Annotated in this window: 113 protein-coding genes and 1 tRNA gene (1 of these 114 cut by a window edge); 62 read left to right on the top strand and 52 right to left on the bottom strand. The window is 61.5% G+C overall.

Annotated elements, in window-relative coordinates:
- From ntrC to hflX, 6 genes are all read left to right on the top strand, one after another.
- Window positions 1-944: the 3' portion of a nitrogen regulation protein NR(I) gene (ntrC, locus tag AC0L2D_RS19040; RefSeq protein ID WP_013531494.1), read on the top strand. 517 nt of this gene lie to the left of the window's left edge; 944 of the gene's 1,461 nt are visible here — the last part of the coding sequence; the start codon falls outside the window, past its left edge; its stop codon occupies window positions 942-944.
- A gap of 128 nt (window positions 945-1,072) precedes the next feature.
- On the top strand, window positions 1,073-3,358 hold the full coding sequence (locus AC0L2D_RS19035) for a sensor histidine kinase NtrY-like (RefSeq protein WP_224620970.1): 2,286 nt from the start codon (window positions 1,073-1,075) through the stop codon (window positions 3,356-3,358).
- Window positions 3,348-4,709 carry a nitrogen assimilation response regulator NtrX gene (gene ntrX, locus AC0L2D_RS19030; RefSeq protein ID WP_013531496.1) on the top strand — a complete coding sequence of 454 codons (1,362 nt, stop codon included), beginning with the start codon at window positions 3,348-3,350 and terminating at the stop codon, window positions 4,707-4,709. Before AC0L2D_RS19035 ends, ntrX begins: the two co-directional genes overlap by 11 nt.
- Before the next feature lie 98 nt (window positions 4,710-4,807).
- Window positions 4,808-5,671 (top strand): D-amino-acid transaminase, encoded by an 864-nt coding sequence (locus AC0L2D_RS19025; protein ID WP_027163475.1) that lies wholly within the window; start codon window positions 4,808-4,810, stop codon window positions 5,669-5,671.
- A gap of 145 nt (window positions 5,672-5,816) precedes the next feature.
- Entirely contained in the window at window positions 5,817-6,062 is a 246-nt protein-coding gene (gene hfq / locus AC0L2D_RS19020) for an RNA chaperone Hfq (RefSeq protein ID WP_006202172.1), read from the top strand.
- Window positions 6,063-7,454 (top strand): GTPase HflX, encoded by a 1,392-nt coding sequence (gene hflX, locus AC0L2D_RS19015; RefSeq protein ID WP_473541912.1) that lies wholly within the window; start codon window positions 6,063-6,065, stop codon window positions 7,452-7,454.
- A 63-nt stretch (window positions 7,455-7,517) separates the two neighbouring features.
- Here the strand turns inward: hflX and mazG are convergent, their stop codons facing one another.
- The 7 genes from mazG to cyoA all read right to left on the bottom strand — a co-directional run bounded on the left by mazG (window position 7,518) and on the right by cyoA (window position 14,862).
- Window positions 7,518-8,342 (bottom strand): nucleoside triphosphate pyrophosphohydrolase, encoded by an 825-nt coding sequence (gene mazG / locus AC0L2D_RS19010; protein WP_027163477.1) that lies wholly within the window; start codon window positions 8,340-8,342, stop codon window positions 7,518-7,520.
- 80 nt (window positions 8,343-8,422) lie between these two features.
- A complete protein-coding gene (locus AC0L2D_RS19005) occupies window positions 8,423-9,607 on the bottom strand; it encodes an amino acid aminotransferase (protein ID WP_024505198.1) in 1,185 nt (394 codons plus the stop codon).
- A 244-nt stretch (window positions 9,608-9,851) separates the two neighbouring features.
- Entirely contained in the window at window positions 9,852-10,559 is a 708-nt protein-coding gene (locus AC0L2D_RS19000) for an SURF1 family protein (RefSeq protein ID WP_032809458.1), read from the bottom strand.
- Window positions 10,560-10,655: 96 nt separating this feature from the next.
- The gene (gene cyoD / locus AC0L2D_RS18995; protein ID WP_013531503.1) at window positions 10,656-11,036 is read right to left on the bottom strand and encodes a cytochrome o ubiquinol oxidase subunit IV; all 381 of its coding nucleotides are present in this window, start codon (window positions 11,034-11,036) and stop codon (window positions 10,656-10,658) included.
- A complete protein-coding gene (cyoC, locus tag AC0L2D_RS18990; protein ID WP_013531504.1) occupies window positions 11,033-11,659 on the bottom strand; it encodes a cytochrome o ubiquinol oxidase subunit III in 627 nt (208 codons plus the stop codon). The genes cyoD and cyoC overlap by 4 nt, the downstream gene beginning before the upstream one ends.
- Before the next feature lie 5 nt (window positions 11,660-11,664).
- Entirely contained in the window at window positions 11,665-13,677 is a 2,013-nt protein-coding gene (gene cyoB / locus AC0L2D_RS18985; protein WP_024505201.1) for a cytochrome o ubiquinol oxidase subunit I, read from the bottom strand.
- A 15-nt stretch (window positions 13,678-13,692) separates the two neighbouring features.
- Window positions 13,693-14,862 (bottom strand): ubiquinol oxidase subunit II, encoded by a 1,170-nt coding sequence (cyoA, locus tag AC0L2D_RS18980; RefSeq protein WP_027163479.1) that lies wholly within the window; start codon window positions 14,860-14,862, stop codon window positions 13,693-13,695.
- 166 nt (window positions 14,863-15,028) lie between these two features.
- Between cyoA and AC0L2D_RS18975 the strand changes: the two genes are divergently transcribed.
- The 10 genes from AC0L2D_RS18975 (at window position 15,029) to AC0L2D_RS18930 (ending at window position 23,334) form a co-directional block, all read left to right on the top strand.
- Window positions 15,029-16,342 (top strand): MFS transporter, encoded by a 1,314-nt coding sequence (locus AC0L2D_RS18975; RefSeq protein WP_024505203.1) that lies wholly within the window; start codon window positions 15,029-15,031, stop codon window positions 16,340-16,342.
- Between the two features lie 38 nt (window positions 16,343-16,380).
- Window positions 16,381-17,661, top strand: a complete 1,281-nt coding sequence (locus tag AC0L2D_RS18970) for an ATP-binding protein (RefSeq protein ID WP_063168039.1) — start codon at window positions 16,381-16,383, stop codon at window positions 17,659-17,661.
- Window positions 17,651-18,184 (top strand): response regulator transcription factor, encoded by a 534-nt coding sequence (locus AC0L2D_RS18965; RefSeq protein ID WP_024505205.1) that lies wholly within the window; start codon window positions 17,651-17,653, stop codon window positions 18,182-18,184. The genes AC0L2D_RS18970 and AC0L2D_RS18965 overlap by 11 nt, the downstream gene beginning before the upstream one ends.
- A gap of 157 nt (window positions 18,185-18,341) precedes the next feature.
- The gene (locus tag AC0L2D_RS18960) at window positions 18,342-18,857 is read left to right on the top strand and encodes a sigma-70 family RNA polymerase sigma factor (protein ID WP_174299063.1); all 516 of its coding nucleotides are present in this window, start codon (window positions 18,342-18,344) and stop codon (window positions 18,855-18,857) included.
- Window positions 18,854-19,627 (top strand): anti-sigma factor family protein, encoded by a 774-nt coding sequence (locus tag AC0L2D_RS18955; RefSeq protein WP_473541907.1) that lies wholly within the window; start codon window positions 18,854-18,856, stop codon window positions 19,625-19,627. The genes AC0L2D_RS18960 and AC0L2D_RS18955 overlap by 4 nt, the downstream gene beginning before the upstream one ends.
- Before the next feature lie 23 nt (window positions 19,628-19,650).
- The gene (locus AC0L2D_RS18950; RefSeq protein WP_473541905.1) at window positions 19,651-20,367 is read left to right on the top strand and encodes a Bax inhibitor-1/YccA family protein; all 717 of its coding nucleotides are present in this window, start codon (window positions 19,651-19,653) and stop codon (window positions 20,365-20,367) included.
- Between the two features lie 167 nt (window positions 20,368-20,534).
- Complete coding sequence (locus AC0L2D_RS18945; RefSeq protein WP_473541903.1) at window positions 20,535-21,440, top strand: aldose 1-epimerase family protein; 906 nt, start codon at window positions 20,535-20,537, stop codon at window positions 21,438-21,440.
- Window positions 21,430-21,900: a hypothetical protein gene (locus AC0L2D_RS18940; protein WP_027163485.1), complete on the top strand. Its 471-nt coding sequence runs from the start codon at window positions 21,430-21,432 to the stop codon at window positions 21,898-21,900. The genes AC0L2D_RS18945 and AC0L2D_RS18940 overlap by 11 nt, the downstream gene beginning before the upstream one ends.
- Before the next feature lie 50 nt (window positions 21,901-21,950).
- A complete protein-coding gene (locus tag AC0L2D_RS18935) occupies window positions 21,951-22,613 on the top strand; it encodes a glutathione S-transferase family protein (protein WP_024505208.1) in 663 nt (220 codons plus the stop codon).
- 64 nt (window positions 22,614-22,677) lie between these two features.
- Window positions 22,678-23,334 carry an imm11 family protein gene (locus tag AC0L2D_RS18930; protein WP_473541901.1) on the top strand — a complete coding sequence of 219 codons (657 nt, stop codon included), beginning with the start codon at window positions 22,678-22,680 and terminating at the stop codon, window positions 23,332-23,334.
- 2 nt (window positions 23,335-23,336) lie between these two features.
- On the opposite strand, the gene AC0L2D_RS18925 is transcribed toward AC0L2D_RS18930, so the two are convergent.
- A complete protein-coding gene (locus tag AC0L2D_RS18925) occupies window positions 23,337-24,248 on the bottom strand; it encodes an agmatinase (protein ID WP_224674201.1) in 912 nt (303 codons plus the stop codon).
- 375 nt (window positions 24,249-24,623) lie between these two features.
- Between AC0L2D_RS18925 and AC0L2D_RS18920 the strand changes: the two genes are divergently transcribed.
- Both AC0L2D_RS18920 and AC0L2D_RS18915 read left to right on the top strand, forming a co-directional pair.
- Window positions 24,624-25,433 (top strand): nucleotidyltransferase family protein, encoded by an 810-nt coding sequence (locus AC0L2D_RS18920; protein ID WP_063168036.1) that lies wholly within the window; start codon window positions 24,624-24,626, stop codon window positions 25,431-25,433.
- The gene (locus tag AC0L2D_RS18915; protein WP_013531519.1) at window positions 25,426-26,175 is read left to right on the top strand and encodes a metallophosphoesterase family protein; all 750 of its coding nucleotides are present in this window, start codon (window positions 25,426-25,428) and stop codon (window positions 26,173-26,175) included. Before AC0L2D_RS18920 ends, AC0L2D_RS18915 begins: the two co-directional genes overlap by 8 nt.
- Before the next feature lie 590 nt (window positions 26,176-26,765).
- Here AC0L2D_RS18915 and AC0L2D_RS18910 read toward each other — a convergent pair.
- Together AC0L2D_RS18910 and AC0L2D_RS18905 are read right to left on the bottom strand one after the other, a co-directional pair.
- Entirely contained in the window at window positions 26,766-27,956 is a 1,191-nt protein-coding gene (locus AC0L2D_RS18910; protein WP_013531522.1) for an NADH-quinone oxidoreductase subunit D, read from the bottom strand.
- Between the two features lie 55 nt (window positions 27,957-28,011).
- Window positions 28,012-28,407 (bottom strand): hypothetical protein, encoded by a 396-nt coding sequence (locus AC0L2D_RS18905; protein WP_473541898.1) that lies wholly within the window; start codon window positions 28,405-28,407, stop codon window positions 28,012-28,014.
- Between the two features lie 251 nt (window positions 28,408-28,658).
- On the opposite strand from AC0L2D_RS18905, the gene AC0L2D_RS18900 reads away from it, so the two are divergent.
- Window positions 28,659-28,886 (top strand): hypothetical protein, encoded by a 228-nt coding sequence (locus AC0L2D_RS18900; RefSeq protein WP_013531524.1) that lies wholly within the window; start codon window positions 28,659-28,661, stop codon window positions 28,884-28,886.
- Window positions 28,887-29,017: 131 nt separating this feature from the next.
- Window positions 29,018-29,176, top strand: a complete 159-nt coding sequence (locus tag AC0L2D_RS18895) for a hypothetical protein (protein WP_013531525.1) — start codon at window positions 29,018-29,020, stop codon at window positions 29,174-29,176.
- Between the two features lie 55 nt (window positions 29,177-29,231).
- On the opposite strand, the gene AC0L2D_RS18890 is transcribed toward AC0L2D_RS18895, so the two are convergent.
- On the bottom strand, window positions 29,232-31,139 hold the full coding sequence (locus AC0L2D_RS18890; protein ID WP_473541896.1) for a multicopper oxidase domain-containing protein: 1,908 nt from the start codon (window positions 31,137-31,139) through the stop codon (window positions 29,232-29,234).
- A 192-nt stretch (window positions 31,140-31,331) separates the two neighbouring features.
- Between AC0L2D_RS18890 and AC0L2D_RS18885 the strand changes: the two genes are divergently transcribed.
- Entirely contained in the window at window positions 31,332-31,760 is a 429-nt protein-coding gene (locus AC0L2D_RS18885) for a hypothetical protein (protein ID WP_013531527.1), read from the top strand.
- 106 nt (window positions 31,761-31,866) lie between these two features.
- Here AC0L2D_RS18885 and AC0L2D_RS18880 read toward each other — a convergent pair whose 3' ends face one another.
- From AC0L2D_RS18880 to AC0L2D_RS18865, 4 genes are all read right to left on the bottom strand, one after another.
- A complete protein-coding gene (locus tag AC0L2D_RS18880; protein ID WP_473541894.1) occupies window positions 31,867-32,025 on the bottom strand; it encodes a hypothetical protein in 159 nt (52 codons plus the stop codon).
- An 83-nt stretch (window positions 32,026-32,108) separates the two neighbouring features.
- A complete protein-coding gene (locus AC0L2D_RS18875) occupies window positions 32,109-32,579 on the bottom strand; it encodes a YbhB/YbcL family Raf kinase inhibitor-like protein (protein WP_473541892.1) in 471 nt (156 codons plus the stop codon).
- Between the two features lie 47 nt (window positions 32,580-32,626).
- Window positions 32,627-32,833 carry a hypothetical protein gene (locus tag AC0L2D_RS18870; RefSeq protein ID WP_013531530.1) on the bottom strand — a complete coding sequence of 69 codons (207 nt, stop codon included), beginning with the start codon at window positions 32,831-32,833 and terminating at the stop codon, window positions 32,627-32,629.
- A gap of 97 nt (window positions 32,834-32,930) precedes the next feature.
- Window positions 32,931-34,922 carry a protein-L-isoaspartate(D-aspartate) O-methyltransferase gene (locus AC0L2D_RS18865; RefSeq protein WP_473541889.1) on the bottom strand — a complete coding sequence of 664 codons (1,992 nt, stop codon included), beginning with the start codon at window positions 34,920-34,922 and terminating at the stop codon, window positions 32,931-32,933.
- Between the two features lie 264 nt (window positions 34,923-35,186).
- Between AC0L2D_RS18865 and AC0L2D_RS18860 the strand changes: the two genes are divergently transcribed.
- From AC0L2D_RS18860 to AC0L2D_RS18845, 4 genes are all read left to right on the top strand, one after another.
- On the top strand, window positions 35,187-37,598 hold the full coding sequence (locus AC0L2D_RS18860) for a phosphoketolase family protein (protein ID WP_473541887.1): 2,412 nt from the start codon (window positions 35,187-35,189) through the stop codon (window positions 37,596-37,598).
- Entirely contained in the window at window positions 37,595-38,773 is a 1,179-nt protein-coding gene (locus AC0L2D_RS18855) for an acetate/propionate family kinase (RefSeq protein WP_473541885.1), read from the top strand. The genes AC0L2D_RS18860 and AC0L2D_RS18855 overlap by 4 nt, the downstream gene beginning before the upstream one ends.
- A gap of 207 nt (window positions 38,774-38,980) precedes the next feature.
- Window positions 38,981-39,220: a hypothetical protein gene (locus tag AC0L2D_RS18850; protein WP_027163493.1), complete on the top strand. Its 240-nt coding sequence runs from the start codon at window positions 38,981-38,983 to the stop codon at window positions 39,218-39,220.
- Window positions 39,168-39,524, top strand: coding sequence for a DUF6894 family protein (locus AC0L2D_RS18845; protein ID WP_395387698.1), 357 nt, complete (start codon window positions 39,168-39,170; stop codon window positions 39,522-39,524). The genes AC0L2D_RS18850 and AC0L2D_RS18845 overlap by 53 nt, the downstream gene beginning before the upstream one ends.
- 57 nt (window positions 39,525-39,581) lie before the next feature.
- On the opposite strand, the gene AC0L2D_RS18840 is transcribed toward AC0L2D_RS18845, so the two are convergent.
- From AC0L2D_RS18840 to AC0L2D_RS18825, 4 genes are all read right to left on the bottom strand, one after another.
- Window positions 39,582-39,746, bottom strand: a complete 165-nt coding sequence (locus tag AC0L2D_RS18840) for a hypothetical protein (RefSeq protein WP_013531536.1) — start codon at window positions 39,744-39,746, stop codon at window positions 39,582-39,584.
- A gap of 164 nt (window positions 39,747-39,910) precedes the next feature.
- Window positions 39,911-40,111, bottom strand: a complete 201-nt coding sequence (locus AC0L2D_RS18835) for a KTSC domain-containing protein (RefSeq protein WP_013531537.1) — start codon at window positions 40,109-40,111, stop codon at window positions 39,911-39,913.
- A 78-nt stretch (window positions 40,112-40,189) separates the two neighbouring features.
- Window positions 40,190-40,624 (bottom strand): GFA family protein, encoded by a 435-nt coding sequence (locus tag AC0L2D_RS18830; protein ID WP_473541882.1) that lies wholly within the window; start codon window positions 40,622-40,624, stop codon window positions 40,190-40,192.
- Window positions 40,625-40,697: 73 nt separating this feature from the next.
- Window positions 40,698-40,997: a PRC-barrel domain-containing protein gene (locus AC0L2D_RS18825; RefSeq protein ID WP_013531539.1), complete on the bottom strand. Its 300-nt coding sequence runs from the start codon at window positions 40,995-40,997 to the stop codon at window positions 40,698-40,700.
- 571 nt (window positions 40,998-41,568) lie between these two features.
- On the opposite strand from AC0L2D_RS18825, the gene AC0L2D_RS18820 reads away from it, so the two are divergent.
- The 4 genes from AC0L2D_RS18820 (at window position 41,569) to AC0L2D_RS18805 (ending at window position 45,236) form a co-directional block, all read left to right on the top strand.
- A complete protein-coding gene (locus AC0L2D_RS18820) occupies window positions 41,569-42,318 on the top strand; it encodes a Crp/Fnr family transcriptional regulator (protein WP_473541880.1) in 750 nt (249 codons plus the stop codon).
- 390 nt (window positions 42,319-42,708) lie between these two features.
- Window positions 42,709-43,326 (top strand): alpha-ketoglutarate-dependent dioxygenase AlkB, encoded by a 618-nt coding sequence (locus AC0L2D_RS18815; protein WP_032809461.1) that lies wholly within the window; start codon window positions 42,709-42,711, stop codon window positions 43,324-43,326.
- Window positions 43,327-43,458: 132 nt separating this feature from the next.
- A complete protein-coding gene (locus AC0L2D_RS18810; protein WP_473541878.1) occupies window positions 43,459-43,899 on the top strand; it encodes a DUF2231 domain-containing protein in 441 nt (146 codons plus the stop codon).
- A complete protein-coding gene (locus tag AC0L2D_RS18805; protein WP_013531543.1) occupies window positions 43,896-45,236 on the top strand; it encodes a PQQ-dependent sugar dehydrogenase in 1,341 nt (446 codons plus the stop codon). The genes AC0L2D_RS18810 and AC0L2D_RS18805 overlap by 4 nt, the downstream gene beginning before the upstream one ends.
- Window positions 45,237-45,263: 27 nt before the next feature.
- On the opposite strand, the gene AC0L2D_RS18800 is transcribed toward AC0L2D_RS18805, so the two are convergent.
- The gene (locus tag AC0L2D_RS18800; RefSeq protein ID WP_127366453.1) at window positions 45,264-46,100 is read right to left on the bottom strand and encodes an alpha/beta fold hydrolase; all 837 of its coding nucleotides are present in this window, start codon (window positions 46,098-46,100) and stop codon (window positions 45,264-45,266) included.
- A gap of 308 nt (window positions 46,101-46,408) precedes the next feature.
- Here AC0L2D_RS18800 and AC0L2D_RS18795 point away from each other — a divergent pair, with 308 nt between their 5' ends.
- Together AC0L2D_RS18795 and AC0L2D_RS18790 are read left to right on the top strand one after the other, a co-directional pair.
- Window positions 46,409-47,026 (top strand): flavodoxin family protein, encoded by a 618-nt coding sequence (locus tag AC0L2D_RS18795; RefSeq protein ID WP_013531545.1) that lies wholly within the window; start codon window positions 46,409-46,411, stop codon window positions 47,024-47,026.
- 156 nt (window positions 47,027-47,182) lie between these two features.
- Window positions 47,183-47,347 (top strand): DUF3309 family protein, encoded by a 165-nt coding sequence (locus tag AC0L2D_RS18790; protein WP_292562826.1) that lies wholly within the window; start codon window positions 47,183-47,185, stop codon window positions 47,345-47,347.
- A 128-nt stretch (window positions 47,348-47,475) separates the two neighbouring features.
- On the opposite strand, the gene AC0L2D_RS18785 is transcribed toward AC0L2D_RS18790, so the two are convergent.
- On the bottom strand, window positions 47,476-48,366 hold the full coding sequence (locus AC0L2D_RS18785) for a DUF1236 domain-containing protein (RefSeq protein WP_473541875.1): 891 nt from the start codon (window positions 48,364-48,366) through the stop codon (window positions 47,476-47,478).
- A 154-nt stretch (window positions 48,367-48,520) separates the two neighbouring features.
- Between AC0L2D_RS18785 and AC0L2D_RS18780 the strand changes: the two genes are divergently transcribed.
- Window positions 48,521-49,012: a hypothetical protein gene (locus tag AC0L2D_RS18780; protein ID WP_224674205.1), complete on the top strand. Its 492-nt coding sequence runs from the start codon at window positions 48,521-48,523 to the stop codon at window positions 49,010-49,012.
- 91 nt (window positions 49,013-49,103) lie between these two features.
- Complete coding sequence (locus tag AC0L2D_RS18775) at window positions 49,104-49,340, top strand: DUF6894 family protein (RefSeq protein WP_027161660.1); 237 nt, start codon at window positions 49,104-49,106, stop codon at window positions 49,338-49,340.
- 10 nt (window positions 49,341-49,350) lie between these two features.
- Here AC0L2D_RS18775 and AC0L2D_RS18770 read toward each other — a convergent pair whose 3' ends face one another.
- Window positions 49,351-49,608, bottom strand: coding sequence for a hypothetical protein (locus tag AC0L2D_RS18770; RefSeq protein ID WP_013531550.1), 258 nt, complete (start codon window positions 49,606-49,608; stop codon window positions 49,351-49,353).
- A 293-nt stretch (window positions 49,609-49,901) separates the two neighbouring features.
- Here AC0L2D_RS18770 and AC0L2D_RS18765 point away from each other — a divergent pair, with 293 nt between their 5' ends.
- From AC0L2D_RS18765 to AC0L2D_RS18750, 4 genes are all read left to right on the top strand, one after another.
- Window positions 49,902-50,096 carry a DUF2934 domain-containing protein gene (locus AC0L2D_RS18765; protein WP_032808298.1) on the top strand — a complete coding sequence of 65 codons (195 nt, stop codon included), beginning with the start codon at window positions 49,902-49,904 and terminating at the stop codon, window positions 50,094-50,096.
- 88 nt (window positions 50,097-50,184) lie between these two features.
- Window positions 50,185-50,361, top strand: coding sequence for a hypothetical protein (locus AC0L2D_RS18760; protein ID WP_082827400.1), 177 nt, complete (start codon window positions 50,185-50,187; stop codon window positions 50,359-50,361).
- Entirely contained in the window at window positions 50,358-51,254 is an 897-nt protein-coding gene (locus AC0L2D_RS18755; RefSeq protein WP_473541872.1) for an alpha/beta fold hydrolase, read from the top strand. Before AC0L2D_RS18760 ends, AC0L2D_RS18755 begins: the two co-directional genes overlap by 4 nt.
- Before the next feature lie 123 nt (window positions 51,255-51,377).
- Entirely contained in the window at window positions 51,378-51,788 is a 411-nt protein-coding gene (locus tag AC0L2D_RS18750; protein ID WP_013531554.1) for a DUF427 domain-containing protein, read from the top strand.
- Window positions 51,789-51,831: 43 nt separating this feature from the next.
- Here AC0L2D_RS18750 and AC0L2D_RS18745 read toward each other — a convergent pair whose 3' ends face one another.
- The gene (locus AC0L2D_RS18745) at window positions 51,832-52,251 is read right to left on the bottom strand and encodes an HD domain-containing protein (RefSeq protein WP_013531555.1); all 420 of its coding nucleotides are present in this window, start codon (window positions 52,249-52,251) and stop codon (window positions 51,832-51,834) included.
- A 24-nt stretch (window positions 52,252-52,275) separates the two neighbouring features.
- The gene (locus AC0L2D_RS18740; RefSeq protein WP_027161657.1) at window positions 52,276-52,671 is read right to left on the bottom strand and encodes a GFA family protein; all 396 of its coding nucleotides are present in this window, start codon (window positions 52,669-52,671) and stop codon (window positions 52,276-52,278) included.
- Window positions 52,672-52,916: 245 nt separating this feature from the next.
- On the opposite strand from AC0L2D_RS18740, the gene AC0L2D_RS18735 reads away from it, so the two are divergent.
- Both AC0L2D_RS18735 and AC0L2D_RS18730 read left to right on the top strand, forming a co-directional pair.
- A complete protein-coding gene (locus AC0L2D_RS18735; RefSeq protein WP_473541870.1) occupies window positions 52,917-53,480 on the top strand; it encodes a cysteine hydrolase family protein in 564 nt (187 codons plus the stop codon).
- Between the two features lie 100 nt (window positions 53,481-53,580).
- A complete protein-coding gene (locus tag AC0L2D_RS18730; RefSeq protein ID WP_013531557.1) occupies window positions 53,581-54,855 on the top strand; it encodes a DUF763 domain-containing protein in 1,275 nt (424 codons plus the stop codon).
- Window positions 54,856-54,878: 23 nt separating this feature from the next.
- Here the strand turns inward: AC0L2D_RS18730 and AC0L2D_RS18725 are convergent, their stop codons facing one another.
- From AC0L2D_RS18725 to AC0L2D_RS18705, 5 genes are all read right to left on the bottom strand, one after another.
- Complete coding sequence (locus AC0L2D_RS18725) at window positions 54,879-55,322, bottom strand: PPC domain-containing DNA-binding protein (RefSeq protein ID WP_027161655.1); 444 nt, start codon at window positions 55,320-55,322, stop codon at window positions 54,879-54,881.
- A 44-nt stretch (window positions 55,323-55,366) separates the two neighbouring features.
- Complete coding sequence (locus tag AC0L2D_RS18720; protein WP_013531559.1) at window positions 55,367-55,684, bottom strand: hypothetical protein; 318 nt, start codon at window positions 55,682-55,684, stop codon at window positions 55,367-55,369.
- 117 nt (window positions 55,685-55,801) lie between these two features.
- The gene (locus tag AC0L2D_RS18715; protein ID WP_473541867.1) at window positions 55,802-57,397 is read right to left on the bottom strand and encodes a DHA2 family efflux MFS transporter permease subunit; all 1,596 of its coding nucleotides are present in this window, start codon (window positions 57,395-57,397) and stop codon (window positions 55,802-55,804) included.
- Window positions 57,394-58,581: an HlyD family secretion protein gene (locus tag AC0L2D_RS18710; RefSeq protein ID WP_473541865.1), complete on the bottom strand. Its 1,188-nt coding sequence runs from the start codon at window positions 58,579-58,581 to the stop codon at window positions 57,394-57,396. Before AC0L2D_RS18710 ends, AC0L2D_RS18715 begins: the two co-directional genes overlap by 4 nt.
- Before the next feature lie 98 nt (window positions 58,582-58,679).
- Window positions 58,680-58,850, bottom strand: coding sequence for a hypothetical protein (locus tag AC0L2D_RS18705; RefSeq protein ID WP_127366153.1), 171 nt, complete (start codon window positions 58,848-58,850; stop codon window positions 58,680-58,682).
- A gap of 183 nt (window positions 58,851-59,033) precedes the next feature.
- Here AC0L2D_RS18705 and AC0L2D_RS18700 point away from each other — a divergent pair, with 183 nt between their 5' ends.
- From AC0L2D_RS18700 to AC0L2D_RS18685, 4 genes are read left to right on the top strand one after another with little or no spacing between them, the layout of a single operon-like run.
- The gene (locus tag AC0L2D_RS18700) at window positions 59,034-59,651 is read left to right on the top strand and encodes a (2Fe-2S)-binding protein (protein ID WP_024505525.1); all 618 of its coding nucleotides are present in this window, start codon (window positions 59,034-59,036) and stop codon (window positions 59,649-59,651) included.
- Between the two features lies 1 nt (window position 59,652).
- A complete protein-coding gene (locus AC0L2D_RS18695; protein ID WP_473541862.1) occupies window positions 59,653-60,675 on the top strand; it encodes an FAD binding domain-containing protein in 1,023 nt (340 codons plus the stop codon).
- Between the two features lie 3 nt (window positions 60,676-60,678).
- On the top strand, window positions 60,679-62,958 hold the full coding sequence (locus tag AC0L2D_RS18690) for a xanthine dehydrogenase family protein molybdopterin-binding subunit (RefSeq protein ID WP_473541860.1): 2,280 nt from the start codon (window positions 60,679-60,681) through the stop codon (window positions 62,956-62,958).
- 23 nt (window positions 62,959-62,981) lie between these two features.
- Window positions 62,982-63,443: a RidA family protein gene (locus AC0L2D_RS18685; RefSeq protein ID WP_013531565.1), complete on the top strand. Its 462-nt coding sequence runs from the start codon at window positions 62,982-62,984 to the stop codon at window positions 63,441-63,443.
- A gap of 46 nt (window positions 63,444-63,489) precedes the next feature.
- On the opposite strand, the gene AC0L2D_RS18680 is transcribed toward AC0L2D_RS18685, so the two are convergent.
- The gene (locus AC0L2D_RS18680; RefSeq protein WP_063168016.1) at window positions 63,490-65,199 is read right to left on the bottom strand and encodes an HAD family hydrolase; all 1,710 of its coding nucleotides are present in this window, start codon (window positions 65,197-65,199) and stop codon (window positions 63,490-63,492) included.
- 234 nt (window positions 65,200-65,433) lie between these two features.
- Between AC0L2D_RS18680 and AC0L2D_RS18675 the strand changes: the two genes are divergently transcribed.
- On the top strand, window positions 65,434-65,940 hold the full coding sequence (locus AC0L2D_RS18675) for a YciE/YciF ferroxidase family protein (protein WP_013531567.1): 507 nt from the start codon (window positions 65,434-65,436) through the stop codon (window positions 65,938-65,940).
- Window positions 65,941-65,999: 59 nt separating this feature from the next.
- Here the strand turns inward: AC0L2D_RS18675 and AC0L2D_RS18670 are convergent, their stop codons facing one another.
- The 3 genes from AC0L2D_RS18670 to AC0L2D_RS18660 all read right to left on the bottom strand — a co-directional run bounded on the left by AC0L2D_RS18670 (window position 66,000) and on the right by AC0L2D_RS18660 (window position 68,160).
- On the bottom strand, window positions 66,000-66,149 hold the full coding sequence (locus AC0L2D_RS18670; RefSeq protein ID WP_013531568.1) for a hypothetical protein: 150 nt from the start codon (window positions 66,147-66,149) through the stop codon (window positions 66,000-66,002).
- 40 nt (window positions 66,150-66,189) lie between these two features.
- Complete coding sequence (locus AC0L2D_RS18665) at window positions 66,190-67,161, bottom strand: SDR family oxidoreductase (protein ID WP_013531569.1); 972 nt, start codon at window positions 67,159-67,161, stop codon at window positions 66,190-66,192.
- 306 nt (window positions 67,162-67,467) lie between these two features.
- Window positions 67,468-68,160 carry a TetR/AcrR family transcriptional regulator gene (locus tag AC0L2D_RS18660; protein ID WP_473541857.1) on the bottom strand — a complete coding sequence of 231 codons (693 nt, stop codon included), beginning with the start codon at window positions 68,158-68,160 and terminating at the stop codon, window positions 67,468-67,470.
- 192 nt (window positions 68,161-68,352) lie between these two features.
- On the opposite strand from AC0L2D_RS18660, the gene AC0L2D_RS18655 reads away from it, so the two are divergent.
- Complete coding sequence (locus AC0L2D_RS18655; RefSeq protein WP_473541855.1) at window positions 68,353-68,835, top strand: RidA family protein; 483 nt, start codon at window positions 68,353-68,355, stop codon at window positions 68,833-68,835.
- A gap of 418 nt (window positions 68,836-69,253) precedes the next feature.
- Complete coding sequence (locus AC0L2D_RS18650; RefSeq protein ID WP_224620913.1) at window positions 69,254-69,898, top strand: GNAT family N-acetyltransferase; 645 nt, start codon at window positions 69,254-69,256, stop codon at window positions 69,896-69,898.
- 4 nt (window positions 69,899-69,902) lie between these two features.
- Here AC0L2D_RS18650 and AC0L2D_RS18645 read toward each other — a convergent pair whose 3' ends face one another.
- The 7 genes from AC0L2D_RS18645 to AC0L2D_RS18615 all read right to left on the bottom strand — a co-directional run bounded on the left by AC0L2D_RS18645 (window position 69,903) and on the right by AC0L2D_RS18615 (window position 77,541).
- Window positions 69,903-70,730 carry an MBL fold metallo-hydrolase gene (locus tag AC0L2D_RS18645; RefSeq protein ID WP_473541852.1) on the bottom strand — a complete coding sequence of 276 codons (828 nt, stop codon included), beginning with the start codon at window positions 70,728-70,730 and terminating at the stop codon, window positions 69,903-69,905.
- A 3-nt stretch (window positions 70,731-70,733) separates the two neighbouring features.
- A complete protein-coding gene (locus tag AC0L2D_RS18640) occupies window positions 70,734-71,528 on the bottom strand; it encodes a TatD family hydrolase (RefSeq protein WP_473541850.1) in 795 nt (264 codons plus the stop codon).
- The gene (metG, locus tag AC0L2D_RS18635) at window positions 71,528-73,078 is read right to left on the bottom strand and encodes a methionine--tRNA ligase (RefSeq protein WP_473541848.1); all 1,551 of its coding nucleotides are present in this window, start codon (window positions 73,076-73,078) and stop codon (window positions 71,528-71,530) included. Before metG ends, AC0L2D_RS18640 begins: the two co-directional genes overlap by 1 nt.
- 90 nt (window positions 73,079-73,168) lie before the next feature.
- On the bottom strand, window positions 73,169-74,224 hold the full coding sequence (locus AC0L2D_RS18630) for a DNA polymerase III subunit delta' (RefSeq protein ID WP_473541846.1): 1,056 nt from the start codon (window positions 74,222-74,224) through the stop codon (window positions 73,169-73,171).
- Entirely contained in the window at window positions 74,221-74,895 is a 675-nt protein-coding gene (tmk, locus tag AC0L2D_RS18625; RefSeq protein WP_064993235.1) for a dTMP kinase, read from the bottom strand. Before tmk ends, AC0L2D_RS18630 begins: the two co-directional genes overlap by 4 nt.
- Window positions 74,896-75,035: 140 nt before the next feature.
- A complete protein-coding gene (locus AC0L2D_RS18620; RefSeq protein WP_473541844.1) occupies window positions 75,036-76,202 on the bottom strand; it encodes a D-alanyl-D-alanine carboxypeptidase family protein in 1,167 nt (388 codons plus the stop codon).
- Between the two features lie 103 nt (window positions 76,203-76,305).
- On the bottom strand, window positions 76,306-77,541 hold the full coding sequence (locus tag AC0L2D_RS18615; protein WP_027161639.1) for a septal ring lytic transglycosylase RlpA family protein: 1,236 nt from the start codon (window positions 77,539-77,541) through the stop codon (window positions 76,306-76,308).
- 377 nt (window positions 77,542-77,918) lie between these two features.
- Between AC0L2D_RS18615 and AC0L2D_RS18610 the strand changes: the two genes are divergently transcribed.
- From AC0L2D_RS18610 to AC0L2D_RS18565, 10 genes are all read left to right on the top strand, one after another.
- Complete coding sequence (locus AC0L2D_RS18610) at window positions 77,919-78,254, top strand: hypothetical protein (protein WP_013531580.1); 336 nt, start codon at window positions 77,919-77,921, stop codon at window positions 78,252-78,254.
- 474 nt (window positions 78,255-78,728) lie between these two features.
- Window positions 78,729-78,818: transfer RNA gene (locus tag AC0L2D_RS18605), tRNA-Ser, on the top strand.
- A gap of 217 nt (window positions 78,819-79,035) precedes the next feature.
- Entirely contained in the window at window positions 79,036-80,160 is a 1,125-nt protein-coding gene (locus AC0L2D_RS18600) for a helix-turn-helix transcriptional regulator (protein ID WP_063172154.1), read from the top strand.
- A 332-nt stretch (window positions 80,161-80,492) separates the two neighbouring features.
- The gene (locus tag AC0L2D_RS18595) at window positions 80,493-84,998 is read left to right on the top strand and encodes an autotransporter domain-containing protein (protein ID WP_473541841.1); all 4,506 of its coding nucleotides are present in this window, start codon (window positions 80,493-80,495) and stop codon (window positions 84,996-84,998) included.
- Between the two features lie 177 nt (window positions 84,999-85,175).
- On the top strand, window positions 85,176-85,973 hold the full coding sequence (locus tag AC0L2D_RS18590; protein ID WP_024503269.1) for a sterol desaturase family protein: 798 nt from the start codon (window positions 85,176-85,178) through the stop codon (window positions 85,971-85,973).
- Window positions 85,974-86,075: 102 nt separating this feature from the next.
- Window positions 86,076-86,774 carry a DUF2161 domain-containing phosphodiesterase gene (locus AC0L2D_RS18585; RefSeq protein WP_024503270.1) on the top strand — a complete coding sequence of 233 codons (699 nt, stop codon included), beginning with the start codon at window positions 86,076-86,078 and terminating at the stop codon, window positions 86,772-86,774.
- A gap of 56 nt (window positions 86,775-86,830) precedes the next feature.
- Entirely contained in the window at window positions 86,831-87,238 is a 408-nt protein-coding gene (locus AC0L2D_RS18580) for a DUF930 domain-containing protein (RefSeq protein ID WP_032808257.1), read from the top strand.
- A gap of 181 nt (window positions 87,239-87,419) precedes the next feature.
- Window positions 87,420-88,082: a TerC family protein gene (locus AC0L2D_RS18575; protein ID WP_473541839.1), complete on the top strand. Its 663-nt coding sequence runs from the start codon at window positions 87,420-87,422 to the stop codon at window positions 88,080-88,082.
- Window positions 88,083-88,218: 136 nt separating this feature from the next.
- Window positions 88,219-89,532 (top strand): 30S ribosomal protein S12 methylthiotransferase RimO, encoded by a 1,314-nt coding sequence (rimO, locus tag AC0L2D_RS18570; RefSeq protein ID WP_013531645.1) that lies wholly within the window; start codon window positions 88,219-88,221, stop codon window positions 89,530-89,532.
- A 108-nt stretch (window positions 89,533-89,640) separates the two neighbouring features.
- On the top strand, window positions 89,641-90,747 hold the full coding sequence (locus AC0L2D_RS18565) for an acyltransferase family protein (protein ID WP_473541837.1): 1,107 nt from the start codon (window positions 89,641-89,643) through the stop codon (window positions 90,745-90,747).
- 47 nt (window positions 90,748-90,794) lie between these two features.
- Here AC0L2D_RS18565 and AC0L2D_RS18560 read toward each other — a convergent pair whose 3' ends face one another.
- The 8 genes from AC0L2D_RS18560 to AC0L2D_RS18525 all read right to left on the bottom strand — a co-directional run bounded on the left by AC0L2D_RS18560 (window position 90,795) and on the right by AC0L2D_RS18525 (window position 99,102).
- Window positions 90,795-91,862, bottom strand: a complete 1,068-nt coding sequence (locus tag AC0L2D_RS18560; RefSeq protein ID WP_013531647.1) for a BMP family ABC transporter substrate-binding protein — start codon at window positions 91,860-91,862, stop codon at window positions 90,795-90,797.
- Window positions 91,863-91,911: 49 nt separating this feature from the next.
- Entirely contained in the window at window positions 91,912-92,832 is a 921-nt protein-coding gene (locus AC0L2D_RS18555) for an ABC transporter permease (protein WP_024503273.1), read from the bottom strand.
- Window positions 92,832-93,962: an ABC transporter permease gene (locus tag AC0L2D_RS18550; RefSeq protein WP_013531649.1), complete on the bottom strand. Its 1,131-nt coding sequence runs from the start codon at window positions 93,960-93,962 to the stop codon at window positions 92,832-92,834. Before AC0L2D_RS18550 ends, AC0L2D_RS18555 begins: the two co-directional genes overlap by 1 nt.
- Window positions 93,959-95,536, bottom strand: a complete 1,578-nt coding sequence (locus tag AC0L2D_RS18545; protein ID WP_473541834.1) for an ABC transporter ATP-binding protein — start codon at window positions 95,534-95,536, stop codon at window positions 93,959-93,961. The genes AC0L2D_RS18550 and AC0L2D_RS18545 overlap by 4 nt, the downstream gene beginning before the upstream one ends.
- Window positions 95,537-95,669: 133 nt before the next feature.
- Window positions 95,670-96,647 (bottom strand): quinone oxidoreductase family protein, encoded by a 978-nt coding sequence (locus tag AC0L2D_RS18540; RefSeq protein ID WP_224674262.1) that lies wholly within the window; start codon window positions 96,645-96,647, stop codon window positions 95,670-95,672.
- 57 nt (window positions 96,648-96,704) lie between these two features.
- Window positions 96,705-97,511: a phosphatidylcholine synthase gene (pcsA, locus tag AC0L2D_RS18535; protein WP_024503276.1), complete on the bottom strand. Its 807-nt coding sequence runs from the start codon at window positions 97,509-97,511 to the stop codon at window positions 96,705-96,707.
- A gap of 23 nt (window positions 97,512-97,534) precedes the next feature.
- Complete coding sequence (locus AC0L2D_RS18530) at window positions 97,535-98,149, bottom strand: DUF1326 domain-containing protein (RefSeq protein WP_013531653.1); 615 nt, start codon at window positions 98,147-98,149, stop codon at window positions 97,535-97,537.
- A gap of 14 nt (window positions 98,150-98,163) precedes the next feature.
- Entirely contained in the window at window positions 98,164-99,102 is a 939-nt protein-coding gene (locus AC0L2D_RS18525) for a DUF2182 domain-containing protein (RefSeq protein ID WP_473541831.1), read from the bottom strand.
- A gap of 70 nt (window positions 99,103-99,172) precedes the next feature.
- On the opposite strand from AC0L2D_RS18525, the gene AC0L2D_RS18520 reads away from it, so the two are divergent.
- Window positions 99,173-100,384, top strand: coding sequence for a UbiH/UbiF family hydroxylase (locus AC0L2D_RS18520; protein ID WP_473541829.1), 1,212 nt, complete (start codon window positions 99,173-99,175; stop codon window positions 100,382-100,384).
- Here the strand turns inward: AC0L2D_RS18520 and AC0L2D_RS18515 are convergent.
- Window positions 100,361-101,323 (bottom strand): AEC family transporter, encoded by a 963-nt coding sequence (locus AC0L2D_RS18515; RefSeq protein ID WP_024503280.1) that lies wholly within the window; start codon window positions 101,321-101,323, stop codon window positions 100,361-100,363. The genes AC0L2D_RS18520 and AC0L2D_RS18515 overlap by 24 nt on opposite strands.
- Window positions 101,324-101,448: 125 nt before the next feature.
- Between AC0L2D_RS18515 and hspQ the strand changes: the two genes are divergently transcribed.
- Window positions 101,449-101,772: a heat shock protein HspQ gene (hspQ, locus tag AC0L2D_RS18510; protein ID WP_027161605.1), complete on the top strand. Its 324-nt coding sequence runs from the start codon at window positions 101,449-101,451 to the stop codon at window positions 101,770-101,772.
- Window positions 101,773-101,845: 73 nt separating this feature from the next.
- On the opposite strand, the gene AC0L2D_RS18505 is transcribed toward hspQ, so the two are convergent.
- A complete protein-coding gene (locus AC0L2D_RS18505; RefSeq protein WP_473541827.1) occupies window positions 101,846-102,472 on the bottom strand; it encodes an invasion associated locus B family protein in 627 nt (208 codons plus the stop codon).
- Window positions 102,473-102,732: 260 nt separating this feature from the next.
- Between AC0L2D_RS18505 and AC0L2D_RS18500 the strand changes: the two genes are divergently transcribed.
- Together AC0L2D_RS18500 and AC0L2D_RS18495 are read left to right on the top strand one after the other, a co-directional pair.
- Window positions 102,733-104,553 carry an extracellular solute-binding protein gene (locus AC0L2D_RS18500; protein WP_473541826.1) on the top strand — a complete coding sequence of 607 codons (1,821 nt, stop codon included), beginning with the start codon at window positions 102,733-102,735 and terminating at the stop codon, window positions 104,551-104,553.
- 17 nt (window positions 104,554-104,570) lie between these two features.
- Entirely contained in the window at window positions 104,571-105,251 is a 681-nt protein-coding gene (locus AC0L2D_RS18495; protein WP_473541824.1) for a DsbA family oxidoreductase, read from the top strand.
- A 38-nt stretch (window positions 105,252-105,289) separates the two neighbouring features.
- Here the strand turns inward: AC0L2D_RS18495 and AC0L2D_RS18490 are convergent, their stop codons facing one another.
- Window positions 105,290-105,718, bottom strand: a complete 429-nt coding sequence (locus AC0L2D_RS18490; RefSeq protein ID WP_024503284.1) for a hypothetical protein — start codon at window positions 105,716-105,718, stop codon at window positions 105,290-105,292.
- Window positions 105,719-106,320: 602 nt separating this feature from the next.
- Between AC0L2D_RS18490 and AC0L2D_RS18485 the strand changes: the two genes are divergently transcribed.
- Together AC0L2D_RS18485 and mgtE are read left to right on the top strand one after the other, a co-directional pair.
- Window positions 106,321-108,225, top strand: a complete 1,905-nt coding sequence (locus tag AC0L2D_RS18485; RefSeq protein WP_473541822.1) for an ABC transporter ATP-binding protein/permease — start codon at window positions 106,321-106,323, stop codon at window positions 108,223-108,225.
- 272 nt (window positions 108,226-108,497) lie between these two features.
- The gene (gene mgtE, locus AC0L2D_RS18480) at window positions 108,498-109,862 is read left to right on the top strand and encodes a magnesium transporter (protein WP_473541820.1); all 1,365 of its coding nucleotides are present in this window, start codon (window positions 108,498-108,500) and stop codon (window positions 109,860-109,862) included.
- A gap of 60 nt (window positions 109,863-109,922) precedes the next feature.
- Here the strand turns inward: mgtE and gor are convergent, their stop codons facing one another.
- Entirely contained in the window at window positions 109,923-111,314 is a 1,392-nt protein-coding gene (gor, locus tag AC0L2D_RS18475) for a glutathione-disulfide reductase (protein WP_473541818.1), read from the bottom strand.
- Between the last annotated feature and the right edge of the window lie 68 nt (window positions 111,315-111,382).

Below are 111,382 nucleotides of genomic sequence, written 5' to 3'. Positions count from 1 at the left end.
CCGGCAAGGAACTGGTGGCGCGCGCGCTGCATGAATATGGCCGCCGCCGCGGCGGCCCCTTCGTCGCCATCAACATGGCGGCGATCCCGCGCGACCTGATCGAATCGGAACTGTTCGGTCACGAGAAGGGCGCCTTCACCGGCGCGCAGAACCGCTCGACCGGGCGCTTCGAGCAGGCTGAAGGCGGCACGCTGTTCCTCGATGAAATCGGCGACATGCCGATGGAAGCGCAGACGCGGCTGCTGCGCGTGCTCCAACAGGGCGAATACACGACGGTTGGCGGACGCACGCCGATCAAGACCGACGTGCGCATCGTCGCCGCCACCAACAAAGATCTGCGCACCCTGATCAACCAGGGGCTTTTTCGCGAGGATCTGTTCTATCGCCTCAACGTGGTGCCGCTCCGGCTGCCCGCGCTGCGTGAGCGCTCCGAGGATGTGCCCGACCTTGTCCGTCACTTCTTCAAGCTCGGCGAAATGGAAGGCCTGCAGACCAAGCGCATTTCTTCCGGCGGCATCGAGTTGATGAAGCGCTATCCGTGGCCGGGCAATGTGCGCGAACTGGAAAACCTGGTTCGCAGGCTCGCCGCGCTCTATTCGCAGGACGAGATTTCCGCCGAGGTCATTGAGGCCGAGCTCAAGACCGGCGAACGTCCCGTGGTGCCGGGTGGCGGCAACCTCATTCCCGACGATTTGTCGATCGGCCAGGCGGTCGAGCACTTCCTGCAACGCTATTTCGCCTCGTTTGCCGGCGATTTGCCACCTGCCGGGCTTTATCAACGCATCCTGTCCGAGGTCGAGTTTCCACTCGTCCTGGCCTCGATGACGGCAACCCGCGGCAACCAGATCAAGGCCGCGGAACTGCTTGGCTTGAACCGCAACACGCTGCGCAAGAAGATTCGCGAACTCGGCGTCAACGTCTACAAATCGTCGCGCCAGGGCTGAGCCTTGATCTGAGCCGCGCTCTTTTCAGGGGATCGGCTCGCGAAAGATTTCCGTCTCGGTCACACTTGTTGCATAATCGCCACAATGCGTTGCATACATCCGACGCAATCATGGCACTAGACGGCGACATGGCCCCGCAGGCACCGACAACAAACCAACCGCTTTTCAGCGAACCCGGCGCTCGTGACGGGCGCCGGCTGCTTGCGCTGCCAGGCGTGATCGCGGTCGTCGGCGCGCTGATGACGGCGGCGATCTCGTTCACCATTCTCGTTGGCGCCACGCCGATCACACCGAACGAGTCGACGACGCTGGCGTTGATTGCCCTCAACGCGGCTTTCGTCCTGATTCTTATCGCGCTGGTCGGGCGTGAGGTGCACCGCATCCTGATGGCGCGCCGGCATGGCAAGGCCGCTTCGCGGCTGCATGTGCGCATTGTCGCCATGTTCGCCCTGGTTGCCGCCATTCCGGCCATCATGGTGGCCATCATCGCGTCGATCACGCTCGACATCGGCCTCGACCGCTGGTTCGAGATCCGCACCAAGACGATCGTCAATTCGTCGCTGTCGATCGCCGACGCCTATGTTCAGGAAAATGCCCGCAACCTGCAGGGTACGACACTGTCCATGGCCTATGATCTCGATGCGTCGCGCACACTCTACGGCCTTGATCGTACCGGCTTTCTCGACCTGATGAACAAGGAAGCCGTGGGCCGTTCGCTGGCCCATGCGGCGCTGATCAAACCTGACGGCTCTTTCGTCATGAGCGCCAAGACCGACACGGATTTTGCCATGCCTGAGCCGCCGGAAGGCGCCGTGGCCAGCGCTGCCGACGGCAAACCGGTGCTGATCGAACCGAAAACGCGCAACATCATGGGCGCCATCGTCAAGCTGCGCGAGATCGAAGGGCTCTATCTCTATACCATTCGCCTCGTCGATCCCGAGGTCATCAAGGCGCGGCAGATCGTCAGGTCCAACACCGACGAATATCGGGGGCTGGAAGACAACCGCCGCACCTCGCAGGTGGCGTTCGCGCTGCCCTATCTTTCGCTGACGCTGATCATCATCCTGTCCGCGATCTGGACCGGCATTGCGGTCGCCGACCGTCTGGTGCGGCCCATTCGCCAGCTCATCGGCGCCGCCGACGAAGTGGCGACCGGCAATCTCGACGTAGCGGTTCCGGTCAGGCCTTCGGATGGCGATGTCGCCTCGCTCGGCGATACGTTCAACAAGATGCTTCTCGAACTGAAATCGCAGCGCAACGAGATCCTGTCGGCCAAGGACCTGATCGACGAACGGCGCCGCTTCTCGGAAGCTGTGCTTGCCGGCGTTACCGCCGGCGTCATCGGCGTCGATCCCTACGGCATCGTCACCATCGTCAACCGCTCGGCCGAGGCGATGCTGGCCATATCCGCCAGCGCAGCCCTTGGGCAGAACCTTTCCGCCGTGCTGCCGCATGTCGGCCGCGTCTTCGAAATCGGCCGCAAGTCCGGCAAACCCGTCTATCGCGAGCAGGTGACCTTCTACCGCGCCGGCGCCGAGCGGACCTTCAACGTTCAGATCACCATCGAGGCCGGCGATGACGGCTCGGAGGAAAAGTCCTATGTCGTGACGGTTGACGACATCACCGACCTGGTCCAGGCGCAGCGCTCGTCGGCTTGGGCGGATGTGGCGCGGCGTATCGCCCACGAGATCAAGAACCCGCTGACGCCGATCCAGCTCTCGGCCGAACGCATCAAGCGCCGCTATGGCAAGGTGATTACCGAGGACCGCGAGGTTTTCGACCAGTGCACCGACACCATCATTCGTCAGGTTGAGGATATCGGCCGTATGGTCGACGAATTCTCGGCGTTCGCGCGCATGCCGAAGCCCGAGATGAAGGCCATAGATCTGCGCGAATCGCTGCGCGAGGCCTCGTTCCTGGTCGAGGTCAGCCGCGCCGACATCACTTTCGAGCGGATCTTCGGCAGCGAGCCGCTGAAGGGCACGTTCGACAGCCGGCTGATGGCGCAGGCTTTCGGCAATGTGATCAAGAACGCCGCCGAGGCAATCGACGGATTGGAACAGAAGGACGGTTCGCACGGCATAATCCGGATTCAGGCCGGGCGCCAGAATGGTGCGATTCGAATCGACGTCATCGACAATGGCAAAGGCCTGCCGCGCGAGAATCGCCAACGGCTGCTCGAGCCCTACATGACCACACGCGAGAAGGGCACCGGGCTTGGCCTCGCTATCGTCAAGAAGATCGTGGAGGACCATGGTGGCAGGCTGGAACTACACGATGCTCCAGCGGACTTCCACGATGGGCGCGGCGCGATGATCAGCATCATCCTGCCGCCTGCGGCCGCAACGGCTCCGCGCGGCGAAAGCAGGGCGGAAAACGAAAGAGAAACTGAAAAGGTCGGTAATGGCGTCTGATATTCTCATCGTCGATGACGAGGAAGACATCCGTGAACTCGTCGCGGGCATACTGAGCGACGAAGGTCACGAAACCCGCACCGCATTCGATGCCGACAGTGCGCTCGCTGCTATAGCTGATCGCGCGCCGCGGCTGATTTTCCTCGACATCTGGCTGCAGGGCTCGCGTCTCGACGGGCTGGCGCTGCTCGACGAGATCAAGACGATGCATCCGACCTTGCCGGTGGTGATGATTTCCGGCCACGGCAACATCGAAACGGCGGTCTCCGCCATCCGTCGCGGCGCCTATGACTTCATCGAAAAACCGTTCAAGGCCGACAGGCTGATCCTTATTGCCGAACGTGCGCTCGAGACCTCGAAATTGCGGCGCGAGGTTTCCGACCTCAAGCTGCGCAGCGGTGAAACCTTCGATCTGATCGGCATGTCGTCGGCGATGAGCCAGTTGCGTCAGACCATCGAACGCGTCGCGCCGACCAACAGCCGCGTGATGATCATCGGCCCGTCTGGCTCGGGCAAGGAACTGGCCGCGCGCGCCATCCACACGCTGTCGGCGCGCAAGGGCGCGCCTTTCGTGACGCTGAGCGCCGCCAACATCACGCCCGAGCGTATGGAGATCGAACTGTTCGGCACCGAATCGAATGGCGTCGAGCGCAAGGTCGGCGCGCTCGAGGAGGCCCATCGCGGCATCCTCTACATCGACGAGGTGGCCGACATGCCGCGCGAGACGCAGAACAAGATCCTGCGCGTGCTGGTCGAACAACAGTTCGAGCGGGTAGGGGGAACCAAGCGGGTCAAGGTCGATGTCCGCATCATCTCCTCGACCTCGCAGAACCTCGAAGCGATGATTGCCGACGGTCGTTTCCGCGAGGATCTTTACCATCGCCTGGCGGTGGTTCCGGTCATCGTCCCGGGACTGGCCGAGCGGCGAGAGGATATTCCCTACCTCGTCGACAACTTCATGAAGCAGATCGCCCGCCAGGCCGGCATCAAGCCGCGCCGCATCGGCGACGACGCGCTGGCCGTTCTGCAGGCTCACAACTGGCCGGGCAACGTTCGCCAGCTGCGCAATAATGTCGAGCGCCTGATGATCCTGGCGCGCGGCGACGACGTCGATGCGCCGATCACCGCTGATCTGTTGCCGGCCGAGATCGGCGATGTCATGCCGCGCACCCCGAATCAATCCGACCAACACATCATGGCGCTGCCGCTCCGCGAAGCGCGTGAGCAGTTCGAGAAGGATTACCTGATCGCCCAGATCAACCGGTTCGGCGGCAACATCTCGAAGACCGCCGAGTTCATCGGCATGGAGCGCTCCGCTCTGCATCGCAAGCTGAAGTCCCTGGGCGTCTAAGCGCGACGTCCGACCAGCCGCGCGTGGTCCAACCATTTGCCGGTTACGCCCGCGGTGGAATCGCATAAGAAAGCCCGAGAATTTCTGAGGGGTCGCCAATGCCGCGCATTGCCTATGTCAACGGGCGCTATGTCACGCACGCCGACGCTGCCGTGCATATCGAGGATCGCGGCTATCAGTTCGCCGACGGTGTCTATGAGGTCTGCGAAGTGGCGCGTGGCTTCATCGTCGACATGCCGCGCCACCTGGCCCGGCTGAACCGTTCGCTGACCGAATTGTCGATCGCCTGGCCGGTCACCTCTCACGTGCTGCCGCTCATTCTGCGTGAGGTGGTCAATCGCAACCACGTCGCCAATGGCCTGGTCTACGTGCAGGTGACGCGCGGCGTGGCCAGCCGCGACTTCGTCTTCCCTTCCGCCGACACCAAGCCTTCGCTGGTGGTAACCGCCAGGAAGGCCGATCCTGCCGCTGGTGCAAAGCGAGCCGAGACAGGCATCGCGGTCATTACCGTGCCGGAGAACCGCTGGGACAGGGTCGACATCAAGACTGTCGGGCTGCTGCCCAATGTCTTGGCCAAGCAGAAGGCAAAGGAAGCCGGTGCGCAGGAAGCCTGGTTCGTCGACACCGAAGGTAACGTCAAGGAAGGCGGCTCGTCCAACGCCTGGATCGTCACCAGGGACGGCGTTCTGGTCACCAGGCCGGCCGAGCATGGCATCCTGCGCGGCATCACCCGCACGACCATGTTCGAAGTGGCCGCCAAGCTTGGCCTGAAGATCGAGGAGCGCGGCTTTTCCGTCGCCGAGGCCAAGACGGCACGCGAGGCGTTCATCAGTTCCGCAACGACGATCGCCATGCCGGTGGTGACCATCGATGGCGACACGGTCGCCAATGGGCACCCCGGCTCAATAACACTTTCGTTGCGGCAAGCCTTTTTTGACATTGCGGAAAAAAGTCCAGCCTGATAACCGCACAGGTGGAATGAACATCAATATATCTCGTTCTGCTTGTCGTTACTGACGACAAGACGGTGTTTGCGAGCTTGACATGCGCCCGTTAATTTGGCGCATTGGCTTGCAAACCGAAGGGGATCGGCGAAAGACAAGAACAATGGCGGAACGATCGCAAAACCTTCAGGACCTGTTCCTGAATTCAGTTCGCAAGAGCAAGAACCCGCTCACCATCTTCCTCATCAACGGCGTGAAGCTGACCGGCGTGGTCACTTCGTTCGACAATTTCTGTGTCCTGCTGCGCCGCGATGGTCACTCCCAGCTCGTCTACAAGCACGCCATTTCCACGATCATGCCGAGCCAGCCGGTTCAGATGTTCGATGGCGAGGAAAGCCAGGGCGCCTGATTGGCACGTGAGAAAGACGCGGACGCCACCGTTCGCGGGAAACCAGCGCATCACCCCGGGACTGAGGCCAAGGGCCCGACCCGGGCCGTGGTCATTGTGCCCGTCCTTACCCGCCACCAGCGCAACGACGACGAGACCAACCGCCCGCGGCTGATGCGTTCGGCTGATGCGCGTCACGACGAGGCCGTTGGCCTTGCCCGCGCCATCAACCTTGATCTGATTCACACCGCGGTGGTGACCGTCAACGATCCGCGCCCGGCGACGCTGGTCGGCAGCGGCAAGGTCGCCGAGTTCGCGGAAATCGTCAAAGAGGGACATGCGGAAGTGGTCGTCGTCGACCATCCGCTGACCCCGGTGCAGCAGCGCAATCTCGAGAAAGAGCTGAACGCCAAGGTGCTGGACCGCACCGGGCTGATCCTCGAAATCTTTGGCGAGCGCGCGCGCACCAAGGAAGGCACGCTGCAGGTCGAGCTCGCCCATCTCAACTACCAGAAGGGCCGCCTCGTGCGTAGCTGGACCCATTTGGAGCGTCAGCGCGGCGGCGCCGGATTCCTTGGGGGCCCCGGCGAAACACAGATCGAATCCGACCGGCGGCAGTTGCAGGAAAAGATCATCAAGCTGAAGCAAGAGCTGGAAACGGTGCGGCGCACGCGCGACCTGCACCGCGCCAAGCGCAGGAAGGTGCCGTTCCCGGTGGTGGCGATCGTCGGCTACACCAATGCCGGGAAGTCGACGCTGTTCAACCGGCTGACCGGGGCGGATGTGCTGGCACAGGACATGCTGTTCGCCACGCTCGACCCGACGCTGCGCCGCGTGCGCCTGCCACATGGCACGCCGATCATCCTCTCCGACACGGTCGGCTTCATTTCGGACCTGCCGACACATCTGATCGCGGCTTTCCGCGCCACCCTGGAAGAGGTGGTCGAAGCCGATCTCGTGCTTCATCTGCGCGACATTTCCGATCCGGACACGGCCGCCCAGGCCGAGGATGTCGAGCGTATCCTTGCAGATCTTGGCGTTGACGCTGGTGATGCCAAGCGGGTGATCGAAGTGTGGAACAAGATCGACCGGCTCGACGAAGGCAACCGGACCCGACTGCTTGCAGACGGCGCCGATGCCAACAAGGCGCCGCCGATTGCGGTGTCGGCGGTGACCGGCGAGGGCATCGATGCGCTGAAGGCGATCATCGAAACGCGCATGGCGGGCGAACTCGAAGACCTCACCGTGACGATCGAGCCGGCACAGTTCGGCCTTGTCGACTGGCTTTACCGCAATGGCGATGTGGTTTCGCGAAGCGACAATGACGACGGCAGCGCCACCATCTCGCTGAAGGCCACGCAAAGCGCGCGCGAAGAGATCGAAAGCAGATTGCGTCGTAAAAACAACGGATAATCCGGAGCAGTTCCAGGAAAAGTGTATAGCGGCTTTCCGTCGGGAGTTGCCCGAAAAGAGAGACTACTTCGCAGTCTTTGCTTCCTGCCAGAGCGCTTCCATCTCGGCCAGATCAGCCTTGTCCAGCGTGTTGCCGCCTTTCTCCAAAGCCTGCTCGACATAATGGAAACGTGAGCGGAATTTCTCGTTGGTGCCGCTCAGCGCTGCTTCCGAATCGAGCTTGAGGTGGCGACCGAGATTGACGACGGCAAACAGCATGTCGCCGAACTCGTCCTTGATCGAGGCGGTGTCGCCCTTGGCCAGCGCCTCGCGCAATTCGCCGATCTCTTCCTCGATCTTGTCGAGGATGGGCGCTGCCTCGCTCCAGTCGAAGCCGACGCGGGCGGCCTTCTCCTGAAGTTTCAGCGCCCGGGTCAGCGCGGGCAGGGCGACCGGCACGCTGTCCAGAAACCCCTTGCCATTGTCTTCGGGATCGAGACCGCGCGCGAGGCGGGCGCTTCGTTTCTCTGCCTTCTCTTCTGCCTTGATCTTTTCCCACATGCCCTTGGCCATGCCGGCGCTGCGGGCCTTTTCGTCGCCGAAGACATGCGGATGGCGTCGGATCATTTTCGTCGTGATGGCTTGCACCACATCGGGGAAGGCAAACTCGCCGGCCTCCTCGGCCATTTGCGCGTGGTAGACGACCTGCAGCAGCAGATCGCCGAGTTCGTCGCGCAGATCGTCGAGGTCGCCGCGCGCGATGGCATCCGCGACCTCATAGGCCTCTTCGATCGTGTAGGGCGCGATGGTCGAGAAATCCTGTTCGATATCCCAGGGACAGCCGGTCTTCGGCGCCCGCAGCGCCGCCATGATCTCGATCAGGCGCGAAATGTCTTTCGATGGCGTCATAGGGCTGATGCTATCGCGCGGCCGGCCGCGCGGCCAACGCTGTCAGCCGGCGAGAGTGCCTTGTCCACAGGCGAGCCACGTCAGTCGAGCACAGAAACGATCGCCTTGGCGAGCTCGTCCATGCCGTCTTCGGGCAGGCCGGCGACATTGATGCGGCTGTCGCCGACCATGTAGACGCCGTGCTCGGCGCGCAGCCGTTCGACTTGCGCTTCGGTGAGGCCAAGGCGGGAGAACATGCCGCGATGGCTGGCGACGAAATCGAAGCGGTCGGAATTGGATTGCCGGCGCAGGGCTTCGGCGAACTGGACACGGAGTCTCAGCATGCGCAGCCGCATCTCTTCAAGCTCGGCTTCCCAGTCTGCACGCAAGGCGGCGTCCTCCAGCACGATGCGTACGGCTGCTGCCCCGTGGTCCGGCGGCATCGAATACATGGCGCGCGCCGCCGACAGCATCTGGCTCATCGCCACATCTGCCTGTGCGCCGTCCTTGGCCAGGATCATTGCTGCGCCGACGCGGTCGCGGTAGACGGCGAAATTCTTCGAGCAGCTCGACGCGACGACCATTTCCGGAACTTTCGCCGCCAGCAGGCGCAAGCCGAGGGCGTCGGCCTCAAGGCCATCGCCAAAGCCCTGATAAGCGATGTCGACGAACGGCAGCAGCGCGCGCTCGACGACCAGATCGGTAACGGCTGCCCACTGTGCCGCATCCAGATTGGCGCCGGTTGGGTTGTGGCAGCAGCCATGCAGCAGCACGACGTCGCCGCTCTTTGCGGTCCGCAGGGCCGCCAGCATGTCGTCGAAGCGAACAGCACCCGACGCGGCGTCGAAATACGGGTATTCACGGATCTGCAGGCCGGCGGCGCGCATCACCGGCATGTGGTTCGGCCAGGTCGGGTCCGACAGCCAGATGGTTGCGTCCGAACGCGTCCGCTTCAGCAATTCCGCCACCAGCCGCAGCGCGCCGGAGCCGCCAGGCGCCTGTGCGGCGCGGATGCGCGTCATGTCGGCGCCCGGACCGAAGGCGAGCTTGGCCATCACCGTGTTGAAGCCGGTATCGCCGGCAAGGCCGAGATAGGTCTTGGTGTCCTGGGCCTGCAGCAGGCGCTTTTCCGCCTCGCGCACGGCGCGCATAACCGGCGTCTTGCCGTCGCGATCCTTGTAGACGCCGACGCCGAGGTCGACTTTGTCGGGACGCGGGTCGGCGCGATAAAGGCCGATCAGGGCGAGGATCTTGTCGGCGGGGGCGGGCTGCAGGGTCTCAAACATCGATAGGGCTCCAATGGCGGCGGAGTGATACGCAAATCGGTCGCGTTTCGCCAGCGGTTTTAGCTAGGTGCTCCAGCCCGAGACGGCTGGGAAGCCTGCCCTGCGCGCTCATGGATAAGGGTTGAGGGGAAACCCATTGATGCGCGTCGGAAATGACCAGCCGGCACGAGCAGAGCGATCACGCCATCCTCTGCGCCGGCATGAGCGCTTCCGTGTGTAATTTCGGCTTTGCCTCGGCCAGCGGTCAGCCCCCGCCGGGCCTGTCTTTCACAGCCTGCCGCAACAGACAGGCGACCGCGCCCAGCACCATCAAGGCCAGTCCGAACCATGTCAGGGCATAGACCAGATGGTTGTTGTGGAACGAAACGACCGTCAGGCCGCCGACCGGCCACCCTCCCGGATTGGGCGTGGCATCGGCATCGATGAAATAAGGAGCGACCTGCCCGACGCCTTGCTTGGCGGCGATCGCCTGTACATCGCGCGAATACCAGCGGTTGGCAGCCGGATCGTTGGTGCGCAGGAAGCCGCCTTTCGGTTCGCTGATGCGCAACAGGCCGTGAATTCCGGTGTGATCGCCCGAGGGCTTGCCTGCGAGGCGGGTTGCCGGATCGCGCTTGTCCGTCGGCACGAAGCCCCTGTTCACCAGAATCGTGAAGCCATCATCCGCTCGGAACGGCGCCATTACCCAGAAGCCACCGCCGAGATCGGTGACCGCCTGGACCAGGGTCTCGCGATCACCGAGAAACCGGCCCGTGACGACGAGGCGGCGATACTCGTCATCCCTGGCGTTGATCGCTGGCCAGGCCGAAGGCGCCGGGGCGGCCACGGGTACTGCCTTGAGACGCTGGTCGACACGCTCGATCAGGTCGAGCTTCCAGACGCGGCGCTCCAGCTGCCAGATACCGAGCGCCGAGAACCCTGCGATGCCGATGGCTCCGCAAAGGCAAAGCATCAATAGCGTCCATCTCGAACGCGTAACCCTTTGGCCGTCGGCTGTAGTCGGATGCGGTGTCGTCCGCGCCTGTTCGTCCAAAGTCAGGTCCCGCTCTCAGGGTATCTGACTCATGTCATGGCCGGGCATCATGTTGACGTTCAGATGGTACATGACCCAGAGCGAGCCCGTCAGCGCGATCATCACCAGGATGAGGGTGAAGATCAGCGCCATCATGGTCCAGCCGCTCTCCGACCTGGTGTTCATATGCAGGAAGAACACCATGTGGACGATGATTTGCACGACGGCGAAGGCCATGATGGCAATCGCCGACGCCATCTGATTGCCGAGCGCGTTGGTCATGACCAGCCAGAAGGGAACGGCGGTCAGCACGACGGACAGGCCGAAGCCTGTCAGATAGCCGGCCAGCGAGCCGTGATTGACGCCGTGATGCGCGTGGCTGTGGTTGCTGGTGTCTGTTTGGTGCCCGGCGCTCATCGCAACATTCCCATCAGATAAACGAAGGTGAAGACGCCGATCCAGATGACGTCGAGGAAGTGCCAGAACATGCTCAGGCACATCAGGCGCCGCTGGTTCGCGGCGATCAGCCCATGCCTGGAGACCTGCACCATCAGCACCACCAGCCAGACCAGGCCGAAGGTGACGTGCAGGCCATGTGTTCCGACCAGCGTGAAGAACGACGAAAGAAAGCCGCTGCGCTGCGGCGTCGCCCCCTCGTGGATGAAATGGGCGAATTCGTAGAGTTCGATGCCGAGAAAGGCGAGGCCGAACAGGCCGGTGATCACCAGCCACACCTGCATCGGCCTCACTCGCCCTTTCGCCATCTCCAGCATCGCGAAGCCGTAGGTGATGGAGGACAGGAGCAGCATGGTGGTGTTGAGCGCGACCAGCGGAAGATCGAACAGGTCCTTCGGCGCGGGCCCGGCGGCGTAGTTGCCACCGAGCACGCCGTAGACTGCAAACAGCATCGCAAAGATGAGGCAGTCGCTCATCAGGTAGATCCAGAAGCCGAGCATGGTGCTGCTGCCGCTCTCGGCATGGCCGTGGTCGTCTTCCAGGTGGAAGATCGTGTCGTCGATCACGGTGTCGGCGTGTGCCATGGTGCTCATCCCGCCTGGCTGGTGGCTGCGAGCAGGCGTGTCCGCTCGTCCTCGACGCGGGTGACGTCGCTGGACGGAATGTGGAAGTCCCGGTCGTAATTGAAGGTATGCGCGATGGCGTAGCCGATCAGAGCAACGAAGCTCACGATCGCCAGCCACCAGATGTACCAGATGAGCGCCACGGCAAGCACCACGCTCAACCCAGCCAGAATGACGCCGGCTCCGGTGTTGCGCGGCATGTGGATGTCGTGGAAGCCCGTCAACGGACGCTGGTAACCGCGATTCTTCATGTCCGCCCAGGTGTCGAGATCGTGGACGACCGGCGTAAAGGCGAAATTGTAGGCCGGGGGCGGCGACGAGGTTGCCCATTCGAGTGTACGCCCGTCCCACGGATCACCGGTGTCGTCGCGAAGCTGCTCGCGCCGGCGCACGCTGACGAAGATCTGGATGAGGAAGGACAGGATACCAAGCAGGATCAGGAAGGCGCCAAAAGCGGCGATGATGAACCAGATCTGCAGCGAGGGATCCTCGAAGGTGCGTAGCCGGCGCGTTACGCCCATCAGGCCGAGGATGTACAGCGGCATGAAGGCGAACCAGAAGCCGACCACCCAGAACCAGAAGGACATCTTTCCCCAGAACGGATCGAGCCGGAAGCCGAATGCCTTGGGGAACCAGTAGCTGATACCGGCAAACAGGCCGAACAGCACGCCGCCGATGATGACGTTGTGGAAATGCGCGACCAGGAACAGGCTGTTGTGGAGCACGAAGTCGGCCGGCGGAACCGCGAGCAGCACGCCGGTCATGCCGCCGACAGTGAAGGTCAGCATGAAGGCGACTGTCCACATCATCGGCAGTTCGAAGCGGATGCGGCCGCGGTACATGGTGAACAGCCAGTTGAATATCTTGGCGCCTGTCGGGATCGAAATGATCATCGTGGTGATGCCGAAGAACGAGTTGACGCTCGCTCCCGACCCCATGGTGAAAAAGTGATGCAGCCAGACGAGATAGGACAGGATGGTGATGACGATGGTGGCGTAGACCATCGAGGTGTAGCCAAAGAGCCGCTTGCCGCAGAAGGCCGAGGTCACTTCGGAAAATATGCCGAAGGCCGGCAGGATCAGGATGTAGACCTCGGGGTGGCCCCAGATCCAGATCAGGTTCACGTACATCATCGGATTGCCGCCGAAGTCGTTCGTGAAGAAGTTGGTGCCGACATAGCGGTCGAGAGCCAGCAGGGCCAGCACCGCCGTCAGCACCGGGAAGGCGGCGACGATGAGCACATTTGTGCAGAGCGCGGTCCAGGTGAAGATCGGCATTCTCATCATGGTCATGCCAGGCGCGCGCATCTTGACGATGGTGCAGACCAGGTTCACGCCCGACAGCAGCGTGCCGACGCCCGCCACTTGCAGCGCCCAGATATAATAATCGACACCGACATCGGGACTGTAGCCGATACCCGACAGCGGCGGGTAGGCGAGCCAGCCGGTGCGCGCGAATTCGCCGACGAACAGCGACATCATGACGATGACCGCGCCGCCGACCGTCATCCAGAAGCTGAAATTGTTGAGGAACGGAAACGACACGTCGCGCGCGCCGATCTGCAGCGGGACGACGAAATTCATCAGGCCCGTCACCAGCGGCATCGCCACGAAGAAGATCATGATGACGCCGTGCGCGGTGAAGATCTGGTCATAATGATGCGAATTGAGATAGCCTTCCGAACCGCCGAAGGCCATCGCCTGCTGGAGCCGCATCATGATGGCGTCGCTGAAGCCGCGCAGCAGCATGACGATGCCGAGCACCATGTACATCACACCGATGCGCTTGTGGTCGACGCTGGTGAACCATTCGCGCCACAGATAGCCCCAGAGCTTGAAATAGGTCAGCGCGCCGACGAGGGCGATGCCGCCCAGCGCGACGACTATGAAGGTCGCGACCACGATGGGCTCGTGCAGCGGCAGCGACTCGAGCGTAAGCCGGCCGAAGATCGCCTTGAGAAGAGCAGGATTGTCGAACATGTCTTGCGTGGCGCCTCAGGAGTTGAAGGGCGACCGAAGCGTGCCGGTTGCGGAAGGTGACGGCAGTCGGATCGACAGGGGCAGTGGCCGTTGCAGACCAGCGCCGACTATCGGCGTCGAGGTCATCGGCGTGGCGGATTGATCAGCCTTCGAAGCGGCCAGTGCTTCTTCGGTCGTGCATATGCTGGCGACATAGGATGGGGCAGGGCCGAATATCGTGCCGCGCCGGGCGAACTTGTCATACAGCAGCGGAAGCGTGTTGCGGATGCCGGCCATTCCCAGACCGCCCTTGGCATCGATCTGCGACATCTCGCTCATGCACATCTTGCCGGGCTCGACGCACATATTGAGGATCGCCTTGTAGAGATCGCTATCCACCGCCGCATAGTGGCGCACGGGTTGGTTCTCGCTGGGCTGTTCGAGCTCCAGATAGCCGTTTCGGTCGAGCTTGCCGCCGCTGTCCTTTGCCTTCGCGATCCATGCCTGGAAACCGGCATCGTCGAGGCCGTGGAACGCGAAGCGCATTCCCGAGAAGCCGGCGCCGCTGTAATTGGCAGAGAACCCTTCATAGTCGCCGGACTTGTTGATGACGGCGTGCAGCCTGGTTTCCATACCCGGCATCGCATAGATCTGGCCGGCCAGTGCTGGAATGTAGAAGGAGTTCATCACCGATGCGGAGGTGATGCGAAAGCTGATCGGCCGGTCGACCGGCGCAGCCAGTTCGTTGACCACGGCGACGCCGTATTCCGGATAAATGAACAGCCATTTCCAGTCGAGCGCGACGACTTCGACCTCAAGCGGGCGCACGTCCGGCGGCAGCGGCTTGCCGGCCGCTACACGTCCGATCGGACGATAGGGGTCGAGCAGGTGGGTGCCCATCCAGGTCACTGCGCCCAGGCAGATGATGATCAGAAGCGGCACAGCCCAAATGACGAGTTCGAGATGGGTCGAGTGGTCCCAATCCGGCTCGTAACGCGCCTCGCGGTTGGACTGGCGGTATCGCCAGGCAAAGAATATGGTGAGAGCCATCACCGGTATGATGACGATCAGCATCAGTGCCGTGGACACCATCAGCAGGTCGCGCTGCTGCTCGGCGACGTCGCCGGCAGGGTTCAGGACGACCATGCTGCAGGAGCCGAGCGATGCCAGCAGGGGCAGCAGGAAAAGGGTACGAAGACGGCTCAATGTATGACCTGTCGGTTGTTCCCCCCAGTGCTAACCGTACCGCGGCGATGAAGGCATTGGACAATTTGTCCAATGCCGCAATGACGCGGCAGGCGTCATCAAAGCATCTGGCCCGCGCACATGGCAAGCGATCGTATGAGACCGCGGCGGGGCGACGGAGAATGCTGTGAGCCCAACTTCGAAGATCGAAGCCGACGCAAGACGGATCAATGCGCGGCATCATGAGGTGAAGCCCGGCGAAATCGCCGTTGGCGTCATCATCGGCAGGACGTCGGAATTCTTCGACTTCTTCGTCTACGCGATCGCTTCCGTCATCGTTTTCCCCAAGCTCGTATTTCCATATGCCGACCCGTTGACCGGCACGCTCTACTCCTTCGCCATCTTCGCGCTTGCCTTCATCGCGCGGCCGATCGGGACGGCGATCTTCACCGCGCTCGACCGCGCCTACGGACGCAGCGCCAAGCTCACCATCGCGCTGTTCCTGCTGGGGACCTCGACCGTGTCGATCGCCTTCGTGCCCGGTTACGACCAGATCGGCCCGGCTTCGGCCTGGCTGCTGGCCATGTTCCGGATCGGTCAGGGACTGGCGCTGGGCGGGACATGGGACGGACTTGCCTCGCTGCTGGCGTTGAATGCCCCCGAAAAGCGTCGCGGCTGGTATGCGATGATCCCGCAGCTGGGCGCGCCACTCGGGCTCATCGTCGCCAGTGCCCTGTTTGCATATTTCGTCGGCAATCTGTCGGCTGAAGACTTCTTCAGCTGGGGTTGGCGCTACCCGTTCTTCGTCGCCTTCGCCATCAACGTCGTCGCCCTGTTCGCGCGGCTGCGCATCGTGGTGACGCCGGAATACACCAAACTGTTCGAAGGCCAGGAACTGGAGCCGACTTCCGTCCGCGAGACGTTGCGCGCCGAAGGGCGCACTGTCGTGCTCGGCGCTTTCGCGCCGCTGGCGAGCTTCGCCCTGTTCCACATGGTGACGGTGTTTCCTCTGTCCTGGATATTCCTGTTCACGCGCGAGGGACCGGCACGGTTCCTGGTCATCGAGACGATCGGAGCCTTCTTCGGCCTGGCGGCAATCGCGATCTCGGGCGTCGTTGCCGACCGGGTCGGGCGCTGGCCCTTGCTTGGAGGCTCGGCGGTGGCCATTGCCGTGTTCAGCGGTTTCGCGCCACAGCTGCTCGATGGCGGCTTCGTCGGAGAGTCCGTCTTCATGGTGTTGGGCTTCGTCCTGCTCGGCCTGTCGTTCGGCCAGTCTTCGGGAGCACTCGCCTCGAATTTTTCAAAGAACTACCGCTATACAGGTGCTGCGCTGACCTCGGATCTCGCCTGGCTGTTCGGCGCCGGCTTCGCCCCCATTGTCGCCCTGTTCCTGTCCGCCCATTTCGGGCTGATCTCGTCAGGCGCCTATCTGCTGTCGGGAGCGCTATGCACGCTGCTGGCGCTGCGGCTCAACCAGCGCCTGGATCGGACTCCCGCTTGAGTGACCTGCTTGGCCAGGGCTGGGGACCTCCCGGCCCAATGACGCTGCACGACAAGACCAACAAGCAGAATTTTCTGCTTCTGATCCAACTGCGCTGGATCGCGGTCGGCGGTCAGATCGTGACGATCCTGTTCGTCCGCTACGCGCTTGGCATCGGGCTGCCGCTGGTGCCGATGGCAGTGGTGATCCTGCTGCTGATCGCTCTCAACGTCGCCAGCCTGCGCCGGCACAGCAGCCAGGACGCGATCACCAACACCGAGCTGTTTCTTGGACTGCTGCTCGACGTCACCGCGTTGACGGTCCAGCTTTACCTGAGCGGCGGCGCGTCCAATCCCTTCATTTCGCTTTACCTGCTCCAGGTCATCCTGGGCGCGGTACTGCTGGAGACATGGTCGGTCTGGGCGCTTGTCCTCATTGCAAGCACGTGCTTCATCGCGCTAACCACCTTCTACCGTGAGATCAGCCTGCCCGCCGCACACGGTGCCGGGCTGTTCAGCCTGCACATTCAGGGCATGTTCATCTGTTTCGTCCTGGCGGCAACGCTTCTGGTGCTGTTCATCACCAGGGTCCAGAACAACATTCGCACCCGCGACGCTCATCTTGCGGATTTGCGCCAGCAATCGGCGGAGGAGGCTCACATCGTCAGGATGGGCCTGCTCGCCTCTGGCGCCGCGCATGAGCTCGGCACGCCGCTGGCTACGCTTTCCGTCATCCTCAACGACTGGCAGCGCATGCCGGTTCTCGAGGCCGATCCGGATCTGGCGCAGGAAATCCGGGAGATGCAGGGCCAGTTGGACCGTTGCAAGAAGATCGTTTCGGGAATCCTGATGTCGTCGGGCGAATTGCGCGGCGAAGGCACGGTTCGCACCTCCGTCGATGCCTTTCTGGCGGAGCTGGTGGCCGAATGGAAGTCGACACGGCTGCCGCAAGGTTTCGAATACACCAGGCGTTTCGGCGCCAACCAGGAGATCGTCTCCGATCCCGCGCTCAAACAGGTGATGTTCAATGTACTGGACAACGCACTTGAAGCGTCGCCTCTATGGGTCGGTTTGATCGTCAGCCGCCACGCGGACGATCTCATCATCGAAGTTGTCGACGCGGGACCGGGATTTGAAGAAGCCATGCTTGCTGAATTCGGCAAGCCCTACACGTCGACCAAGAACCGGCCAGGTAGCGGGCTCGGCCTGTTTCTGGTCGTCAATGTCATCCGCAAGTTGGGGGGCAGCGTCACCGTAAGAAACAGAACCGAGGGGGGAGCTTCGGTTACGTTGCATCTGCCGCTGGCTGCTCTGTCTCCGCGAGGGCACAATGCCGACTAAACGCACGCTGCTGATCGTCGAGGACGACATCGCCTTTGCCAACGCACTGCGCCGGTCTTTCGAACGGCGTGATTACGAAACGCATAGCTGCCGGAGCGTCGACGGCGTGCAGGCGCTGATCGGCACCGTTGCCTTCCAATATGCCGTCGTCGATCTCAAGCTTGCCAGCGGCTCGGGCCTTGAGTGCGTCAGGGCGCTGCACGAACACGATCCTGAAATGCGGATCGTCGTGTTGACCGGCTTTGCCAGCATCGCCACCGCTGTCGAGGCGATCAAGCTCGGCGCCTGCCAGTATCTCGCCAAGCCCGCCAATACAGACGACATTGAAGCGGCTTTCGGCCAGGTCGAGGGCAATGCTTCGGTGCCGCTCGCCGAGCGGCCAACCTCGATAAAGAACCTCGAATGGGAGCGCATCCACGAGACGCTGGTGGAAGCCGACTTCAACATTTCCGAGACGGCACGACGGCTGGGCATGCACCGCCGGACGCTGGCGCGGAAGCTGGAGAAGAGGCGTGTGAAGTAGGCACGATCCACCGGGCATGGCACATCGTGGCGATGCCGATGATAAGATTGATGCCGGCATCAATCGTTGCATTCGAACGATGTCCTCCAAAGGAAAAAATTGGCAGGGCAGGGATTAAAATCCCCACATGCTCCGTAAACAGGACATGAAACCGCCGATGCCACGCTTTGACATCATAGGACAGCTCGGTTCGCTGCGCCGCTATGCGCGCTCGCTGACGCGCGACAGCACCGACGCCGAGGACCTTGTCCATGACGCGCTGGTGCGCGCTTATGAGCGGCGCAGCACCTTCCGCTCCGGCGGAAACCTGCGCGCGTGGCTGCTGTCGATCGTCCACAACACCTTCATCGACAGGATGCGGGCCCGCAAGTCCGAGGCGTCGCGCGTCGAACAGGCTGGATACCTGGCCGACGGCAGCACGCCGGCACCACAGGAACATTCGGTGCGCCTGGCGCAGGTGCGCCAGGCTTTTTTCAGCCTGCCCGAAGAACAGCGTTCAGCGCTGCACCTCGTCGCCATCGAAGGCCTCTCTTACCAGCAGGCCGCCGACGCCAGCGGCGTGCCGCTCGGCACGCTGATGTCGCGCATCGGCAGGGCGCGCGCCGCACTGCGCGAGATGGAGGAGCCGGCGAAGGCAAAAAACCACCTCAGGATCGTTGGAGGCCCTTCATGACCGCAACTGTCGATCCCGTGACGGATATCGACCTCGACGCCTATGTCGACGACCAGATCGACGTCGCCCGCCGCATCGAGGTGGAGGCATTCTTGTCCGCTCGCCCGGAGGCGGCGGCGCGCGTGATGTCGGATCTCAGGACCCGCGATGAACTGCGCGTGGCGCTTGCCGGCTCCAAAGGCATGGCACGGCCCGCGACCGCCGATGCCGCGCGGCGGCTGGAGAGGGGGCTTGCCCGCGGCCGCATCTTCGGTGTGCTGCAGCGCGCCGCGGTGGTTGCTGTCTTCGTCGCCGCCGGGTGGCTGGCGAACGGTATCATCGGGCCGATGTCGGTGACCAAGGTCGTCGCCTCGCCGCAGCCGCCCGCCTATGTCGACGACGCAGTGCGGGCCCACAGGACCACGCTGGTGCGCGAGAGCATGCCGTCGCAGCCCGAGGCGCCCAATTACAACGCCGGCGAGATTCGCGCCGCGACCGCCATCGTCATGCCGTCGCTGCCCAAGGACTGGAAGGTCCGCGATGTGCAGATCTATCCGTCCCGCTTTGGTCCGAGCGTCGAGATGGCGGTCGAGACGAAAGACATGGGGCTGGTGTCGCTGTTTGCGATCCGGCCTGGAACCTTCGACGTCGTCAAGCCAACGATCGCGCCCTCGGGCGACATTTCATCGGCCTATTTCCAGATCGGCGATGTGGCTTATGCGGTGGTCGGACGAAGCGAGGTCCACGACCTCGACCGCGCCGCAGAGACGCTCGCCAAGACGCTCTACTGATCGATCCACAAAGGAGAACGCAAATGAACACCCCCAATCTGGGATATCGCGTCGGCGCCGGCGCCCAAACCGGAGCCGTCTTCGACGAGGGCCTGCGCCAGCATATGCTGCGCGTCTACAACTACATGGGTGTCGGCCTGGTGGTCACCGGCCTCGTCGCCTTCATGATCTCGTCGACGCCGGCGCTCTACGTGCCGATCTTCTCCAGCCCGCTGAAATGGGTGGTGATGCTGGCACCGCTCGCCTTCGTCATGCTGTTCTCGTTCAAGATGCAGACCATGTCCGCGGCGAGTGCCCAGGCGATGTTCTGGGCCTTCTGCGCGGTCATGGGCCTCTCGCTCGCCTCGGTGTTCCTGGTGTTCACCGGAACCAGCATCGCGCGCACCTTCTTCATCGCAGCCACCATGTTCGGCGCCACCAGCCTGTACGGCTACACGACAAAGCGCAACCTGACCCAGTTCTCGTCGTTCCTGATCATGGGCCTGATCGGCGTGGTGATCGCCAGCATCGTCAACATCTTCCTCGGCTCGACCGCGCTGCAGTTCGCCATCTCGGTGATCGGCATCGCCGTGTTCATCGGCCTGACCGCCTGGGACACGCAGACGATCAAGGAACAGTATGCCGAGAATTTCGACGCGGAATCGCGCCAGAAACTTGCCGTCTTCGGCGCCTTCTCGCTCTATCTGAACTTCATCAACATCTTCCAGCTGCTGCTGAATTTCACCGGCGAACGCGAATAACGACTATCCGCTGTGGGCGGGTTATTGCTCTTGATGCGGAGAGGTGGCCGGAGGGAGATCCTCCGGCCACAATTCGTTCCTGCAGAACCAGGCTGCACCTTGAGTCCCGAAGCGCTTTTGCTAGTCTGCCCACCGCGCCGGCCTTTAACAACGACCCGCGAGGAAATGTGGCACAGGACAGCCAAACGCTTCATGGCGACGGTATCTCGGCGACCATCGTTGCGCAGGGCGCCGAACTGATTTCGCTGCAAGATGCGCACGGATTCGAATTCCTGTGGCAGGCGGGGCCGGAATGGCGGCGTCACTCGCCGGTGCTGTTCCCGATCGTAGGGCGGCTGGCGGGCGATCATCTGCGCCATCGCGGCCGGACCTATCCAATGACGCAGCACGGGTTCGCGCGCGACAAGCCGTTTGCCTGGGCGCGGAAGGGGCCGCGATCCTGCACGCTGGTGCTCACCGACGATGTCGACACCCGGGCGCGCTATCCGTTCGCCTTTCGGCTTGAAGTGACCTACACGCTGGTCCGCCAGCAGCTTGATGTGACTTTCGACATCACCAACACTGGTGATGAGCTCCTGCCGGCATCGATCGGGGCGCACCCGGCATTCAATTGGCCCTTGCAGCCGGATCAGGCCAAGACGGACTACCGGCTGATCTTTGCCGATGATGAGCCGGCGCCGATCCGCCGCCTTAAGGACGGACTGCTGCTGAAAACGCCGCAGCCGACGCCTGTCGAAGGCAACATACTCCCGCTCTCCGAGCGGTTGTTCGAGGAGGACGCCATGATCATGGACCAGCCCGCAAGCTCCAGCGTGCGTTATGCCCCCGAGCGTGGCCCGGCTCTGGAAATATCCTGGCAAGGGGTTCGGGAGTTGGGCGTCTGGTCAAAGCCGGGCGGCGCGCCGTTCCTTTGCATCGAACCCTGGCACGGCCTTGCAAGCCCGGTGGATTTCGATGGTGATTTTGTCGACAAACCAGGCCTGATGCTGATCGCGCCGGGTGCAAGTCGCGTGATGAGCTATCGGGTACGTCTGCTGCCAATAGCCAATTGGAGTGCGCTCAGTGAATTCTGAAACGATCGAGATCTACCATCCACGTGGTGTTTCAAATTTGGGCCAATGGGACATTGGTGGTCTCAAGCTCAAAGTCTATGGTCTCGTCGCAGACAACAAAAAGATCGACGAACCCATGGCGACTCTGGCGCAGTCATTCGTGCGACAGGAGGTTCTGCCGCGTGTGGCGGACGAGGGTGACGAGAATGGCATGGGCTTTGTGATCATTCATCCTGGTGAGCTCGGTGTGTCCATCTTAGCTCACTGGTGGATACAGGGTTCGGTGCTTTGTCAGCACATCTATCGGAAGCTGTATTCCGCAACCGAACCGATGGACACGGTTAAGAGACCTGTTATTGCCTGTGTTTGGGAATTGGCTCTGATGAATGCCGAGCAGGAAGCTTGGCGAAAAACGATGATGAAAGGCGAGCCCAATCCATTGGGATACATGGGCGCTTGGGCTGACTTCGAAGCTGCATAGAGGCTGCTCATGATCGACTATTGCGTGGTCGCCCAGATCGTCGGTGCCCAATGAAGCTGTACTTCAGCCGCAATCCCAATCCTCGATTGGCGGTCGCGGTCGCACGCTATCTCGAAACGAAACTGGACTTCGAATTCGCCTCGCCATTCGCTGCCGGGCAAATGGAGAAATTTCGCCGGTTAAATCCCAACCTCTCACTGCCCATCCTTGTGGATGATGAGGGAAAGAGCCTCTGGGAGGCAGACGCCATAGCCTGCAGGCTGTCGCGCCACGCGCATTCGGATTTCTGGCGCACCGGCGATGACGAACCTGAGATGATCCGGTGGCTCAGCTGGGGCAAGGAGCACTTCGCACTCGCTTGCGACACGGTGCATTTCGAACGTGGGACGAAACAGCGGTACGGCATCGGCCCGATCGATCAGAAGCGGGTGGAGGAGGGCCTGAACCAATTCCATACGGCTGCGGCAATACTCGACGCCGTGCTTGCCGAGCGGCAGTGGCTGGTCGGCAATTCGGTTTCCTATGCCGATTTTCGAATGGCGACCTTCCTACCGTTCAACGACGCCGCCAGACTGCCGCTCGACGATTATCCCTCTGTCAGCCGCTGGTACCGTCGACTTGAAGACATCGACGCCTGGCGTGACCCTTTCAAAGGGATGGATGCACCCGAATTGCCGCCGGTGCCGCAAATGGCCGTCGCGGATCAGCGGTGAGAACGCGCGCGAAGAGCAGCGCAGCAGGCCGAGCCTACCAAGGCGATGATGTGCGGGGGACCGGATGAATATCTATGTCCTGAGCGTGATCGAAGGACAGGAATGGGTCCTTCCTCGGCAGGCGGACGACTACCAGCTGTTTTCGACGCTCTGCGGCCGGAAGCAGACACAATGGCATCCGCCCAGGATGGAGATCCTGCGCGAACACGACGACGGTACGCTCCGGCAATATTCAGATTTTCCATGGCTTGGCGAGCATGTGCTCATCCTGCGAGCGAGGGCGTCGAAGTTGCTTCGGCCAACCCTCCAACCATACGGTGAATTCCTGCCGCTTCCTGCTGACGAGCCAATATCGCTCTTCAATGTCACCACCGTGATCGATGCGCTGGACGAGGAACGTTCAAAGATCGTTCGCTTTGACGATGGCGGCGTCATGGTGATCGAAAGCCTCGTCCTTCGAGCGGACGCAATCGGCGGTACCGAGATATTCAAGCTGCCCGAGCGTGCCGACGGGGTGCGAACATCCGATATTTATCTGCAGGAGACGATCGTACGCCGGATCGGGGAGCTTGGGCTCAAGGGCATTGCTTTCAACCTGGTCTGGAGCGACGAGCCGGTCGGACGAGGCAGGATCGAATACCCAGGTGTCAAAAAGGGCATTTCAACCGCAAGCTCGCTCACGCGCTTTTGGGCCGGTCTGCGGCGAAAAGCAGGGTTTTGACATCAAACCTGCCGGACGACGGTGCCGACCACATTGACAAGAAGGCGCGCGGCGGTCAGCGCTGACAGGCCGTCAATATCGGCCGGAGGATAGAACTCGACAAGGTCGAATCCTGCGATCCTGGCCCGTTTGCCGAGGCCGGCGATCAGGTCGATTACCTGCGTGTAGGTGAGGCCGCCGGGTGTACGCGCCGCCACGCCCGGCATGATGCTTGGATCAAGGCTGTCGCAGTCGAGGGTGACGACGACCCGCGCGGCTTCCGGAATATGCCGTAGCGCGGCCTCGACGCCCTGGGCATGAACCTCGCGGGCGGTCACGAAGCGGCTGCCATAGCGCCGGGCTGCTTCGATTTCGGCGATGCGCGCGCTGCCGACGCTGCGCAGACCGACCTGCACCATGCCGGCGACATGCGGCATCTCGCTCGCCCTGCGCATCGGGCTCGAATAGCCGTGGCGTTCGCCATGAACCTCGTCGCGCCAGTCTATATGGGCGTCGATCTGCAGGACCCAGACCGGCCCGTGCTCTGCAAAGCCGGCGAGGAAGGGAATGGTCATGGAACAGTCGCCGCCGATCAGGATCGGCACAGCCGGCAACGTCAGGATCTCGCGCGTTTTTGCCTCGATCCTGGCCCGGTTGCCGGCATTGTCATGCATGGTGGTCAAGATATCGCCGGCGTCGACGCAAGAGTCCGGCTTGCCGTCGAACAGCGGGCCGCCAAGATCGAAATCCCAGTGCTCGACGAACGCGGCATCGTCCTGGCTGGCAGCACGGATGGCGTTGGCGGCCAAGGCATAGCCGCTGCTGTCCTTGCCGGGATAGGTGCTGCCGTGACCGGCCCCGAAGATCACCGCACGAGGCACGCGGCTATCTGCAAGACGGTCGGGAAAGCCGAGAAAGGGAGGCGAGGGGGTCATGCCTTGATGGTCCTGATGATGGCTTGGCGCACGCCGATCGGGGTGCGGTTAGATCAAGCGCCTCGGCTTCAGCTTTGTACCCGATTGGGTAAGCCCAATAAACTCTAAAACGATCGAGATCGAGCACCCACGGGGTGTTTCAAATTTGGGCCAATGGGACATTGGCGGCGGCATGGGCCGGTTCCGAGGCGACATAGAGACTTGCGCGCCGGCGATGACGTTGGGCCGGGCTTGGATCGGCAGGCGCGATCCCGAAATTTCCAGTACGTGACGAGAATGAACCTTTGGCTGGCCGCCCGGTAGCGGAACCAGGCGGGGTTCACGTTGTTACCACAGCGGGCGACTGCCGGTTGCCGGATTCGGAGTCATCGTTTCATGACCAATGGCCCATTGCCTGAAAACGTTCTGGTCTCGCTTCCCATGATTGACGCAAAGGCGGCGCCGACGCTCAAAAATGCCGAGGCGGAGGTATTTTATACCGAAGCAATCCGCGAGCTTGCCGCCACCGACATTCCCTTTCTGGTCGCCGGGACCTACGCGGTAAGCGCCTATACGGGTGTCACCCGCCAGACCAAGGACCTCGATATCTTCTGCAAGGCAGGCGACTACGCGCGGATCCTCGCCCATTTCAAGCAGCTTGGATATGCCGTCGAAATCGAGGACGACCGGTGGCTCGGCAAGGTGTTCAAGGGCACGCATTTCTTCGACGTCATCTTCGGCTCGGCCAACGGCACGGTGCCTGTTGGCGACCTGTGGCTGGAACACGCCCGCCAAACCGAGCTGTTGGGCAGCAGGGTGCGGATCATCGGCCCGACCGAACTCATCTGGTCCAAATGCTTTATCCAGGACAGAGGGCGACACGACGGCGCCGATATCGCTCATACGATTCTCAAGGCGGGCGATCAGATCGATTGGCACCGGCTGCTTTCTTATCTGGAGGTTCATTGGGAGGTTCTGTTGATGCAGCTTATCAATTTCAGATGGATCTATCCGAGCGAGCGGGATCATATCCCGGCGTGGTTGCTCGATGAATTGCTCGACCGCCTCGCCAAGCAACGGCAATTGCCGTCTCCAAGGATGAAGATCTGCCGTGGGCGGCTGCTTTCGCAAACCGACTACGAGATCGACGTCAAGGAATGGGGCTTCGCCGGCGTCGGTGGTGTGGGAGAATTCCGTGATGGCTGATCCCGTCAAGAGCAGCGCGCCCAAGGACGGCGCACGCGCGCTCAAAGTTGCCGCGGTCGGGGATCTCCATGTGCGGGAAGATGCACAAAACTCGTATCGAGACCTCTTCGGCGAGATATCGAGCGAAGCGGACATTCTCGTTCTCACGGGAGATCTGACCAATCTCGGCAAGCCTCGTGAAGCGGAGATGCTGGCCGAGGATCTGCGCAACTGCTCGATCCCGGTTGTGGCGGTGCTCGGCAACCATGACTACGAGTCCGGTGCGGTGGAAGACGTCACGAAGATCCTGCGGCAGGCGCATGTTCACCTCCTCGACGGGCAGACAGTCGAAATCGAGGAGGTCGGTTTTGTCGGCGTGAAGGGATTCATAGGCGGCTTCGGGTCACGCATGCTCGGCTCATTCGGGGAACCGGCGATCAAGACGATGGTCGCGGAAAGCGTGAACGAGGCAATGCGACTTGAAAATGCGATGCGCCAGGTGCGGGCCAAGCGCACGCTGGTGATCCTTCACTACGCGCCGATTGCCGACACCGTCGCGGGAGAACCGCTGGAAATATTTCCGTTTCTGGGCTCTTCACGTCTGGCCGAAACGATCGATCGATTTCAGGTCAGTGCTGTCGTGCACGGTCATGCACATCGCGGTTCTTACGAAGGCCAAACGCCTGGCGGAGCCAAGGTCTACAACGTCGCCATGCATGTGGCCAAGCCTGGCGGCCGCCCCTACGCCTTGCTGGAAATCTGATGCCAACGGCTTGCGCCGTCGATGCCCATTGGCCTGGACTAGCTTGCGGGGATCGTTGCCGTGACGGCGCACCAGTTCGCGTGCCTGCCTTGACGGCAAATCGGTCGTGGCGGCCAGCTGTCGCACCTGCTGATCGTCGATGGCGACCTGCGGCAATGTATGGTCGATATCTCCTGACTTGTCCTTCATCACGCTTCTCCTTGGTCGATTTCGACGACAACGGCTCGAAAATCCGACCGGTTCCGAACGATCTGCAACTTTTGCGCCGGCATCCGTGGGCGGACCAACGTGCGCCTGCCTTGAGGGCGCAACGATCTCGATGGCTGGATTCTGCCAGGAACCATGCCACGGCGGACGAGTTGTTCCGACTGAACGGAGATAGTTAGATGCCACAGCCAAGACAGCCAGACCCAAATCGCGATATGCCCGTGCCGCCTCCAACATGGAAGCCGGAGCCGATCGAGGAACCCGAACCGGAAACGCTTCCGGACGAGACTCCGCTGCCCAACCCCGACGAGAATGAAGAGCCTCCCGTCCACGCATGAGAGGGAATTTCTGCATCGCGGGGCAAGCGCGCAACCTGCCGAGGACTAACGATCTATCTCGCCAAACACGATGTCGAGCGACCCGATGATCGCGGCAACGTCGGCGATCATGTGCCCTCGAGACAGGAAATCCATCGCCTGCAGATGGGCGAAAGATGGCGCACGTATTTTGCACCGGTAAGGGACGTTGCCCCCGTCAGAAACCAGATAAACGCCGAATTCTCCCTTTGGCGCTTCAACCGCGGCGTAGACTTCTCCCGCCGGCACGCGATGCCCCTCGGTATAAAGTTTGAAATGCTGGATGGTCGCTTCCATAGAGCGTTTCATCGTGGCGCGCCGCGGCGGCGTGATCTTCTGGTTCGGAATCGCGACCGGCCCCTGGCCTTCGGGTGACCGCAGTTTTTCCAGGCATTGCTTCATGATCCGCACCGACTGGCGCATCTCCTCCATACGGACGAGATAACGGTCATAGCAGTCTCCGTTCTTGCCGACGGGGATGTCGAAATCCATGTCAGGGTAACATTCGTATGGCTGTGCCTTGCGCAAATCCCATGCCGCGCCCGATCCGCGTACCATCACGCCGGAAAACCCCCAGCGCCAGGCATCATCCAGCCCGATCACACCAACATCGACATTGCGCTGCTTGAAGATGCGGCTGCCGGTGAGCAGATCGTCGAGGTTGTCACAGACTTTGAGGAACGGATCGCAGAAAGCCCAGATGTCGTCGAGAAGCTTCGCAGGCAAATCCTGGTGCACGCCGCCGATTCTGAAGTAATTCGCATGCATGCGAGCGCCGGAGGCGCGCTCGTAAAAGACCATCAGCTTCTCGCGCTCCGCAAATCCCCAAAGCGGCGGCGTCAGGGCGCCGATATCCATGGCCTGGGTCGTGACATTGAGGAGATGCGACAGAAGCCGGCCAATTTCGCAAAAAAGAACACGGACAAGCTGCCCACGCTTTGGAACTGTTATGTCGAGCAGTTTTTCGGCGGCGAGGCAGAACGCATGCTCCTGGTTCATCGGCGCGACATAGTCGAGCCGATCGAAATAGGGCAGCGCTTGCAAATAGTTCTTGTGCTCTATGAGTTTTTCGGTGCCTCGATGGAGCAAGCCAATATGCGGATCGGCACGCTCGACGATCTCGCCGTCCAGTTCGAGCACCAACCGAAGAACACCATGGGCGGAGGGATGCTGTGGCCCGAAATTGATGGTGAAGTTGCGAACGGCGGCTTCGACCATTGCTGCTCTCCGCGACTGCATTTCGTCGATTCAGTGATGCGTATGGTTCGATGCCTCAAGTCGTCGTCTGAATGATCAGCGTCAGCGTGCCATCGCCATCTATGTTTGCAGCGACAACCTGCGAGGAATTGAGCCCATTCGCTCTCAAAGCCGACGTCGCCTGAGGTGAGGCATCGACGGAGCTTTGCAGGCGAAGCAAATCTTCGGCGCTGGTCTGGTTAATCACGGCATCGGCCTGCGCCTTGATTTCGTCCGGCAAATCCTCGACGGCGACAATGGCGACGCCGGTGAAATTCAAACCGGCAGAGCCTGGATCGGGCGGCGCCAGCTCCGGCTGCGCTTCGCCCTGCGGTGGCGTCACCTGGGGAAGCTGCGGTCCGATAGTTTGGGCGTAGACGGGCTGAATGGTGACCGCCCCGGAAAGCGCGACAGCTATCGTCGACATGCGCATGGTCGCTCCTTGCATTCTTCGAGGGAGATTTTGAAGAAACACCCATGCTGAGCGATGGTTCCGCAAGGCCGGTCCCACCGGGCGATTTCGCCCCAACTCACCCCAGAGAGACGCCGAAAACCCTGGCCAAGGCGTTCGTCACACGGCTGTCTCCAACCGGTTGGGCAGCTCCGTACGGAATCGTACCATCGATTGATCTGCACCTTGGACAGGATCAAAATGAAGCTGAGGTGACCATGGGAGGGAGCCGCATGAGCATCGCCAGATGGGCAATAAGACCTGTCGGTACCGCCAAGGCGTTTCTGGCAGAAGAGCTTCGAAGTGCGCGATACGGCGACATCGTTTCGGTCAAAGCGGCGATAGAGGCCGCTCGCAGGGACGCGCCTTATTTGCAGGATACAGATGATGAATTGATGGAGACGATCATCGAGCTGGCACGGGAACTGGGTCTGGCCGTCCTTTTTGACTCTCGCGATTGACCGATGAGCCATGGTCGATGCGATTTGGTACGAAATCGACAATTGGCTCATGGTCGAAAATGCGCAATCATTGGGAAATGGGACGACGGCTGGACGACAAACTCGATTGCAAGGCTTGTGGGACCATCCAAATGGACATTCCCGACGACGCCAACGAGTCGACGCCAATTCATTGCAGCAATTGCGGCGCCTTTCTCGGCGAATGGGGTGAATTGCAGGATGATTTCTACCGCCAGGCTCGCGGTACCGAAGCATTCGACTTGCGCAACGGAACCATTATCAAGAAGTAGCGCGCAACAACGCGCCCCCCGATGACACAGGTAAATCCACAGGGGGGTGGCAGATCTAACCGACGTCGATCACGACCATCAGCCCGCCGCCGCCCTTTTCCTCGACATTGTTGTTCGTCGTGTGATGCGGGATGTGGCAATGGATGAGCCACTTGCCGGGACGCCGTGCCTTCCAGACGACGTCATAGCGCTGTCCTGGCCCGACATTGATCGTATCGGCCAGAAAGCGCGCCGAGGGAGGAAGCGTCTCACCGTCACGAGCGACGACCTCGAAGGGTCCGCCATGGATATGCATGGGATGGACGAAGCCATTATTGGTGCCGATGAAACGCACCTTCAGCGTCTCGCCCACCTTCATGGGGATGGCGTCGGTTGCGGGATAGGCCTTGCCGTTGATGGTGAAGAAGTTCGGCATACCGCCTTCCATCGGCATCGAAGGATAGGTCAGTCCATCGCGCACCAGCCATTCCTGAAGTTCGATCACATAGTCGTGGTCAGCCTGAACCTCGTCGGCGGGATTGGCAGGGTCGATGATCAGCGCCCCATAGAGCCCCAGCGCCTGGGTACGGTCCGGCTTGGCATGCGGATGATAGAAATAGGTCCCGTGCTGGGTCGCGGTGAATTCGTAGGAATAGGATTGCCCAGGCTCGATCGGCGGCTGGGTGATCTCGGCGGGCCCATCCATCTGGTTCGGCAGGATCATGCCGTGCCAATGCACCGTGGTCTCCTCAGGCAGGTCGTTGGTGACGTCGATGCGAACCTTATCGCCCTGGCGAATGTGGATGCGCGGACCGGGGATCTGGCCGTTGTAGGCATAGGCGTCGACCGCGACATTGGGCAGGATCTGCCAGCGGACCACTGAGGGCCTGAGGTCGAACACCTTGACGCCGTTCTCCAGGCGGAATGGCAGTTCCTGGTCGCCTTTGGCGGCAAGGCCATAGGATGCCGTGACGCGATGCGGATCGGTTGCAGCCATGTCACGCATGGCTTCCGCCGGCGTGTCGCGGCCCATGATCATGCCTTGCGGCATGATCGCCCCGCCGACGTCACGTGCCGAAAGCGTCAGGTTCAGCCAGTTCGCCGGTGCGGCCATGCCAATCGCCAGCGCCAGCACCGAGACCATGCCGAGGGCTGCTATCTGCGGCGTCGTGGCGTCCGTCTCCATCTGATGGCCGCTGCGTTTGGGTTTGTGGGATGTGTTGGCGTGGCCTTGTCGTCGATCATCGCCGGCGCGGGCATGATGCGTAGCGTGCTGTTGCTGGGCGGTCGGCTCTCGACTGCTCATTTCGGCCGCCTGCGGGCGCTGCGTCATCAACCCGTGCTTCAGTCCGCGAGCGACCAGCCAGACATTGGCGGGATAGGCAAGCGTGAAGCCGGCAATGACGCCGATCGACATCACGCCCCAGAACAAGAACTCGGTCGGCTCCATCGCGCGCATGTCGCGCCCCATCATCAGGAAGCTCATGACGGGCGCCATGCCGGCCATCATGAAATTCATCGAGATGAACTCGGGCAGGAAGCTCTTGCGCACATTCTCCCAGTAGGTGCCGCCCATCATCGATTTCATGAACAGCGACTGGAAGATGAACAGGCCGAAGGCGAAACCCGCCAGATATTCGACGATGAGGTCGAGCCACATCGGCAGGCCAAGCGTTGCCGTGATGACCGCCGCGAGAATGATGCCGGTTGCATCGCCGGCAACGCAGTGGATGGTCGAACCGACGCCTTGCTTCCATAGCGGCCTGGTGAAGTCTTCATGCTCGCCCGGTCGTGGCTCCTTGTCTGCAAGCACATAAAGCAGCAGCCCCAATGGACCCATATAGAGGGTCACCAGGATGAAACCCCATTTCATCACCACCGGTTCGGGATTGTTGCGGTATTGATCGAAGCCGACATAGAGCGTCGAGGCGGCGGCAAGAGCGAACCAGACAGCAAGGAAATAGTCGATTGGCTGGATGAACATGGATGCATCCCGTCGCGGATCAGCGGTTTGTCACAAGCAGCCCCCGCCGATGAACGCAGCACGTGTGTTTATGATCCCGTCGGCCCAATCCGGTTGTGTCGAATTCTCCAGCCTGGCGCTCTTGTCGAAGCATTACGGCGCGGTAATTCCCTTGAAGGCGTGGGCGCTTCGCTGCCTCAACAGGAGCTGGCCATGAAACATCAAACACTCGACCAACTGCATGCCGTCGCCAAGATTGAATCGTCGGCTGCATATTCCGCAATGACACGAAATCAGCGCATAGAGCGCTGGGCTGAACTGCTGGAGCGTAATCCCGAGCGATGCCTTGGCGCGTTTGCAGGCACCGAACATCTGCACCCCGAAGCACGTGCAATGATGCGGGGCGAGGGAACCGCAATTTCGGTTGCTTTCGAAGATCCAGTGCTGCGCGCATCGGGTTTGAAAGACGATACCTACGGCGAGGCAAAGCGCTTTTTCGAGCTGAACGACTGGCAGTTGCACGACATCGTCTGCGATTGCCACGTCGGCTCAACCATGAAAGCGCGCTGGGCTGCGACGCGAGTCCGCTCAGCCGTCAGCGGCAGGTTCTTTGCGTGGTTGCGGCAAAGGATAATGCGCTGACCCAGTTGGGGATCGTCGTCGCCCGCTGCGGCTTACGATCCCCTGTCTTGCCGATTGGATGTCTTGCCGATTGGATGTCTTCCGATCGGATATCTTGCGATGCGGATCAACGCTTGTCATGGTATAGCCGGTCGGTCGCCCGGTCGCTTTCCCTTCGTTCGGCGGGCCCACGCCGGCGGCGTGCGATGACGGCATAGGCCAACAGCACGATCAGCAACAATGGGCCGCCGGCAACGACGACCAACCACATGATATCTCCAAACATGGCGGCATCTCCTTTCCCAGACAACCGGCAAGGAGGAGAACCGTTCCGCGCAGCAGCAGGGTAATGCCACCTCGGTCATCAACTTACGGATTGCGTTCGTAGGTTCCGATGAGTTCTGCATGCTCGAGCGAGTGTTTCTGCGCCTCCCGCCAGATGCGCTCGACGCCTGCGCTGGCCGGAATGGCAAGGCTCGGCGTGTCGAGCGCGGCCAGCCGGAAATGGTAATGGTGGACGCCATGTCCGACCGGGGGTTCAGGGCCGTCGTAATAGGCGTTGCCAAAATCATTTGTTGCTTGCCTAAGGGCACCGGGACCTGGCTTGCCGCTTTCCGCCTCGGGAAGTTCCCTTGTCTCCGCGGAGATGTTGAATACCGCCCAATGACCAAACGTTCCGCTCGGCGCATCAGGATCCTGAACGACGAGAACGAGGCTTTTGGCGTCGTCCGGTACTCCAGACCATTTCAGCGGCGGCGATACGTTTTTGCCGTCTCGTGTATATCTTTCGGGAATTGGTCCACCTTCGGCAAAGGCGGCGCTGCTGAGGGCAAGTGGCATGGTTCACTCCTTCCGGGGAAGTTGATCGCAGCGATGCCAACGGCATGCTATTTGTTGGTCCGCATCTTTTGTCTTGGATCGATCCCGCCAGCAGCGGTCGTGTCGTTCTCGACATCGCCTTCGACCGTGTTCTCGCCTTCAAGCTCGAACTCTTCGCCTTCCTTGATCGTTCCCTTGGAAGTCCCGATACCAGGATTGTTCGCCAAGTCGGCATCGCTCGGTTTTTTCCATTTCGGATGTTTGGTTCCGGTCATGAGAAAACTCCTTCGACGGGATTTCAGTTTAAAAATGCAAGCCAGATAACCGTTCCGGTTCCAGGGCTCTGCTTCATCGGCTCGCCGCGCGCGCCGGTTAGAGTCCGAAAGGATAGGTGTCGGGAACGCCGGTTCTTGCATGCTCCGGGCCAAGCGGCGTCACTGCCGCGGTTTTGTCGAACCATAGGAACGCGTCGAACTGCTGGGGCAGGGAAGCGTCCGCATAGTGGCTGCCCAGCTCGGTTTCCGGCCGGTAGATTACCCCGATGAATCGCTCCAGCCTGCGTTCCAGCAGCCGCTCACGCAGCGTCTTGTCGCGCCCGAGGTCGAGCAGGAACCGCAACACAAGAGAATCGTGGCAAAGCCGTTCGTAGCTGTCGGCGTGCGACGCGCGAACCTGCTTCACCTCCATTTCGCCATCCCAGTCGCTTGCGGCCGCTACAGTGCCGGAATGCGTGCCCATACCGATTAGCGCTGCCTCATCGCGGAAACGCTGCCGGCAGAGCTGACCGATGTTCAGTTCGTCCCTGACGACACCCATCTCGGTAAAGCGGGCATCGCCGATATGGGAATTGTGCGCCCACACCACCGCCTTGGAGTTGGGGCCGCCGGCGTCCAACAAATGTTCCAAGGTCTCGAACATGTGGGTGTCGCGCAGGTTCCAGGACTCCGCACCGCCATAGTACATGATCCGGTAGTAGTGTTCGGCGGACGCGATCAGCCGAGCATTCTGACTGGCGTCGAGAAAGTCGGTTCCGTCCTGTTTTGCATAATCGAGTTGTCTGGCGAGCAAGTCCCGGCATTGTTCCAGCACGGCTTTCTCGCATTTTTTATAGCCGGCGGTGAGCACCGCACGGCCGTAGGTAGACGGTTCGTGTTGCCAGGGCGTCAGGCAACCATACCGTTCGCGTGCAATCTTGGCTGCCGGGGGATCGACCCGGTCGAGATAGTCGAGGACCGCGCCTATGGACCCGCTCATATTGTAGATGTCCAGGCCGTAGAACCCTGCTTGCTCCGAAGGTTCTAGCTTCTCGTTGCGACGGCGCATCCAGTCAGAGAAGGCCGCGACATCGGTGTTGCGCCACATCCACGTCGGAAACCGCTGGAATGGCGCACCGGCGCCTGTTCGCGGCCGACGATGGCGAACGTAGCGGTCGATCGCCGCCGCATCGGGCCAGTCCGCCTCGACCGCGACGATGGTGAAGCCGTGCCGTTCGATAAGCCTGCGGGTGATCGCCGCGCGCGCCCTGTAGAACTCGGATGTGCCATGGCTTGCTTCGCCAAGCAGAACGACGCGCCGGTCGGCGAACCGGTCGAACAATGCGCCGAAGGCCGGATCGTCGAAATCGGGCAGCGGTTCAGCCGCGGCCGCGATCATATCGGGCAGGCTGATCGGATGCGGATGTCGAAGTGGACGACCGACCTTGGTGACGGTGCCGTTTTCCGACCAACCCTGCTCGCCGATGAGAGGGACGAAGCGCACGCCGCCGAAATCCTCCTCGCTGTAGGTTGCGGCACCTGTCCGGGTGACTTTGAGCAGGCGTTGCAAATCGGGGTCGTCGCCGACCGGAATGACGAGCCTGCCGCCGACATCGAGTTGCTCCTGAAGGGCGAGCGGTGCGCCGGGACCGCTGGCTGTCACCACGATGGCATCGAACGGCGCCGCCTGCGGCCAGCCCTTGGTGCCATCGCCTGTCCGGACCTCGATGTTTCGATAGCCGAGTTTTTCAAACCGCCGTTTCGCCGTTTCTGCCAAACCGGGATGACGCTCCATGGTGTAGACCTGTTCGACGATCCGGCTCATCACAGCGGCGGCGTAACCCGAGCCGGTGCCGATTTCGAGCACGTGGTCACCCGGTTTGACGTCCGCCATTTCGATCATGAATGCGACGATGTAGGGTTGCGATATGGTCTGGCCGTCGGCGATCGGCAGCGGCGTGTCTTCATAAGCAAATTCCTCGAAACCGGGTTCTACGAAGGCCTCGCGTGGAACTTCGCGCATCGCCTGCAGAATTTCACGGTCATGGATGCCACGCCGGCCGACGTGGATATTGACCATTCGATCACGGGCACGAGGAAGATCGAGCATTTTTTAGCTCCCTTTGGTGCAACGCTTCGAGGTTGTCCTTCGCGGTAGCTGCCTTGAACCTGGCCTTCGCGATTCCAGTTTCTAACCGCTGGAGGACTTCAAGGTTCCCGCCTATTTGCGGACAGAGCCGCTCGCTCCAGCGGGATAGCGACCGGTCTCTTGGCCGCTCGGGTCGCGACACTGTCCCGGACGGCGGCAGTCGGGGGTTGCTCAAGCGCAAAGATGCCCCAGTTATCACCAGCGAACCGAAAGCTGGAGATGTCGATGAACGACAAGGCTGCCGCGACGCCGCAGGCTATCGGCCACGAACGGATCGACCTCATGGACCGTTACTGGCGCGCCGCGAATTACATCTCGGTCGGCCAGATCTATCTGCTCGACAATCCGCTGTTGCGCGAACCGTTGAAGGCCGAGCACGTCAAGCCTCGGTTACTTGGCCATTGGGGCACGACGCCGGGCCTGAATTTTCTCTACCTGCATCTGAACCGCGTTATCCGCGAACGCGACCTCGATGTTCTGTTTATCTGCGGCCCGGGCCATGGCGGTCCCGCAATGGTCGCCAACACATGGCTCGAGGGCACCTATAGCGAGATCTATCCCGATATCGGGCAGGGCGAAGACGGCCTCAGGAAACTGTTCCGGCAGTTTTCCTTTCCCGGTGGCGTGCCAAGCCATGCCGCGCCCGAGACGCCAGGCTCCATCCATGAGGGCGGCGAATTGGGATATGCATTGGTTCATGCCTTCGGTGCGGCCTTCGACAATCCGGGTCTGGTGGTTGCCTGCGTCGTTGGTGACGGCGAAGCCGAGACCGGTCCGCTGGCGGCGGCATGGCATTCCAACAAGTTCCTGAACCCAGCGTCGGACGGCGCCGTCCTGCCGATCCTGCATCTAAACGGCTACAAGATCGCCAATCCGACGATCCTCGGCCGCATGGACGATCAGGAATTGCGAGACCTTTTCGCCGGCTATGGCTACGAACCGTTCTTCGTCGAAGGCCACGAGCCGCTTGCCATGCACCGGTCCATGGCCGCGACGCTCGACACGGTGCTCGATCGCATCCGTTCCATTCAGGAGCAGGCACGGGCTCCGGGATGGCATGGTCAACGCCCGAAATGGCCGATGATCGTGCTGCGCAGCCCCAAGGGATGGACCGGGCCGAAAGAGATCGATGGCGAGAAGGTCGAGGGTTTCTGGCGCTCGCATCAAGTGCCGGTATCGAACGCTCGAGGGAATGAGGAGCACCGCAAGATCCTCGAAAACTGGATGCGAAGCTACGAACCGGGAGAGCTGTTCGACGAAAGCGGGCACCTGTTGCCGGAGCTTGCGGCACTTGCCCCGACAGGGACAAGGCGCATGGGCGCAAGCCCGTACGCAAATGGCGGCCTGCTGAAGCGCGATCTGATGCTTCCAGATTGGAAAAGCCTGGCGCTGGAAGTGCCGCGTCCAGGTGGCGTCATTGCCGAGGCGACGCGGATTTGCGGAAGCTATCTTCGCGAGGTGTTCCGCCTCAATGCCGAGGCGCGAAACTTCCGCCTGATGGGGCCGGACGAGACATCCTCCAACCGCCTCGACGACGTGTTCGAGGTCACCGATCGGATCTGGATGGAGCGCATCGAGCCCTATGACGTCCATCTTTCCCGTGATGGTCGCGTCATGGAAGTGCTGAGCGAGCATCTCTGCCAGGGCTGGCTTGAAGGCTATCTGCTCACCGGCCGCCATGGCCTGTTTTCATGCTATGAGGCCTTCATTCATATCGTCGATTCGATGGTCAACCAGCATGCCAAATGGCTGAAGACCTCCGGCGAGCTCGCTTGGCGCAAGCCGATCGCCTCGCTCAATTACCTTTTGACCTCGCATGTCTGGCGGCAGGATCACAATGGTTTCAGCCATCAGGATCCGGGCTTTGCCGATCTGGTCGCCAACAAGAAGGCCGACACGGTAAGGCTCTATTTCCCGCCGGACGCCAACACCCTGTTGTGGATCACCGATCATTGCCTGAGAACCTATAACCGCATCAATGTCATCACCGCCGGCAAGCAGCCGGGACCGCAATGGCTGTCCATTGAAGAAGCCGGAGCGCATTGCAAAGCTGGAGCGGGCATCTGGGAATGGGCCGGCACGGTTGCTCAGCACGAGGAGCCCGATGTGGTCATGGCCTGCGCCGGCGATGTGCCGACCCTGGAAACACTGGCCGCGACAGACATTCTGCGCTCCGCGATCCCCGACCTGAAAATCCGCGTCGTCAATGTTGTCGACCTGATGACATTGCAGTCGAACACGGAGCATCCGCACGGCCTGCCCGACGGGGACTTCGACGCGTTGTTCACGAAAACACGGCCCGTCATCTTCGCCTATCACGGCTATCCCTATCTCATTCATCGCCTGACATACCGCCGCGCCAACCATGACAACATGCATGTGCATGGCTTCCGCGAGGAGGGCACCACGACGACGCCATTCGACATGGTGGTGCTCAATGAACTCGACCGCTACCATCTCGCGCTCGCCGCCATCGAACGCGTGCCGGGACTGGCCGAAAGGGCCGAAGGGCTTGCCGGCGAACTCCACGGCAGGTTGGCGAAGCACAAGGCCTATGTGCGCGAGCACGGCGAAGACATGCCCGAAATCCAGAAATGGAGCTGGCCCGACAAAGCCGCGACAAAGGGGCGCCAATGATGCGTCGGTCGATCCTGGCGCTGAATGCCGGCTCGTCCAGCATCAAGTTCGCGCTTTACGATCTTGTCTCATCACGGGATATGCAACTCGTTTCACGCGGCACGCTGGACCTGGGCGACAAACCCACACTGCGCGCAAAAGCGGCCGACGGAACGGTGCAGTGCGATCGGCCGCTCACCGCCGACAAGCGGCGTGACGCGGCCATAGGCGAGATGCTGAATTGGGTGCAGGGCGAAATTGGGGAAAGAAACCTGATCTGCGCCGGCCATCGCATCGTGCATGGCGGAAGCGAGTTCATCGAACCTGTCCGTCTGACCCCAGACATCATCGACGCCATCGACAAACTTACGCCGCTTGCTCCGCTGCATCAGCCTCGCAGTCTCGCGCCCGTCCGTGCAATAGCCGCCTTGCAACCGGACCTGCCACAGGTTGGCTGTTTCGACACCGCTTTCCACCAGACGATCGATCCGCTCGTGCGGCGCTTTGCCCTTCCGCGCCAGTATGAAGAGCAAGGCTTGCGCCGCTACGGGTTCCACGGTCTCTCCTATGAATACATCGCCGGGCGGCTCAGCGAGATATCGCCAATTTGCGCGGCGAAACACACGATCGTCGCCCATCTCGGCAATGGGGCAAGTCTTTGCGCCCTGCACGGGGGCAAAAGCATCGATACCACGATGGGTTTTTCGGCCCTGGATGGCCTCGTCATGGGCACGCGGTGCGGCGCCATCGATCCCGGCGTGCTGTTGTATTTCCTGCTGGAAAGAGGCATCGCGGCGGAAGAACTGCAGGCGATGCTCTACGAGAAGTCGGGCCTGCTCGGCGTATCCGGTATTTCCGGCGACATGAGGACGCTCGAAGCGAGCAATGATCCTCGCGCGCAAGAGGCGATGGCGCTTTTCGCCTTTCGCGCCGCGAGAGAGGCCGCGGCGCTTGCAAACACGATGGGTGGCCTTGAATGCCTGGTGTTCACCGCCGGCATCGGCGAACGGTCCGCGACCATCCGCAAGGCCATATGCGAAAAATTGACCTGGCTTGGCGTGGTGCTTGAAGATCGCGCCAACAACACCCACGCCGAGATCCTCAGTCGTCCCGAGAGCAAGGTGGAAGTACGCGTGATTGCGACCGATGAGGAAAGTGTCGTTGCACGTCACAGCCGCATGGTGATGCAAGCCTGAACGCTCGCCTCGGCATCGGAAAATCGGCTGTCGGTTCGGCCCGATGAAAGCCCGGGCAAGGGTATTCCCTGTACGAAAATTACCAAGCAAGCGGTCGGGGGAACCAACTGCCCATAGAAATATTGTGCGAGCAATCCCGGCTAACCCCGAGATCGTCGGCCGATGATCAGGCCGACAGCCTTACTTCAGGCATTGGCTCAGGAATCCATGTTTACGGACGACGTTGCGGTGAGGCGCCTGAAAATCCTGGTCGAGCAATATGTCGAGACACGCAAGAAACGCCACGATGTGATCTCTACCGCCAAGGCCGGGACCGCAATTCGAGAGGTGATGCCAAGTTGCCCGGTTTCCGGAAAGGCCTTCGATGATCTGATAGCGGCCTGCGCCATCGAGCATGGCCTCGCTGTGCTCTTCGACAATCCGGGGACATCAGGCACTGAAGTCTGAGGCAGGCGCTTCCGATGCCACCGTCGCGATGAGCAGGAGTTCAGTCGGCATGTCCAGGTACTTTTTCGACCTTCGAGATGAGAGCGGAAGCTTGCAGGAGGATCCCGAGGGCCAGGAATTTTCTGATCTCGCGAGCGCTGAGGAAAACGCGATGGCGTCGGCGAAGGAAATCCTTGCCGAAGAGCTGCTGCATGGCAGGCCGCTGCGTACCGGATTGACCTTCGAGATTTTTGACGAGAACCGCAACCTGGTGCTGCGCTTTCCTTTTGCGCTCGCGGCCGAAAAGGCCGGGGCACCCCCTTAATCCCGAATTGCCTGGCCGATCACCTGCAGGGGCCATACAGGTCGCCTCATGCGGATCCTATCCTTCCGCCTTGAAGTTTCTGGCTTCCTTCTCGACCTTGGGGTTGTCCTTGCCATGCTTTTGCATGAGCTCCTTGGCCTGCTTGGGTGAGACGTCGGTGGTCTCTGCCAAGCGCAATGCCTTCTTGTCCTTGCTTTCGGTCTTCTGCTTCTTGGCCGTCATGGCTCTTGAACTCCCTTGAAGCCTTTTCCGATCGATCTTTGCCGGTGCGAACACCTGAGCATGTCCAGATGAACACTGTCGTTGCCTGGCTTGCTTCGACGACGAGACGTCAACGAGACGATGCCGGTCAGGTTCCGTGCATCGCCTGCTCATGTCCAAACTTGTCACGCCACGCGGCGGTACCGATGGCGGTCGCGGATGAACTCATTGAAGAAGCGGCCTTTTGAGGAAGCTTTGGTGAAAGCGGCATAAGTTGCCGGTGCAACATCCTCATATTCGTAGCGTCTGCCGCTCGGCACAAACCAGACCGACAGGATCCTGGTGGCGGGATCGTATTGCGCATTTCGGATCACGGTCGATGGCATGGTCGCACCCGACAGGTCTGCCCGAATAACCCGTTAGCGATCGTCAGGTTCCGCCGATCCTGGCGTCACGCACCGCGACTACCGGTCGCGCGGGTTGCCGAACTTCGGGTCGCGCTTCCTTGAATATCGGTCGATGCGTGGCAGGCTGTCATCAAACTCGATCCACGGCAGCCTCAGGTCCCAATAGGCATGGGCTTGCGGCCGAAACCCTTCAGGGTTGTCAAAGAAGCCGATCGTCACATAGAACTCGTCCGGCAGGCCTTCGTCGCTATAGCCCATCGAGCTTCCACAGTCTGGGCAGAACGTGCGGGTGACGCCTGGCGTTTGGGAAAAGGCCTTCGGCGTCCCTCTAAGGAGCTGAAATTGCTTCGGCCGGTAACCAACCCAGATCGTCAGCGGACTTCCGATGGCCCGGCGGCAATCGTCGTCGTGATCGTAGCATATCCAGAAAGGCTCTCCGTCCAGGGCTGCGGCGATCCCTCCGCAGAAGCAGGCTCCGGTTTCGCGCCGCATCGTCTGTCCACCCTGTTGCGCCTAAGAGAGAGCGGCCGAGTGGCCGCTCCCGTTCAAGGTGAAGTCCTTGAAATCATGCATCGTGATGCTCGGGCATGCTCTTGAGCTGATCCTTGGTCCAGTTCGTCACCGCGTGAACGTCGCCGTCTTCATCGCGCATGAATTCCAACTGGCTTGCGGGAACGGCCACCGGCTTGGCGCCGATGCCGAGAAAGCCGCCGACATCGATGACGACCTGACTGGCGGCTCCTGAGCCGTGCACATGCGAAACGCTGCCGACTTTGTTGTCGTCTGCGTCGTAAATCGTGGCGTCTTCGAGAATGTCTGGTGTCAGTTCGGTGCTTGTGAGGCGTACGTGGTTGGTGTGATCCATCTTTCGAGACTCCTGTTGGGTGGAATATTTGAACCTCTCAGCCGAGCAATCGTTCCGAACAATTCCGGGGGCGACGGACGGACGACGCAAGGACGCTAGAAGCCTCAACTCAGCCTCCGTCCGAATTGACTCGCAAAGCTCCGTACGGAAGCGTACAAAAGGAAATCGTCAGCAGCACAGTTGGGGCGCTGACGCTTGGGAGTGACCATCGCTCTTGCCCATCACGAGGCATGGTGTTGCACGGCGAAGGAGCCCGAGCATCCCGGTCTGCCAGTGGGCGCGATGACCGCGCTGGCGCGGGATACAGGCGCCACTGAACAACAGATACGCGAAATCATATCGCTCCTCGGGTTCGATCGCGCCTCTATTCTGCGGGAGGCTCGTTTGCTGGCGAAAGATAGTCAGCCAACAAGGCCTTCGAGTCTTCAGCAGTAACTGTCGGTTTCATACCAACGCGCCCGCCCGTCTAGTGCTGCGCGAGACGAAGTCTATGGTTCGTTACCGTCCGCTCGTTCGACGGGCGCGGCCGGCTAAGAGATCCCAGTGCTCTTGCCCAAGGGAAAAGAGTCTCGTGGATTACCAGACACTGCAAGCCAAGAGCGAATTGCTTCGCCGGATGAGCGCGGACGATTTCGCGCGGCTACGTCCGCATCTGGTGAGTGTTTTTCTTGAGTTGCGCGCGCCGCTGGAGACCGCGGGGCAGAAGATCGAAGCCGTCTATTTTCTGGAAAGCGGGCTGGCCTCGGTAGTGGCGAGGACTTCGCCTGCGACCGAAGCCGAAGTCGGAATCATCGGGTTCGAAGGAATGACCGGTTCGGCCCTGGTCATGGGGGACGACCAGGCCAACTTTGATTGTTACGTCCAGTCGACATGCGAGGCTCTCCGGATAGAGGCTGCCCCCTTCGTCGAAGCCCTGGAGGACAGCCCTACATTGCGGTCGTTCCTGTTGCGCTATGTCCAATATTTCCATGTTCAGACAAGCTATACGGCATCGATCAACGCGCGACAGAGCCTGGAAGTTCGACTGGCAAGATGGCTTTTGATGTGCAGCGACCGCACTGTCGGCGACAGGCTTATGATAACCCATGAATTTCTGTCCATCATGCTTGGTGTGAGGCGTCCGGGGGTTACCGTCGGCCTCCAGATGATCGAAAGTTATGGTTATATCCGAGCGCGCCGCGGAGAGATTACGATCCGCGATCGAGACGGTCTCATGACGTTGGCGCGAGATTCTTACGGTCCACCCGAAACCCAGTACCGCCGGCTGGTCGGAGATTTGGGCTCGAAGCATCCCGCGAGGCAGGAGCGGCCTCTCGTTTGAGCGCGCCGGGCCAACAGAGGCTTCTCCGCCACAGAGCCGCCAGCGGACATTTCGAGTGGCCGGCGCGATGATGCCGGTGAGACACCGTTGCCTAAACCCGCGCCGGCCACTGCGGCATGTTTTGGGGATGCCGCGTTGCCAATCTAGTTGCCGACAAGCAACTGGCAACGAAAGCTCACGGTTTGGTAAGAACCGTACGTACATGCACGCAAACTCCCTCGGTCGCGTTCAAGGCATGCTCGCGAAATCCTGAGTTGAATACAGTCCCTCGATAAAATCCGGATTGGCAGGCCCTGTCCGTCGTTGTGGTGACGTCCGCAGGGTGGGTGCAGATTGGCTGGCCAGGTTCCGATATTGCCAGGCGGGCTGGCCTTCACCATCTTAGCTGGGATGGCGACACCCAAATCGAAAACACTCGACTCCGGCTCATCCGGGCTTCAGCACGATCTCTTTGGTGCTGCCGACGACCTACCGGAAGGTTTCTTCTATCAGCCCGAGTTGATCACGGCGCAAGAAGAAACGGAACTCGCCCGGCATCTGGAAGGCCTGCCGTTCGAGGCGTTCGATTTCCATGGCCATCTGGCAAACCGGCGCGTCGTCGGTTTTGGCCTGCGTTACGACTACGACAGACGCCAGGTCGTCGAGGCGCCGCCGATCCCTGACTTCCTGCTGTCCCTGCGCGACAAGATCGCAGCGTTGGCAGGCCGGCCCGCCAACGCCTTCGCGCAAGTGTTGATCAACGAATACCGGCCCGGCGCCGGCATCGGCTGGCATCGAGACAAGCCTCATTTCGAAGACGTTGCGGGTGTTTCGTTGCTGGCGCCTTGCAGCTTCCGGCTCCGGCGGAAGAATGGCACCAAATGGGACCGCCGGACCATCGTCGTCGAACCAAGGTCGGCGTATCTCATGACCGGACCATCGCGCATGGAATGGGAGCACAGCATTCCGGCGGTTGACCTGCACCGCTACTCGATCACCTTGAGGACATTGCGCGCCAACTCCGCATGAGCATCGCGCGCCGAGCCGTTCTGTCGCATTGCCAGCGCCATCACGAGTTCTTGAACGCAAAACGGTTCCGGGAACCTCCCAACCACAAGTTGGTTTGGAGGACAGGTACAGCTTCAAAGGTGGAGAATGTCCATGGCCCGTGCCCGATCCGTGTTGGTGGCAGCCAGGCGTCCGTTCCATAAAACGCCGATGGCGGTCGCAAACGCATGTTTCGTCGGCACATTGCTGACCGACGTTGCCTATTGGCGAAGCGCTGAAATGATGTGGGCAGATTTTTCCGCCTGGCTGCTCCTTGCCGGCCTGGTTGTAGGCGTGCTCGCGGTCCTTGCAGCACTTGTCGATTTGTCTACCGGCCGACTTGCCCGTCAAGCCGGGCCTGCATGGCCATATCTCCTTGGCAGCCTCGTCGTGCTCGCCATATCGCTCTTCAACGCACTGGTGCACAGCCGTGATGCCTGGACCTCGGTCGTGCCGACGGGGCTCATCCTGTCCGCCGTCGCCGTGATCGTTATCCTCTTGCTGGGACTGCTGCGATGGAGTTCCGGCCACACTCAAGTGGAGGTGGTCGAATGAATGTCTCCGCCAGACATATCCGGCGTATCGCGAGCCTCGGTCTGCTGTTCGGATCGATTTTGGCGCTGCCCGCATGCAGCGATAACGAACCGGATCCCACCGATCAGGTCGGAGCAAACCCGACGCTGCCTGAACCTATTCAGTACCTGGTGCCGCCCATGCATGTCGCGTCGGTCGTCGGTTGGAAACAAGACGAGAAGCCGACCGTCGCCAAGGGTTTGCAAATCCAGGCCTTTGCCAAGGGCTTGAGGCATCCGCGCTCGCTTTACACATTGCCGAATGGTGACGTTCTGGTGGTCGAATCCGTGGCGCCGCCCGGTGCCGCGATCAAGCGGCCGAAAGACCTGATCATGGGCTGGATCGAGTCGATGGCGACCTCGGGCGGCGGCACCGAAGGAAGCAACCGTATCACCCTGCTGCGGGATACGAACGGCGATGGTCTGCCCGATGTCCAGGAGGTCTTCCTCGATCATCTCAATTCGCCCTTTGGCGTGGCCCTGGTCGGCAACGATCTCTACGTCGCCAACACCGACGCCATCGTGCGTTATCCCTACACGTCGGGCGACACCAAGATCACCGCGCCGGGCGCCGTGCTGACGCCATTGCCCGGCGGACCTATCGATCACCACTGGACAAAGTCTCTCGTGGCCAGCCCCGACGGGTCTCGGCTGTATGTCGGCATCGGATCCAACAGCAACATCACCGAGAACGGCATCCAGGCGGAAAAGGACCGGGCCGCCATCTGGGAAGTCGACAGGGCCACTGGCCGCTATCGTATTTTCGCGAGCGGCCTGCGCAATCCCAACGGGCTGAGTTGGGAGCCGCAGAGCGGCGCGCTGTGGGCTGTGATCAACGAGCGCGACGAGCTCGGTCCTAACCTGGTTCCCGACTACATGACCTCGGTCAAGGACGGCGCGTTCTATGGTTGGCCGTACAGCTACTATGGTCAGCATGTCGACCCGCGCGTGATGCCGCAGCGGCCGGACCTCGTCGCCAAGGCGATCCCTCCCGACTATGCCTTGAGTTCCCACGTCGCACCTCTGGGCTTGACGTTCTACACTGGAACCAACCTGCCGGAGCTCTATCGCAACGGCGCCTTTGTTGGCGAGCATGGTAGCTGGAACCGCAAGAGCTTCAACGGCTACAAGGTCGTTTTCGTGCCGTTCAAAGACGGTCATCCAGATGGCAAGCCGCAGGACGTCGTCACCGGTTTCCTCGGCAAGGACAACAAGGCGCACGGGCGGCCCGTCGGCGTTGCCGTCGACAAATCCGGCGCGCTGCTGATCGCCGACGATGTCGGGAACACGGTCTGGCGCGTAACTTCCACGAGCCAGTAGGCACCTGCATAAACGCTGATCGCTTCACTATCTCGGTGCGAATTCCACCAGCGCCTTGACGAATTCTGCCGGTGCCTCGATCGGCAGGAATTCGCCGCAGTTGGCGATCATGTGACCTTGCAGGTTCTTTGCGCCAGACATCCTCAGACCTTCGAGGTAATCGTCGATCGATCCAAAATCCGCGTCGCCGCGGATATAGAGGATCGGAACTTCGATGCGCGCCGGGGCATTGGCCTCGGCATCCTGCTTGAACGCGCGATACCAATCAAAGCCGGCCTTAAGTGCCTCCGGCCTCGCATAGGCCTGCGTCAACGTCTCCCGCATTTCATTGGTCAATGCTTCGGGACGGCCGGCGAGCAGATCGAAGAAAAAATCGAAGTAGGCGCGTTGATGGCCCGTCACCAGCAACTCCGGTAACTCAGGCACCGCATGAAACGCAAAGTGCCAGATGCCCGGGTTTGCGACTACCTTCGTCCATGGTTGAAGGCCGGGGATAACCGTATTCATCGGCACCGCGCCGACGATGCGACCGCCATGATGGCGAGCAGCAGCGAAGGCAATCATGCCGCCCACATCGAAGCCTGCAACGACGATGGATTTGGCCCCAAGCGCCTCGGCGGCTGAAATCACAATACCGGCAAGAACCTTCTTTTCCGCCGACGGCGGAGTGCCACGCGATTCACCGATCTCCGGAAGATCGAAAGCCAGCGTAAAGTACCGTGTGCCGAGTTCATCGATCACGCCATCATAGATTTTCCTGGAATGGGGCCAGCCGTGCAGAAGGATCAAGGCCGGTCGGCGCGGATCGCCGGCCGTGGATACCGCCAGCTGCATATCGCCTGCTTCGAGGGTCTGGACGAGCATCGTCTATCCATTTTCGGGAACTCAGAAGAAAACGAAGAGCGAACGAATAGGTTGCCCCACCAGTTCAGTCTGCGTCGCTCGCCGCTGTCCGTTCTCCAACGTCTGTGCTCAAGGACCCAGCCCGCTTTCTGAGCCGGCTCGACCGTCACCAAGTGGGAGGAGGGGGCCATCCACCGGCCCTGTTGGTCCGCCTGCGGAACAAGCATTTAACCCTGGCGTTAGAATGCCGGGCGATCCCGCAACGGGCGAATGGGCAGTCGCGAAGTCGTCGCGGCGGTTTGCAATTAGGACAATGCAGGGAGATTCACATGCCGCTTACGGCCTTCGCACTCAATTGCTCGCTCAAAGCTTCGAACGACAGGGAAAAATCCTCCACCGATCGGTTGCTCGCCGATGTCCTGGCGGCGTTGATGCAATACGATGTGAAGGGCGAGATCGTGCGTGCGCTCAGCCACGATATCAAGCCCGGCGTGCTCTCCGACATGGGCGAGGGCGACGATTGGCCGAAACTCAGAAAGAAGATACTGGCGGCCGACATCTTCGTGCTCGGGCTTCCGATTTGGCTTGGCCAGCCCTCGAGTGTGGCCAAGCGCGTCCTGGAGCGGATGGATGCCTTTCTCGAGGAGACGGATGACAGAGGGCGAATGCCGGCAGCAGGAAAGGTGGCCCTGGTGGCCATCGTCGGTAATGAGGACGGTGCGCATCACTGCCACGCGGAATGCTTTCAGGCATTGAACGATGTCGGCTTCACCATCCCGGCCAATGGCGGGGTCTACTGGGTTGGCGAGGCGATGGAGGACGTCAACTATGTCGACCTGCCGGCAACTCCGGAAAAAGTCTCGGGTGCGATCGAAATGGCAGCCTCAAACGCCGCCCATCTCGCTGGATTGCTGAAAGACCAGGGCTATTCGGGCGTCTCGGGATGACCTTTGTTCGCCTAAACAACTTTGAGCGGCCAGACCTTGCAGCGTCGATGAGGTCTCAATTGGGAACAGGAAGGCTTGTAGCGAGTTCATATTCTCATCAGCCGGCGACCGCCGCTCCGTCTACACGGCGCGAAGCCGCAAACAGGAGAGCAAGTCATGGGTCTCGGCACAATTCTTATCATCCTTCTGATTATCGCATTGCTTGGCGGCTTTAGTGGACTTGGTGGCGGGCCATTCTACGGCACCGGCTATTACGGGGGCGGCGGCCTCGGTCTTCTGCTGCTTATAGTCATAATCCTGGTCGTGCTCGGGCGTCTCTAGCCGAGTCCGCCATGCGGTGGCAGATTGTATCACCTGCCGCTTGCGGTTCTCTTCGGAGTTGCTTTGAATCCATAGCAGTCCGGCAATGACGGTCCGCCCTCTGGAGGGCGGACCACTCGTCGGACATATCAGGTCAAAATCAGCACGATCTTGAACGTATCCGGATCAACGATGACGATCCGACCGTCCGCAAGCACGAAATACTCGTAGCTTTCGTAAGCGGGAACGATCTTGACGATACGAGCCGGCAGCCGATGCAGCCTGACCTTGTGCCGCGGAACTTCGACGCCGACGCTGATGTCAAAATTGACATTGGACACAGGCTCGACCTTCGTCTCCCGGATGATCTGAGTGACTTGGGTTTTCTGCTCCACCGTCACGTTGTTGATGGAACCGGTCGACGTCGTATCCTGTGTCGAGGCCTTGCCCTGGGCCTGCTGGTCGGTGGTGGTGCCGGCCTTGCCCTGAGCCTGCTCGTCGGTCTGCATCTTGGTCTTGCCCTGGGCCTGCTGGTCGGTGGTGGTGCCGGTCTTGCCCTGAGCCTGCTCGTCGGTCTGCATCTTGGTCTTGCCCTGGGCCTGCTGGTCGGTAGTGGTGCTGGCCTTGCCCTGAGCCTGCTCGTCAGTCTTCAGCTTGGCTTTGCCCTGGGCCTGCTGGTCGGTGGTGGTGCCGGCCTTGCCCTGAGCCTGCTCATCGGTCTTCAGCTTGGCCTTGCCCTGGGCCTGCTGGTCGGTGGTGCTGGCCTTGCCCTGAGCCTGCTCATCGGTCTTCAGCTTGGCCTTGCCCTGGGCCTGCTGGTCGGTGGTGCTGCCGGCCTTGCCCTGAGCCTGCTCGTCGGTCTTCAGCTTGGCTTTGCCCTGGGCCTGCTCGCCCATCTTGGAGCCGTTCTGGCAGTCAGCCTGCCCGGAAGCGCAGTTGGCGTCTGCGCCAGATTGGCTTTCGGTCTGTTGTGTCTGAGCCACCGCCGTTCCACAGCCGAGCCCGATGGCCAGCATGCTGGTAATGAGAACACGTTTCATGGGAAATCTCCCTGGGTAAGGTTCGTCCCTTCACTGGGTAGAACCAGCACCCAAAAAAAATGTTCCGAGATAGATGCGTGAGTGCTAAAAAACGACCCCGCTTGAGATCATACGATCGCGGGCGGAAGCCGCCGTTAAAGCGACCTTTTCAACCTTGGCGATTGCCCTAGCTGTCTCCGGAGAGGAGACCGACATGGCAATCTATAGTCTGAGAGTGGTCAGCTTCATTTTCGTTGCCCTGGCTTTCGCTCCGGCCGCCGCGCATTTCTTCGCTATGTTCAACAAGATGAAGCTCGACGGGCCAAACTATCTGGCTGCGCAGCGCGCCTATGATGGATGGAGCCTGTTCGGCATCGTGGTGCTGGGAGCATTGCTCTCCACGGCCGCCCTGGCGATCCTGCTCTATCGAGCGAGCGCATCTTTCGGCTTGGTTGTTGTCGCCTTTCTAAGCATCGGCGCCACGCAGTTTGCCTTCTGGACGCTGACCTATCCAATTAATCAGGCGACCCGGAACTGGACTGTCCTCCCTGAAAACTGGGAGCTGCTGCGGCGCCAATGGGAGTATTCGCATGCCATCGCCGCAGGCCTCAACGCCTTGGCGTTGCTGGTGCTTTTCATATCGGCGCTTCGCCCTGCGGTGCGTTGAACGACCACGTCGCCACCAGCACGGCCAGCGGGCAGGAACCACCATGAAGCGGAATCATTGAAACGCCAGATGTTCCAGCGCGGCAGGAAAAATGAAACGGTACTATTTTGATCTTCAAAACGGTGACGGCGCGGTACCCGACGATGACGGGCAGCTGTTCGAATCCCGGGAACAAGCCAGAGCGGAAGCAATTCGTATTTTGCAGGATGTCGCCCAAGACGAAATGCCCGACTGCGATTTCGTCAAGATAACCGTCAAGGTACGCGATGAGATCGGTGCGCAGATGTTTGAGGCGTCGCTTGTTCTGACCTCCGGATGGAGCGTTTGATGTCGCAGTGCTAGCGGCGATACCGCACCGGGATTTGCACGACATTCTCCGATCCAGGCAGATCAAAGGCCATGGCTAGCTGACGTACGGAGGCCATCTCCACGATCAGTTCTTCAATCGAAAGGTCTGGCAGGCCGGTCTTCACCCTCTGCCTCACCCTGGCCGCAAGTTCATGAACCCGCACCGGGACGAAAAGCGGGCTGTCGTCCAGCAGCTTGCTGATTTCGATGACCACATCGGCGTCGATGTCTTTCGGCAATTCCCGCATGAGCGTCACCTCCAATCGAAGCAACAGCCCGCCATGTCGATGCGACGGGCGATCCGGCTTTGAGCGCCGGGCAGTGGATCGGAGAGGGACGTGCTCGGCGCTGGCCGATAGCCTGATTCATAAAACTGCGAGCATAGGTGTGTCACGAAAAAATATCGGTACGAAATTTACCAAGCCGGTCATCCCATGCAATCCACAAGGGCCTTCCCGAAATCCGGCAGCGGCTGTTGCCGACAGAGGAGGAACAAAAAATATGGCCCGGAATTGAGACTGACGAATTGGAGGATCTAGCCATGGACAGCAGGGAAGAAAAGATCAAACGACGGGCCCATGAAATCTGGGAACAAGAGGGCCGGCCGGTAGGCCGCGAGCAGGAGCACTGGGATCGGGCCGTGCAGGAGATCGAAGCTGAGGGTTCGGAGACTGAACGTGGCCCGGTTCTGCCTGACCCGACAGTTGCGGCCGATTCCAATAGCTCGAAGCGTTGATCGGCAATCCCATGGCGTCTTGAGGACCCCGGTCGGGCAACCAAATTGGCGGAACCTCGTTTGCCGGCATCAACCAGAGGAGGTTTCGATGAAGAGGTTCTTTTCATTCCTGGTCTTGGCCGCTGCCCTTGCGCTCGGCGCCTGCGACAACAACACCGAGCCGATGAAAGCCACCGGCAACAAGAACCCACAGGTTGATCAGGCCGCCAGACCAGGCCCCACGACTGGCGGCGACCAGCCAGCTACGGTGCCTCAGAGCAAATGAACTCCGTCTCACATTGCGACACACCTCTGCTGCGCGTCGCCTATCTCGATGGTGGACCGCAGGACGGCGCCCCGGTTATCCTGCTGCATGGCTGGCCCGACGACGCGACGACATACGCTCGTATTTCGCCGATGCTTCATGAAGCTGGCTTCCGGACGTTTTCCCCTTGGTTGCGAGGCTTTGGGCCGACATCGTTCCTGTCGAAAGAAACCATGCGCTCGGGCGAGATTGCCGCGATGGCGCAGGATGTGCTGGATTTTGCAGATGCGCTTGGCATCAGCCGCTTTGCAGTTGTCGGACATGACTGGGGCGCTCGGATATCCTATCTGCTCGCGTCGGTTTTTCCGGACCGCATCAAGTGCTGCGCTGCGCTGTCCCTCGGCTGGCAACCAGGCAAACCAGCAACGCCGACGCCCGAACAGGCGAAAGCATTTTGGTATCAATGGTTCATGGCGACCGCACGGGGCGCCGAGTTCGTACGAAAGAACGGCAAGGAATTCGCCAGGTATCAGTGGGACAGCTGGGGTCCATCAGGCTGGTTCGACGACGCCATTTTCGATGGCGTTGCGAGCTCGTTCGAAAATCCTGACTGGGCGGATGTGACGTTGCATTCCTATCGGGTCCGGTGGGAAGAGGCCGAGCCCGATCCGCGTTATGCCGAACTCGCCCGCCGGCAAGCAACGGTCAAGATCATCACGGTGCCGATCCTGACGCTTCACGGTGGTGACGACCGCGTTGTGTTTGCCCAGTCTTCAGAGGGGCTCGAAGAGCATTTCACCGCGTTCTACAGGCGGGTGGTGCTGGATGGCATCGGACACTTCCCGACGCGTGAGGCTTCTGATCAGGTTTCGCGAATGTTGGCTGCGTTTCTCGATAGCCATGGCACGCGCTGAAGGAGGGGCGCCATCGACCCCATAGTAAAGACCGGAACCTGACGCATCGCCGCGCATTTCGTCTCCATGCATGACGAACCGAAATGCGGTCTCGCAATCAATCGGCAGCCAGGGAGAATTTGGATGCAAGCTTCAGGCGCAATCTCAAGACACCATGCTGGCCAGTTGGCCATAGAACCGTTTGCGGGCACGGTGACGGTACGATTTTCCGACGCCATAGTCGCTGCCACGGAACGGGCGAAAGTGCTTCAGGAAGAAGGACATGAGCCCGTGTTCTATATCCCTTTCGAAGACATCTATTTTGACCTTTTCGAAAAAACGAACACCACCAGCCGCTCCCCTTTGAAAGGTACCGCGAGCTACTGGCGCGTCCATGCCGTGGGCAGCTCGGCTGACGATTTCATGTGGGCGTACGAGACGCCTGAAACCGCGGCGCGGGCCATTGCACGTCATGGTGCATTCGATCCGGAAAAGGCGCGCATCGATGTCGAGCCCGCGGAGGACAGAAGGCATACGCCCCACGTCACGGAGTAGATTGCCCGTTCTCATCGGCGCGAGCTGAAATTCAAGGCAGCTGCTAACCGCGTGGAAACTCTTCATCAAGGATGCGTAGTGCCTCCTCGTATCTGACGGTTGATGCCCCGGCCTGTCGTGCCTGCCAGATATTGTCCGCCAGATCCGCGCGCTTCACCGGCAGCGCCAATGGATTCGATGCCGCTCGTCGCACGAACGCGAAGTAATCCTCGCCGTCCCTGCGCGACATGGCATCGACGGCCGACGCGATCGTCGGGCCAAAACCGGCCTCTTCCAACCTGGTCCGGTCCCAGCCTTCGCCCTTTTCCAGGACGTCATGGAGATAGGCGACGACCTTCTGATCCTTGGTTTCGACCGCGTCAACGACACGCCGACAGTGCTCGATATAAGGTCGCCCGGTCTTGTCGCGCTGTGCCGCGTGGACCTCTTCGGCAATCTTGGCCGCCCGGTAAAACATGCTCATCAGGCTTCCCCTTCAGACATGGTTTCACCATCGCTCCTCGGTGTCGTGGTGCGGCAGGTCCATTCCGCAGCAAACCCAGCCAAGTCGCTGCCTCGATCCATAATTGTAGCGCGGCTCCAGGCGAGCCGGATCGTCGAACGTTCCGACATGAAGCGCGATCTCTCCCGGCGATGCGTCATAGGCGAGGCTGAGCGGCGATCCGCAGGCGGAGCAAAACCCCCTGCAGGCAATCGGCGAAGACCTGCGATAGGTCGGCGTCGCATCGGTCCAGGTCACGCTTTGGGAAGGTACCCAGGCCAGAACCGCGAACGCACTGCCGGTCGCTCGCCGGCACATATCACAATGGCAGTAATGCACTCTCGGTTCGCTTCCAACGCGGAAGCGGATCGTGCCGCAGAGACATCCTCCGCTCAGTTCCATTTTGGCGCCCCGGTTGACTTGCGGCTCCAACGCCTCTCGCGCGGTCTCATGCGAGCACCTCCATTCATCACAGCGAAAACGCCGGTCATTTGCGTCGGTTCCTGTTGGCTATCTCAGGAACCAGTGCTTGCGCGCGGCGTTGCGTGTCTTTGCTGGCAAAATGAGGAGTCAGGGAATGCTTGGCCGGTCGGAGACGCACTGATGTCGATGCCGGGGCTGGCATACGGTCCCTGGGCGATCGATGCATGCATGTCTGCGTGGACATGCAGCGGCTGTTTGCCGAGCCGTCTCAATGGGCAACACCCTGGATCACCCGGGTTCTCCCGCAGATCGAGACGCTGGTCGAAAGACGCGCGCCGCAGACGGTCTTTACACGCTTCCTGCCAGCCAAGAAGCCGGGGCAGGGCGTCGGCACCTGGAAGCGCTATTATGAGCGCTGGGCTTCACAGACGATCGAGACGATCGGGCCTGAAATGACCGAACTGTTGCCGTCTTTAGCCGGCTACTGCCCGCCAGCGGCGATCATCGACAAGCACATCTACTCGCCCTGGTTCGAAGGGCGCCTCAGAGCCTTCCTGGTGGAGCGCGGCATCGATACGCTCGTCATCACCGGTGGCGAAACGGATGTTTGCGTTCTGGCCACGGTGCTCGGAGCCATCGATTTCGGCTATCGCGTGGTTCTCGTCACGGACGCGCTATGCAGTTCTTCCGATGCAACCCACGACGCACTGCTGACCGTTTACCACCAACGTTTCGCGCAGCAGGTCGAGACGGTTGAGATGGAAACGGTTCTCTCGAACTGGACTTGACGTTCGCCAACTCGGCTCGGCGGAAAGTGTCCATGCTTCCTTGCGCGGTTTGGCTGCCTATCTGTTAAGAGAATAACGGACACCAGAACGGATAGCAGACGTGACGCAACGATCGGGAAGTGCTGATCTTCCACTCCATGGCGGGCGCGTGCCAAAATGGCTCGGCGACCGCATGACGCGTCTTGGCGCCGTGATGTGCGAAGCGATCATTCATCACTATGGTCGAGACGAACTGCTGCGGCGGCTGGCGCATCCGTTCTGGTTCCAGTCCTTTGGTGCTGTCATGGGCATGGATTGGCACTCGTCGGGGATCACGACCAGCGTCGTGGGCGCTTTGAAGCGTGGCCTCACGCCGCTTTCCGGCGAGCTCGGCATTCATGTCTGCGGTGGTCGCGGCGCGCATTCGCGAAAAACCCCGCATGAACTCGAAGCCATCGGCCAACGCGTCGGCTTTGACGGAGCGGGCCTGGCCACCGTCAGCCGTCTTGTCGCCAAGGTCGACAGCGCCGCAGTCCAGGACGGTTTCGATCTTTACCTGCATGGTTTCATCGTCACCGATGACGGTCGCTGGGTCGTGGTGCAGCAAGGCATGAACGGTGACAGCAAGGTGGCGCGCCGCTACCATTGGCTCTCCGAGGGGCTCAAGAGTTTTGTCGACCAGCCGCATGCCGCCATCGAGGGCATCAATCAAGGCGAGATCGTCAACCTGACCGACAGGCGCGCCGACGCGTCGCGCCAAGGGCAACTGAACCTTTTGCAGGAGCTCGGACCCGATCGCATCCTGGGCGAGCTTGCGGCATTGGAGCGTTGCGCGGAGCCGAGGCGCCGGCAGGAACCGGAGCAGCCGCTGCTGCCGCATTTGGTCATGCCGGCCCATCATGACGTTCGCGAAAGCGATGTCGTCATGCATCGTCTTCACGGCAATATCGCCGCCGCCGCGGACCGCGGTCCCACCGATTTCGCCGAGCTCCTTCTGGTCCCCGGCGTCGGCGCGCGCACGGTGCGCGCGCTGGCCCTCGTTGCCGAGGTGGTGCATGGCGCGCCTTGCCGCTTTTCCGATCCCGGCCGCTTCTCGCTGGCGCATGGCGGCAAGGACAGGCATCCATTTCCAGTGCCGCTGAAGGTCTATGATGAGACGATCGGGGTTCTGAAGTCGGCCGTGCAAAAGGCAAAGCTCGGTCGCGATGAGGAAATCGGTGCCTTGAGGCGGCTCGACGATCAGTCGCGGCAAGTCGAACGATACGCAACCGGCCCCAGCCTGAAGGAAATTGTCGCGGGAGAATTCGACCAGTCGCATCTGCTTGGCGGGCGCAGCGTGTTCGGGTGGGAAGCGGCCCCGGACACAGCACCTGCTGAGCGGAGCAAGAAGGCCTGAGAACGAGCTAGAGCGGCTGGAGATCAATCGTCCAGATCGATGAGCGCGACACCGAGATCCGGGCGCTTGCTGCGGCGCAGATGGCCGGGCGCTTCCACCAGGGTGATTTCGAGCGTTGGCCGAACGATGCCGTCAAGCAGATGTCCACCCCGGGTGGTGCCATCGCTCAATCCCAGCACCGCATGGACGTGCAGGCTGGGCTTATCGTCATCGCCCAGTGCGACATCGCCGATCGCGCTCAGAACCTCGCACTGTTCGTCGATAGGGATTTTGCGGTAGGTCTTCGCGTCCGGATCAAACCAGCCCACGGTGGCTTTTTCGAAAGCCCCTATGGCGGTCAGGGACGCGCTGCCGATCTTCTGGTCGACCGCGAAGGCGGTCAGTGCCGCGAACGCTTCTTCGCCTGGGTCGAGCACCAGGACAAACGTCCTTTGTCCGCCGATCTCATTGACGAGCTGCGATTTCATCCCTGTCCTTCCATCGTTCGGCCCCATTGAGCGCCGCCGTCAGATCAATGGGCGCGGTGTTCCGCATTGCGCTTGCGAGTCGCTGCAGCTTTCTTTGCCGATTCCGATCGGCTTGCGGCAGACCGTGATGCCGATGCCTTGCCGCCGCTTTTGCCGCCTTTGTGCGCCGCCGGATGGCCCGTGTGTTTGCCGCGGCCCGAACCGCCTTCCTTCTTGCCACCGCCATCGTCCTTGTTGACGGTTGCCCATGCGCGCCGCTCTGCCTCCTTGTCGGAAACCCCGCGCTTCTCATAACCTTCGGCAATGTGGTCGGCTTTACGCTCCTGCTTGTCAGTGTACTTCGATTTGTCGCCTCGTGGCATGGCCAGCTCCTCCTGTTGAACAAGGGCTGAACGTCGACTCGACGCGCTGGTTCCAACGGAAGTTCGCGAAGCCGAAGCCGCATGGCGGGGCAGCGCCATACACCGCCGCGGCGCGAGCTAACGCTTTTCGGGCCGGGGAGAGCGCAGCAGCAAGGCGAGGGGAACGAGCAGTGCGGTCGCTACCGCGCAATACCGAAAGACATCGATATAGGCGAGTAATGAGGCCTGCCGCGCTATCAACTGTCCTATCCAGCCGAGCGCCTGCTGTTTTGCGTCGATCATCGGCGAGCCTTGAGCCACGAAGTGCTCGGTCGCCTGACGCAGAACCTGCTGGTAGGCCGGTGACGACTGTGCCGTGTGGCCGACGAGGTCCGCCTGATGGATTTGCGCGTTCTGGGCTATCACTGTGTTGGACAGCGACACGCCGATGCTTCCGCCGATGTTGCGGGCAACGTTGATGAGTGCCGACGCCTGGTTCGTCTGCTGCGGAGCAAGACCGACGTAAGCCGCCGTCGAGATGGGGATGAACAGGAACGGTAAACCGATCATCAGGAAGATGCGCGCGAAGGCAAAGAAGCCGAAACTGACGTCCGGGGTGAGCGATGTCATATGCCAGAGCGCGACAGCGACGACGGACATGCCTGCCATGATCAGGTATTTGGGCTGGACGATGGCGCCGGCAAATCCGGAAATCGGCATAAGCATCAACATTGCGATGCCACCTGGCATCATCGACAGGCCCGACAGGGTCGCCGTATAGTTGAAGGCGGTCTGCTGCAGTTGCGGCATCAACTGGGTGGTGCTGAACAGCACGGCGCCCACTGCCATCATCACCAGGAACGATGTGCCGAACTGACGGCTGAACAGCAGTCGGACGTCGACGATCGGATCGCGGTGACTGAACTCCCACGGGATCAGCAGCAGGAATGAGACCGCCGAAATCGCCGCGAAGGTCACGATGAAACCTGATGCGAACCAGTCGTTGCGCTGGCCCTCATCGAGAAAGATCTCCAGGCAGCCAAGTGCCGTGGCGACCAGGATGAAACCGACCCAGTCTATTCTGAGGCCGCCCTTCAACCGTTCCTGCCGTTCGCGCTCGAGCACATCAGGCTCGACCACCAGCCACTGCACCAAGGCAAGCGACATGATGCCGAACGGGACATTGATGAAGAATATCCAGTGCCAGGAGAAATGGTCGGTCAGCCAACCGCCGATGGTCGGCCCGACTGTCGGTGCGACGATGACGGCAATGCCGTAAAGAGCAAATGCCTGGGAGCGTTTTTCGGGTGGAAAGGTGTCGGCGAGAATGGATTGTTCGCTGGGTGCCATGCCGCCGCCCCCGAGGCCTTGCAGGATCCTGAAGACGATGAGCATTTCCAGATTGGGCGCCAGGCCGCACAGCAGCGACGCTATGGTGAAGATCGCCACGCAAAGCATGTAGTAACGCTTGCGGCCGATGACGCTGGCCAACCAGCCGCTAACCGGGATGATCACGGAATTCGCGACCAGATAGGTGGTGATCACCCAGGTGCTTTCGTCCATCCCGGCCGCGAGGCTGCCGGCGATGTTGCGCAGCGCCACGTTGGCGATCGAGGTGTCGAGCACCAGCATGAAGGTGGCGATCGAGACGACGACTGCGATCAGCCACGGATTGCGCCCGCCGGCGGCGGACCGGGTTTCGCTCCGTTCACCAGCCATTTCGACGGCGCTCATCTCACCTTGACTGTCGGCACCACCGACAGGCCTGGACCCAGCAGCACGCCCGGCGGTCGGTCGAAGACGATCTTCACGGGCACGCGCTGCACCACCTTGACGAAGTTGCCGGTGGCATTCTCGGCCGGCAGCAGGCTGAAGGCGGTGCCACTGCCCGCCTGGATGCTGTCGACGCGGCCGTGGAAGTTCTTTTCGGGATAGGCGTCGATATCGATGTCGACGGGCTGTCCCGGCCGCATCAGATCAAGCTGGGTCTCCTTGAAATTAGCCTTCACCCAGACCTCGTCGGGAACGAACATCATCAGCACCTGACCAGGCTGGGCGTAGGTGCCCTTGGCGGCCGTGATACTGGTGGCGCGACCGGCGACAGGCGCGGTTATGATGGTGCGCGACAGCATGGTGCGGGCCTGCTCCTGGCTGGCCTTGGCTTGATTGAGCTTTGCTTGCGCGCTCTTGGTCTGTGCCTGCAGAACAGTGACCTGGCTTTTCGCGGCAGCGACGTTTGCTCCGGCGCTGTCGAGGGCGGCCTGGTCCTGGCGCAGGGTAGAAGCGGCCTGTTCCGCCTGCTGTTGGGTGGAGGTTCCCTTGGCCAGCAGCTCACGGTTGCGCTTGTCCTCCGCTTTGGCAAACTCGAGCGCGGCCTGGGCCTGCGCCACCTGCTTCTGTGCCGCATCGATCTTGGCGTTTTGTGCTTCGATCTGTGCGCCGACATCGACGATCTCGGCCTGCGCCGAGGCCACACCGGCGTCGGCTTCCGCCAGGCTTGCCTGATAGTCGCTGTCGTCGATGCGCAAGAGCACGTCGCCGGCTTTCACAGACTGGTTGTCGGTGACCGCGACATCGGTGATACGACCCGATATCTCGGCACCGATCGTCACCGTGCGGGCGTCGATGAAAGCATCGTCGGTCGATTCATACTGACGCGCGTCCAGCCACCACAAGACCAGCCCTACGGCAATCAGCAGCACTGCGAGCAGGATGGCGATGGATATGTAAGGGTGCCGCCGAGGGAAGCTCAGCAGGCTGGGCTTTGGTTCTCCGGCCTGCTTGTCCTGCTTGTGCTCCTGACCGTCGGCCTGACCGGCGTCTTTCCGGTGTTTTGGCGACGCCTCTGAGGTGGCCCTGCGTGGCGCGGCGTGCGTGTCGCCGGTTTCAGGTTCTTCGGTTTGGGTTTTCGCGTCCACGGGAGAACTCCCAGGAGTTTTGACGTGGCCAGTCAACGACAACTGGTCGTAAAAGGTTCCTGGCGACCGGGCACGGTTTCGCGCCTGGCGGAATTGGTTCAGCCGATTGCCAACCTGACCGCGATGGCCAGGATCACAATACCGACCAAGCCGGCTATGAAGATAACCCGACGCGTGCGCGTTCGCAGGATGATCTCGCCCTGTCTCGCCTGCTCCGCAGAGAACACAGGTCCATTGTCATCGTCCTTGTCATGCCGACCATCGCTCATGATCGCCTCCTTCCGGCCCTTGGCACACACCGGCTCTTGGCACACAACCATCGCTCGACAGGTGAGGTTCCGGTTACATCGATCCCGCCCGCAGAAAAAAAGGATCACAGGCTCGTGAGGAGGGAACTTTGTCCTCCGCGACTGGTTTGGGCCGCTTGAGACCCAGCCAGCCCGGAGCCAGCCATGTCCGATGCCAAGATGTCCAGTGGCCTGAGCAGACGCATGTTCATGACGGCCTCTGTTTCGGCGGCGGCGGCGATGCCGCTTGTGAATTCCCCGACGAGAGCTGCCCAGCCAGCGTCCGAAAAGCCAGCCGAACCGCGCGACTTGTCGGCGGTTTCAATGCGTATCAACAAACAGACCTACAATCTCGCGCTCGACAATCGAACCAGCCTGCTTGACGCTCTGCGCGACCACGTCGGCCTGACCGGCACCAAGAAAGGTTGCGATCACGGTCAGTGCGGCGCCTGCACGGTTCTGATCGATGGAAAGCGGGTACTGTCCTGCTTGAGCTTTGCCGTCATGAACCAGGGGCGGGAGATCACAACGGTGGAAGGCCTGGCCTCGACGGACGGGGAACTGCATCCGGTCCAGCAGGCCTTCGTCGACCACGATGCCTTTCAATGCGGCTATTGCACACCGGGTCAGATCATGTCCGCCATCGGTTGCATCAACGAAGGCCATGCTGGATCGGAAGATGACATTCGCGAATATATGAGCGGCAATCTATGTCGCTGTGCGGCGTATCCCAACATCGTTGCGGCGATCGTCCAGGCGCGCGACGAGATCAGGAGGGCTTAGGATGCGCCCCTTCGTTTATGAAAGACCAACCAGCGTCTCCGCTGCAATCGCCATGGCATCCCGTGTCGATGCCGTGCGCGTTCCGCCAACCGGCGCCGACACGCAATTCATCGCCGGCGGCACCAATCTGGCCGACTACATGAAGCTCGGTGTCACGCGGCCGGACCGACTGCTTGACCTCAACACTCTTGCCGAGCCAGCCTTGCGGCAGATCAGGATAAACGATGACACGATCCGGTTTGGTGCACTGGTCCGCATGGGTGAAGCAGCCGACAACGATGACGTCCGGCGGCGTTGCCCGGCCCTTGCCGACAGCCTGAAATTCGCCGCCAGCGGTCAGCTTCGCAACATGGCGAGCCTGGGCGGCAATGTGCTGCAACGTACGCGCTGCGAGTATTTTCGAGAGATTTCCTGGCCGTGCAACAAGCGCGAACCCGGCTCCGGTTGCGCTGCGATGGAAGGGTCCAATCGCCAGCACGCCGTGCTGGGTACGAGCGATGCCTGCATCGCCACGTATCACGGCGATTTCGCGCAGGCGCTGGTTGCGCTCGATGCCACCGTCGAGATCGAAGGTCCGCGGGGAAGGCGCACGCTTGCATTTGCCAAGCTGCACAAACGGCCGGGCGACACGCCCGACATCGAGACGGATCTCGCCGCCGACGAGCTCATAACCGCCATCGAAGTGCGGCTCGAACGGTGGAGCAGCCGGTCGCGCTATCTGAAGATTCGCGATCGCGAATCCTACGCGTTTGCGTTGGCGTCCGCGGCTGTTGCGCTCGACATGGATGGCGAGACGGTAAGGAGTGCGCGCATTGCGCTTGGTGGTGTGGCGACGGTGCCGTGGCGGGCGCGCGAAGCAGAGGACGCGCTACAGGGCAAAGTGCTTGACGAAGCCGCGGCGCAAGAGGCTGCCGAGGCTGCCTTCGCCGATGCCAGACCGCGCGAGCATAACGCATTCAAGATACCGCTCGGCAAGCGCACGCTGGTGCGGGCGCTGCTCGAAACCCGGGATATGAAGGGCTGAGCCATGAACCAAGCTGCACCCGCCCCCAGGGAAAACCAGGGCGATCCGGTTGTCCGCATTGACGCCCGGCTAAAAGTTACCGGACAGGCCGGCTATCCCGCCGACATCGTCACGGCCAACGTCGCCTACGGTGCCCTTGCCACCAGCAGCATTGCCCGGGGCAAGGTTTCGGGACTTCACACGAAAGACGCCCGGGCCGTACCCGGTGTGCTGGACATCGTCACCTATGACGATATGGACAAGACCGACACGCCGAAATTCGGCAACACCGGCGCAAGTTCGATCGGGCCTTTGCACGACAAGACGGTTTTTCACGACGGTCAGATCATCGCTCTGGTGGTTGCCGAGACCTTCGAGGCGGCGGAGGAAGCCGCAATGTTGATCCGCGCCGACTATGAGGACCAACGGCCCGCCGCCAGCTTTGATTCCAAGGGCGTGAAGATGGAGCCGGCTGCCGGCAAAAACCCTATGTTCAAGGAGGATGCGAAGGCCGGTGATTTCGATGCCGCCTGGGCGGATGCGACGGTAAAGATCGACGAAAAATATTCGACGCCGACCCAGCATCACAATCCGATCGAACTGTTTTCGACCACCGCAATATGGCAAGGCGACCAGTTGACCATACACGAGCCCAGCCAGAACGTTACCGGCTGGAAGGTGGAACTGGCACGCCAGCTGAAGCTCGATCCGGCCAATGTGCGGATCGTCAGTCCCTATATCGGCGGCGCCTTCGGCTCCAAGGGGCCGATGACGGCACGCACCGCTATCGTTGCCGTCGCGGCGCGACGCATTGGCCGCCCGGTTCGCTGCGTCGTCAATCGCATGCAAGCCTTCGGTACGCAGACCTATCGCGCCGAAACGCGGCATCGGATCCGCATGGGCGCCGGCAAGGACGGCCGCATCACGGCGTTCGGACATGAGGCCTGGGAGGTGACGTCACGCCCTGACCCTTATGTCGTCGGCGGCACGTCCGCCACCGCGCGCATGTACAATTACGGCGCCGTTCTGACGCATGTTTCGCTGGTTCATGCCGACCGCAACACGCCTGGCTACATGCGATCGCCGCCGGAGACGCCTTATGTCTACGCGCTGGAAAACGCCATGGACGAAATGGCCGTGGCCCTCGGCATGGATCCTGTCGAGTTTCGTCGCATCAATGAACCGGAGAAGGAGCCCATCGGAGGCAAGCCATTTTCCAGCCGCTCACTCATCAAGTGCTACGACCAGGCGTCGGAGGCCTTTGGCTGGTCGAAGCGCGATCCCAAGGTCGGCTCGATGCGCGACGGCGACTGGCTGGTCGGGATGGGCTGTGCGACGGCGATCTATCCGACTGCCGCCGCGCCCTGCGCGGCCCGGGTTCGTCTCACCGCCGACGGCGAGGTTCGAGTCCAGTGCGGCTCGCATGAAATCGGCACCGGCGTTCGCACCATCGCCGGCCAGATGGCGGCCGAAAGACTGGGGGTCGGCATGGACAAGATCAGCGTCGAGATGGGCGACAGTGCCTTGCCGCCGGCTCCCGTGTCGGGCGGATCGATCTCGACCGCCAGTGTCTGCTCGGCGGTCATGAAAGCCTGCGACGCGATACGCGGAAAGCTGTTCGCCGCCGCTGCGGGCAGGGGGGCTCCGCTGGCCGGTTCGGGCAATGCGAAGCTGGACTTGAAGGACGAAGAGGTCGTCACCGAGACCGGCAAATCCGCAAAGCTGGCTGATGTCTTCAAGGCTATGCAAGTCGGCGCCATCGAGGAATATGCCGAGTTTGCGCCGAAGGGTTCTTCGCCTGAAGCCCTCAGCAAACTCTATGCCGGACAGTCGGAATTTCATGGTGGAGAGAACGACGAAGATTCGGTCAAATATGCCTTTGGCGCCGAGTTCGTCGAAGTGCGCATCAACAGCTATACACGCGAAATCCGGGCCCCGCGCATCGTCGGGGCCTTCGCCGCCGGGCGCATCATGAACACGCGCACCGCGCGCAGCCAGCTGATGGGTGGCATGATCTGGGGCATCGGCCAGGCGTTGCACGAGGCGACGGAAATCGATCAGCGACACGCGCGCTACGTCAACCGCGACCTGCAGGACTATCTCGTGCCGGTCAACGCCGACATCAAACAGGTCGACGTTATCCTGGTCCCCGAAATCGACCATCAGGTCAACCCTGCCGGCGCCAAGGGCTTGGGCGAACTCGGCAATGTCGGAACGGCTGCTGCCGTGGCGAGTGCCGTCTATCATGCCACCGGCAAGCGCATTCGCGATCTGCCGATCAGAATAGACGATTTGATAGGCTGACGATCAAGAGTTCTGGACGAAGCATGGAACTCGTAACCCATAAGAAATTCAAAAACGGAAGGTTGATGCCGTGGGGAAAAGGCACGGTCGTCTCCGGAGCAAGGGGATTTGTCTACCTTTGCGGAAATACGGCAACCGCCGAAAATTATGATCCGACCGGAAAGAGAGGAGGGGGATTCACTGGCGATGCTGCGGCACAGTGGCGCGCAATTCTGGCGAACATCAAATCAGATCTGGAAGAACTCGGCAGCGCGCTCGACTATCTCATCCGGCTGACCTTCTTCATCAAGGGGCCATTTCCCGATGGCGGCGTTCTGAGTTCACCCAATTTTCGTCTCGACGTACTGGACGAGTTCTTTGCCGAGCATTGCCCGAAGCACTGCAGCTATAACAACCCGCCGCCTTCGGAGGTCATCGGAGTTGCAGCACTTGCGCAAGCCGACATCGTCGTTGAAATTGTCGCGGTGGCGGCGTTGCCTGACTGAAGAATTTCGCATGCAGCGCTGGCTTGATTGCCTTGGCTCTCGCGTGTCACTCCGGGGCTGTGGCGGGAGCCGTGTAACGGCGGCGCACGGCATCAAGCACCCGCTTGCGGCTCTCCTCCGCCGACAGGGTCTTGTCCTCTTCCGCCTCGGCGGTTTCGCGCGCCAGGTCCTTGTCCCTGATCTGATGTCGAAACCATTTGGAATAGTCGCCGGTGCGCAAATGAAACTCCCAGGTCTTATCATCTATGCCCTCGGCGATCTGAGCGAAGATCATCAGATTGTGAGCCCTGAGATTCATCGCATTCTCAGGGCCATGGAAATAGAAGCTGCCGGCTTCGTCGAGCTGGCCTTCGGCATATTTCCGGCTGTGCCGCTTGAGTGACTGACGTGGTTCGACCACTTTGACCGTCTTGACTTTTTTGCCTGCCTGCGGCCGCCAGAACAGCACGCGCGCACCTTTCGGGCTGGGGATGACCTTCGGCGGCTCAATGCCGGTTTCACGGCAGAAGACCTTCACGACGTCCTTTGCCTTGGGGCCAAGCGCAATGATGGCTGTCACCAGGCGCAAGGCGTCTGTCGAGATCGCCTCGGGGTGAACGGTGATCAGGATTGTGCCAGGCAATTCCAATGACAGAACCGCCCGCGTATCGTCGCGCCGCTTGGGCAGAAGATGATGCGCTTCATCGATCACGAGCCAGTGCGGTCTCGCGGTGCGCCGGCGGAAACTGCTGAGGCCAGGCAGCAGGTCGGCAAAGAAATCCGGCCTCTCGTCGACCCGCAGGGCCAGTCCATTGACGACTATGTTGCTGTCGGCCTTGGCGATCAGATCCAGCACTTGCGCCTTTGTCGGCGCGCTTGAGCCGTCTCCCAGGCGAACGGCGCCTTCGAGGCCATCATAGTCGCCTTCGGGATCGAAGACACAAAACTGAAAGCCGCTTTCGACGAAGCGCTCGGTCAGCGCGGTGGCCAAGGTGGATTTACCGATACCGGAACTCCCGGCAATGAGGATCGTGTCGCTCGGCGACAGGTAGGTATCGTCGCCGCCAGATGATCCAAGAACGATGCCGTCATGGCGCTTCGGCACTATCGCGTGATCACGCTTTATCAGCTTTGCGATCAGTTGCTCCACGCCTTTGCCTCGGGCGCCAGGCATGATCAGGTTGGCTGTATCCTTGACCGCCGGAATTGCATTGTCGACGGCGACGCTGCAGCCACAGGCTTGCAGGAACGCATGATCGTTCTCGGCGTCGCCGACGCCGACGACGTTGTGCGGCGAAAGTCGAAGGTCCTGAAGGGCCGCGGCGAGCCCGGTGGCTTTGTTGATGCCGCTCGGCAGGATCATCACCGCGCCCTTGTTGAAGATGATTTCCAGTTCGAGACCCATCTTCTTGATGACCTCAAGCACGGTCGCTTGATGCGGTTCCCAGGTCGCGACGATCGATCGTCCGACCGAAAGCGGCTTGACGCCCTGCCTCTTCAACCTGGCGACGAATTTGGGCTCGGGCGGCGGGGCGATCACCCGCTCTTCCTCGCTGGCCGGCGTGTAGATCATCGCGCCATTCTCAGCGACGACCTTGTCGAAGAGGCTAAGCTCGGGAAAGACGCCCTTGAGATCGGGCAGTTCACGCCCGGTGACGAGAACCAGCTTGCGGCCGCTTTTCTTGAACCGCTCAAGCGCAGTGAGCGTTTTCTTGGCGACGACCCCATCATGAGCCAGCGTGCCGTCATAGTCAGTCGCCAATGCAATGAAATACATTCCGCCAACCCTTCTCGGTTCCGATTGCTCTGCGGCTAGAACGTGTGATCGAGACAAAGGCTCCCCGCCGACCGGATCGAGGTCTTGGAGAAGGGGGAACGGTCCGCCCTCGGAAATCAGGAACTCCTTCGGTGCCGGCACGTTGACCAGAGAAGCCGGGAACCGTCCCGGTCTTTGTTGGCGGCGCAAACCCCGTCGCCAAAATCCACACCAAGCGCAATGAAAGGTAAGGCCATGGGCTTCTTTTCGAAGGACATCAAGACACTCGACGATCTCTTCGTGCACACGCTGCGCGACATCTATTACGCCGAAAAGCAGATCGAGAAAGCGCTGCCGAAGATGATCGACAAGGCAACCGACCCGCAATTGAAAGCCGGATTTGAAAAACACCTCGATCAGACGAGAGGCCATGTCGAGCGCGTCGAACAGGTGTTTGAGTTGCATGGCGTCAAGGCCAAGGAGGTCAACTGTCCGGCAATCGACGGCATTCTCGAGGAGGCCGACGATGTGAGCGGTGACGTCGATGACAAGGAGGTTCTCGACGCGGCGCTGATTGCTTCGGCGCAGGCCGTCGAACACTACGAGATGACGCGCTACGGCACACTCATCGCCTGGGCCAAGCAGCTTGGCCGCACCGACTGCGCCAATGTGCTGGCCAAGAATCTCAAGGAAGAACAGGCGACAGATCGCAAGCTAACCGAAATGGCGGAAAGCAAGATCAACCTGCAGGCAGCCGAATAAGGCTGCAATCCGGCCGGCTGGTAACTCGGCCGGCCGGATTGCCGGTAGGTTCCATCCCGTCAGCGAGACGGGTCGACGCCCAGTGCCGCTGATTGCTTGCGCAGCGCCTCACCGTCATCCTGCGGCACATGCCGAGCAGACCCTGCGGTTTCCGTGTAGATGCGATACGCTACACAAGCGAACGCCACCATGAAAAGCAGACGGCCCATCCATCCTACTCCTTCGTTGCGGACTTCGTTTCGGCCATCCTCAGTACCCTCCGACGACGGGCAAGATTTCGCCGGTGATGTAGCTCGAGCAATGCGGCGAAGCGAGGAACACATAGGCCGGCGCGAGCTCTTCCGGTTGCGCTGGTCGTTTCATTGGCGTGTCCGCGCCGAATTTCGAGACGTCGTCAGCTTCCTTGTCCGACGGATTGAGCGGCGTCCACACCGGACCCGGTGCTACCGCATTCACCCTTATGCCCCTGCCGATGAGATTGCCCGACAGGGCCCGCGTGAAAGCATGGATGCCGCCCTTGGTCATCGAATAGTCGACCAGCTGTTTTGAACCGTCGATACCGGTTACCGAACCGGTGTTGATGATCGCCGAACCGGGTTTCATGTGCGGCACCGCTTCCTGCGCCATATGAAAATAGCCGTAAAGATTGGTCTTCAACGTCGTGTCGAAATGTTCTTCGGTGAGCTCGCCGAAGTCGCTGGAATGGATCTGGAACGCAGCATTGTTGACCAGCACGTCGATGCGGCCGAATTTTTCAACGGTCTCCATGACCGCCTTGTGGCAGTGGCTGCGTTCGCTGACATCGGCCTTGACCAGGAGGCAGCGTCGTCCCTCCTTTTCCACCGCGGATTTGGTCTCTTCAGCGTCCTTGTCCTCGGCCAGATAGACGATCGCGACGTCGGCGCCCTCGCGGGCGAACAACACCGCCACCGAGCGGCCGATGCCCGAATCGCCGCCCGTGATGAGCGCTACCTTTTGGTTGAGTTTTTTCGATCCGAGATAGTAAGGCGCATCGTACAGCGGCGCCGGCTCTATGGCCCATTCATGTCCCGGTTTGGGCTGATGTTGCTCAGGGAAGGGGGGCTCGGGATATTCGCGGGCGCCAGCCTGCATGGCGCCTTGAAGCTTCCCATCGCCTTTCGATTTGTCCTTGGCATCGATGCCACGTTGGATATGGCGCTGCTTGGCCGCTTCACCGGCTATTTCCGACTTCATCTGCATGATCGTCTCCTTGGCTTGGAGAGAAAACAACGCATGTCGGCCAAAAAGGTTTGCGCAAAAGATCGACTGCAGAGAGGATTCCGACCAGCGGTTGGCAATGCGTGGCGACGACATCGCCAACTGCAACAATTCAGCTGCAATGCAGCCGCACCAGCCACCGCCGCGATGGGATCGAGCATCTGGGGCTTGCCCGCTGCCTGCGCCGCCTTGGCGGCGAGCCAAACGTGATGATGTGGACTGGGAAGCTCTTGCGTCGCGTGCGCAAAGCAGCGCCATCCGGTCTGCTCCGGGCGGAGCGCCGGAATTCTATCTTGGCGAGAGGCCGTCGAGCAGGAAGTCGAGGCCTCTTCGGAAGGCGCCATCCCAATCGTTGTCCAACAGCAGACGAGAGCGTTCGATTGTCGGGTAGTGTTCGCTGAGATGTGTAAGACGCTGCTGTGCGGCTGCCCTGTCTTCTTCCGAGAGATCGAAGCTTGCCCGGGTGAGGGTGGCGCCCATCACATAGTTCCAGAGCGACCATATCGCGGCGTTCAGATCCGCGTCCGCAACACCGGCTCTGGACAAGGTCTTGCTCAGCATTTCCAGGCGACCGAGAATGTTCCGGCCGAGCGCCCGGCGCGGCAACAGCGATGCCGACCAAGGATGGCGCAACATTCTGGCGCGCCAGTCTTCGAGCATATGAACGACGTCTCCGCGCCAGTCCGGAAACTCACCTGTTTCAGGCGATCCGCGATTTTCGAGCACCGAATCGACTGCTAGATCAAAGACATCCTCCTTGTTGTCGACGTGCCAATATAGACTCATCACACCCGAGCCGAGGCGATCGGCCAGCCGACGCATTGTCAATCCGTCTATGCCCTGGGCGTCCAGCAGTTCCACCGCGGTCGCCACGATACGCTCTCGAGACAGCGGCGGCTCGCTGCTCGCTTGCTGCACGGGCTGGAGCGACACGCTCTGTTGATCTCCTTTGCTCCGGGCGCCGCTGCGTTTGGCTACCATCCGTCGTCCTCGCTTTTTCAGAACATCGATTTTGACCGGCAACGCGACAAATGTCGATCTTGAACGATTGACTCGTACGGCGTACCATACGATGACTCGTACATCGCACGATTCACGTAGCGATTAGGTTAAAGTTCAATCTGCAGGCGCCAGGGTAGGTTGCTCGCAGGCTGCGGAGCCAAGCGAAAAACCATGTCACGCGCAATCAAGCATCTGCTTATCGGAGGGCTAATCATCATGACCATTGCAGTCCCCACTGCGTCGCCGGCGAACGAGTTCAAGCTGACTATTGTCAATCCACAGGCGCTCTACGACCCGTCGCCGAATGGCTACAGCACCGCCGTAATCGCACCGCTCGGAGTTCGGATCGCCTACATCTCCGGGCAGGGCGGCCAAGACAGCACAGGAGCCTTGTCACCGGATTTCGCCGTCCAGGTGAAGCAGGCCTACGCAAATTTGCATGCTGCGCTTGAGGGCATCGGCGCCAGGCCGGATCAGGTGGCGAAGCTCACGGTCTTCGTGGTCGACCACGACATGTCCAAGCTCGAGGTGTTGACCAGGAACGTCAAGGACATGTTCGGCGAGGCGCTGCCGGCGCAGACTCTGGTTCCCGTTCCCAAGCTTGCAATCGATCCCATGCTTTTCGAGGTGGAAGCCACCGTTATTCTGGAATAGTCGCTCCGATTGACCCGATCGTTCGAACAAAGAGTCGAGCGCGCTGCCGACGGCTGCGCGCTCACAATATCGAGCGGATGTTTCCAAGCCTCACGTGTTTCCAGGCTGAAGCCTCCAAGGGAACTGGAAAGTGAAGTCGGGGACCGCCGCATCCATGCCGCTCGCCGGATCCAAAAGTCGCATAAGATAGATTATGGAACTAACGCATGGGCCAAGAACTGTAAATTGCCGCTGATTCTCACAGGCTTGAGCCGATTGTGGCGTATTGCCTTGAGCGGATCGCCAACGCTAGGCTGTCGAAATGAAGATGGCAAACAGCGAGATCGAAGCGGCAATCGAAGTGTTCGTGCATGGCTTCAGCGCTGACAGGAGCCGCACCTTTCCTTACGAGGCCAGCCGCGTTGGACCATTGTGGCTGATGCGCGATGCCGAACGCAAGAATCCTCGCGATTACCGCGGCGAAGAATGGGTCGTCCATGACGTCGCCGCTCAAGAGACCGATGCCGTCGTGCGGCAGCATGCACGGCCGGGCTTTGCCATTTCCGTTGTGATCGCGAACGACGATCCGGACGGGCCGACACGAACCGCCTACAAAGCTCTCGGCTACCGGCTGCTGCGGACCGAAGGCTTTTTCGTCCACCGATTGCACCGGATTCCGAACCCGCCATCGGTTGCTTCAGTCGAACGCGTGCAGACGGCCGAACGGGCGGCACAGTTGGGAAAGATCATCCGCAGGCAGCCGATCCCAGACGATTTGCTCGGCGACACCGCGCCGTTCCGCCAGTATGTGGCAATCGACGGCGCCGACATCGTTGGGCGCGTTCGCAGCCTGGATGCCGTGGGAGCCACCTGGTGTTCGAGCATGTATGTCGAGCCGTCGCACCGGCGTCGCGGCATTGGTCAGGCTTTGATATCGAAAATGTTGCACGACGATCGCGCGCGCGGGTCAAGGTACTCGGTGCTGGCAGCAACCCATGCCGGGGCGCTGCTTTATCCCCGGATGGGCTACGAGCGGATCGGAACGCTGCTGATATTTGCACCAAGGAGCCGAAAGCCCTCATGAAGCTCTATTCGCATCCTGCTGATTCATAAGGGATTTCTATAACCATGCCGTCATAGGCGGGTTCGACATTGGCTGGTGTCTCGGCCATCACCGAGACGTAGTCGAGCGGCACGTGCATATGTGTCAGCACCGCATGTATCGGCGCCAGCCGCTGGATCCATTCAAGCGCTTCGCCAAGTGACAGATGACTTGGATGCGTCCGGTACTGCAGCGCGTCGATGATCAGCACGTCGAGGTCGCCCAGCCGTTCGGCGGTGGGTTCCGGAAAGTCGCTGATGTCGGGGCAATAGGCGAGACCGCCAATGCGGAAACCGAGCGATACGATGTCGCCGTGGATCTGCGGCAGCGGCTCGAGGGTGAGGGTACCCCCCTCTCCTTCAACGACCACCGGCCTGGTGTGGTCGATGAGATGCGGCCTGACGATCGGCGGATAGGAACTGCCTTGCGGCGTCTCGAAACAGTATCCGAACGCTTCCCGCAGCCGAAGCATCGTCGCCCTGTCGGCATGGACGTCGATGAGCTGGCGCTGATCGAGGACGAAACCGCGCAGATCGTCGATGCCATGAATATGGTCGGCATGCGGGTGGGTATAGATGACCGCATCGACACGTTTAACGCCGGCCAGCAGCATCTGCTGCCGAAAATCCGGCCCCGTATCGATGACGACAGTCGTTCGGCTGCCGTTCGCCGCGATCCGCTCGACGAGCGCGGCGGCACGGGTGCGCCGGTTCCTGGGGTTGTCGGGGTCGCAATTGCCCCAATCGCCGGTGATGCGCGGCGTACCTGGGGACGAGCCGCAGCCGAGAATGGTGAGGCGCAGCCGGTCAGTCATCGTTCAGGCACTTTGCTCTGCAGGCCGCGGCATCTTGCCGAACAGCCGGAAGAAATTATCTGTGGTCAGATCGGCGATTTCAGCTTCGCTTACCCCGATCGTTTCGGCCAGCACCTTGGCGGTATGGGCGACATAGGCGGGCTCGTTGCGTTTGCCGCGAAACGGCACGGGCGCCAGATAGGGCGCATCGGTTTCGACCAGCAATCGGGCATGCGGGACATCGGCGGCAATGGCACGCAACTCAGCTGAATTCTTGAAGGTCAGGATGCCCGAGAACGACACGTAGCCACCGAGAGCGACGCCCACCTCGGCAAGCCGGCGCCCGGAAGAAAAGCAATGCAGGATGAAGGGGAAGGCGCCCTTCCCTGTTTCGTCCTCGAGAATATCAGCCATGTCGGCATCGGCATCGCGCGAATGGATGACCAGCGGCAGCCCCGTTTCACGGGCGGCGGCGATGTGATTGCGAAAGCCTTGCGCCTGTGCATCGCGTGGCGCCTTGTCGTAAAAATAGTCGAGACCGGCCTCGCCGATGGCCACTACTTTCGGGTGCGCGGATAGCCGCACAAGCTCCTCGACCGTGATATCCAGTTCTTCGGCCGCATTGTGCGGATGAGTGCCGACAGAGCAATAGACTTCGTCGAAAGTTTCAGCGATCTCAAGTGCTTGCGGAAAACGCTTCACGCGTGTCGAGATCGTCACCATACGGCCAACTCCGGCGGCTAAAGCGCGGGCGACGAGGGCCGCGCGCTCCTCGGCGAAATCTGGAAAATCCAGATGGCAGTGGCTGTCGACGAGCATCAGATGTTCGCGTCCGGCTGTTCGACGTAACGCGGAAACACGCCTTCCGGCACCGGCAACGCAGTGCCGGGCACAAGCGCGTGATCCGCGTGGACATGCACGAAATCGCGGCTCTCCGCCGGCACCGCCAGCAGGTCGAGCAGTTTCGCGGCCGAGCCCGGAGTGAAGGGCTGACACAGCACCGCCACGCGGCGCACGACTTCGGCGGTTGTCCACAGCACCGTTTCCATGCGCGCCAGGTTGGTCTTCTTCAGCGCCCATGGTGCCTCGCCGGCGAAGTAGCGATCGGCTTCCGCCACCACGCCGAAGATCGCTGTCAGCGCCAGATGGATGCCCTGCTCGGCGACCGCCTTGCGCGCGGTGTCGAGCGCGGCGGCGGCCTGATCCAGGATCGCTCTGTCTGCATCCGTCAGTTCGCCGCGCTGCGGCACCACGCCGCCGCAGTTCTTGGCGATCATCGACAGCGAGCGCTGCGCCAGGTTGCCGAGGCCGTTGGCAAGATCGGCATTGGTGCGGTTGACGATCGCGTCATGGCTGTAGCTGCCATCGTTACCGAACGGCACCTCGCGCAGGAAGAAGTAGCGCACCTGGTCGAGACCGTAGTGCTCGACCATCGCGAATGGATCGACGACGTTGCCAACAGATTTCGACATCTTCTCGCCGCGGTTGAACAGGAAGCCATGCGCGAAAACGCGCTTTGGCAACTCGATGCCCGCCGACATCAGAAATGCCGGCCAATAGACCGCATGGAAGCGAACAATGTCCTTGCCGATGATGTGCGTGGCCGGCCAATAGTGCCATTGCTCGGCCTTTGTGTCGGGATAGCCGGCGGCGGTGATGTAGTTGGTCAAGGCGTCGACCCAGACATACATCACATGCTTGTCGTCGCCTGGCACCGGCACGCCCCATTTGAAGGTAGTGCGCGAGATCGACAGATCCTTCAGCCCCGACTTGACGAAGCTGAGCACCTCGTTGCGGCGCTCGGTCGGACCGACAAAGTCGGGCTGGCTCTCATAAAGCGCCAGCAATTTGTCCTGATAGGCGGAAAGCCGGAAGAAATAGCTTTCTTCCTCGTTCCATTCGACCGGCGACCCAAGCGGTTCGCGGCGCACGCCGTCGTCGCCGAGCGTCGTCTCGCTCTCGTCGAAATAGGCTTCCTGGCGCACCGAATACCAGCCGCTATAGCGGTCGAGATAGATGTCGCCATTGGCGGCCATCGCTTTCCAGATCGCCTGACAGGATTCGTAGTGGCGCGGTTCGGTCGTGCGAATGTATTGGTCATTCGAGCCGCCCATCGCCTCGGTCATTGCGCGGAAAATCGCCGAATTGCGGTCGGCCAGCGCCAGTGGCGTTATGCCTTCCTTCTCGGCCGTTTGCTGCATCTTCAGGCCATGCTCGTCGGTTCCTGTCAGGAAGAAGACGTCCTTGCCGTCCAGGCGCTGGAAGCGTGCCAGGGCGTCGGTTGCAATGACCGTATAGGCGTGGCCGATATGCGGCTTGCCGTTCGGATAAAAGATCGGGGTGGTGATGTAGAATTTGTCGCGTGACATGAATGAACCGTCATGAATGTCTGGATGGAAAGGCGTGGCGGTGGATATCGTATCGAGGCAGCATTTGCCATCCCGATCCAGGAAACCCAGTCACATTCGCATTGCAGAATTCAGGCGGTCGATCATGATCAAGGCGTGCTGCTTCTTATCGAGATTGTAAGTATCGGTCTCAGATATAGCGTCCAGCGCCTCATGCCAAGTGTCCGACAGCGTTTTGGCTCGTGCGAGATCGCCAGCCAGTGCTGCCTGACTTGCCGCGTCCGACAACAGGTCTAGCGCCCGGCGGTTGAAGATATCGAACTGGATCGCCTGATCGCGGCCGGCCACGGCTTCGGCGAGGCGGAACGCGCCGCCGACATCGCTCTTTCTCCCGGTGACCAGAGCGTCGAGCGTCGAAGCGATCTCCAGCCCGCCATACTGCGTCAAGAGGATCGCGTTGCGGGCGCTGCCCCCTGCCCGCTCGGCCAGTGCCGCGCGCGCCGCCGGATCCTCAGGCGGCGCCGGCTCGGTCGTTTCCAGCACCGTCATCAGGTCGTCGGCGTCGAGCGGGGTCAATCGCACCACCTGACAGCGCGACCGGATCGTCGGCAGCAGGCTGCCCGGCGCGTGGACAATCAGGATGAACAGCGTCCGTGCCGGCGGCTCTTCAAGATTTTTCAGCAAGGCATTGGCGGCATTGGTGTTCATGTCGTCGGCGGGGTCGACGATGACGACCCGGTAGCTGCCGTCATGCGAGGTCAGCGACAGGAAGCGGCTGACCTTGCGGATCTCATCGACGGTGACGACCGTCTTGAAACTCTTGTTCTTGTCGTTCAGCGGCCGGGTCAGATGCAGCACGGAAGGATGCGCCCCGGTGGCGATCTGGCGAAACAGCGACGACGCCGGATCGGGAGCGGCAAGGCTTTCCGGCGCCTGCGCGAAATCCGGGTGCTTCAGCAGATGATGCGCAAGGTGGAAGGCGAGCGTCGCCTTGCCGATGCCGACTGGCCCGGAAAAGATCAGCGCATGCGGCAGCTTGCCGGCGCGATAGGCGGCGGTGAGCACGCCTGCAGCCTGGCCGTGCCCGACCAGAAGGGGCGTTTCGGAGGGCTCCGGCACGCCGTCGAGCGTGTCATGCTGTTCGGGTGCGATGCGCTCGAAGATCATGCCGGCGTCGCCTGCCTGTCGCGTGCCGGCGTTCTCGCCGCCAGTGCCGCGAACACCGCCGCGGTGACGACGTTCTCAACCGCGTCGGGCTCGGCGGCGGCGTCAACGACGATGCAGCGCTCCGGCTCGGCCTTGGCGATCGCCAGAAACGCCTCGCGGCGGGCCCGGTGGATCGCCAGCGTCTCCTTTTCGAAACGGTCGGCGACTGCCTCGGCGCCGCGCCGCAGCGTTGCGCGCCTCAGGCCTTCCGCTGGGTCGATGTCGAAGATCAGCGTCATGTCCGGCATCATGCCGTTGATGGCGACCTGTTCCAGCGCATCCATGAACGCCGGATCGATGCCGCCGGTGACGCCCTGATAGACGCGTGAGGAATCGAGGAAGCGGTCGCAAAGCACGATGGAGCCACGCTCGACCGCCGGCCGGATCACCTGCTCGACATGATCGGACCGCGCGGCGGCGAACAGCAGCGCTTCCATCTTCGGCCCGAACGGTTCGGCGGCGCCTGAAAGCAATACGTGCCTGACCGCTTCGGCGCCCGGCGAGCCGCCGGGTTCGCGGGTAAGCAGCACGTCGTATTTCTTGGCGCGCATCTTCCTGGCCAGCCGCTCGATCTGCGTCGACTTGCCTGCCCCCTCGCCGCCTTCGAAGGTGATGAAAAAACCGCGTGCCAACCGAGAGGCCTTCTTGTCCATGGCTGAATGGGATTGTAGCGCTCTAGATAGTCCGCGTTGGGCCAAACGTCCATGCCGTCGATTTTTTGCCCTTATGCATGCCGTTCCCCAAAATCATGGCTGGTTTTGAGCGACATGCGTTAGCGCAGCCAGCCGACCGCCAGTTCCTTGACGGCATCGAGCGCGCGCTGCGGCAGCGTGCCGACGCCGATCGATTCGGCTGCGAAAAGCGGCGTCTCCTGGCTCAGCGTATCGCCGATCCAGACGCGCAGCGCACCCACCGGCTGCCCCTCCTCCACCGGTGCTGCAACCGGGCCGTCATAGACGATCCTGGCCGTCAGCTTGTCGCGGTTGGTGATCGGCAGGAAGATGTCGATCGGACCCTTGGCCTTCAGCGTCACCCCGGATTTGGCGCCGCCGAAAACCTGGGCTTCTCCAACCACCTCGTCCCTGGCGAAAATTTCAGTCTTCTCGAAGGAGCGGACACCCCAGTCGAGCAGCTTTCGCGCTTCCTCGGCGCGCTCCTTGTCCGAGGCCAGCCCGCTCATCGCCGCGATCACGCGGGTACCATTGTGGCTGAGCGAACCGACGATGCCGAAACCGGCTGCCTCGCTCGCCCCGACCGCCAGGCCGTCGGCGCCGATGTCCATCGCCAGCAGCGGATTGCGGTTCCTCTGTGAGATCTTGTTCCAGGTGAAATCCTTTTGGGCATAATAGCGATAGAAATCCGGATAATCGCGCCACAGGTGCAGGGCGAGCTGCGCCAGCTCGCGCACGGTCGTCTGCTGACCATCCGCCGGCAGGCCGGTCGAATTGACGAAAGTCGACGTCTTGAGGCCGATCTGGCGGGCGCGTTCGGTCATCTGCGCGGCAAAATTGTCTTCGGATCCCGACATGCCTTCGGCGATGACGATGCAGCCGTCATTGGCCGCCTGCACGGTCACGCCCTGAATCAGGTCTTCGAGCCGGATCGACGACTTGAGCTTGGCGAACATCGTCGATGTTCCCGAAGGCGCGCCACCCTTGCGCCAGGCGTTCTCGCTGACCACGAACGTATCGTCGAGCTTCAGGCGGCCGGATTTGATGGCGTTGAAAACCACTTCCATGGTCATCAGCTTGGCCATCGAGGCCGGCGGTATCGGCTTGTCGGCCTCCTTGGAAAACAGCACCGTCCCGGTCTCGGCATCGATCATGAAGGCCTGCGCGGCCTTGGTCTCGAACAGCTGTGCACCGGCCGGAGCCTGGAAAAACAGCAGCAAGCCTAAAACCAGAAGCCCGGCGAGAGGCGGGAGCAAGCGAAATTGCATGATGTTCGACCCGTTGGCCGGCACCGCCGGCAAGCCCGCGAAAAGTATCAGGCTTTTTGCGCGGCGGATCAACCGCGCAGCGGAAATCCCACCAGGCTTGCGCTCAGTTGCGCACAGCCAGTGCATCGGGCGCGCCATGCGACCAGGCAGCCTGCAGCAAATCATCGAGATTGCGGTGGCCATCGGGATAGAGATTGACCGAATACCAATCCTCGCCATCGAGTTCCGAACGCTGGATCTCGATCTTGCCGTATGCGGCAAGCTGAGCGGCAACACGCTTGGCCTCCGCTGCATCCTCGAACGAACCAGCCGCGACGTAGTCAGTGGACGGACCGGCCGTTGGCGGCTGCCGTTTCCATGATTGGAGCACATCGGCCGGCGACATGCCGTCGCCACCCATCGCGGCGAAGGCATTTGAGACGCCGCGTTCGACCCGCTCGTCGGCATAGGACAGCGAGGCCACGGCAAACGGCGATTGCGGCGGCAGATTGATCTGCGGACGCTCCGGCACGATCGGGCCGAAATCCGGAAGCGCCAGATCGCCATAGGCCGACGACTGCGTCGACATGATCGGCTGGACAGAACCGGAATCGGTCAACTGGCCCGGAAACGGCACGGCAGCAGTGCCGGCAGGCAGGCTTGGCGACGGCCCGTTCATGGCGACCATGACGCCGGTCGGCAGTCCATCCGACGGGTCTGGCGCCCTGTTGCCGGGATGATAGGAGGCCATCAGATACTGGTCGTCATCGCCGTCGAGCGGCGCGCGGCCGACATATTCGACCTTTACCTGAGCGGTGCCGGTGTTGGCATAGTCAAGCATCTGGGCAGCGCGCTCCGATACGTCGATGATGCGGCCTTCGTGATATGGGCCGCGATCGTTGACGCGAACGATGACCGAACTGCCGGTCTTGAGATTGGTGACGCGGGCATAGCTTGGCAGCGGCATGGTCGGGTGCGCCGCCGTCAGATGGGTCATGTCGTAGACTTCGCCATTGGCGGTAAGCCGGCCGTGGAAGGCATCGCCATACCAGGAGGCCAAGCCGACCTTGGCGTAACGCTTGTCTTCCTTCGGGTAATACCACTTGCCGCGGACCTGATAGGGTTTGCCAAGCTGATCCCTGCCGCCGCCACGTTGGATGCGCCCGTTCCGGGAGATCACACGCGGGCTTGCCTTCACGCCATATTCGGATTCGGCGAAATATTCCTTGGAGCGGGTCTTCTTGTTGACCATCGCTTTCGGCTCAGGCTGCGACGCGCAGGCAGCCAGCAAGGCGGCCGACATGGCGAACAACGCGACGGTAGCAGCGCGACGAAGACGCGGTGGCGTCACAGCCTGCATTTTCCTGATGTCCCCTTCAGTCTCAACTCAAGGCGTCGCGTTCAACCACCAGAGGAGCCAAAACACTCACCCGACAATACCAACGACGCTTAAAACCCCGATCCTTTGTGCGCAGGAATTGCTTATCACGGTATTAACCGATTGTGGCCGCAACCGGGCAAGATTGTGGCGTCTCCACCGTAAGAGCTCTCTGAAAAGTAACGGTTTTCGTGCTTCCACGCGAGAGATGTGATGCCCTCTGCCACAGAAAGCCTGGCTTCGCTCCTGCCCGCCGTGTCTGCCGGTTGACCGGGCTTTGTCGGGCAGCGGACCGACCGCCGGAACAAAGAAATGCGCCGCTAGTTTCATCCGCAGGGCACTCGAACAGAAGGACGAGCATGATGAAAATGACTTCATTGATGGTCGCGATCGCGATGTCGCTTTCTGCCGGGTCTGCGATCGCCGCATGTCCGGACAAGTCAGCTTCGAACACCGGGACCGATGCCGGACAGACCGCCGGTATTTCGAAAGATGGAACCCACGCGCCTTTAGAGACTCCGAAGGCCATGGGCAACGCGAACAAGCCAGCCGCCAAGGATGGCACCACGATGCCGTTGGCGGGCGCTGAAGGCGGCGGCGACAAAAACCTTGCAACCTCGCAGCAGGACATCGAGGCGCAGCAGCACGGTGATAAGGCCGCGGCGGCAAAGGCGGACGAAAATTGCAAAGACTGAGGACCGTACAGGCCGGAGCCGATTTGCAGCTTCGGCCTTCCTCACCAGTAGCTGTTCCCTTGGCGAAAGTTAAATTCTGCGGGATACCGCAGCTGTCCCAAGAGGCTGACCCGTAGGGATTCCCTCCGCCCAATTCCGAGGATGGCTTGGTCGGTAGGTCGCGCCCTCGGTTGGGCCTGCACGAAAGCCCTCCAGCGTCAGGCTTTTTGTGTTCGCGCGCAAACCTGTACATCGCCAGTCGGCGGGCTCCTTCTTCATCATGCATCAATGGGATAGCGAGTTCCGGTGCTCGATTCCGACAAACTCAGAGCCTGCCAGGACGGCAGGAACCGACACAGTGGTGGTTGACGCAGCCCTCAATGCCGCTTTACAGGAATGAGGCGTGAACCAGCCGGGAGCGCCTTCGGTGCCAATCCGGTGCCACAGGCCAAACGAGTTGGCCCCGCGCTGCCCAAATGGTTGAAAAACCACGATGGAGGAATGGCCGAGCGGTTTAAGGCACCGGTCTTGAAAACCGGCGTGGGTGCAAGCTCACCGTGGGTTCGAATCCCACTTCCTCCGCCATTCGATCGAGAAGGGCATGCAGAGCATACAGAACTGAGTACGCCGATTTCCGCCTCCGTGGACGTAAGGGCGAAGCGTCAAACATCATGTCTGCTTTCTCCTGACCTTGGGCGTCAGCACTGGTAACCCCCCTGCTCATTCGACGTTCTATCCCTTGCATCGACCGCAATCAGAGGTATGCTAACACTTCATTCTGGTTGTATATTTCGCAAGGCTTATGGGATATTCGATCTCTCACGAGCGCCTGTCGGTAGTGATCGGTCGCATATATGAGGCCGCCTACGATCAATCGATTTGGCTTGACGTGGTCCTTCAGTTGCAAGCCATGTTTCATGGCTCCAGAGCCTGTTTCTCGGGCATCGACTGGGCCAATGTCGAGGATAGCTTTTGCGTCTCACCGAGCCGCGACCCCTATTGGGACAGGATTTTCCTTGACCATTTCGCGACCAACGAACTCTTTGCGCCGCGTGTGGCCGCGCCGCTTGGCCGGGTTTTTAGCGACACCCAGTTGATTGGGCGGCACCGTATTGAACGCACCTCCGTCTGGAACGAATGGATGATGCCGCAGGACATGTATGACGGCATGTTCTGCAATCTGCGCGCGTCGGAAAAGAACTACTGGTTCTTCGACGTGCAGCGAGGCCGAGGGCAGCCGGCGTTCGACGCCGATGATCGTGCGATGCTCGCCCTGATCACGCCTCATCTGCAGCGCGCTGCGGGTTTGGGCCGACATTTCGAGGCGCGACCTGTGCTCCAATCGCTGCTCGGCCACCTGCCCTTCGCCGGCTTTATCGTCGATCCGCGCCTGCGCATCCTTGACATGAATGACGCCGCGCAAAGACTTTTGGTACAGCCGATCACTCTGCTGACGGCGAACGGTGGCCATCTGGCCACCTCCGATTCCACGCAAACCCAAATGCTGCAACGTGCGGTCGCACGAGTCTGCCGGGTGGACGAGAGCGAGTTTCCCATTTCGGCTGCCGATTTGATCTTGCGGTCGGAGCGCGGCGACCAACTGGTATTGTCGATTGGATTGTTGCCCGACGGCGAGATGTTCGGCCTGTCGGCTGGACCTTGCGCGGTGGTGCTGGCGCGCGAATCACGTTTGGCCCTGTCGACGAGCTTAGCCGATCAACTGCGAAAAACCTTTGGGCTGACAGGGAAAGAAGCTTCCGTCGCGCTCGCGCTCGCAAGCGGATTGTCCTTGAAGGAAATAGCGATCAGGGAAAACATGGCCTACGGCACCGCACGCGTTCATCTGGACAAGATTTTTCGCAAGACAGATACGCAGAGGCAGAGTCAGCTCATTGCGCTGCTGAATGCATTTCGTCTTCTGCCCTAACAAGCTGCAATAGCACATTAAGGTTCTTCGAGTGCAGGGCGTTGCGACTGTGGCGAGCCAGCGACAGTGCGCCACTCTTTGGCCGGTCTATGGCATTTGATATATATATCGCCCACCCATCATCCGTTATTGCGAATCTGAAGCACTGATTTGCTCGAAGCATTGCTTTGCTTGGGCTGTTCTGATGACGGCAGATTGCATTTATTGGACGATGGGGCGGGCCTATCATGAGACTCTACGGTTTTTCGGCAGACAAAGCCTACCCACTCGTTTCCTTGCGCGCGCAACTCCTCTCGCAGGCCAGTCGCTCGGCACTGCGTTTCGCAATCGGCATGGCCGGTTTCGCCGGCTCGGCTGTTTTCTTTTCCCCGCAGGCGCAGGCGGCATGTACGGTCACTCTGGGAACTGATGTGCAGTGCGGCACCACCTCCACGGTCAATGCCGTCAATCCGGCTGCTCCTCCCAACGACCGGGGCTATTCATTTGCTTCACCGTTTACGGCCCACCTCGCGATCGATGCCGGGGCGACGGTCAGCGGATTTGGCCTCGCGATCGAGAATACCGGCAATGGCGCCGTCATGGTCGTCAACAACGGCACGATCAGTGTCGATGCGGGCAACACGCCAACAGCCGGCGGGACCGCGGCACTCAATATCGATGCCGCCTCCAACCTGATCACGTACACAGGCAGCGGCGCGATCACCAATAACGGCAGTGGCGATGCCTTCGCAATAAAGCAGAATGGCCTGGGCTCGATCGATGTCGATGCCACCGGCGATATCACGGCGGCTGCCGGCTCAGGCATTGTGGTGCGTAACACGGCGGCGAGTGGCTCCATCGATGTCACCACGGGCGCGGTGACGGCGCTGGCTGCTGGCATGTTCGGTATCGACGTCCAGTCGTCTTCGACGACAGGCAATCTCACGATCGTGGCGAACGGCGATGTGAAGGCGGGCAATACCGGTATCTTGGGTCGAGTTTCCTCCACAGGAACTGGCAACATCGATATCACGGCGAACGGCGCCATCGACGCAGGCAACGGCATTATCGCGCAGAACTTGGGCAACGGCTCGACGACGGTGAAGGCGATGGGACCGGTCACCGCGACAATGGCGTCGGGCCTTGGCGTCTTCGCTCAGGGCCGGGGCGATGTCTCGATAACAACGGGTGCGGTGACCTCGACGGGCGGTCAGGCGGTCTATGCAATAGGGACCGGCACAGGCACAGGCACAATCGATGTGACGACCAACGGCAATGTCTCGGGCACTGCAGGCATCCTCGCAGGTAACTCCGGCACGGGCATGATCAGCGTGATCGCCAATGGTGAGGTGACCGGCACATCCTTTGACGGCATCGTCGCGAACGGTGGTGGCGCGGTGGACGTGCAGGTCGCCGGCACGGTGATGGGCGCGCGTTCCGGCCTGACCTTGATTGGTGGCGGCGGCGGCACGGGCAACATCTCGGTGACGGGCGCGGGCGGCTTCGTCGGCGGCAGCGACGATGCGGTGAACATTCAGAACAATGGTTCGGGCACGGTCACGGTCGATATCTCGGGCGCCAGCAACTCGACGGCGGGCTCAGGCATCGTGGTGGGCGACACAGCAACAGGCGGCAACATCGCCGTCACGACGGGCGCGGTGACGGCGCTGGCTGCCGGCAGGATCGGCATCGACGTTGAGACGCTGTCGGCGACGGCCAATGTGACGATCGTGGCGAACGGCGATGTGAAGGCGGGCAATACCGGTATCTTGGGTCGAGTTTCCTCCACAGGAACTGGCAACATCGATATCACGGCGAACGGCGCCATCGACGCAGGCAACGGCATTATCGCGCAGAACTTGGGCAACGGCTCGACGACGGTGAAGGCGATGGGACCGGTCACCGCGACAATGGCGTCGGGCCTTGGCGTCTTCGCTCAGGGCCGGGGCGATGTCTCGATAACAACGGGTGCGGTGACCTCGACGGGCGGTCAGGCGGTCTATGCAATAGGGACCGGCACAGGCACAGGCACAATCGATGTGACGACCAACGGCAATGTCTCGGGCACTGCAGGCATCCTCGCAGGTAACTCCGGCACGGGCATGATCAGCGTGATCGCCAATGGTGAGGTGACCGGCACATCCTTTGACGGCATCGTCGCGAACGGTGGTGGCGCGGTGGACGTGCAGGTCGCCGGCACGGTGATGGGCGCGCGTTCCGGCCTGACCTTGATTGGTGGCGGCGGCGGCACGGGCAACATCTCGGTGACGGGCGCGGGCGGCTTCGTCGGCGGCAGCGACGATGCGGTGAATATTCAGAACTATGGCCCGGGCACGGTCACGGTCGATATATCCGGCGCCAGCAGCTCGACGAGTGGCGGCGGCATCGTGGTGCGCGACACTGCGACGGGCGGCAACATCGGCGTCACGACGGGCGCGGTGACGGCGCTGGCTGCCGGCAAGATCGGCATCGACGTTGAGACGCTGTCGGCGACGGCCAATGTGACGATCGTGGCGAACGGCGATGTGAAGGCGGGCGGCGCCGGTATCTTCGCTGGCCTTTCCTCGGGAAACGGCAACGTCGATGTCACGGCGAACGGCGCGATCGACGCGAGCAGCGGGATTGTCGCAGGGACTGTCGGTACAGGTTCGGTGACCGTGAAGGCGGTTGGTCCGCTCACCGCGACGACTGGCCGAGGTATCGACGCTGAAAGCTCGGCCGGCAATGTCGCGGTGATAACGGGTGCTGTGAACGCAACTGCGGCTACGGCCATCTTCGCGCTCCAGGACAATCCGGTGGGCGCTGGCACGATCAATGTGACGACGAATGGCAATGTCTCGGGTACGACAGGTATCCAGGCAACCAATCTTGGCACGGGCGCGATCACGGTGATCGCCAATGGCGCGGTGACCGGAACGTCGGCCGAGGGCATCGTCGCGACGGGCAACGGCGTAGTGGATGTGCAAGTCGCCGGCACGGTGATGGGCGCGACGCGTGGCCTGACTTTGACTGGTGGGACGGGCGCCATCAACGTCGCCTCGTCGGGCGCGATCCGTAGTCTTTCCGGATTGTCCAGCGATGCGGCGATCGAGACCAATGCCGCGACGATGGCGCTCACAAACGCCGGTTCGATCGTCGGTACAGCGCAGTTTGCCGGCGGCGCGACACTATTCGCCAACGACGGGAACTGGAACGGCGCCGGTGGAACCAGTGATTTCGGCGGTGGCGCCAGCAGGCTGGTCAACGACGGGACCGCCGTCGGTGGAAACTCCGCCGGCGTCGCGGAGACGACGCAATGGACCAATCTGTTTCAGTTCACCAATCAAGGCACCTTGACAATGGCCGACGCTGGCGCCGGCGATGTGATCCGGCAAACCGGCGGCAATACCGCTTTCGCGACTGGCAGCATCATGGCGATCGATATCAACACGGCCGGCCAGGCCGACAGGTTCAGCACCTCCGGCACCGCGACGATCACTGGCGCGACGCTGACCGTGAACGCCGCGGGCGGCATTGCGGTGCCGGGCACCCGCTATACGGTGTTGACCGCCGATGCCGGGCTGACCGGGCAGTTCGCTGCCTTGACTGGAGTTGTCAACACCGCCTTCCTCAGGCTTGTCGATACCTATGACACCAACAACGCCTATCTCGACATCCTGAAATACCGCAACTTCACCGACGCAGCCTTGACCCGCAATCAGATCGCAACCGCTGGGGGGCTCGAGAGCCTGCCGACATCCGGATCCCTGTACAACGTCATCCTCAACCTCGCGACCGACGTGCAGGCACGTGATGCCTTCGACCAGCTCTCGGGCGAGGTGTATCCCTCGGCGCAGACTTCCCTCATCGAAGATAGCCGTCTTCTGCGCGACGCGGCGACGAACCGCATCCGGGCCGCTTTCGGTATCGTCGGTGCATCGGCCGCTCCGGTCATGGCCTACGCCGATCAGACCTATGGCGGTGCTGCGGGCGCCTATGTCTCGCTCGATCCCAATACGACCGCTGCAGTGGCGTCGGACACCGATCGCTTCGCCCTCTGGAGTCAGGGCTTTGGTTCATGGGGCCATACTGGCAGCGACGGCAATGCTGCCCGCGTTGACCGCTCGACTGGCGGTTTCCTGGCCGGCGGTGACGCCGCCATTTTCGACACCTGGCGATTGGGTATCATGGCGGGATACAGCCGCACCAACCTCGATGTGAAAGACCGCGCCTCGTCGGGCTCGAGCGACAACTATCATCTCGGCCTCTATGGCGGCACCACTTGGGATGTTGGGGGCGGCACGCTCGGCTTGCGCACCGGTACATCCTATACTTGGCACGACATCGCGACGAGCCGCTCCGTCACTTTCCCCGGTTTCAATGACAGCCTCAAGGCAGATTATCGCGCCGGAACGGCGCAGGTGTTCGGCGAACTGGGCTATGGTATCCATGCTGGAAATTTAGGCTTTGAGCCCTTCGCCAATCTCGCCTATGTGAACCTCCGGACTGACGGCTTCACCGAGACAGGCGGCGCGGCGACGCTGACAAGCGCTTCGGCAATCACCGATGCGACCTTCACCACGCTCGGCCTACATGCCTCAGGCGAGTTCACCGTCGGCGAGATGGCGGCGACGGTTCGCGGCACGCTCGGCTGGCGCCATGCCTTCGGCGAGACCGTACCGCTGTCGCGCTTCGCATTCGCCGGCGGCGCATCATTCACCGTCGCGGGCGTGCCGATCGCCAAGGACGGGCTGATACTCGATGTCGGGTTCGACATCGCCATCGCACACAATGCCACGCTCGGCCTCACCTATGGGGGACAATTCGGCAGTCGCGCCGCAGACCAGAGCGTGAAAGCCAATCTCGCGGTCAGGTTCTAGTTGGGGGATGGGCCACACGCCGCAGGACGAGCCCGCATTCGCGTCTCCTCGTCCGCCCGCGTTCCATTCACAATCCGCGTTTGCCGCCGCCACTTGCGCAAAAGGCAGAGCCTTTAGCCTTTGGAAAGGGAGATGTGGTTCCTCTCAGAGGCGCGGACTGCGCGCTGAGGCGAATCGATGGATATCTTTGGCATCAAGGCACTTCTGATCTGCGCCCTGATCTTCATTCCGTTTGAACATCTGTTTGCCGAGCGGCCGCAGAAGATCTTTCGCAAGGGCTTCGCTGTCGATCTGATTTATCTGCTGTTCAACGGCTTCATCATAAAGCTGGCCATCGTCATGATGGCGGCAGGCGCGCTCGGTGCCGCTGCACTCCTGGTCCCGCAAGCGATAACGCATGCCGTCAGCGGCCAGCCCGTCTGGCTGCAGGTTGCCGAAATCATCGTGATCACCGATGTCGGCGTCTACTGGACACATCGGGCCTTTCACAAAATCCCGGCGCTTTGGAAGTTCCATGCCGTTCACCACGGCATTGAAGAACTCGACTGGCTCGGGGCCTTCCACAATCATCCCGTCGACGCCATCGTCACAAAGGCAATATCGCTGACGCCGATCTTTTTCCTCGGCTTCTCGGAAGCGTCGATCGCCGTCTTTTCGACTCTCTACCTTGGACATACGCTGCTTGTGCATTCAAACGTGCGGATTCCGTTCGGCCCCTTGAAGTGGCTGATCGCCAGCCCGCAGTTCCATCGCTGGCACCATGCCAACCAGCGCGAAGCCTATGACAAGAACTTCGCCGGGCAGTTGCCTTTCCTCGACGTGCTGTTCGGCACCTACAATCCCACCGGTGACAAGGTGCCGGAGAAGTACGGCGTCGACGATCCGATCCCTTCCACCTATTTCGGCCAGATCGGCTATCCGCTCCTGCGCCGCAGGAAGCTGCCGAACCGGGCGGTGCCGAACGCCGAAGCCTGACGGCTGGCCCGGCGTTGCGGTATCCACACCGGTCCCCTTTCGAGCCGCAGGACGCCGAACCACCGGAAGGCTTTTCGCCTCGAATCGGCTAAACCTTGTGCCATGAACGAGACCTCACTCTATGCGCCGGTGAAGCGGTTCCTCGAAAGCCTCGACTTTGTCGTCAAAGGCGAGATCGACGGCTGCGATGTTGTTGCGTTGCGCGAGGGGGAGCCGCCGGTTGTCGTCATCTGCGAGTTGAAGCTGCAGTTCAATCTCGAACTGGTGCTGCAAGGTGTCGATCGTGCGGCGGCCTGCGACGAGGTGTGGCTGGCCGCGCGCATGTCGGCTCGCGGCAAGGGACGCGAAAGCGATGCCAGGTTCCGCAATCTCTGCCGCCGGCTTGGCTTCGGCTTGCTTGGCGTGACCGCGACGGACCGGGTCGAGGTGCTTCTCAGCCCGATCGCGCTGGCGCCGCGCAAGAATGCCCGCCGGCGCTCCCGCCTGGTCGACGAGCACCAGCGCCGTCGCGGCGATCCCGTTGCCGGAGGAGGATCGCGCAATCCGATCATGACCGCCTATCGCCAAAGCGCCCTCGCCTGCGCTGCCGCCATGGTGGATGGCCCCAGGCGGCCGCGAGATCTGAAGGCGGTGACGCCGATCGCGCCCAAGATCCTGCAGCACAATGTCTATGGCTGGTTCGCGCGCGTCGACCGCGGCCTCTACGATCTTACCGATGCCGGCCGTGCCTCTTTGGTCCGTTGGCCGCAGGCATCGCACGACGAATCCCGACACGCAATTTTGAACGCAGCAGCCATATGATTGAAGATTCCCGCAGCGTCCGAGGCGGTCCGCTCGGTTGATTTCTCCGACAAAATATGTTGCTTGTCCCGCCCATGAAGAAGCTCTGCATGACCGCCTTGGCGTCAGTGACACTGAGTTTTCCAGCCAGCGCAATGGACAATGCATTGCGCGCCGGACTGATGAAACTCGATCCCCAAACTCGCCTTGAACAGCGTTGCGACGCCGAAGTGCTCGACCGCATCACCCATGACGATCGCAAGTTCAAAGCCGATCGCGTCGTCGCCTATGCCTTTGCCACGCCCGAGATGGGCGCGGATGCCATCAAGAGCCCGGGTGCTGCGTTTCGCAGCAAGGGGCAGTGGTACAGGCTGAAATTCAAGTGCCAGACCGGGCCGGACCATATGGAAGTCTTGCAACTCCGCTACCGGATCGGCGACGAGATTCCGGAAGCCGACTGGGCAAAATATAATCTCTACGATTGATTTGCGATCGGCCATGGTTTTGCCTGGCTGTCGGCGAGTGCCGCGAGCATTGGATCTGGCTTGACGTAACGATGCTTCGGTGATGGCGCCACGCGTGATCCCTTGACGGCAAGGGACCACCAAGTTAGGGCCTTTGGGTAATCGACGAACACTCGGCAAAATCAGCAAGGGCTTCCGGTCGATGGACATTTTTTTCAGCGCTGCCAGCCTGACCGCCCTGCTCCAGGTCATCGCCATCGACCTCGTGCTGGCCGGCGACAATGCGATCGTCATCGGCCTTGCCGCTGCCGGCCTGCCGGCTGACCAACGCAAGAAGGCGATCCTCATCGGCGTGATTGCGGCAACGGTGCTGCGCATCGGTTTCGCCGCAATTACCGTCAAGCTGCTGGCGATCGTCGGCCTGCTGCTGGCCGGCGGCATCCTGCTGCTGTGGGTCTGCTGGAAAATGTACCGCGAGCTGCGCACGTCACATGCCGATGAGCTGGAAGCGACCGAGGCGCTGTCGAATTCGGACCTCAACAGTGACCGGGCAGTCGCCGGCAAGTCGAAGCGCAAGACCCTTGGCCAGGCTGCCTTGCAGATTGTCGTCGCCGATGTGTCGATGTCGCTCGACAACGTGCTGGCGGTGGCTGGAGCGGCGCGTGATCATTTTCCGGTGCTGGTCATCGGCCTTGTGCTGTCGATCGCGCTCATGGGGCTGGCTGCGACCTTCATTGCCAAGCTGCTGCATCGCCACCGCTGGATCGCCTATGTCGGCCTGCTGATCATACTCTATGTCGCGCTGGACATGGTCTATCGTGGCGCGGTGGAGGTCTGGCCACATGTGAACAACGTGGTCGGCTGAAGCTGGCGGACATCCGCGTCTTCACTCCGTCGAAGCAAGACCGCCGTGCGTTTTGCCGCATCGCGGGCCTGCCCATACCAATGCCGCAATAAGTGTGGTACTGCGCCGGCAATCCTGAAAAGCCCGGAAACCCTCTATGTCCGCTCCCCGCGTGAGTTTTGTCAGTCTTGGATGCCCGAAGGCCCTCGTGGATTCGGAGCGCATCATCACGCGCCTGCGCGCCGAAGGTTACGAAATCGCGCGCAAGCATGACGGCGCCGACCTCGTCGTCGTCAACACCTGCGGTTTTCTCGATTCCGCCCGCGACGAGTCGCTCAACGCCATCGGCTCCGCGCTTTCGGAAAACGGCCGAGTGATCGTCACCGGTTGCCTGGGCGCCGAGCCGGACGTCATTCGCGAAAAGCACCCCAACGTGCTGGCGATCACCGGGCCGCAGGCCTATGAGAGCGTGATGGCCGCGGTGCATGAGGCCGCACCGCCGTCGCACGATCCCTATATCGATCTCCTGCCGCCGCAGGGTGTCAAGCTGACGCCGCGTCACTACGCCTATCTCAAGATTTCCGAAGGCTGCAACAACCGCTGCACCTTCTGCATCATTCCCGCACTGCGTGGCGACCTCGTCTCGCGGCCGGCGGCAGATGTGCTGCGTGAGGCTGAGAAACTGGCCAAGGCTGGCGTCAAGGAACTTCTGGTCATCTCGCAGGACACCAGCGCCTACGGCATCGACATCAAGTACCAGACGTCGATGTTCGGCGACCGTGAAGTGCGCGCAAAATTCCTCGATCTTTCGGAGGAACTGGGCAAGCTCGGCATCTGGGTGCGCATGCACTATGTCTACCCCTACCCGCATGTCGCCGACGTCATCCCGCTGATGGCGGAGGGCAAGATCCTCCCTTACCTGGATATCCCGTTCCAGCATGCCTCGCCGCAGGTGCTGAAAAACATGCGACGGCCCGCGCATGGCGAAAAGACGCTCGAGCGCATTCGCGGCTGGCGCGAGGTCTGTCCGGATCTGGCCATCCGCTCGACCTTCATCGTCGGCTTCCCCGGCGAGACGGATGACGATTTCGAGATGCTGCTCGACTGGCTCGATGAAGCCAAGATCGACCGCGCCGGCTGCTTCAAATACGAGCCGGTCCGCGGCGCCCGCTCCAACGATCTCGGTCTCGAACAGGTCCCACAGGAAATCAAGGAGGCGCGCTGGCACCGCTTCATGCAGCGTCAGCAGAAGATTTCGGCGACACAGCTGGCCAGAAAAGTCGGCAAGCGCCTCCCGGTGCTGATCGACGAGGCGCATGGCACATCGGCAAAGGGCCGCACCAAATACGACGCGCCCGAGATCGATGGCTCGGTGCACATCCAGTCGCGTCGTCCGCTGCGCCAAGGCGATATCGTCACCGTCAAGATCGACCGTGCCGACGCCTATGACCTCTATGGTTCGGCGGTCTGACGCCTCGTTCCGCGTAAATTTACTACATCTGGCGATAATCTAGGCCTCTTAACCCGCTCAGCCGCGATCCGCTCTATGGTTTGCGGACCGTAGATGCGGGAAATGCGGATGAACACCAGACCTGCGGAACAAAATTACATTGCGACGCTGGACCTGCTCAGGCTGGTCGCGGCGATGGCTGTCGTGTTCTTCCACTATTTCTTTCGCGGCGCGGCTGCCGAGGGCATTCTGGCTGAGGGTTATCCGCTTGCGGCACCGTTCGCCCTCTACGGCTATCTCGGCGTCAATCTGTTCTTCCTGATCAGCGGTTTCGTCATTGCCTGGTCGGCGGAAAACCGCAGTTGGGACCAGTTTGCGGTCGCGCGGTTCGTTCGCCTCTATCCGGGCTTCCTGCTCTGTATGACGATCACCTTCGCGATTGTCTTCCTTGCCGGGTCGCCGCTGCTTTCGGCCTCTTTCGTTCAGTATGCCGCCAATCTGTCGATGTTCGCGCCGGCGTTCGGCCAGCCCTTCATGGACGGCGTCTACTGGTCGATCGTTCTTGAGCTGGTGTTCTACGGCTGGGTGACGCTGGCGCTGCTCACCGGGCTGTTTCAGAAACGCAAGCTGGAGCTGATCTTGATCTGGCTGGCGATCTCGGCCTTGAACGAGTTCTTCATCGGCAGCGGCGCCGCCAGGCTGCTGTTCATCACCGAGTTTGGACCGTTCTTCGCCGCCGGCGTGCTGGTCCACCACCTGCATGCGCATGGCCGTTCACTGCCTGCAATGCTGCTGCTTGCCGCCGCGTTCCTGATCTCCTGCGGCACGCTGTCGGTGACGCAGCACTGGATGCTTGGCCACTACGGCATTGCCGTTTCGTCGGCCAATCTGGTCATCGCCAACGTCGTCATGCACGCGGCCTTGATCGGTGCGGTGCTGCTGCGCGGCCGTATCAGGGCATCGGGGCTCACCCTGGCGCTGGGCGGGCTGACCTATCCGCTCTATTTGCTGCACCAGGACATCGGCTATCTCGTCATCAATGCGGCAACGCCCCTTATCGGCAAATGGTTTGCCGCCTTTGGCTGCAGCGCACTTATGCTTTTCGTTTCGTGGGCAATCTGGCGCGCCTGCGAACGACCCGCACAGCGGTTGCTGAGGATTTGGCTCGGCCGCGCGGTCGATGCTGGCTTGGCACGGTTTCGTCGCGTCTCAGCCGGAGCGCAGCCCGCCGAATGAAAAAGGGCGCCTCGCGGCGCCCTCCTCAATTCGATCTCTTGTGCTGCTTACTGCGGCAGCTTGTCGTCGACACCCTTCACATAAAAATTCATGCCGAGCAGCGTGCCGTCATCGGCGACTTCGCCATCCTTCAGCCACGGCGTGCCGTCTTGCTTGGCGATCGGCCCGGTGAAGGGGTTCCAGCCGCCGGCGATCTTCTTCTCGGTGGCCTCCGCCATCGCCTTCACGTCGTCGGGCATGTTGGTGTAGGGGGCGAGCTTGACCGCGCCGTCCTTGATGCCAAGCCAGACATTGTCCGGCTTCCAGGTGCCGTCGAGGGCTGCCTGGACCCGGCTGATGTAATAGGGACCCCATTCGTCGGTGAGCGAGGTCAGCTGCGCGTTCGGCGCGAACTTGATCATGTCGGAGGACTGGCCGAAGCCGTGCAGCTTGCGCTCCTCGGCCACCTGCAGGGCAGCGGTCGAATCGGTGTGCTGGACGATAATGTCGGCACCCTGGTCGAACAGCGCCTTGGCGGCGTCGGCTTCCTTGCCCGGATCGAACCAGGAATTCACCCAGACGATCTTGGCCTTGAAGTTCGGGTTGATCGACTGCGCGCCGAGCATGAAGGAGTTGATGCCCATCACCACTTCCGGGATCGGGAAGGAAACGATGTAGCCGGCAACGCCTGCCTTCGATTCCTTGGCGGCGATCTGGCCGAGCACATAACGGCCTTCATAGAAACGCGCATTGTAGATGCCGAGATTGTCAGATGTCTTGTAGCCGGTGGCGTGCTCGAACATCACCTTCGGGAATTTCTTGGCGACCTTCACTTCCGGGTCCATGAAGCCGAAGGAGGTGCCGAAAATGATCTTGCAGCCTTCGCGTGCCAGGCGCTCGAAAGCGCGGTCGGCGTCGGGGCCTTCCGAGACGTTTTCAAGATAGGCGGTTTCGACCTTGTCGCCGAGCGCCTTCTCCACTTCGAGACGGCCCTGGTCGTGCTGGTAGGAATAGCCAAAATCGCCGATCGGGCCGGTGTAGACCCAGCAGGCCTTCAGCTTGTCCGCGGCCTCGGCCGTCGCTGCCAGCGACATGGCGGCGGTCGTGGTCATCAGGGCAATAAGCAGTTTTTTCATCGTGTTACCTCTCTGAGTTAGCCTTGGAGCTTCCCGTTTGTTTTTGTTGTCAACGATCCGGAACGAATGGCTGCCCCAAGGAAGCCGGCGTGTTCATCATCGTCAGACGCTTGTTGCGCGAGATTAGAACGAGAACCACGACGGTTGCCAGATAGGGCAGCGAAGAAAGGAACTGTGAGGGCACTGGAATGCCAAAAGCCTGTGCATGAAGCTGGCCGATCCACACCGCGCCGAAGATGTAGGCGCCGGCCAGCACCCGCCATGGCCGCCAGGAGGCGAACACCACCAGCGCCAGCGCGATCCAGCCGCGGCCGGCGCTCATGTTCTCCACCCATTGCGGCGTGTAGACCAGCGAGAGATGGCCGCCGGCGAGACCGGCACAGGCGCCGCCGAAGATGACCGCGAGGTATCGGTAGCGGATGACCTTGATGCCAAGCGCATGCGCCGAGGTGTGGCTGTCGCCGATCGAACGCAGCGTCAGCCCGGTGCGGGTCTTGAACAGGAACCACATGACGGCGGCGGTCAGCGCGATCGAAATGTAGAAGATCGGATCCTGGCCAAACAGCAGCCTGCCGACCACAGGGATTTCCGTCAAGCCGGGAATGTCGAGGTTGGGCAGCCTTTCGCCGGGCTGGCCGACGAAGCTGGTGCCCATCATGCCGGACAGGCCAAGGCCGAGCAGCGTCAGCGACAGGCCGGTCGCCACCTGATTGGTGGCCAGCGACAGCGTCATGACGGCAAACAGCAGCGAGAACACCGCGCCCATGGCAATGGCCGCCAAAAGGCCGATCCAGGGCGATCCGGTGAGATAGGTTGCGCCGAAGCCGCCGACCGCGCCCATGATCATCATGCCTTCGACGCCGAGATTGAGTACGCCGGAGCGCTCGACCACCAGCTCACCGATTGCCGCGATCAGCAGCGGCGTTGCCGCGGTGGCGATGGTCAGAAGGATGTTTACGGTGATGTCCATCAACGGGCTTCCTTCAGCTTCGGTGCGGCTTCGAGTTTGGCCACGCCTTCCGGTTTGGTCAGCGCCAGGCCGACCAGGCGTATGCGGTAGTGGATGAGCGTGTCGCAGCCGAGCACGAAGAACAAAAGCATACCCTGGAACACCCGCGCCACCTTGTCGGAGATGCCGAGCGCGCTCTGCACTGCTTCGCCGCCGAGATAGGTCAGTGCCAGCACCAGTCCGGCGGCAACGATGCCAAGCGGGTTGAGACGGCCGAGGAACGCCACGATGATGGCGGTGAAGCCGTAGCCGGGCGAAATGACGGGCTGCAGCTGGCCGATGGCGCCCGAGACCTCCGAGATCCCGGCAAGTCCCGCCAGCGCGCCCGACAGCAGGAAGGCAAAGAACACCATCCGGTTGAGGCCGAAGCCGGCGAAGCGTCCTGCCCGCGGGCTCGAGCCCAGCACGCGCACCTCGAAACCTTTCAGCATGCGGCTCATCAGGATCCAGACCAGCACCGCGGCGACCAGCGCGAAGACAAAACCCCAGTTTGCCCGTCCGGCATCCGGCATCAGTTCCGGCAACACGGCCGAATCGTTGAACTGGATGGTCTGCGGGAAGCCATGGCCCTGCGGATCGCGCCACGGTCCGCGCACAAGCCAGTCAAGGAAAAGTTGCGCGACATAGACCAGCATCAGGCTGGTCAGGATCTCGTTGGTGCCGAAGCGCGTCTTGAGCAGAGCCGGGATCGCCGCATAGGCCGCACCTCCGACCATGCCGAGCAACAGCATCAACGGCAGCACCAGCGGGCCTTCGAACTGCGGAAACAGTACTGGAAGCATCGAGCCAACGATGCCGCCGAGGATGAACTGGCCTTCGGCGCCGATGTTCCAGATGTTGGCCTTGTAGCAAACCGACAGGCCGACGGCGATCAGGATGAGCGGCGCGGCCTTGATCGCCAGCTCATGCAACTGCCAGATTTGGCTGATCGGCTCGATGAAATAGATGTTGAACGCAGTCAGCGGATTGACGCCGAGCAGCGCGAACATGACGGCCCCGGCAATGATGGTCAGCGCGAAGGCGATGAACGGCGACAGGGCCGAAAACAGCATGGAGCGCTGCGGGCGTTTGACGAGTTCGAGGCGCATCATACCGTCTCCAACGTGTGTTCGGCGTGACCGGGTTCGGCGCCACCCATCAGCAACCCGACCTTCTCGAAGGTCGCTTCGGCGATCGGCATCGGCTTCGACAACTCGCCATTGTGCATGACCGCGATCGCATCCGAGATCTCGAACAGCTCGTCGAGATCCTGGCTGATCACCAGCACTGCCGATCCGCTGCGCGACAACTCGATCAAGGCCTGGCGGATGTGGGCGGCAGCGCCCGCATCGACGCCCCAGGTCGGCTGGTTCACCACCATGACGCTTGGCCGGCGGTCGAGTTCGCGGCCGACGATGAATTTCTGCAGATTGCCGCCCGAAAGAGCCGCGGCCTCCGGATCCGGCGCACTCTTGCGCACATCCATCGCCTCGATGATGCGTTGGGACGCGGCCTGGATGGCGGCGCTCTTGACCATTCCGCCGGAACCGACGAACGCCTTGCCGTCGGTGGCATGGCGCGACAGCAGCAGGTTTTCGGAAAGCTTCATGCGCGGTGCGGCACCGTGGCCGAGGCGTTCCTCCGGCACGAAGGCAGCGCCCAGCAGGCGCCGTCCGGTGATGGTGAGGCTTCCCGAATCCTTGCCGCGAATGCGCACCGAGGCGGCATCCTGCTGCAGCACTTCGCCCGAAACGGATTCGAAGAACTCGCCCTGACCATTGCCGGCGACGCCGGCGATGCCGATCACCTCCCCGGCGCGGACGTTCAGGTTGATGCCCTTGAGCGGGATCGAGAACGGCGTTGCCGGTTTGCGGCTGAGATTGCGGATTTCGAGCAGCGGCTGCGCCTTGTCGATGCCCTCGACCGGCGCGCGCACCACGGCCTGCACCTCGTTGCCGACCATCATGCGAGCCAGCGAAGAGGCTGTTTCCTCACGCGGATTGCAATGGCCGACCACCTTGCCGTGGCGCAGCACGGTGGCGCGGTCGCAGATGCGTTTGACCTCTTCGAGCCGGTGCGAGATGTAGAGGATGGATTTGCCTTCCGAGCGCAGGCGCTCCAGCGTCTCGAACAGCTTGTCGGCTTCCTGCGGCGTCAACACCGAGGTCGGTTCGTCCAGGATGATGAGCTGCGGCGTCTGCAGCAGGCAGCGGATGATTTCGATGCGCTGGCGCTCGCCCACCGACAGGTCGCCGACCAGCGATTCAGGGTCGAGCGGCAGGCCATAACTGAAGGAAAGCGCCCTCGCCTTCGCAGCGATGCTGCTGATCGGTGAGCCGTCGTCCAGCGACAGCGCGATGTTTTCGGCCGCGGTCAGCGCCTCGAACAGCGAAAAATGCTGGAACACCATGCCGATGCCGAGCTTTTTCGCGACGCCCGGGCTGGAAATCCTGACGGCCTGACCGTTCCAGAAGATCTCGCCGGCATTGGGCTCCAGCGAGCCGAACAGCATCTTGACCAGCGTCGACTTGCCGGCGCCGTTTTCGCCGAGCAAGGCGTGGATCTCACCCCTGGCGATGTCGAGATCGATATGATCGCACGCCGTCAGCGTGCCGAATATCTTGGTGAGGCCACGCACCTCAAGCAGGTTCGTGCCGTCCTGATTTGCACTCACAGTGCCTCCCATCTGGTTAGCCAGACATGTTCTGTGTTCCCGCAGGCATGGTAGGCGCGGCCGGCTCTCATCGGAAAGCGGCACACGTCTTGAAAGAGCTTCAAGAATTTCAGCGGAAATTCAAGGGATAGCAAGGCAGAACGAACTAAGGGATGAGAATGGTCGTCCCTGTGGTCCTGCGGCCCTCGAGGTCGGAATGCGCCTTGCCGGCGTCCTTCAACGCGTAGCGCTGGTTGATCTGGATCTCGACCGCGCCGCTGAGCACGACCTCGAACAGGGCGGCAGCAGAAGCGTCGAGGTCCTCGCGTTTTGCGTTGTAGACGAACAGTGTCGGCCTTGTTGCGAACAACGAGCCCTTCTGTGCCAGCAACGACATGCTGAACGGCGGTATAGGTCCCGAGGACTGGCCAAAGCTGACGAACATGCCGAGCGGCCGCAGGCAGTCGAGCGAAGCCGGAAACGTGTCGTTGCCGACCGAATCGTAGACGACATCGCATTTTTTGCCGCCGGTGATGGCGGCGACGCCGGCGACGAAATCTTGTTCCTTGTAGTTGATGACGTGATCGAAACCATGCGCCCTGGCGAGCTCGATCTTGTCGGACGAGCTGGCGGTGCCGATGACGGTGGCGCCGAGATGTTTTGCCCATTGGCCGAGGATCAGGCCGACGCCGCCTGCAGCGGCATGGAACAGGATCGTGTCGCCGGCCTTCACCTTGAACGTCCGCCGCAGCAGATATTCCGCGGTCATGCCCTTCAGCATCATCGCTGCGGCCTGTTCGTCGCTGATGCCATCCGGAACCTTGACCACGTGGCTGGCATCGATGACGCGTTCTTGCGCGTAAGCCCCCGTCGTCACGGCATAGGCGATGCGATCGCCCGGATTCAGCCAGTCGACGCCATGGCCGACCTCCAGCACCACGCCGGCGGCTTCGCTGCCTGGCACGAGCGGGAAGCCGCCGGGTGGCGGATAGAGACCGGAGCGATGGTAGACATCGATGAAATTGAGGCCGATCGCGGTGTGCCGGACCAGGATCTGCCCGGATCCCGGCTGGCCGGGATCAGTGTCCTCATACGTCAGAACTTCCGGGCCGCCATTGGCATGAATGCGGATCGCTTTGGACATTGCTAGGCTTCCTGTGGGCTAGGCTTGTGGGGCCAGGCTCCCTGTGGGAGTGGCCGATCAGGCCTTTTTGGCACCGAGATTGGGAAAGAACTGCATGATGCCACCGATGCAGGCAAGATAAAGCCCGGTGATGGTGATGCCGATCTTGGTGAAGGTGCTGACCTGCTCGCCCAGCACGCCGATCTGATCGTAGAAGGCGGCGAGCGCCGCTTGGGCCAGGGCAAGCGCGCCGAAAGCGCACCACAACAGGGTCATCCCAAGGTTGATGCGCCGCAGCCGCACCACCCGCACCGGGTGGATGAAGTTGATCGGCACGAAAGTCAGGACGCCGGCCACCACCACCACCGCGAACGAAACCCATTGTCCGGGCTCGATGACGAACAGGGTGAACACCACCATGTTCCAGACCACCGGGAATCCCTTGAAGAAATTCTCCTTCGTCTTCATGCCGGTGTCGGCATAGTAGATGGCGCTGGAAACGACGATGATCGCCGCCGACAGGAATGACAGGCCCTCGCCCATGAAGCCGCGCTGATAGAGCGCGAAGGCCGGGATCAGCACGTAGGTCACGTAGTCGATGATGTTGTCGAGCAGTTCGCCCGACCATGTCGGCAGGATCTCCTTGACCTCGAGTTTTCTGGCGATCGGCCCATCGATGCCGTCGACGAACAGGGCCAGCCCGAGCCACCAGAACATTGCGGTCCAGCGCTCTTCACTTGCCGCCACGAGCGACAGGAAGGCCAGGAACGACCCCGAGGCGGTCAAAAGGTGGACGGAGAACGCCCTCGCCTGCGGCCAGGTGACCTTCTTCTTCGGGCGCGGAATCCGGTCCGTGATCTTTTTGGCGGCTTTTCGTGCTGCCAAATTCCTGGCCGTTGTGTTCTTGCTCACGGGCCCCGCCAATCCAGCTTGCAGATTTCGGCCGAACGGCCGGCGAAATTCCAGTTGCGGCCAAAAGCCCGCATCTTGCTCTTGTCGGACCTGGCCACGATGATCTCGGGCGCGATCCAGTATTCCGAATTGCTGATCACCGTATCCTTGTCACGGTCCTTGCCTTGGATGGGTGTGACCGCTCCGTCGATAATCCTGGGTATCTGGAAGATACGCGTTTTGTCACGCGTCTCATAGGTGATCGGCACCTGCTCGACACCGAGGAATTTGCCGACGAGGATTGAGAGCAGCGATGTGGTTCCACCTGCCTTGCCCGTGAAGATCTTTGTCAGCGCCTTGACCGCATAGACAGAGGCGCGGCTGTCGATGAACAGGCCCGCGGTCCAGTTGCCGCGGCTCATATAGCCTGGGATTTCCATGATCAGCCCAAGATTGAGCCCGGACAGATCGACCTCACCGAAATGGCCGGCATCGATGCGAAACCCGGCCCATGTCTGGCAATAGCCTTCGGTCGGCGGATGATTGCCAAGCGAGAGCACGCAAGGGCAAAAAACCGTGCAATTGCAGGAGAGTACGAGCTCTCCCTTCATCGCCCAGCTCTGGTCTGCCATCGATTTTCCCCCACTCACAGCGAGACTACTAGCAGCGCGGCTGCCCAGACAAGCAGTATCGCACCGGCCAGCCGGGTTGGAACCCTGCTGGCCGTTTGTTTTTCGATCAGGGTGAACAGGCCGATCAACGCCATCCAGAAAACGTTCATGACGCCAACGGCGAACATCACCAGCATCAAGGCCCAGCAGCAGCCCAGACACCACAGACCTTGCGCGACACCGAGCCGAAAGATGTTAAGGGGCCTTGCGCTCCAGCTCGCGAAAAGGATCGAGAACGGGTTCTTGCATTTCTTCAGGCAAGCTTCCTTCAGGCCGCTGAACTGGTAGAGGCCGGCAATCAGCAGAGCGAGCGCACCGGCAATGCCGATGACCGGATCGAGCATCCCGGCTGACGAAGCGAATGCATGGACGGCCAAGGTCAGCGCCGCGAACGCAATTGAAGCGGCGAGCCAGACGCTGAGATAGCCGGCGACCAGCAGCAGCGGGTGAACGACCGGTTCGCCCTTGATGCGTGCCGTGTCAGCGATCTCGCAATAGGTGCGTATCATCGGCGCCGCCGAAGGCAGCATCGTCGCGATCGCCATCAGGAACCACATCGAAACGAGCGCGCCGGCCCGCAAGCCGAGACCTGCGTCCAAAGGCACCGGTGAGAGGCACAGCACAAAGAACCGTTCCAGGAAATAGGGCAGCGGCAGTTGCGGCAGGCTGCGAAGGATCGTGTCGCCAGGGGCGCCGACGCCCGCAATCCCTGTTTCAGCCCCGCGGATTGCCATCGCCGCAAGACACAGCCATGCAAGCAGGATGCAAGCGCCGACAACGACGTTTACCGTGACCCGGGGATTGCGCGCGATGCCGGCCATGGCGCGGCCGGCGCGGTCGAGATGGCTGAAGTCGTCCTGCTGGCCGGTCATGACATCCGAATGGGCCGAATCGCCGCGTTGATCAAGCGGCATGATCTGACCTATATGCTGATCGAACGGCAGGTCGGGTGGACCGCCTCGCATTGCAAGCCGGAAGCCGATCTTGGAGCATCAGCAAACTGCGCGGATACTGGTTGCCGGCACGGGGCCGGCAGGGCTGATCGCGGCACTGGGTTTTGCCGCCGAAGGTTTCCCGGTGACACTGGTCGGGCCGGAGGCCACCGCCCCCGATGGTCGCACGACGGCCCTGATGAACCCTGCCTTGAAAGTGCTCGACCGGCTCGGCGTGCTCGAAGCCGTCATATCCAAGGCGGCGCCTTTGAAGGTGATGCGCATCGTCGACGCCACCAGCCGGCTGATCCGCAGCCCGGTCGTCACCTTCCGCGCCAGCGAGATCGACGAGGATGAATTCGGGCTGAACCTTCCCAACAGCGTCCTCACCCCGGCACTCGCCAGCGCCGTTGCCGCGCACGCCGGCATCGACTGGCTGAGGTCGATGGTGGCGAACTGGCATCTCGATGCCGAGCATGTTCGTGCCGGCCTCGCCGACGGCAGCTCGGTTGACGCATCGCTGGCGGTCGCCGCTGACGGACGCTTGTCACCGGCGCGCCAGGCGGCCGGCATCTCGACCTCGGCCCGGTCCTACCCGCAGGCAGCTCTCGTCCTCAATTTCGGCCACAGCGGCGACCACGCCTTCACCTCGACGGAATTCCACACCGAGACCGGTCCGTTCACGCAGGTTCCCCTGCCCGGCAATCGCTCCAGCCTGGTCTGGGTGGTCAAGCCCGAGACCGCGACCGAACTCGCCGCGCTGGACGATGCGACACTTTCTCAGCGGGTCGAACAGCAGATGCAGTCGATGCTGGGCCGGGTGGCTGTCGAGCCGGGCCGGCAGATCTACCCGCTATCGGCGGTGACGCCGCTGCGTTTCGCAAGGGATCGGGTGGCGCTGGTCGGCGAAGCCGCCCATGTGTTTCCGCCGATTGGTGCGCAAGGCCTCAACCTCGGCATCAGAGACATCGACGATCTAATTGGAATCGCTTGTGAAAATCGATCCGATCCGGGCGCAGCCAAGGCGCTTGCAGCCTACGATTTCAAGCGCCGCCCTGACATTCTGGCGCGCAGCAGCGCGGTCAACCTGCTCAACATGTCGCTGCTTTCCGACATGCTGCCGGCGCAGATGGCCCGCGTTGCCGGGCTCGGCGTGCTCGGAGGCTTCGCGCCGCTTCGGGCTTTTTTCATGCGCGAGGGGCTTCGTCCCGGCAGTGGTTTTGCCGCGCTTGCCGGTGGGTTAGGGAAACAGGTCCGGCGCTAGGATATTGTGCCGGATCAGGTAGAGCAGCCCGGTAACGGTCACGACCGACAGGCAGGTTGTGATCAGCACACTGGCCGACGCTCGCTGTACCCAGACGCCATACTGCTGGGCGATGACGAAGACGTTCGTGGCGGTCGGCAATGCGGCCAGAAGCACCGCCGAGAAGACCCATGTCTCAGAGAAATTGCCGATCCAGCTCAGCACGACATAACAGAGCAACGGGTGCAGGATCAGCTTCAGCGCCGCGATCGGAACCATCTCATGCGGGACGCGATTGAGTGGCCTGAGCGCCAGCGTGACGCCCATGGCAAACAGCGCGCAAGGTGCGGCCGCACGGGAAAGATATTCTAGAAATCGCTCCACCGGCACGGGCGGTCGAAAGCCGATATAGGCGGCGCCGACACCCAGGGCGGTTGCGATGATGAACGGATGCAGCACGATCTTGCGCAGGACGCCCAGGGCAAGCCGGAGAGGAGTGGTCTTCTCGTCGCCAGACAGCGCCATCATCATGGGCGCGATGGCGAAATGCATGATGTTCTCGAAACAGAAGATCAAGGCGACCGGCACAGCCGCCTCCTCGCCGAAGGCCAGCAGCGCCAGCCCCGGCCCCATATAGCCGATATTGCCATAGGCGGCCGCGAGCGCCTTGATGGTCGATTGCGCTATCTCGCCGCGCGACGTCAGGACCGATCCCATGAACATCAAGGAAAATATCATGAAGGTCGAGACGACCGAACCGAAGATGAAGCGCCATTCCGTCAGGTCTTCAAACGGCGTCTTGGCAAGCAGCTGGAAGAAAAGTGCCGGCAGCGCGACATAGACGATGAACGTGTTCATCCAGCCGAGCGCGTCCAGCGGCTGCCTGGTGATGCGCGCCACCAGAAACCCGACAAAAATCAAGCCGAAGAATGGAAGAACAAGACCGACGACGTCAGACATTTTTATGCTGGTCCGAAACCCTGGCGCCGGGCTAGCCCGTTGCTTAATAGGGCGTCAAGCGCCTCGGGATTGAATTGATGCGCGGTCTGCGCCAAATAAGCTCAAGGAATTCAGTGGTGAGTACGATGAAAACAGCCAAATTCGCAATCGGACAGGTGGTTCGCCACCGGCTGTTTCCATTCAGGGGCATCATTTTCGATGTCGATCCGCAATTCGCCAACACCGACGAATGGTACGAAGCCATCCCCGCCGACGTGCGGCCGCGCAAGGATCAGCCTTTCTATCATCTGCTCGCCGAGAATTCGGAGACCGAATACATCGCCTACGTCTCCGAGCAGAATCTGCTTGAGGATCAGTCGGGTGAGCCGGTCCGGCATCCGCAGATCAAAGAGATGTTCGACAAGAGGCCGGACGGCGGCTACCAGCCGAAACGGCAGTCCACGCATTAGCCTACTGGAAGACAATCACAAAAAAAGCGGGGCATGAACCCCGCTTTTTTGTTGGCTCGGCGATATCGGCCGATCAGTTGGCGGTCTTCGCCTTGTCCTGCTCTTCCTTGAGCTTCTTGGCGAAATCCTGGTTGTTCTTGGCGACGAAGTCCTGAAGCTTCTTCTGCCTGTCCTCGATGTCCGACTGCTGCAGCGCCGGGCCGTCATAGGCGCCGCTGAAGCCCTGCAGGGCGATCTTGATCGGATTGGGCTGGTTCTGGAAATTGACGGAAGTCAGCGTGATCGCCTGGCCTTTCTTGAATGCCGCGACGAGCTGATCGGTCAGCGGCACTTCGGCCACGCAACGATCCGGGAAGCAAATCACATAGTCGAGCTTCTGCGCCTTGCCGGTGTCGATCTGCAGGCCGATGCCGGGAGGCACCAGACGGCCGGTCGGAACCGTCACCTGGAACACCTTGCGGTTCACCTTGCCCTTGAGCTCGATCAGGCTGACGCCGGTGACCAGCTGGCCATTGCCGGCAGTGGTGATGTTCTGGACGTTGCAGATGTCGACGTCTTCCTGCTTGGTGCAGGCCTTGAACCAGCCTTGCGGAATCTGCTGCTGCTGTGCGGAAGCGGCGGGAAGTCCTGCGCCGAGAAAGCCGACCACGCCAGCGGCCATGACCGACAGGCGGTACGCGTTGCTGTTCAGGCTCGTCATGTCGTGCACTTCCTCTCAAATGATCCCGGGACCGGCTTCTTCGTGCCGTGTGGTCCAGCTACCTGTTGCCGAAATGAGGCAACAGAATGACTTCGGAGGGCGTGTTACACTGCAAGCGAGGCCGAATCCAGCCCGGCGCCTGCGATTCTTGGCCGTGCGATTTGGGCCGTGCGATTTGGGCTGATGTATCTGGCCGGAGCGCGGTGGCGCCATGCTAGGGTGCAGTCCGAATCATCAAGCCGCCCAGTAAGGAGACGGTCATGGGCCGCGTTCTTGTTTGGCTGATCACCGCGATATCGTTTCTCGCCCTTTCGCATCAGCCGGTCGCATCGGAGCCGAAGCACGCCATCGCCATGCAGGGCGAGCCGGCGCTGCCGCCCGACTATACGCATTTCAACTACGTCAATCCCGACGCGCCGAAGGGTGGCTCGATCACCTATTGCGTCGTCGGTAGCTTCGACAATCTCAACCCTTTCATCCTCAAGAGCCTGCGCACCACGGCGCGCGGCATGATGGATACGATCTTCGGCAATCTGGTCTTCGAGCCGTTGATGCAGCGCAATGCCGACGAGGCTTTCACGCTCTACGGTTTGTTGGCCGACAGCGCCGACATGGATCCGGAGCGCAAGAGCATCGAGTTCCATCTCAATCCGAAGGCCAAATGGTCGGACGGTCAGCCGGTGACGCCGGAGGACGTGCTGTTCAGTTATGATGTCTACACCGACAAAGGCCGCCCGCCTTACAGCGACCGTATGGCCAGGGTCGCCAAGCTCGAAAAGACCGGCGACCACAGCGTGCGCTTCACCTTCAACGACAAGGCCGATCGCGAATTCCCGCTGATCATCGCGCTGACCCCGATCATCCCGAAGCACGCCTTTGATAAGGAGACCTTCGACAGGACGACGCTCAAGCCGGTGATCGGCAGCGGTCCGTATACGATCGCGCAGGTGCAGCCAGGCCAGCGCATCGTCTTCAAGCGCAACCCGGACTATTGGGGCAAGGATGTCCCCGCCAAGCGCGGTTTCGACAATTACGACCAGATCACCATCGAGTATTTCCTCAACGCCAACGCCAAGCTCGAAGCGTTCAAGAAAGGCCTCTGCGCCATCGATGACGACAGCGATCCGGTGAAGCGCGAGCGCGATCTCGATTTTCCGGCCTTCCACAAGGGGGACGTGATCGCCGAAACCTTCGACACCGGCATTCCGCCGGTGGTGACCGGTTTCCTGTTCAACACGCGGTTGCCGAAATTCGCCAACCCGGTCGTGCGGCGCGCGCTCGGCATGCTCTACGACTTCGAATGGGCCAACAAGAACCTATTCGGCGGCAAATACACGCGCACGATGAGTTACTGGCAGAATTCCGAGCTTTCCGCGCTCGGCCATCCGGCCGACGACAGGGAGAAAGCGCTTCTGGCGCCCTACCCCGTCCGCGTGCCGGCCGATGTCATGGACGGCACATGGCGGCCGCCGGTGACCGACGGATCGGGCCAGGATCGGCGCGTCTTGAAGGCAGCTTTCGATCTTTTGAAAAGTGTCGGCTACCACGTGCAGAATGGAACGATGCTTGATCCCGAAGGCAAACCCTTCGGCTTTGAGATCCTGACCGCTTCGCAGGACGAGGAGCGCCTTGCCGGCATCTATCAGCGCACGCTGGAGAAGATCGGCATCAATCTCACCATTCGCAGCCTCGACGGCGATCAGATCCAGTCGCGCAAGCAGCGCTTCGATTTCGAGGTCTTGGTCGGATCGAGCGGCTTCAACAATTCGTTGTCACCCGGCATCGAGCAGAGCGGGCGCTGGAGTTCGACTGCCGCCCGGACGGAAGGCTCGTTCAATCTCGCCGGCGTCGCCGACCCGGCTGTGGACGCGGCAATCGAGGCGATGCTGCGCGCCCGTTCCAAGGAGGATTATGTTGCCGCCGTTCGCGTTCTCGACCGGCTGCTGATCTCCGGCAACTACATGGTGCCGATGCAGTACAACACGCAGCAATGGATCGCCTACTGGAACTACCTGGAACATCCGCAAAAGACGCCCATATTCGGGTATCAACTGCCAACATGGTGGCGCAAACCCAACTGAGGGATCAGGAGATCGAGATGAGCGAATTGAACGCCATCACCGTCGATGTGGTGTCCGATGTCGTCTGCCCCTGGTGCTTCATCGGCCAGAAGCGGCTCGACAGGGCAATCGCCGCCGTGAGCGATGTCGACGTGCATGTCCGCTGGCGGCCGTTCCAGCTCGATCCGACCATTCCGCCTGAAGGCAAGGACCGGCGCGAATACATGCTGGCAAAATTCGGCAGCGACGAGCGTATCCGCGAGATTCACGACCGCATCGAGCCGCTGGGCGAAGCGGAAGACATTTCCTTTGCCTTCGACGCCATCAAAGTGGCGCCGAATACGCTGGATGCGCACCGGCTGATCCGCTGGGCAGGGGCCGCCGGCGAAGCCATTCAGAACAGGCTTGTACGGCGGCTGTTCCAGCTGAATTTCGAGGAAGGCGCTGACATCGGCGACCATGCCGTGCTGGTCGAAGCCGCGCGCGAGGCTGGCATGGATGCGTCCGTGGTCGCCTCGCTTTTGCCGACCGAGGCCGATGTCGAGGCGGTGCGCACCGAGATCGACACCGCGTCGCGCATGGGCATTTCTGGTGTGCCGTGCTTCCTGCTCGAGGACAAATACGCCGTCATGGGCGCGCAGGATGCCGATACGCTGGCCGATGCCATTCGCCAGGTGGCGGCTGCCAAGGCGCGAGGCGAACTGGAAAAGGCCGGCTGAGGCCGGCCGGCCTCTCCTCACCGCGACGGCGGCAGACGTTACTTCGCCGTCGCCTTGGCCTTGCTGATGAAAAATCCATGGCCGTTCGTGGCCGTGCAGGTCAGTCCCTTGGTTGACGACTGGCACGAGAACGGCCCGGCGCTCCAGCTGTTGCCGTAGCCAAGCTTGTCGACATCGCTGCAGCAGCCCTGCTCGCCTGGGTTCTTGATCAGCGTTGCTGGCCCCTTTGGACCCAGGATAATCGTAAGGTAGCTCGGCTCGACGCGCGAGCAGCTCAGCTCCGGGCCGCCATCCCTCGGCTCATAGGTGCCGGTGCCGCCTTTGGGCGTGTAGATGCAGCCGATGTTGCCGGACGGCGTGTTGAACTCGATCTGGCCCTCGGCGCTGGCCGGAATGCTTTGCTCGCCGGCATGCGCCAAAGGTACAAAGGCAAAGAGGGACAGGATTGCGGCCGCGCGTGCAAGCATTGGGAGCTTCCTTATTGGAGAACCGGACATGCATGAGTGTCGACGATGCCGGGCAAGGTTCAATTCCAAGCGGATGAATTGTCAAACGCAGTCCCTTGTCTGACCCGACAAGACGGAACGCGCCGCTCGATCGATTCTCCCGTCAATTCCTGCCCCCGGCAGGGACGACCACGGCATTCCTGGCGAGTCACGAGCCGCAGATTTTCGAGCTCTCTGGGCCGTCCGCAGTGAGAAAACCGATCGCTCGACACGATTTCGAGTTCACGAAACCGTGTGAAAGCCTTCCCTAAGGGAAGCCGCACCAGCGTCACGACTCGATAGATCAAGCGATTGAAATTAAAAGCAATATCTGGCTTTCTGCCAACCGTTGTCGCTATATTTCAGCATGTAATCTGTTGCCTCACGGCAACGGCTGCCGGGGCAATCCGGTCGGCCCGGTTTTAAATTAATGGAAAATGATCAATTGGTGTTACCATCCGTAACAAAAGAAAAAAGGTTTGGGCGGGATAGTGATTCGGGTCGGTAGACCATCGCAAGAGTCAGTACCGGAAAAAACACCTCGCGATGCCGCAGGGCGATCGCTTCTGACGCCGGTGTCGTCGATGCGCAGCTTCTGGGGCCTGATGCGGGCCTACTGGGTTTCCGACCGCTGGAAGGAAGCCTGGACGCTGACGCTGGTGATCGCGCTGCTCACGGCGTTGTCCAGCAAGGCCGGTGTCTGGTTCGCCGAAGCCTCGGGCGAACTGGTCAATTCCATCGCCTTCTTCCATGACGCCGCCAACACCACGCCGCTTCGCTCGCTTTTGGTCAATGCCGGCGTCCTCGTGCTGCTGGTCGTACTCAAGGACGCTGGCTTCACCGGCATCCGCAACCTTGTCTCGGCGACGTTGCACCGCAAATGGCGCGGTTGGCTGGACAGCCGCTTCAATGAAGCGCTGCTGGACGGCAATCATACGCATTTCCATGCCCAGCACGCGTCGACCGGCAGCGGCGCACCGGCCCCCGACAACATCGACCAGCGCGTCCAGGAATCCATCAAGGACATGACCGGTGGCGCCATCGGGCTCGCCATGGGCGTGCTTGGCGTTGCCACATCGCTCTATTTCGTCGGCCAGAAGCTGCTCGAAAACTCCGTCGAGGTGAAGGGGCTGGAATTTCTCGGCAGCTATGGCAGCGCCATCCTCGCCTTCCTGGCCGTCGCCACCTACGTGCCGCTGAACACTTGGATCGCGGTCAAGCTCGGCGGCCTGCTCGAGCGCCTCAATGTCAGGATGCAGCAGGCCGAGGGCAGCTATCGCGGCGAGCTGACGACATTCCTGCGGCGGTCCTTCCACGTCGCGGCGTCTCAGGGCGAAGGCGTGCAAAGGACCATGCATGGCCGGCTTTATGTCGACATCGACGGCACCTGGACGCGGCTGAACATCGTCAACACCGTCTACATGTCGTTCGAGCTGATCTACAATTTCATCGGTGCCCGCATTGTCGCCTACGGACCGGGCCTGGTGCCGTTCATCCACAACGGTCTCGACCTCAAGGGCTACATAACCGGCTCCGAACTGGTCAATTCGCTGATCGGCCAGTGTTCGTGGTTCATCCACGTCATGCCCGCCATCGCCACGTTGCGCGCCAACAGCCAGCGTGTCACCGAGCTGGCCAATGCGATCGAGAATGTCCAGCATCCGCAGGAATTCTACAGCCAGACCGGCCGCTCCGACTTCCACTATGCCAGCCAGAACCCGGTTTTCGGCCTGACCATCCAGAAGCTCGAACTGGCGCATCAGGGCGAGGACGCGACGCCCTTTCTCAGCGCCGCCAATCTGCGCTTCCGGCGCGGCGAATGGACTTTCCTGAAAGGCGAGTCCGGTTGCGGCAAAACCTCGCTGATCAAGGCGATCAACGGCCTGTGGCCCTATGGCCGCGGCACCATCGTCTTCCCCGAGGGCGTCAAGAGTTTCTATGCCGCCCAGGAGGTCAAGCTGCAGCCTGTGTCGCTGAAACAGTTGGTCTGCCTGCCCGGCTCCGAGCACGACCATGGCGATGCGCAGGTGGCGTCGGCGCTGCACAAGGCGGGGCTCGGCGACTTTATCGAGCACATGGCCGGCGAAAGCCGCGAAGGCAAAAGCTGGGACCAGGTTCTGTCGGGCGGCCAGAAACAGAAGCTGGTGGTGGCCCGCATCGTGCTGCAGCAGCCGGGATTGCTGTTCCTCGACGAGGCGACCGGCGCGCTCGACCCCGATGGCAAGGTCGCCTTCCACCAGGCCATCAAGGACAACTGCCCCGATGTCACGGTGATCTCCGTCATGCACGAGGCGGTGGCGCCGAGATCAATGACCGGCAGCGAATTCTATCACAGCATCGTCGCGATCGCCGACGGCGTCGCCACCAAGAAGCCGCTGGTTCCGACCCTGCCCGCCGAACTCACCACCATTCTGGTGCAGCCAAGGCCGGCCCCAAGGCCGGTCGAGGACAAGTGGCTGCGCTTCTCGCGCCGGCTGAAGCAGAAATAACGGCTATTCCACCCTGGTCTGCCTGGTCGAACGGCGGCCGGTGATCACAGTCTCGCGATCTTGCCCGCTCGTCGGCATTTTCCCTCCTCACCGCGATTGACACGGCAAGGCGCGCTCCTATGTTGCGCCCGCTTGCAGACAATCAAACGCGAACCCGCAAGCGGAAAGGTCACCGCGCCATGCCTGGCGACAGTCACAGTCGAACGCAACAGCCGTCCGCCCTGACGTGACCTCACATGGTTCATGTCCTGCCGGACGGCAAGGAGTGAGCCATGAACGAATTTACCACGGTGGCAAGCGACGAGGCCGTCGCGATTGCCCGTATCCTAGCCAACGATCACGTCGCCGACATTGTCGAGGCCCTGAACAGGGAGCCTCGAGAGACCGCGACGGAACTGCTCTGTGAAGTGACGTTCGAACGTCTGGTCGAGATCTTCGATCAGCCGGAACTCGACGGCGCGTCGGAACTCATGGAGGCGCTGCCGCGCGCCAAGGCGGGCAAGCTGCTCACGGCCATGTCGGTCGACCGGGCAGCCGACATCCTGCGCGAGCTGGAAGAGCCGGCGCGTTCCGAGCTGCTTGGCGGACTTGCGCCGCCGCTGCGCGCAACGCTGCTCTCCATCCTCGGCTATCCCGAAGGCAGTGCCGCATCGATCATGACGACGGAGTTCGTCAGCGTGCCCTCGGACTGGAGCGTCGGGCAAACGCTCGATTACATCCGCAAGGTGGAGCGGACGCGCGAGACCGTCTATGCGATCTATATCGTCGATCCGCAAACGCACCTGCTTGTGCGCTCGACGGGCCTGCGCCGGCTGATCACCGGTGAGCCGGACGATTCGATCATGACGGTGGCGCCGGATCATCTTCCGGTGACGGTCGGCCCGCTGACCGATCGCGAAACGCTGGCGCAGACGATCTCCAAATACGATCTGCTCGCCGTTCCGGTCGTCGACCATGGCAAGATCCTCGGCATCGTCACCATCGACGACATCATCGACACGATGATCGCGGAGACGACCGAGGACGTGCACCGTTTCGGCGGCATGGAGGCGCTGGACGAGCCGTACATGAAGATGAGCTTCCTCGCCATGATCAGGAAACGCGGCGGCTGGCTGTGCGCGCTGTTCATCTCGGAGATGCTGACGGCCAACGCCATGCAGAGCTATGAGGGCGAGCTGGAGAAGGCGATCGTGCTGACGCTGTTCATCCCGCTGATCATGAGCTCCGGCGGCAATTCCGGCTCGCAGGCGACCTCGCTGGTCATCCGCGCGCTGGCGTTGCGCGAGATCGGTCTTGGCGACTGGTGGCGGGTGGCGCTGCGCGAGCTGCCCACCGGCCTGGTGCTGGGCGCCATGCTCGGCGTGGTCGGCGTCTGCCGCATCGCGCTCTGGCAGTATATGGGCTTCTACGACTATGGCCCGCACTGGCCGCTGATCGCCACCACGGTGGGTGCTGCACTGGTCGGCATCGTCACCTTCGGTTCGCTGTCGGGGTCGATGCTGCCGTTCGCCTTGAAGCGCATCGGCTTCGATCCGGCCAGCGCATCGGCGCCGTTCGTTGCCACGCTGGTCGATGTCACCGGGCTGGTGATCTATTTCTCGGTGGCGCTGGTGATCCTGCGCGGCACGCTGCTGTAGCAACCAACTCCGCCGTGGCATGACCTTGCCGCGGCGGAGTTCCTCAACCCGGCTTTGCCGTCAATCGACCCGCTCGCCGTCCTTCACGCGATAGGTCGGCTTGTACATGGTGACCAGTTCTTCCGCCGCCGTCGGATGCACGGCCATCGTACGGTCGAAATCGCCCTTGGTCAGGCCGGCCTTCAGCGGGATGCCGAGAAGCTGCGCCATCTCGCCGGCGTCCGGCCCCAATATGTGGGCGCCAAGCACTCTCTTCGACGCGCCATCGACCACCAGCTTTATCAGCATCTTCTCGTCGCGCCCGGACAGGGTGTGCCGCATCGGCCGGAATGTGGCGCGGTAGATCTCGATGTCGGAAAAGCGTTTGACGGCGTCGTCCTCCGACAGGCCGACAGTGCCGATCTCGGGCTGTGAAAAGACGGCGGTCGCGATCGTCTCGTGATCGGGTGCGGTCGGATTTCCCTTGAAGGCGGTTTCGATGAAGCACATCGCCTCATGGATCGCCACCGGCGTCAGCTGCACGCGGTTGGTGACGTCGCCGATTGCCCAGATGTTGTCGACATTGGTGCGGGAATATTGGTCGACGGCGATGGCGCCGGTCTTGGTCATCTCCAGTCCGATGCCTTCCAGGCCCATATTCTCGGTGTTGGGAATGCGGCCGATGGCCAGCATCACCTGGTCGACGGTCAGCACCTCGCCACCGCTGACCAGCGCGTCGAGCCGGCCGTCCGGCCGCTTGCGGATCCATTCGGACACGGAATGGCAAAGGATCCTTATCCCCTTCTTTTCCATGGTTTCGTGCAGCATGCGCCGCAGGTCCATGTCGAACCGGCTGAGGATCTCCTTGCCGCGATAGACCAGCGTGGTGTCGACGCCGAGACCGTGAAAAATGTTGGCGAACTCGACGGCGATGTAACCGCCGCCCTCGATCATGATCGCCCTGGGCAATTCCTTGAGGTCGAAAGCCTCGTTGGAAAAGATGCAATGTTCGTGGCCGGGCAGCGCCGGATGCGCCGCCGGGCGGCCGCCGGTGGCAATCAGGATCTGGTCTGCTGTGACGGTGCGATCCTCACCCAGGAGATGCACGACATGCGGATCGACGATCATGGCGCGCGAGTGGAAGGTCTCGCCGCCGGCGCCCTCGACGTTCCTGACGTAGATCGCCTCCAGCCGGCTGATCTCGCGATCCTTGTTGGCGACCAGCGTCTGCCAGTCGAAACTGGCTTCCGGCACCGTCCAGCCATAGCCGGCGGCGTCGGCGAAGTGCTCGGGAAATTGCGAGGCATAGACGTAGAGCTTTTTCGGCACGCAGCCGCGGATGACGCAGGTGCCGCCATAGCGGTATTCCTCGGCGATGCCGACACGCTTGCCGAGTGCCGCGGCGACGCGCGCCGCCCTCACCCCGCCCGAGCCGCCGCCGATGACGAAAAGATCGTAGTCGTAACCGGCCATGACGCGGCTCCCAGGCTTCAGAAATGTGTCAGACAGGTAGGCCGCAAAACGGCAAAAGAAAAGCCCGG

Source organism: Mesorhizobium sp. WSM4833 (assembly GCF_055811095.1).
Note: the sequence above shows the minus strand (reverse complement) of the source record. Positions and strands in the feature narration are given on the sequence as shown.

What these genes read in the sequence shown, in the direction of transcription:
- AC0L2D_RS19035 (WP_224620970.1), top strand. Translation starts at nt 1,073, where the DNA reads ATGGCCCCGCAGGCACCGACAACAAACCAACCGCTTTTCAGCGAACCC.
- ntrX (WP_013531496.1), top strand. Translation starts at nt 3,348, where the DNA reads ATGGCGTCTGATATTCTCATCGTCGATGACGAGGAAGACATCCGTGAA.
- AC0L2D_RS19025 (WP_027163475.1), top strand. Translation starts at nt 4,808, where the DNA reads ATGCCGCGCATTGCCTATGTCAACGGGCGCTATGTCACGCACGCCGAC.
- hfq (WP_006202172.1), top strand. Translation starts at nt 5,817, where the DNA reads ATGGCGGAACGATCGCAAAACCTTCAGGACCTGTTCCTGAATTCAGTT.
- mazG (WP_027163477.1), bottom strand. Translation starts at nt 8,342, where the DNA reads ATGACGCCATCGAAAGACATTTCGCGCCTGATCGAGATCATGGCGGCG.
- AC0L2D_RS19005 (WP_024505198.1), bottom strand. Translation starts at nt 9,607, where the DNA reads ATGTTTGAGACCCTGCAGCCCGCCCCCGCCGACAAGATCCTCGCCCTG.
- AC0L2D_RS19000 (WP_032809458.1), bottom strand. Translation starts at nt 10,559, where the DNA reads ATGCTTTGCCTTTGCGGAGCCATCGGCATCGCAGGGTTCTCGGCGCTC.
- cyoD (WP_013531503.1), bottom strand. Translation starts at nt 11,036, where the DNA reads ATGAGCGCCGGGCACCAAACAGACACCAGCAACCACAGCCACGCGCAT.
- cyoC (WP_013531504.1), bottom strand. Translation starts at nt 11,659, where the DNA reads ATGGCACACGCCGACACCGTGATCGACGACACGATCTTCCACCTGGAA.
- cyoB (WP_024505201.1), bottom strand. Translation starts at nt 13,677, where the DNA reads ATGTTCGACAATCCTGCTCTTCTCAAGGCGATCTTCGGCCGGCTTACG.
- AC0L2D_RS18970 (WP_063168039.1), top strand. Translation starts at nt 16,381, where the DNA reads ATGACGCTGCACGACAAGACCAACAAGCAGAATTTTCTGCTTCTGATC.
- AC0L2D_RS18965 (WP_024505205.1), top strand. Translation starts at nt 17,651, where the DNA reads ATGCCGACTAAACGCACGCTGCTGATCGTCGAGGACGACATCGCCTTT.
- AC0L2D_RS18960 (WP_174299063.1), top strand. Translation starts at nt 18,342, where the DNA reads ATGCCACGCTTTGACATCATAGGACAGCTCGGTTCGCTGCGCCGCTAT.
- AC0L2D_RS18955 (WP_473541907.1), top strand. Translation starts at nt 18,854, where the DNA reads ATGACCGCAACTGTCGATCCCGTGACGGATATCGACCTCGACGCCTAT.
- AC0L2D_RS18950 (WP_473541905.1), top strand. Translation starts at nt 19,651, where the DNA reads ATGAACACCCCCAATCTGGGATATCGCGTCGGCGCCGGCGCCCAAACC.
- AC0L2D_RS18935 (WP_024505208.1), top strand. Translation starts at nt 21,951, where the DNA reads ATGAAGCTGTACTTCAGCCGCAATCCCAATCCTCGATTGGCGGTCGCG.
- AC0L2D_RS18930 (WP_473541901.1), top strand. Translation starts at nt 22,678, where the DNA reads ATGAATATCTATGTCCTGAGCGTGATCGAAGGACAGGAATGGGTCCTT.
- AC0L2D_RS18925 (WP_224674201.1), bottom strand. Translation starts at nt 24,248, where the DNA reads ATGACCCCCTCGCCTCCCTTTCTCGGCTTTCCCGACCGTCTTGCAGAT.
- AC0L2D_RS18920 (WP_063168036.1), top strand. Translation starts at nt 24,624, where the DNA reads ATGACCAATGGCCCATTGCCTGAAAACGTTCTGGTCTCGCTTCCCATG.
- AC0L2D_RS18915 (WP_013531519.1), top strand. Translation starts at nt 25,426, where the DNA reads ATGGCTGATCCCGTCAAGAGCAGCGCGCCCAAGGACGGCGCACGCGCG.
- AC0L2D_RS18910 (WP_013531522.1), bottom strand. Translation starts at nt 27,956, where the DNA reads ATGGTCGAAGCCGCCGTTCGCAACTTCACCATCAATTTCGGGCCACAG.
- AC0L2D_RS18905 (WP_473541898.1), bottom strand. Translation starts at nt 28,407, where the DNA reads ATGCGCATGTCGACGATAGCTGTCGCGCTTTCCGGGGCGGTCACCATT.
- AC0L2D_RS18900 (WP_013531524.1), top strand. Translation starts at nt 28,659, where the DNA reads ATGAGCATCGCCAGATGGGCAATAAGACCTGTCGGTACCGCCAAGGCG.
- AC0L2D_RS18895 (WP_013531525.1), top strand. Translation starts at nt 29,018, where the DNA reads ATGGACATTCCCGACGACGCCAACGAGTCGACGCCAATTCATTGCAGC.
- AC0L2D_RS18890 (WP_473541896.1), bottom strand. Translation starts at nt 31,139, where the DNA reads ATGTTCATCCAGCCAATCGACTATTTCCTTGCTGTCTGGTTCGCTCTT.
- AC0L2D_RS18885 (WP_013531527.1), top strand. Translation starts at nt 31,332, where the DNA reads ATGAAACATCAAACACTCGACCAACTGCATGCCGTCGCCAAGATTGAA.
- AC0L2D_RS18880 (WP_473541894.1), bottom strand. Translation starts at nt 32,025, where the DNA reads ATGTTTGGAGATATCATGTGGTTGGTCGTCGTTGCCGGCGGCCCATTG.
- AC0L2D_RS18875 (WP_473541892.1), bottom strand. Translation starts at nt 32,579, where the DNA reads ATGCCACTTGCCCTCAGCAGCGCCGCCTTTGCCGAAGGTGGACCAATT.
- AC0L2D_RS18870 (WP_013531530.1), bottom strand. Translation starts at nt 32,833, where the DNA reads ATGACCGGAACCAAACATCCGAAATGGAAAAAACCGAGCGATGCCGAC.
- AC0L2D_RS18865 (WP_473541889.1), bottom strand. Translation starts at nt 34,922, where the DNA reads ATGCTCGATCTTCCTCGTGCCCGTGATCGAATGGTCAATATCCACGTC.
- AC0L2D_RS18860 (WP_473541887.1), top strand. Translation starts at nt 35,187, where the DNA reads ATGAACGACAAGGCTGCCGCGACGCCGCAGGCTATCGGCCACGAACGG.
- AC0L2D_RS18855 (WP_473541885.1), top strand. Translation starts at nt 37,595, where the DNA reads ATGATGCGTCGGTCGATCCTGGCGCTGAATGCCGGCTCGTCCAGCATC.
- AC0L2D_RS18850 (WP_027163493.1), top strand. Translation starts at nt 38,981, where the DNA reads ATGTTTACGGACGACGTTGCGGTGAGGCGCCTGAAAATCCTGGTCGAG.
- AC0L2D_RS18845 (WP_395387698.1), top strand. Translation starts at nt 39,168, where the DNA reads ATGGCCTCGCTGTGCTCTTCGACAATCCGGGGACATCAGGCACTGAAG.
- AC0L2D_RS18840 (WP_013531536.1), bottom strand. Translation starts at nt 39,746, where the DNA reads ATGACGGCCAAGAAGCAGAAGACCGAAAGCAAGGACAAGAAGGCATTG.
- AC0L2D_RS18835 (WP_013531537.1), bottom strand. Translation starts at nt 40,111, where the DNA reads ATGCCATCGACCGTGATCCGAAATGCGCAATACGATCCCGCCACCAGG.
- AC0L2D_RS18830 (WP_473541882.1), bottom strand. Translation starts at nt 40,624, where the DNA reads ATGCGGCGCGAAACCGGAGCCTGCTTCTGCGGAGGGATCGCCGCAGCC.
- AC0L2D_RS18825 (WP_013531539.1), bottom strand. Translation starts at nt 40,997, where the DNA reads ATGGATCACACCAACCACGTACGCCTCACAAGCACCGAACTGACACCA.
- AC0L2D_RS18815 (WP_032809461.1), top strand. Translation starts at nt 42,709, where the DNA reads ATGGCGACACCCAAATCGAAAACACTCGACTCCGGCTCATCCGGGCTT.
- AC0L2D_RS18810 (WP_473541878.1), top strand. Translation starts at nt 43,459, where the DNA reads ATGGCCCGTGCCCGATCCGTGTTGGTGGCAGCCAGGCGTCCGTTCCAT.
- AC0L2D_RS18805 (WP_013531543.1), top strand. Translation starts at nt 43,896, where the DNA reads ATGAATGTCTCCGCCAGACATATCCGGCGTATCGCGAGCCTCGGTCTG.
- AC0L2D_RS18800 (WP_127366453.1), bottom strand. Translation starts at nt 46,100, where the DNA reads ATGCTCGTCCAGACCCTCGAAGCAGGCGATATGCAGCTGGCGGTATCC.
- AC0L2D_RS18795 (WP_013531545.1), top strand. Translation starts at nt 46,409, where the DNA reads ATGCCGCTTACGGCCTTCGCACTCAATTGCTCGCTCAAAGCTTCGAAC.
- AC0L2D_RS18790 (WP_292562826.1), top strand. Translation starts at nt 47,183, where the DNA reads ATGGGTCTCGGCACAATTCTTATCATCCTTCTGATTATCGCATTGCTT.
- AC0L2D_RS18785 (WP_473541875.1), bottom strand. Translation starts at nt 48,366, where the DNA reads ATGAAACGTGTTCTCATTACCAGCATGCTGGCCATCGGGCTCGGCTGT.
- AC0L2D_RS18775 (WP_027161660.1), top strand. Translation starts at nt 49,104, where the DNA reads ATGAAACGGTACTATTTTGATCTTCAAAACGGTGACGGCGCGGTACCC.
- AC0L2D_RS18770 (WP_013531550.1), bottom strand. Translation starts at nt 49,608, where the DNA reads ATGCGGGAATTGCCGAAAGACATCGACGCCGATGTGGTCATCGAAATC.
- AC0L2D_RS18765 (WP_032808298.1), top strand. Translation starts at nt 49,902, where the DNA reads ATGGACAGCAGGGAAGAAAAGATCAAACGACGGGCCCATGAAATCTGG.
- AC0L2D_RS18760 (WP_082827400.1), top strand. Translation starts at nt 50,185, where the DNA reads ATGAAGAGGTTCTTTTCATTCCTGGTCTTGGCCGCTGCCCTTGCGCTC.
- AC0L2D_RS18755 (WP_473541872.1), top strand. Translation starts at nt 50,358, where the DNA reads ATGAACTCCGTCTCACATTGCGACACACCTCTGCTGCGCGTCGCCTAT.
- AC0L2D_RS18750 (WP_013531554.1), top strand. Translation starts at nt 51,378, where the DNA reads ATGCAAGCTTCAGGCGCAATCTCAAGACACCATGCTGGCCAGTTGGCC.
- AC0L2D_RS18745 (WP_013531555.1), bottom strand. Translation starts at nt 52,251, where the DNA reads ATGAGCATGTTTTACCGGGCGGCCAAGATTGCCGAAGAGGTCCACGCG.
- AC0L2D_RS18740 (WP_027161657.1), bottom strand. Translation starts at nt 52,671, where the DNA reads ATGGAACTGAGCGGAGGATGTCTCTGCGGCACGATCCGCTTCCGCGTT.
- AC0L2D_RS18735 (WP_473541870.1), top strand. Translation starts at nt 52,917, where the DNA reads ATGCATGTCTGCGTGGACATGCAGCGGCTGTTTGCCGAGCCGTCTCAA.
- AC0L2D_RS18725 (WP_027161655.1), bottom strand. Translation starts at nt 55,322, where the DNA reads ATGAAATCGCAGCTCGTCAATGAGATCGGCGGACAAAGGACGTTTGTC.
- AC0L2D_RS18720 (WP_013531559.1), bottom strand. Translation starts at nt 55,684, where the DNA reads ATGCCACGAGGCGACAAATCGAAGTACACTGACAAGCAGGAGCGTAAA.
- AC0L2D_RS18715 (WP_473541867.1), bottom strand. Translation starts at nt 57,397, where the DNA reads ATGAGCGCCGTCGAAATGGCTGGTGAACGGAGCGAAACCCGGTCCGCC.
- AC0L2D_RS18705 (WP_127366153.1), bottom strand. Translation starts at nt 58,850, where the DNA reads ATGAGCGATGGTCGGCATGACAAGGACGATGACAATGGACCTGTGTTC.
- AC0L2D_RS18700 (WP_024505525.1), top strand. Translation starts at nt 59,034, where the DNA reads ATGTCCGATGCCAAGATGTCCAGTGGCCTGAGCAGACGCATGTTCATG.
- AC0L2D_RS18695 (WP_473541862.1), top strand. Translation starts at nt 59,653, where the DNA reads ATGCGCCCCTTCGTTTATGAAAGACCAACCAGCGTCTCCGCTGCAATC.
- AC0L2D_RS18690 (WP_473541860.1), top strand. Translation starts at nt 60,679, where the DNA reads ATGAACCAAGCTGCACCCGCCCCCAGGGAAAACCAGGGCGATCCGGTT.
- AC0L2D_RS18685 (WP_013531565.1), top strand. Translation starts at nt 62,982, where the DNA reads ATGGAACTCGTAACCCATAAGAAATTCAAAAACGGAAGGTTGATGCCG.
- AC0L2D_RS18680 (WP_063168016.1), bottom strand. Translation starts at nt 65,199, where the DNA reads ATGTATTTCATTGCATTGGCGACTGACTATGACGGCACGCTGGCTCAT.
- AC0L2D_RS18675 (WP_013531567.1), top strand. Translation starts at nt 65,434, where the DNA reads ATGGGCTTCTTTTCGAAGGACATCAAGACACTCGACGATCTCTTCGTG.
- AC0L2D_RS18670 (WP_013531568.1), bottom strand. Translation starts at nt 66,149, where the DNA reads ATGGGCCGTCTGCTTTTCATGGTGGCGTTCGCTTGTGTAGCGTATCGC.
- AC0L2D_RS18665 (WP_013531569.1), bottom strand. Translation starts at nt 67,161, where the DNA reads ATGCAGATGAAGTCGGAAATAGCCGGTGAAGCGGCCAAGCAGCGCCAT.
- AC0L2D_RS18660 (WP_473541857.1), bottom strand. Translation starts at nt 68,160, where the DNA reads ATGGTAGCCAAACGCAGCGGCGCCCGGAGCAAAGGAGATCAACAGAGC.
- AC0L2D_RS18655 (WP_473541855.1), top strand. Translation starts at nt 68,353, where the DNA reads ATGTCACGCGCAATCAAGCATCTGCTTATCGGAGGGCTAATCATCATG.
- AC0L2D_RS18650 (WP_224620913.1), top strand. Translation starts at nt 69,254, where the DNA reads ATGCGCGATGCCGAACGCAAGAATCCTCGCGATTACCGCGGCGAAGAA.
- AC0L2D_RS18645 (WP_473541852.1), bottom strand. Translation starts at nt 70,730, where the DNA reads ATGACTGACCGGCTGCGCCTCACCATTCTCGGCTGCGGCTCGTCCCCA.
- AC0L2D_RS18640 (WP_473541850.1), bottom strand. Translation starts at nt 71,528, where the DNA reads ATGCTCGTCGACAGCCACTGCCATCTGGATTTTCCAGATTTCGCCGAG.
- metG (WP_473541848.1), bottom strand. Translation starts at nt 73,078, where the DNA reads ATGTCACGCGACAAATTCTACATCACCACCCCGATCTTTTATCCGAAC.
- AC0L2D_RS18630 (WP_473541846.1), bottom strand. Translation starts at nt 74,224, where the DNA reads ATGATCTTCGAGCGCATCGCACCCGAACAGCATGACACGCTCGACGGC.
- AC0L2D_RS18620 (WP_473541844.1), bottom strand. Translation starts at nt 76,202, where the DNA reads ATGCAATTTCGCTTGCTCCCGCCTCTCGCCGGGCTTCTGGTTTTAGGC.
- AC0L2D_RS18615 (WP_027161639.1), bottom strand. Translation starts at nt 77,541, where the DNA reads ATGCAGGCTGTGACGCCACCGCGTCTTCGTCGCGCTGCTACCGTCGCG.
- AC0L2D_RS18610 (WP_013531580.1), top strand. Translation starts at nt 77,919, where the DNA reads ATGATGAAAATGACTTCATTGATGGTCGCGATCGCGATGTCGCTTTCT.
- AC0L2D_RS18600 (WP_063172154.1), top strand. Translation starts at nt 79,036, where the DNA reads ATGGGATATTCGATCTCTCACGAGCGCCTGTCGGTAGTGATCGGTCGC.
- AC0L2D_RS18595 (WP_473541841.1), top strand. Translation starts at nt 80,493, where the DNA reads ATGGCCGGTTTCGCCGGCTCGGCTGTTTTCTTTTCCCCGCAGGCGCAG.
- AC0L2D_RS18590 (WP_024503269.1), top strand. Translation starts at nt 85,176, where the DNA reads ATGGATATCTTTGGCATCAAGGCACTTCTGATCTGCGCCCTGATCTTC.
- AC0L2D_RS18585 (WP_024503270.1), top strand. Translation starts at nt 86,076, where the DNA reads ATGAACGAGACCTCACTCTATGCGCCGGTGAAGCGGTTCCTCGAAAGC.
- AC0L2D_RS18580 (WP_032808257.1), top strand. Translation starts at nt 86,831, where the DNA reads ATGTTGCTTGTCCCGCCCATGAAGAAGCTCTGCATGACCGCCTTGGCG.
- AC0L2D_RS18575 (WP_473541839.1), top strand. Translation starts at nt 87,420, where the DNA reads ATGGACATTTTTTTCAGCGCTGCCAGCCTGACCGCCCTGCTCCAGGTC.
- rimO (WP_013531645.1), top strand. Translation starts at nt 88,219, where the DNA reads ATGTCCGCTCCCCGCGTGAGTTTTGTCAGTCTTGGATGCCCGAAGGCC.
- AC0L2D_RS18565 (WP_473541837.1), top strand. Translation starts at nt 89,641, where the DNA reads ATGAACACCAGACCTGCGGAACAAAATTACATTGCGACGCTGGACCTG.
- AC0L2D_RS18560 (WP_013531647.1), bottom strand. Translation starts at nt 91,862, where the DNA reads ATGAAAAAACTGCTTATTGCCCTGATGACCACGACCGCCGCCATGTCG.
- AC0L2D_RS18555 (WP_024503273.1), bottom strand. Translation starts at nt 92,832, where the DNA reads ATGGACATCACCGTAAACATCCTTCTGACCATCGCCACCGCGGCAACG.
- AC0L2D_RS18550 (WP_013531649.1), bottom strand. Translation starts at nt 93,962, where the DNA reads ATGATGCGCCTCGAACTCGTCAAACGCCCGCAGCGCTCCATGCTGTTT.
- AC0L2D_RS18545 (WP_473541834.1), bottom strand. Translation starts at nt 95,536, where the DNA reads ATGGGAGGCACTGTGAGTGCAAATCAGGACGGCACGAACCTGCTTGAG.
- AC0L2D_RS18540 (WP_224674262.1), bottom strand. Translation starts at nt 96,647, where the DNA reads ATGTCCAAAGCGATCCGCATTCATGCCAATGGCGGCCCGGAAGTTCTG.
- AC0L2D_RS18530 (WP_013531653.1), bottom strand. Translation starts at nt 98,149, where the DNA reads ATGGCAGACCAGAGCTGGGCGATGAAGGGAGAGCTCGTACTCTCCTGC.
- AC0L2D_RS18525 (WP_473541831.1), bottom strand. Translation starts at nt 99,102, where the DNA reads ATGCCGCTTGATCAACGCGGCGATTCGGCCCATTCGGATGTCATGACC.
- AC0L2D_RS18515 (WP_024503280.1), bottom strand. Translation starts at nt 101,323, where the DNA reads ATGTCTGACGTCGTCGGTCTTGTTCTTCCATTCTTCGGCTTGATTTTT.
- hspQ (WP_027161605.1), top strand. Translation starts at nt 101,449, where the DNA reads ATGAAAACAGCCAAATTCGCAATCGGACAGGTGGTTCGCCACCGGCTG.
- AC0L2D_RS18505 (WP_473541827.1), bottom strand. Translation starts at nt 102,472, where the DNA reads ATGACGAGCCTGAACAGCAACGCGTACCGCCTGTCGGTCATGGCCGCT.
- AC0L2D_RS18500 (WP_473541826.1), top strand. Translation starts at nt 102,733, where the DNA reads ATGGGCCGCGTTCTTGTTTGGCTGATCACCGCGATATCGTTTCTCGCC.
- AC0L2D_RS18495 (WP_473541824.1), top strand. Translation starts at nt 104,571, where the DNA reads ATGAGCGAATTGAACGCCATCACCGTCGATGTGGTGTCCGATGTCGTC.
- AC0L2D_RS18490 (WP_024503284.1), bottom strand. Translation starts at nt 105,718, where the DNA reads ATGCTTGCACGCGCGGCCGCAATCCTGTCCCTCTTTGCCTTTGTACCT.
- AC0L2D_RS18485 (WP_473541822.1), top strand. Translation starts at nt 106,321, where the DNA reads ATGCGCAGCTTCTGGGGCCTGATGCGGGCCTACTGGGTTTCCGACCGC.
- mgtE (WP_473541820.1), top strand. Translation starts at nt 108,498, where the DNA reads ATGAACGAATTTACCACGGTGGCAAGCGACGAGGCCGTCGCGATTGCC.
- gor (WP_473541818.1), bottom strand. Translation starts at nt 111,314, where the DNA reads ATGGCCGGTTACGACTACGATCTTTTCGTCATCGGCGGCGGCTCGGGC.